Genomic DNA, 114,145 nt, shown 5'->3' on the forward strand with positions numbered 1-114,145 from the left:
TCGCGCTCGTCGAGGGCGCCGCCCGGCAGAAGACCCCGAACGAGATCGCGCTCAACATCCTGCTCGCGAGCCTCTCCATCGTGTTCGTCGTCGTCGTGCTGACCCTCAACCCGATCGCCTCGTACGCGGCCTCGCCCGCGAGCATCACGGTGCTCATCGCCCTGCTCGTCTGCCTCATCCCGACGACGATCGGCGCCCTGCTCTCGGCCATCGGCATCGCCGGCATGGACCGGCTCGTGCAGCGCAACGTGCTCGCCATGTCGGGTCGCGCGGTCGAGGCCGCCGGCGACGTGACCACCCTGCTGCTCGACAAGACCGGCACGATCACGTACGGCAACCGCCGTGCGAGCGAGTTCGTGACGATGCCGGGCGTCGACGAGGCGGAGCTCGTGCAGGCCGCCGCGCTCTCCTCGCTCGCCGACCCCACCCCGGAGGGGGCGTCGATCGTCGAGCTCGCCGCGGTCCGGGGCGTCCGCTTCGCCGAGGCTCCCGCCGGAGAGGTCGTGCCGTTCACCGCGCAGACCCGGATGTCGGGACTCGACCTCGCCGACGGCGGCATCGTGCGCAAGGGGGCCGGCTCGGCGGTCATCGCGTGGGTCGAGGCATCCGGCCCGATCCCCTCGTCGAGGCTCGACGAGCTCGAGCAGCGGGTCGAGGCGATCTCGACGGGCGGCGGCACCCCCCTCGTCGTCGCGTCGAAGGATGCCTCGGGCGCAGCCCGGCTCCTCGGTGTCGTGCACCTCAAGGACATCGTGAAGGACGGCCTCACCGAGCGTTTCGCCGAGCTCCGCGCGATGGGCATCCGCACGGTCATGATCACGGGCGACAACCCGCTCACCGCCAAGGCGATCGCCGCGGAGGCCGGCGTCGACGACTACCTCGCCGAGGCCACCCCGGAGGACAAGCTCGCGCTCATCCGACGCGAGCAGGAGGGCGGCAACCTCGTCGCGATGACGGGCGACGGCACGAACGACGCGCCCGCGCTCGCGCAGGCCGACGTCGGCGTCGCGATGAACACCGGCACTTCGGCCGCGAAGGAGGCCGGCAACATGGTCGACCTCGACAGCGACCCGACGAAGCTCATCGACATCGTCCGCATCGGCAAGCAGCTGCTCATCACCCGTGGTGCGCTGACGACGTTCTCGATCGCGAACGACGTGGCGAAGTACTTCGCGATCATCCCCGCGATGTTCGCCGGCGTGTTCCCGGGACTCGCGGCGCTCAACCTCATGCAGCTGCACTCCCCGGCCTCGGCGGTGCTGTCGGCGATCATCTTCAACGCGATCATCATCGTGATCCTGATCCCGCTCGCACTGCGCGGCGTGAAGTACAAGCCGGGCGGGGCATCGGCGATCCTCAACCGCAACCTGCTGGTCTACGGCCTCGGCGGCATCATCGCCCCCTTCATCGGCATCAAGCTGATCGACCTCGTCATCAGCCTCATCCCCGGGTTCTAGGCCCGGGCAGGAAAGGACACACCATGAGCTCCACTCGCACCATTGTGCGCACCCACTGGGTCGCCGTCCGCGCGATGCTCGTCTTCACCGCGGTGCTCGGCGTCGCCTACACCCTCGTCGTCACCGGTATCGGCCAGCTCGCGATGCCCGCGCAGGCGAACGGCTCGGTCGTCCGCGACGGCGACGGCACGGTCGTGGGCTCGGCGCTCATCGGCCAGTCCTTCGCCGACGCCGACGGCGAGCCGCTGCCCGAGTGGTTCCAGCCCCGCCCGTCGGCCGCGGGCGACGGCTACGACGGCGGGGCATCGAGCGGCAGCAACCACGGCCCCGAGAACGCCGATCTGATCGCGGCGATCGAGGAGCGCACGGCGCAGGTCGCCGAGTTCAACGGCGTCTCGATCGACGAGGTGCCGGCGGACGCGGTGACCGCCTCGAGCTCGGGCCTCGATCCTCACATCAGCCCCGAGTACGCCCGGCTGCAGGTCGCGCGAGTCGCGGCCGCTCGCGATCTGTCCGAGGCGGACGTCGAGCAGCTCGTCGAATCGCACATCCAGGGCCGCGACCTCGGCTACCTCGGCGACGAGACGGTCGACGTCCTGCGCCTGAACCTGGCGCTCGCCGAGCTCTGAGCCCGAACCTGCACGACCCGATCGCACCGAGCCGCCCGATTTCGCACGAAGCGGGCGGCCAGGTGCCTCGGCACGAGATGGGAGACTGACCGGATGAAGCGGGGGCGATTGCGGGTACTGCTGGGCGCCGCGCCCGGCGTCGGCAAGACGTACACGATGCTCGAGGAGGGCAAGCGCCTCGTCGGCGAGGGGCACGACGTCGTCGTCGGCTTCGTCGAGACGCACGGCCGGCGGGCGACGGCCGCGATGACCCTGGGGCTCGAGATCGTTCCCCGCCGCTCGACGACGCACCGCGGCATGGCGATCGACGAGATGGACCTCGACGCCGTGCTCGCGCGCAGGCCCGAGGTCGCACTCGTCGACGAGCTCGCGCACACGAACGCGCCGGGCTCGCGCAACGCCAAGCGCTGGCAGGACGTCGAGGAGCTCCTCGACGCGGGCGTCGACGTCATCTCCACGGTCAACACGCAGCACATCGAGTCGCTCGGCGACGTGGTGCTGCAGATCACGGGCGTGCCGCAGCGCGAGACCATTCCCGACCGGGTGCTCCGCGCCGCCGACCAGATCGAGGTCGTCGACCTCGCCCCGCAGGCGCTGCGCGACCGCCTCTCGAGCGGCCTCGTCTACCCGGCCGAGCGCATCGACGCCGCGCTCTCCAACTACTTCCGCCTCGGCAACCTCACCGCCCTGCGCGAGCTGGCCCTGCTGTGGCTCGCCGACGAGGTCGACTCGGCGCTCAAGGCGTACCGGGCCGAGCACGGCATCGACCACAAGTGGGAGGCGCGCGAGCGCGTCGTCGTCGCCCTCACGGGCGGGCCCGAGGGCGAGACCCTGCTGCGACGCGGTGCACGCATCGCCCAGCGGTCCTCGGGCGGAGAACTCATCGCGGTGCACGTGACGAATCCCGACGGGATGCGCGCTCGCGACCCGGGAGCCCTCGACCGACAGCGCACCCTCGTCGAGCAGCTCGGCGGCACCTTCCACCAGGTCGTCGGCGAGGACGTGCCGCGGGCGCTCGTCGAGTTCGCGAGGTCGGCGGATGCCACGCAGCTGGTCATCGGCGTCAGCCGACGTTCCCGGCTGGCCGCCGCGTTCTCGGGGCCCGGCATCGGTGCGACGGTCATCCGCGAGTCGGGCGACATCGACGTGCACATCGTGACGCACGCCGCCGCGGGGGCGACGTTCTCGCTGCCGAGGCTGGGCGGCGCGCTGAGCCGCAAGCGCCTCATCGCGGGGTTCGCACTGGCACTCGTCGCCGGGCCGCTGCTGAGCTGGCTGCTCTTCACCTTCCACACCGAGACCTCGATCACGAGCGACGTGCTCGCCTACCAGTCGCTCGTCATCGTCGTCGCGCTCGTCGGCGGCATCTGGCCGGGGCTCTTCGCCGCGGTCCTCTCGGGCCTCACCCTCAACCTGCTCTTCGTCGCGCCGCTCTACACGCTGACGATCGCCGACCCCCGGCAGCTCCTCGCCCTCCTCTTCTACGTGGCGAATGCACTGCTCGTCAGCTACGTCGTCGACCAGGCGGCGAGGCGCACGCGCGAGGCACGGCGCGCGGCGGCGGAGTCGCAGCTCCTCGCGACGCTCGCCGGCAGCGTGCTGCGCGGCGAGGATGCCCTCCAGGCGATGATCACCCGCACGCGCGAGGCGTTCGGGCTCACCGGAGTGCGGCTCGTGGTCGACGGCGAGACCCTCGTGGCCGACGGCGAACCCGTCGCCGGCGGGCGCAGCGACGCCCACCGGGTCGACGACCACGTGACCGAGGTCCCCATCGGCACGTACGGGGTGCTCGAGCTCCACGGCGGCGACCTCGAGGCATCCGAGCGCCGCCTGCTGCAGGTCATCGCGAACCAGCTCGAGCAGGCCATCGAGCACGGCGCGCTCGCCCGCGCCGCCGAGACTGCCGACGCGCTCGCGGAGACCGACCGGGTGCGCTCGGCGCTGCTCGCGGCGGTCGGTCACGACCTTCGCCGACCGCTCACCTCGGCGTCGGCCGCCGTGAGCGCACTCCGCTCCGACGAGGTCGAGCTGCCGCCGCAGCAGCGGGTCGAACTGCTCGACACCGCAGCCGAGAGCCTCGACGCGCTCGCCGAGCTCGTCACGAACCTGCTCGACGTGAGCCGGGTGCAGGCAGGCGCGCTGGCCGTGACGCTCGCGCCGACCGAGCTCGCCGACGTCGTGTTCGCCGCGCTCGACGAGCTCGGGATCGGGCCGGGCGAGGTCGAGCTCGACCTCGCCGACGAGCTGCGGCCGGTGCTCGCCGACGGGGTGCTGCTCCAGCGGGTGGTCGTGAACCTCCTCGCGAACGCCGTGCGGCACAGCCCGGCGGGCGAACGCGTGCGGCTCGCGGCGTCGACCTTCCTCGGCCGGGTCGAGATCCGGGTCGTCGACCGCGGGCCCGGCATCCCGCCCGAGCGGCGCGACGAGGTGTTCACCCCGTTCCAGCGGCTCGGCGACACCGACAACGACACCGGCCTCGGTCTCGGCCTCGCCCTCTCGAAGGGCTTCGTCGAGGGAATGGACGGCACACTGGAGGTCGACGACACCCCGGGCGGCGGCCTCACCATGGTCGTCACCCTGCCGGCAGCCGAGGAGGCGCGATGAGGATCCTGCTCGCCGACGACGACGGCCAGCTGCAGCGGGCGTTGCGCATCACGCTCGGCGCGCGCGGGTACGAGGTGGTGTCGGCCCGCGACGGCGCCGAGGCGATCGACCTCGCCGCGAGCGCGCACCCCGACCTCGTGCTGCTCGACCTCGGCATGCCGAAGGTCGACGGCCTCGACGTGATCCGCGCGGTGCGGGCGTGGTCGAGCGTGCCCATCCTCGTGCTCTCGGGTCGCACCGACTCGGCCGAGAAGGTCGAGGCGCTCGACGCCGGCGCCGACGACTACGTCACGAAGCCCTTCGCGATGGACGAGCTGCTCGCGCGGATCCGCGCCAGGTCGCGTCGCCCCGCCGACGAGGTCGATTCCGCGGCCGTGCACCGCGTCGGCGATCTCGAGGTCGACCTCGCCGCGAAGACGATCCGCCGGACGGGCGACGACGGGCACGCGGCATCCGTGCGCCTCACGCCGACCGAGTGGCGGCTGCTCGAGCTCTTCCTCAAGCATCCGGGGCGGCTGCTCACCCGCGAGATGCTGCTCGGCGAGGTGTGGGGGCCCTTCCACGCGAACGATGCCGGCTACCTGCGGCTCTACGTCGCGCAGCTGCGCCGCAAGCTCGAGCCGGTGCCGGGCACGCCCCGGCACTTCCTCAACGAGCCGGGCATGGGGTACCGCTTCGAGCCGTGAGCGGGCTCGCGCCCGCAGGGGCGCGCACCGACCCTTCACCGTTTCAGGAGAACGGAACCCGCTCAGCACGTCTTCGGCGATTCCGTCCTGACGGGCCGCCTTCTTCCTGAATCCGGAGGGGGACCTACCCGCCGAGCGCGGCGAGCTGCTCGAACCAGTGCGCCGCGGTCGTGCCGTCGAAGGGCGCCTCACGCCGACGGACCGCGGCGAGCACCGCGTCGGCGTCGGCGCGCACCCGTGCCACGAGCTCGGCCGGATACGAGAAGGCCACGGCGTGCTCGGCGAACTCCTCCTCGTCGTCGATGAACGGGGCCTCGCCGTCGCGCGCGACCACGTCGAGGTCGAGGTCGACGTACGAGACCGTCCAGCCCGAGGCATCCGCCCGCCATTCGGGCACGGTCGCGAGGTCGACGTAGATGCCGAGACCGCGCGGATGCCCGAGGTTGAAGGCCGGCAGCCACCCCGACGGGCCGACGAGCGTGAGCGACGGCCAGTCGGCGGTGAACTCGTTGCCCGGCCGGGCGAAGCGCGTGCCGGGCGCGAAGCCGATCCAGTCGCCGTGCTCGTCGGCCCCGAGCCAACGGCCGTCGAACGCCCAGTGCGGCGCCTCGCCCCACTTGAGCGCGCGCACGCGCACGGGGTCGCCGGGGCTGAGGCGGCGGGCCGTGGGGTCGCTCATCCGACCACCGTAGCGCCGGCGCGGGTGCGCACCGGCCGCTGCCCGCCACCCGCGGCCTCGGCGGCGAGGCCATGCCGTCGCGCCTCGCGAGCATCGACGAGGAGTGGTACCGCGGGTGACGCGGTACCGCTCCTCGTCGTCGACCCCGCCCGTCGCAGGGGCTCGGTTCAGCTCAGCTCGGCCACCGCGCGGCTCGCCTCGTCGACCGCGGCGTGCGTGTAGCCGAAGGCCTGCGCATCGGAGTTCGCGATCGTGATGTTGCCGTGCCTGCGGCGTGCGGCCTGGAACGGCTGCTGCTCGAGCGGCCCGAAGATCGACGGGTCGGCGATGGAGTTGTACTCGTACGCGTAGCCGTGCGACCAGCGGTTCACCGTGATCGCGGCGATGTCGCGCTTCGCGTCGAACCCGGCCGCGCCGAGCGATCGCTGCATGAGGTCGCGGATGTCCCGCTCGAAGTCCTCGAACGTCACCTGCAGCAGCTCGCGGCGACCCGCCTTGTGCTGGTCGCGGGTGATGCGCTCACCCGGCAGGTTCGGCGTCTTCGACAGCGAGACGACGATCGGCTCCTTCGGGTCGCGCGCCGAACGGTAGCCGCCCTGGTCGGTCGGGGTCGCGAGGCCGAGGCTGTCCCAGAAGTGGTGGTACGGCGTCACCCGCGAGACGCCCGCGTTCGCGAACGCCGTCCAGTTCTTCAGGGCGACCCGTGCGTAGACGAGCGGCACCTTGACGCCGTAGCGCATCGCCTCGACCTGATCGGCCGGGAGCCCGTCGACGACGTAGGAGGAGACGGCGTTCCAGCACGCCATGACGACGTGCTTCGCCTCGACCCGGTAGGCCTTGCCGCCGTTGACGTAGTCGACGTCGATCGGACCGCTCGTGCCCGAACGGTGGCGCACGGCGGTCGCCATGCTGTTCAGGCGGATCCGCACCTTCGACTTCGGGTGGTCGAGCAGCGCGTAGTTCGCCGAGGCGCCGATGATGCTCTCCTGCGTCTGCACGCCGCCGAAGACCTGCGGCACGAGCCGGGAGACGAGCAGTCGCGAGACCGTCGCCCCGCCGTCGGGGAAGTAGTAGAGCTCCTCGTCGGTCGTCGTCAGCGTCATCGCCGGCGTGCGCCCGATGCCCGGGTACGGCTCGGGGCTCAGCCCGAGACCGCCGAAGCCGGGGTAGCCGACGCCCCAGCAGTCGCCCGCGGGCACGGCCTCGATGCCGGCGCCCCAGAGCCCGTGCGGCCGCTTCTGGTAGTACACGAGCGCCTCGTCGCCCACGCCGACGAGGTTCTGCAGGTACTCGCGGTACGTCATGCGCGCGAGCGCCTGCTTCTTCTCGGCGTCGCTGAGCCCGGGCAGCACGTCGTCGCTGAAGGTCTCGATCCGCATGATGTCGTCGCGCGCCTGCTGCGAGAGCGGAAGGCGCGACACGAGCGAGGCGGTCGACTCCCCCGGTGCGCGACGCAGGAAGGTGTCGGCGCCGAACGACTCCTCGGGGAAGAAGTACCCGTTCGTGAGTCCCATCGAGCCGTAGAGCCCGGTGTCGACGCCCTCGGCGAGCTCGGCGAAGTCGATGCCGAGGTCGTCCATGAGCTCGAGCGAGGGGGCGTTCCACGTGTCGGGGCTGTCGAGGTTGACCATGCCGCCGTTGCTGAGGAGGGTGCGGCCGCGCACCGAGAACTCGTTCCGGTGCTGGTGACCGCCGAAGTCGGCCAGCGCCTCGACGACGAGGATGCGCGCGTCGGCGCCGAAGCGCTTGCGATAGAAGTGCGCCGCGGCGAGGCCGCTCACCCCGCCGCCGACGACCACCAGGTCGTAGGCCTCGCGCAGGGCCTTGGGCTTTCCGAAGTCGGCTCCCCCGAAGGTCGCGCCGTGACCGGCCTGGCGGGCCGAGTCGGTCTGCCCGACGAGTCCCGTCTGCCGCGGGCGGCTCGCCGCCGCGTGGCCTTCGCCGGCCTGCGCGTGCGCGGCTCCGCCCGGCACCGCGGTGAGCGCAGCGGCGCCGGCCACGACGGCCATCCCGTTGAGCAGATCGCGTCGGCTGATGCCCGCCGACATCCCCAGTTCGTCGTCCCCGTGCTTCGCCATCTCGACTCCTTCGTCTCGTGCCTCGTCCGTGCCCGCAGGCTAGCGACGCGGCGACGACAGGGTCAACGATTTCGTTGCACAATCTTCGAGATCTGACGATCCCGTCGGTGTTCGCGGCGATTTCCGACGAATTCCGAAGCCCTGGCCGCAGCAGCTTGCATTTCACGGCCGCGCGAGCCGCGGGCGCCGGAGCACCGCGCGCGGCGGCCTACGCTTGACGGGTGGACTGCGCGTACTTCGACGCCGGGCGCTGCACCTCGTGCGCGCTCATGGGTCGGCCGTACCCCGAGCAGCTCGCGGGCAAGCAGCGTCACGCCGAGGAGCTGCTCGCTCGCTTCGAGGTGCCCGAGTGGCTCGCGCCGGTCGCGAGCCGCGAGGACGGGTACCGCAACAAGGCGAAGATGGTCGTCGGCGGCACCGTGGACGCCCCCACCATCGGCATCCTCGACGCCGACGGGCACGGCGTCGACCTCGAGGCGTGCGGCATCTGCTCCCCCGGTCACCGTGCCGCGTTCCCGGTGCTCGCGCGCTTCATCACGCTCGCCGGGCTCACTCCGTACGATGTACGGCGTCGCACGGGCGAGCTCAAGCACCTGATCGTCACCGAGTCGCCCGACGGCGAGCTCATGATCCGCTTCGTGCTGCGCTCGACCGAGCCGGTGCCGCGCCTGCGCAAGCACCTGCCCGCGCTCCTCGCCGAGCTGCCGCACGCGCGCGTCGTCACCGCGAACGTGCTGCCCGAGCACAAGGCGGTGCTCGAGGGCGAACAGGAGATCGTGCTGACCGAGGCGCAGACCCTCGCGATGCGGCTCAACGACGTGACGATGCACCTGCGGCCGCAGAGCTTCTTCCAGACGAACACCGAGATCGCGGCGGCGCTCTACGCCGACGCCCGCGACTGGATCCGCGACCTCGCACCCGACACCGCCTGGGACCTCTACTCGGGCGTCGGCGGCTTCGCCCTGCACATCGCGGGCGGCGCCGCCGCCGGCGACGGCGCCTCGCTCGGCCCCGAGGTCACCGGCATCGAGACGAGCGTCGAGGCGGTCGCGAGCGCCGAGCTCAGCCGAACGGATGCCGCGCTCTCGCGCCTGCGCTTCGCCTCGGGCGATGCCACGGCCTTCGCCGTCGGCGCCGAGGCGAGCCCCGACCTGGTGATCGTGAACCCGCCCCGGCGCGGCATCGGCGCCGAGCTCAGCGGCTGGCTCGAGGCATCCGCCGTCTCGCACGTGCTCTACTCGAGCTGCAACGCGGCCTCGCTCGCGAAGGACCTCGCGGCGATGCCGTCGCTGCGCCCGGTGAAGGCGCGCGTCTTCGACATGTTCCCGCAGACCACGCACTTCGAGGTGATGGTGCTGCTCGAGCGGCGCTGACCGGATGCCACGGGTCTCGCGCCGCGGCGGCGGAGGTCAGTCCGGCGTCGAGTCGCCGTCCGGCGAGCGCGGCCCCGAGGTCCGATCCCTGCCCTCCGCGATCGCGACGATCAGGTTCTGCATGCCGGCGAAGATGACGCCGTGGAACGGGAGGATCGCCCACCAGTAGAGGCGCCCGCTCAGGCCCTTCGGGAAGTAGACGGCCCGCTGGATGTACCGGGAACCGCCGTCGCTCGGCTCGCAACGCAACTCCAGCCACGCACTGCCGGGGAGCTTCATCTCGGCGCGGAGCCGGAGCAGGCGCTCCTCCTCGCAGGCCTCGACGCGCCAGAAGTCGATCGCGTCCCCGACCGCGACGCGCGTTCTGCTGCGGCGCCCGCGCGCGAGGCCGACGCCGCCGACGAGACGGTCGGCCCAACCCCTGAGCGACCAGAGGACCGGCGTCGAGTACCACCCGTTCTCGCCGCCGATGCCGGCGATCACCGACCACAACGCGGAGACGCTCGCGGAGGTCTCGCGCGATCGATCGTCGGTGAACACGGTGCGACCTGCCCAGTCGGGGTCGCTCGGCAAGGGGTCGCTCGGCGCCTCGGGCACCTTGGCATCGAGCCAGCTGGTCTCGACCTCGTCGATCTCGACGCGGCCGAGCGCCAACGACACCGCCTCGCGGTACGGCGTGAGCCCGCCCGGCGGCCGCGGGATGAGCGCGTCGATGTCATGGTCCTGCATGACGCAGTTGTTCTGCAGCGACTCGACCAGCGGCCGGGCCAGCGCACGAGGGATCGGGGTCACGAGATTGACCCAGTGGGAGGCGAGGGTCGGCGTGAGGACCGGGAGCGCGGCGATCCCGCGCTGCGGCAGGCCCGCCTCGAGCGCATAGCCGTTCATCATCTGCCCGTACCGCCACACGTCAGGGCCGCCGATGTCGAGCGCCCGGTTCACGTCGGCCGGGAGGCGCGCGGCGGCGAGGAGGTAGTAGAGCACGTCGCGCACCGCGATGGGCTGGATGAAGTTCCTCACCCATCGGGGCGCGGGCATGTACGGGAGCACCTCGGTGAGATGGCGGATCATCTCGAAGGACGCCGAGCCCGAACCGATCACGACGCCAGCCTGCAGGGCCGCGGTCGGCACGCCGGATCCGAGCAGGATCTCCCCGACCTCCACGCGGGAGCGCAGGTGGTCGGAGAGCTCCGCGTCCGGCGGATGCAGGCCGCCCAGGTACACGATCCGGCGGACGTCCGCTCGACGCGCCGCCTCGGAGACGACCTGCGCCACGCTGCGATCGAGGTCCGCGAATCGCCGGCCGCTCGTCATCGAGTGGATGAGGTACCAGACCACGTCGACGTCCTGCATCGCACGACCGACGACGTCGGCGTCCCGGGCGTCGCCGACGACCACATCCACGTCGGAGCCCCATGCGAACGCCGCCAACCGCTCGGGGCTGCGAACGAGGACTCGCACGCGGTAGCCCGCCGCGAGCAGCCGCGGCACGAGCCGGCCGCCGAGGTACCCCGTCGCGCCGAGGACCAGTGCCCGCTCCGCGGTGCCGTCGCTGCGCGGGCGCGACCGCAATGCGGCTTCGCGCCCGGTCGGCACCGTCAGGGCGTCCACGCTCATTCCCGGAACACCTCCCCACGTGATGCCCATCATCCACCCTCCTTCGGGCGGAACCAACCGGGCTCGGAGTCCGCCGGGGGATGCTGCTGAGGGATCTGCGCCGATCCACCGGATACCGGCGGGGGCCGGCCCCGCGTCGACCGGATGACCCGATCGACGCGGTGCGGGTCACCGCTTCCGCGGCTTGATCAACCCCTCGTCGAGCTTCTCGCGCTTCTGCGCGCGCTTCTCCTTGAGCGAGAGCTGGGCGGTCTTCTTCGCGCCGTTTCCGCGCGGGGACTTCTTCGACATTCGAGCTCGCTTCCCTTCATCAGCTGGCGGGCTTCCGAAGACCATAGCCCGCTTCCGCACGGAAGTCACTTCGATCAGGAAATGGCACCTGTTCAGGAAATTTCCTCCCGGATGGGCTATGTTGGAAGGTCACGCGAAAGGAGGTGGACATGCGAAAGATACCCCTGATCCCCGCCATCATGATCGTCGCGACGTGGTTGTTCGCGGTCGGTTTCGCGCTCGCGTACGAGCTTCGGCAGGGCGAGCGGCTCGAGGCCGACGCCGTCGCCGACGCGGTCGGCGTCGGTGCCGTCACGGTCGCGGTCGTCGGCGTCATCGCCGGCATCGCGTGGCTCGCCGCCGGGCCCGCACGCCGCCGGCTCGCCGCAGCCCGCGGCTGATCGGGCGAGCTGCTGCTCGACCGGGCACGAGCGCCTGAGTCGAGCGGCACCCCGATGCCGCGCCACGGCCGCGCAGCGGCGCAGCCGCACTGCCGCGCAACCGCGCGCAGCCGCGCAGCGACGCAGCCGCACTGCCGCGCAACCGCGCGGCGCCGACGCGCCTCAGCCGGCCGAACCGGCCCGCGAGCGGCAGAACCTCCGCACGGGTTCGGTCGGCACGAGCCCGGCGAGTCGCGCGTACTGCGGCGCGGCCTCGTCGCGGCGCCCGCTGCGCCAGGCGAGGTCGGCCAGGGCCAGGCTCGCGTCGATCGCGGCGTACGGCGCCGCCCCGTCGGCGAGCTCGCGCAGCTCGCCCTCGATCGCTCGGAGGCGTGCCGTGCGCTCGCCCGACGGCGGGGCGAGCAGGGCGCGGTGCATCTCGGCCGACAGCCGGGCCACCGTCACCGACGGCGCGCCCCACACCCGCTCGAGCGCGCGGTAGAAGTCGACGACCCGAGCCCAGTCGGTCGCGGCGAAGCTCGGCGCCGAGGTGTGCAGGCCGGCGATCGCGGCCTCGAGCACGAAGCGCCCGTCGCCCCGTTCTGCGGCGGCCGCCGCGTCGTCGAGCCCGGCCTCGATGAGCCGGCGATCCCAGCGACGACGGTCGACCTCGTCGAGGGGCACGGCCGCACCGGACTCGTCGAGGCGGCCGGGCCGACGGGCGAGCCCGAGCCGGATCACGGCGCGCAGGCCCCGCACCTCGGCGTCGTCGGGGTACTCGGCGACGAGCGCGTCGGCGATCGAGAGCGACTGCCGGCCCAGGTCGTCGAGCGGCGTCCGCGGGTCGAGCACGTCGCGGTGGGCCACGGTGAACATGCCGGCGACGCTCGCGAGCACGACGGGCAGCCGCACGCGGCGTTCGGGCGCCTCGGGCACGTGGAACCGCCCGCGCGCCTCGGCGAGCGCGCGCTTCGCCCGGGTGAGTCGCGCGGCGGCGGCCGAGGGCTGCACGCCGAGATGGGCGGCGATGCGCGGCACGTCGAGCCCGCACACGAGCCGCAGCGCGAGCACGAGTCGCGCCTGCTCGGTCAGTGCGGGGTCGCAGGCGACGAAGAGCAGGGCGACGCGGTCGTCGAGCGCGGATGCCCCGGCCGCGACCTCCTCGTCGGTCGCCGTGGCCAGCTCCGCCGCGACCCGCTGCGCGTGCCGCTGCTCGGTCGCGGCCCTGCGCCGGTCGTCGATGAAGGCGCGCTTGCCGACGGCGATGCACCACGCGGCGAGGGAGCCGAGCGGCCGCCCGTCGCCGGCCTCAGCGAGCGAGTCGAGCTGCGGCCCGTCGCCCGCCTCGGCGGAGAACCGCGCGACGGCCCTCGCGACGGCCTCGGCCGCGTACTCCTGCGCGTCGTCGACGCTGCCCGTGTAGGCGGCGAGCGCGCGCACGATCCGCGGCCAGGCGTCGACGAAGTCCTCGCCGAGGCCGGCGACCGACTCGCTCACGAGACCGGGAACACCTTGCGCCACTCGATGTGGCCGCCGGTGGGCACGAGCGCCGCGATGCGCCGCGCGAGCGACTCGTCGTCGGTCTCGACGAGGTAGTAGCCCGAGACGACCTCGCTCGTGTCGGGGTAGGGCCCGTCGGAGTAGACGGCGTCGTCGACGACGCGGTCGCCGTCGCCGGGAGTGACCCGCCCGCCGTACCGTGCGTTCTGCAGCGCGGCGCCGCCGACGATGCGGGCGCCGAGCTTCACGACGGCGTCCTGGAAGGCCTGGTGGGCCGGGAAGTTGGTCTCGGGCTCACCGCCCGGGACCCCGCCGCCGCGGAGGTACGAGTCCGAGTCCCAGTCGGGCTCGTGGATGAGGTACATGTACGTGTCGGTCATGGCGTCTCCTTCGTCGTGCCCGATGGGGCGTGTGACGACGTTCGTCACACCATGGTGACGAGATCGTCGACGCGAAATCGACACTCCCCGCAGAAAATCTCCGCGGGTCGACCGAGCGCCGGCTCAGAGGTTCGCCGTGAGGCGGGCGAGCTCGGCGAGCCGGTCGGCCCGGTCCCGGGGAACGCCCGGCACACCCGGCCGCTGCTGGTCGGGGCGGGGGCCGGCCATGGGCCGGTAGTCGACCCTCTGCTCGTCGAGCCAGCCGAGGTACCCGGGCAGGCGCTCGGAGAATTCGGCCCAGTCGAGCGGTCCGCCGTTCCAGGCGACCTCGGCGAACGCCCCGAGCCGCGGGAACACGGCGTAGTCGAGCCGTTCGCGCGTGTCGAGGTGCTCGGTCCAGACGTTCGCCTGCACCCCCGCGATGCGATCGGCATACCACTCGGGTGCGTCCGACGGCACGGGGTCGAAGGTCGCGACGTCCTCGAGCGAGAGCACGGTGCCGACCGGGATCGGCTCCTCCGGGGCATCCGACTGCCGGTAGTCGAAGTAGGTCCAGAGGTCGGGGCAGAGCACGACGTCGTGGCCGAGTCGCGCGCCGAGCTCGGCGCCGACCGGACCGCGCCACGAGGCGACGACGGCGTCGGGCGCGGGGTCGCGGCCCTCGAGCATCTCGTCCCATCCGACGACGCGACGGCCGCGGCCGCGCAGCCGGTCGGCGATCTGCTGGAGGAACCACGACTGCAGCTCGTCCTCCGAAGCGAGGCCGCGCTCGGCCATGAACTCCTGCGTGCGCGGATCCTCCCGCCAGAGCCGCTTGCGGGCCTCGTCGCCGCCGATGCCGATGAACTCCGAGTCGAACACCTCGCACAGCTCGTCGAACACGGTGCCGACGAACTCGAGCGTCGACTCCTCGACGTTCAGCACCTCGTCGCTGATGCCGTAGCGGGTCCACGGCTCGGCGACCCGCGCCCGCACCGCGTCGGCTCCGCCGACGCCGAACTCGGGGTAGGCGGCGAGGATCGCCTGGGCATGCCCCGGCACGTCGATCTCGGGCACGACGCGGATGCCCCGCTCCGCCGCGAACCGCACGAGCCCGCGCAGCTCGTGCTGCGTGTACGAGCCCTCGTGAGGAATGCCGTCGAGCGTCGAGCGCGGCCCGTGCCCGAGCTGCGACTGCGAACGCCGCCCGCCGATCTCGGTGAGACGCGGGTAGGCGCGCACCTCGAAGCGCCAGCCCTGGTCGTCGGTGAGGTGCAGCTGCAGCACGTTGAGGCCGTGCGCGGCGAGCAGCTCGACGAAGCGCTCGAGCTCGGCGATCGGCCGGAACCGCCGGGCGACGTCGAGCATGACGCCGCGCCAGGCGAACCGGGGCTCGCCGTCGAGGCGCAGGCCCGCGGCGCGCGCTGCTCCCGGTGGTCGAGTAGGCGCGCCAGCGCCGTATCGAGACCCGGCGAACCCGTTCATGCCCCGGCCGCCATCTCGCGGGCGCGGGCGAGCGCCGCGTCGGTGGCGCGATCGAAGGTCTGCTTGAGCCCGGCCGCCTCGAGCACGGCGACCGCCCGCTCGGTGGTGCCCTTCGGGCTCGTCACCCGGCGGCGCAGCTCGGCGGGCTCCTCCCCCGAGGCGGCCAGCAGCTCGCTGGCCCCGCGGAAGGTGCCCTGCACCATGAGCGCCGCCTGCTCGGGGGTGAAGCCCTTGTCGACCGCCGTCGCGGTGAGCTGTTCGATCAGGTGGAAGACGTAGGCCGGGCCCGAGCCCGAGATGGTCGAGAGGGCGTCGAGCTGGGCCTCGGGAACGACGAGCACGTCGCCCACGGTCTCGAACATCGCCACGGCGAGCGCGAGGTCGTCGTCGCTCGAGCGGGTTCCGGCGGAGACGCCGGTGACGGCACGACCGACCACGGCGGGCGTGTTCGGCATCGAGCGGATGACCGAGACCTCCGCGGGCAGCAGCGACTCGAAGGTCGCGACGGTGACGCCCGCGGCGACCGAGACGACGACCGTGCCCGGCTCGAGCGCGTCGGCGATCTCGCGGAGGAGGTCGGGCACCATCGCGGGCTTCACGGCGACGACGACGAGCTTCGCGCCCTCGACGGCGCGGCGGTTGGCCGAGGCATCCGTCTCGGTGGCGTAGGCGGTGACGCCGAAGACGCCCGCGAAGGCGGCCGCCTTCTCGGCGGTGCGGTTGGTGGTGCGGATGCCGCCGTCGACGACGACGCCCGGCTGGAGGAGCCCCGAGATCACGGCGCCGGCCATCGAGCCGGCCCCGAGGAAGGCGATGGGGGGAAGGGTCACGGTGGCTGACTCGGATGCGTCGGGGGTCATGGCGACCATCCTAGGATTGTCGCCATGAGCGCATCCGGCGGCACCAAAGCAATCATCGCGGCCTTCCTCGCGAACACGGGCATCGCCCTGACGAAGTTCATCGCGTGGTTCTTCTCGGGTTCCGCCTCGATGCTCGCCGAGGCCGTGCACTCGGTGGCCGACGCCGGCAACCAGCTGCTGCTCATCCTCGGCGGCCGCAAGGCGCGCAAGGCCGCCGACAAGGAGCACCCCTTCGGCTACGGCCGCGAGCGCTACGTCTACGCGTTCGTCGTCTCGATCATCCTGTTCTCGGTCGGCGGCATCTTCTCGATCTACGAGGGCGTCGAGAAGCTGACGCACCCGCACGAGCTCGAGAACGCCTGGCTGCCGATGCTCGTGCTGACGATCGCGATCGTGCTCGAGTCGTTCTCGCTGCGCACCGCGGTGAAGGAGTCGAACCACGTGCGGGGGCGCCAGAGCTGGGTGCAGTTCGTGCGCCGGGCGAAGGCGCCCGAGCTGCCCGTCGTGCTCCTGGAGGACATCGCGGCCCTGGTCGGCCTCGTCTTCGCGTTCATCGCCGTCGGCCTCACCGTCATCACCGGCAACCCGGTGTTCGACGCGATCGGCACGCTCATGATCGGCACGCTGCTCGTGCTCGTCGCGATCGTGCTCGGTATCGAGACGAAGTCGCTCCTCGTCGGCGAGGGCGCGAACGACGAGGACGTCGCGAAGATCGAGCAGGCCATCACCGCGGGCCCCGAGATCGAGCGCATCATCCACATGAAGACCCTCTACCTCGGCCCCGACGAGCTGCTCGTCGCCGCCAAGCTCGGCTTCGCCGCCGACCAGCGGCTGCTCGAGGTCGCCGCCGCGACGAACGTGATCGAGCAGCGCATCCGCCAGGCGGTGCCCGCGGCACGGGTCATCTACATCGAGCCCGACGTCTACGTCGAGCCGAACCTGCCGGCTCCCCCGACCGACGCGATCGTCATCAAGGGCCTCGAGTGAGCGCTGCCGACGGCGCCCACGGGCGCCGCGTCGCGCTCGTGCTGCGTCACGACTCGGCGATCGGCCTCGGCAACCTCGGCGAGACGCTCGAGGGTCGCGGCTACGAGATCGTCACGGTCGACGCCCCCACGACGGATGTCTCGGCGCTCGACCCGCTCGGCGCCGACCTCGTCATCGTGCTGGGCGGCGACGAGGCCGCCTACGAGACCGACCGCTACCCCTATCTCGCCGACGAGATCGCGTTGCTGCGCGGGCGCATCGCCGCCGAGGCGCCGATCTTCGGGGTGTGCCTCGGGGCGCAGCTGCTCGCCGAGTCGCTCGGCGGGCGCGCCTACAAGGGCGAGCGCAAGGAGGTCGGCTGGCTGAGCGTCGAGCCGACCGAGGCTGGCGCCGCGTCGCCGGTGCGCCACTTCGCGGGGGTGCCCGCGGTGCAGTGGCACGGCGACAGCTTCGAGCTGCCGAACGATCCGGGGCTCACCCGTCTCGCCTCCTCGGCGCAGTACGAGAACCAGGCGTTCGCGAAGGGCGACTGGCTGCTGGCGGTGCAGTTCCACCCCGAGGTCGACGACGAGATCCACGAGGACTGGCTCGCGGCGTGGGGCGACGAGCTGCCCGAGTACGGGCTCAGCCGCGAGCAGCTGCGCGCCGAGCGGGCCGAGCACGGACCGCGCGCACAGGCGGCGTCGGCGCTGCTGCTCGGCGAGTACCTCGACGGGATCGCCGCACGTCGCCCCGTCGCCGCGTCGCGCGACGAGTCGTGACGCCCCGGCGGGCATTCGCGTCGGGGCGCTCAGCCCTCGGACCGCGCGGGCGCGCCGAGCTCTCGCACGAGCACGAGCACCTCGTCGACCGATTGCGCAGGGTCGACGACCGGCGCCTGCACGTGCCGCACCGTGCCCGTGGGATCGACGAGCAGGGTGACGCGCTTCAGCCGGTCGGCCCCGCCGGCTCGGAACACCGGCAGCCGCAACGCGGAGGCGGCGAGGCCGTCCTGGTCTGACGCGAGCAGGTACGGCAGCTCGGCGTGCGCGGCGAAGGCCGCGAGCTGCTCGGGATGCTGCGTGCTCACCCCGAGCACGCGCGCACCGGCCGCCGCGAGGTCGCCGTTGCGGCGCCCGTAGCTGACGCACTCGAGCGTGCAGCCGGCCGTGCCCGGCACCTCGCCCCAGCGCGGCGGGTAGCCGTGGGTGCCCGGTGCGTACGCGCCGGGGAAGAAGAACAGCGCCGTCCAGCGGTCGGGGTCGACGAGGCGCACGGCCGACCCGTCGTGCGCGGCGAGCTCCACGTCGGGCACGCGCGTGCCCTCCAGGGCGCGTGCCCGTGCGAGGTCTCCTGCGCCGAGCGTCCCGCTCAGCGTGCCGTCGCCCATGACGAACCGCGTGCCCCACTCCTGGAGTGCGAGCAGCACCGGCAGCAGCCCCTCGCCGCTCGCGGTGAGCCGGTAGTCGTGCCGCGGCGGCCGCTCCGAGTACGGCACCCGCTCGAGCACGCCGTGCTCGACGAGCGCCCCGAGCCGCTCGCTCAGCGCGCGGCGCGAGAGGCCGAGCTCGCGGGCGAACCCCTCGAAGCGGGTCACGCCCGCGGCGGCTTCGCGCACGATGAGCAGGCTCTGCCAGTCGCCCACGATGCCGAGCGACTGCGCGATGCCGCACGAGCTGTCAGTGAGGTCCTCGCGGCGCATGGGTTCCATCCTCCCGCCGGCCGGACGATGTGTCCATCCGGCGCATCGTGTAAGTTCCATTTTGGAACTTACCAACGACGACGCGCTCCCGCCTGTTCCCGCGCGCTCGTCACGAGCGAGGAGGTGGGCGGTGGCCACGAGTGCACGGCCGTTCTGGATCTACTGGACCGCGAGCACGACGAGCGGCATCGGCACCGCCGTCACCGCCGTCGCGCTGCCCCTCGCGGCGGTGACCGTGCTCGACGCCGGCCCCGTCGAGACAGGGCTGCTCGCCGCCTCGTCGTACCTGGCGTGGGTGGTGCTGGGCCTGCCCGCGGGCGCCATCGTGCACCGGTTGCCGTTGCGCGCGACGCAGGTGGTCGCCGACCTCGTGCGGGCGGCGGCGATCCTCACCGTGCCGATCGCCTGGCTGCTCGGGTCGCTCTCGCTCGGCCACCTCGTGCTCACCGCCCTCGCCGTCAACGTGGCCGAGGTCTTCTACTTCACGGCCAACACGACCTTCCTCCCCTCCGTCGTGCCGAGGCACGAGCTGACGAGCCGCAACAGCCTGGTCTCGGGCACGCAGGCCGCGACCCAGCTGGGCGGGCCGTCGGCGGCGGGCCTGCTCGTGCAGGCGGTGGGGGCCGTGCCCGCCCTGCTCGTCGACGTCGTCTCCTACCTCGCCTCGGCGATGCTGCTCAGGCGGCTGCCCGAGCGGCGCGAGCCGGCCCCGCCCGCCGGTGCACCCCGCGCCGGCATGGGCGCCATGATCGCCGAGGGCTGGCGGTTCGTCGTCCGCCACCCGGTGATGGCGCCGGCGACCTGGTGGGCCTGCGTCATCAACCTCGTCTGCGGAGTCCAGGCCGGCCTGTTCGCCGTCTACCTCGTGCGCGACCTCGAGGCGCCGCCCGCCATGGTCGGGGTGCTGCTCGCCGCCGACGGCGTGGGCTCACTGCTCGCCGCGGCGGCCACGCCCTGGCTCGTGCGCCGGTTCGGCTCGGCGCGGGTGCTGCTCGTCGACGGACTCGTCGCGTTCGCCGGCGCCGCGCTGATCCCGCTCGGCGCGGGGCCGGCCGGCTGGCTCTGCTTCGCGATCGGCACCCTCGTGTTCGGCGCCGCCGTCGTTCCCGGCAGCGTCGTGACGCGCACCTACCGGCAGGTCGCGAGCCCGCCCGAGCTGCTCTCGCGCGTCATGGCGACCGTGCGCTTCGTCTCCTGGAGCATGATCCCGGTGGGCGCCGTCGCCGCGGGGCTCCTCGCCGCGCAGCTCGGCAGTGCGACCGTGCTGCTCGGCTCGGCGTTCCTGCTGCTCCTCGGCCCCATGATCCTGTGGTTCAGCCCGGTCCGCCGGCTGCGCGACCTCGACGACTACGACGAGGGACGGCGCAGCGGATCCTCGAAGAAGTCGAGCAGCAGGCGCGCGGACGCCTCGGCCTCCACGCCCGCGTAGACCTCGACGCGGTGGTTGAGCCGCCGGTCGCGCAGCACGTCGTAGAGCGAGCCGGCCGCGCCCGCCTTCTCGTCCCACGCGCCGAAGACGACGGTCGGCACCCGTGCGGCGAGGATCGCACCGGCGCACATGACGCACGGCTCGAGCGTGACGACGAGCGTGCAGCCCTCGAGCCGCCAGTCGCCGGTCGCCTCGGCCGCACGGCGCAGCGCGAGCACCTCGGCGTGCGCGGTGGGGTCGCCGGTCAGCTCGCGCTCGTTGCGGCTCGCGGCGATGACGCGCCCCTCGGCGTCCACGACGACGGCGCCGACGGGCACGTCGCGGGTGGCGGGCGCCAGGGCGGCCTCGCCGAGGGCGAGTCGCATCCACTCGCGATGGGTCGCCGGCCCCGCAGCATCCACGCCGTGCTCCCCTCGCCGACCCCTGACAGATCACGACCCCTGCAAACTAGAATCGAGCCTATGCGAGTCCACGTTGCCGATCACCCGCTCATCACCCACAAACTGACGGTGCTCCGCGACGTGAACACCCCGTCGCCCGTCTTCCGCTCGCTCGTCGAAGAGCTGATGACCCTCCTCGCCTACGAGGGCACGCGCAACGTCCGCGTCGAGCCCGTCGACATCGAGACGCCCATCGCACCGACGACCGGCGTGCGCATCGCCGAGCCGAAGCCGCTCGTGGTGCCGATCCTGCGCGCGGGCCTCGGCATGCTCGAGGGCATGGTCAAGCTCGTGCCGACGGCCGAGGTCGGGTTCCTCGGCATGGCGCGCAATGAAGAGACCCTCGAGCCCACCACCTACGCCGAGCGCCTGCCCGACGACCTCTCGGGGCGCCAGTGCTTCGTGCTCGACCCGATGCTCGCCACGGGCGGCTCGCTCGCCGCGGCGATGGAGTACCTCTTCCAGCGCGGCGCCGACGACGTGACCGCGATCTGCATCCTCGCCACGCCCGAGGGCCTCGAGGCCGTCGAGAAGGCCATGCACGGCCGCGAGGTGACCATCGTGCTCGGCGCCGTCGACGAGCGCCTCAACGAGCACGGCTTCATCGTGCCCGGGCTCGGCGACGCGGGCGACCGCCTCTACGGCACGGTATAAGGGCGCCTCGAGGCATCCGCTTCGCAGAATCTTCGCCTCTCGACACGCCGAGGCGCAGTTCGACTGCGGAAGATTTTCGAGATTCGCGTCTGATCGCAGAATCTTTCACGCGAGGCATCCGGCTGTCTGAATCCTCCGGATGCCTCGCGCTGACGCGCACCCACTGCGACGTCACACCCCGTCATCCGAGGGACATGAATTGACACATGCTCGACCGTCGGATTTACTCGCACCCATGACTGACAACGCACGCACCCTGACCGCCCTCGGCGCTCTCAGGACGAACGACATGATGATGTCGTCGCGTGCACCCATGTGTTGTCGAATGTGCCGCTGACCGCGACCCCTCCGCCGAGTCACGCAGCCGATCAGCATCCCGATCGGCACGGGCTCCACTGAACCCACCGGATCCCGGGGGTTCGCCAGGCCGTTCGGCCGTTCGTTCCGACCCCGCAGACCGGGGTCTCTTGCAGCACCCTCCGACACAAGGACTCACGTCATGTCTCTCGCTCTCGCTCCCGTCCGCACCGCTCCCGTCCGTCCCGTCCAGGCCCGCACCGCACCGTCGCTGTCGGCCGCCCCCTCGGCCGCTCCGCTCCGTTCGCTCTCGAACGCGGCCGCCGCCGACCTCGCCCCCGCCGCGCAGGCCGCTCCCGCCGCGCCCCGCGTCCGCGCCGTGCCCGAGGGCACCGAGGCGCGCGGCTTCGTGCTCTACGTCGGCATCGACGAGGCGAAGGCCGCCGAGGACGGCACCACGCTCCACCGCATCGTCGAGGCGCTCCGCGCGCTGACGGCCGAGGTCTCGCCCTCGTCCGAGACCTACGCCGCCGTCGCACTGGCGCCCGAGGGCGCCGGCGGCCGCGACGTCGACGTCGTGCGCCTCGCCCTGCAGGACCCGTCGGCCCTCGCCAAGCAGCGCGACGGCCAGGGCGCCCGCAACGACGCCGACCGCCACCCCAACGGCGTCATCATCGACATCTCGCGCAAGCGGGTGCTGCTCGACGGCGAGGCGGCCGGCCTCACCTACAAGGAGTTCGAGCTGCTCCAGTACCTCGTGCTGCGCGAGGGCCGCACGATCGACCGCCACGAGCTCATCGAGAGCCTGTGGGACGCCGACGACGAGGCGCCGAGCGAGCGCACGATCGACGTGCACGTGCGCCGCCTGCGCTCGAAGCTCGCGCACTACCAGGACATCGTGCGCACCGTGCGCGGCGTCGGCTACCGCTTCGACCGCCACGCCGACGTCTCGATCCGCCAGGCCTCGACGCCCTCCCCCGACCTGTACTGAGCGGCTTCCCGTCTCCCGACGTCACCACCCGGCGAGCACCGTAGTCTGACGGGATGACCGTTCCGTCACCCGCGCAGTCCGCCGCCCCCGCGCCTCCCCGCGAGCACTCGGGCCTCGGCATCGCGGCGCTCGTGTGCGCCGTCGTCGTTCCGCTCGTCGGCGTCGTGCTCGGCCTCGTCGCCCTCGTGCGAGACGCGAAGGCGCCCGGCAGGTCGCGACTGCTCCCGATTCTGGCGGTCTCGATCGGCGCGGCGATGACGCTCGTCTGGATCGCCGTGCTCGCGCTCCTCGCGTTCTTCGCGTGGATGGCGCGCGAGGTCATGTGCGGTGAACTGGCCTCCGGCTGCGTCGGCGGCGGCCCGTTCTGACGCCGGATCTCGAGGCACGAGAAAAATCACGAAACGATAACTAGCGCCTGTTACCGATCCGTTATATATTCGGAAGTGCGCCGAACGTTTGCTGTGGCGGACGGCGCGGAATGTGATTGCAGGACACTCTTGGTGCAAGGGAGAGGGCCGGTCGTCAGCCTCTACGACCGGCCCTCAACCGTTTCCTCCGCCGATTCCCTAATGTTGGATGAGTCGACGACGAAGGGAGCCCCGATGGCCGAACGCGCACTCACGGTCGCTGCATGGGAGGCGCTCTTCCGCACCCAGGTGACGACCATGCGCGAGCTCGCGGCGGAGTTCCCCACCGAGCTCATGTCGCTGAACGAGTACGACGTGCTCTTCAACATCTCGCGCGCGCCCGGCCGCAGGCTCCGGCTGAAGGAGCTCAACCGCAACTCGCTGATCACGCAGCCGAGCATCAGCCGGCTCATCGACCGGCTCACCGCGCGCGGCCTCGTGGTGAAGGAGCCCGACCCCGACGACGGTCGCGGCACGATCGTCGGCATCACCGACGTCGGCTTCGCCCTGTTCCGTCGCGTCGCCATCCAGCACATGGACGCCATCCACCGGCGTTTCGGCGCCTCCCTGTCGGAGGAGGAGCTGCACACCCTCGCTGATCTCAGCGTCCGAGCGCGCCCCGAGTCCGCGCGCGACTGAGGCCGGGCGGGGCGCCGATCCGCGCCGATCCGGGCCGTCCGCCGGGGTCGGCGCGGACACTGGACGAATCCGCTCGCGCCGCAGTACTGTCGGCTCAGGAGCGAGCGCCTTGCAGCTCCAGAGGTGAGTTCCAGTCCAATCCTGTGGGGGGATTCCATGGACATCTTGCTCGTGATTCTGCAGGCCGCCGTCGTCATCGGGGCGATCGTGCTCGGCGTCCGGACCGGCGGCCTCGGCCTCGGCCTCTGGGGCGTCGTCGGCACCGTGATCCTGGTGTTCGTCTTCCAGCTCCCACCGGGGTCGATCCCGGTCGACGCCTTCTTCATCATCATCGCGGTGATCACGGCGTCGTCGGCGATGCAGGCGGCGGGCGGCATCGACTACCTGGTCTCGATCGCCTCGAAGATCATCCAGCGCAATCCGAAGCGGCTCACCTACGTCGCCCCGATCGTCGCGTTCGTGTTCACGGTGCTCTCGGGCACCTCGAACATCTTCTTCGCCCTCATCCCGGTGATCTACGAGACCGCCTACCGCAACGGGCAGCGACCCGAGCGCGCACTGGCCTCCTCGACCGTGACCTCGGGGCTCGGCATCACGGCCAGCCCGGTCTCGGCGGCGATGGCCGCCTACCTCGTGCTGATGGACGGCACGGGCTACGGGCTCCCGCAGATCCTGCTGATCACCATCCCCGCGGCGATCGTCGCGTGCATCGTCACCTCGATCGTGCAGCAGCGCGTCGGCAAGGACCTCCTCGACGACCCCGAGTTCCTGAAGCGCGTCAAGGCGGGCACCGTCGAGGTCCCCCTGGCGCTCAAGGCCCGCTACGAGGCCAAGGTCGGCGGCGGCAGCGCCGGCGGCACCGCCACGGCCGTGAAGACCGGCGGTTCGGATGCCTCGGCCGACGTGAAGCCCGTGCGCATCGAGCACCCCGTGCCGCCGGGCGGCGCGGTCTCCGCGTGGATCTTCGTCACCGGCACGCTCCTCATCGTGCTGCTCGGGCTGTTCCCGGGCCTCCGCCCGGCGTTCCCCGACGAGGAGGGCGAGCTCGTGCCGATCGGCATGTCGACCGTGATCGAGATGATCATGTTCACGGTCGCGCTGGTCATCATCCTCGTGCGCAAGGTGAAGCCGTCGGCGGTGGTGGAGCAGCCGCTCCTGAAGGCCGGCTTCGTCGCGGCGGTGGCGCTCTTCGGTATCGCCTGGATGGCCGACACCTTCATCTCCGCGAACGAGGAGACCATCATCGAACCGCTCGGCGCGATGATCGAGGCCAACCCGCTGCTGCTGGCCGTCGCCCTCTTCGTCGTCTGCGGTCTCACCACGAGCCAGTCGGCGACGACGAACACGATGATCCCGATCGCGCTCGCGGCCGGACTCGCCCCGGGCATCATCACGGCGATGTGGCCGTCGCTCATCGGCGTCTGGCTGTTCCCGGCCAACGGCTCGCAGATCGCCGCGGTCGAGACCGACCTGACCGGCTCGACGAAGCTGACCCAGGTGCCAGTCTGGCACTCCTTCACGATCCCGATGCTCGTGTCGTGGGTCGCCGTCGTGGGCGCCGGCCTCCTGCTCCAGCTCGTCGTGCCCGCCTGATCCCCGGGCGTCGCCCGGCGCACGCCGGGCGGCGCACGCGACCGTCTCGCCGCCACGGCGAGCGCGAACCGACCGTCCATCCATCCGTCCATCCGAGGAGGAACCCATGAACGACCCCGGAAGCGTCTCGTCCGCTGCCGCAGCACTCATGCCCGAGGTGATCGAGCGCCTCGAGGGCCTCGTGCGCATCCCGTCGATCGCCTTCCCGGGATTCGACCCCGAGCCGGTGCACAAGATGGGCGAGGCCGTGGTCGAGCTCTTCGAGGCGGCCGGGGCCGAGGGGGTCCGCCTCCTCGACGTGCCCGGCGGGTACCCGTGCGTCTACGCCGACCTCCCCGGCCCCGAGGGGTCGCCGACGGTCCTGCTCTACGCCCACTACGACGTGCAGCCCGCGCCCGACAGCCAGGGCTGGTCGAGCAGCCCCTTCGAGCCCGTCACGAAGGACGACGGCCGCATCTACGGTCGCGGCGCCGCCGACGACAAGTCGGGCCTCGTCATCCACTACGGCACGCTGAAGCTCATCGGGCCCGATCGCCCGTGCCGCATCAAGATCCTCGTCGAGGGCGAGGAGGAGACGATCTCGCACCTCGAGGACTTCGTCGAGGCCAACCCCGAGCTGTTCGCGGCCGACGCCTACGTCATCGGCGACATCGGCCCGCAGCAGGTCGGCCGTCCGGGTCTCACCACGGCGCTCCGCGGCGACGTCGCCTGCACCGTCACGGTGCGCACCCTCGCGAACCCCGTGCACTCGGGCATGTTCGGCGGCGCGGCGCCCGATGCGATGACGGCGATGATCCGCATCCTCGACACCCTCCACGACGAGCACGGCGACACGGTCATCCCCGGGGTCGACAGCTCCGCGTGGAGCGGCGCCGACATGGACGAGGCCGTGTACCGCGAGGGATCGGCCATCCTGCCGGGCGTCGAGTTCCTCGGCACCGGTTCGCTCTCCGACCGCATCTGGGCGAAGCCCTCGGTGACGGTGCTCGGCATGGACCTGCCGAACACGGCCGAGGCCTCGAACGTGCTGCTGCCGTCGGTCACCGCCAAGCTCTCGATGCGCATCGTCCCGGGCTCCGACGGCGACGCGCAGCTCGAGGCGCTCATGTCGCACCTGCGGTCGCAGCGGCCGTGGAACTGCGAGGTCGAGGTCGAGAAGGTCAAGGTGGGTCACGCGTTCGCGGTGGATGCCTCGCACCCGGCCATCGTCGCCGCGTCGTCGGCGCTCGAGGCGGCCTACGGCGCGCCGGTCGAGAACATCGGCAGCGGCGCGTCGATCCCGCTCGTGGCGTCGCTCCAGAAGGTCTCCCCCGACTCGGCGATCATCCTGTGGGGCGCGGAGGACACGGCGCAGTCGCGGATCCACGCGTCGGACGAGTCGGTCGACCCGGGCGAGATCGAGCGGATGATCGCGGCGCAGACGCTCTTCATCCGCGGCGTCGCGGACAACGCCTGAGGCACGGCGGAGTCGCATGGCCGAGAGCGAGGTGCCCGTGCCCGCTGCGTCGAGCAGCGAGAAGCGGATGACCGTGCTGCAGGCGACCTTCATCGGGGTCGGCTCGATGGTGGGCGCGGGCATCTTCGCCCTGCTCGGGGCGGCCGGGGCGGTCGCCGGGTCGGCGGTCTGGCTGTCCTTCCTGATCGCCGGCATCATCGCCGCGCTCCAGGGGTACTCGTTCGCGAAGCTCGGGGCGAAGTACCCCTCGGGCGGCGGCATCCTCACCTACCTCTCGCGCGGGCTCGGCGAGGGGCACCTCACCGGCATCGGCTCGTGGCTCTTCTTCACCGCCGGCTCGATCGTCGTCGCGATGATCGCGACGTCGTTCGGCGGCTACGCGAGCTCGGTCGTCGCGGGCGGCGACCCGGTGTGGGCGAAGGTGCTCGCCGTCGCGCTCATCGTGGTGATGTCGGTGCTGAACACGGTCGGGGCGACGGCCGTCGCCCGCGTGCAGTCGGTGATCGTGATCATCGTGCTCGGCATCCTCGTGGTCTTCGCCGCGGTGACGCTCGCGAACCTCGACCCCTCGCTGCTCGCGCCGTCGGGCTACCCCGGCGCGAGGGAGATCATCTCGAGCGTCGCCCTGACGTTCTTCGCCTTCCTCGGCTTCGGCGTCATCACGTTCACGGCCAAGGACCTGCCGAACCCGTCGAGGCAGCTGCCCCGCGCCATCTACCTCGCGCTCGCCATCGCGACGGCGATCTACGTCGCGGTGGCGCTCGGCGTCTTCGGCACCCTGACCGCGGAGCAGGTCGTCGACTACGGCACCACCGCGCTCGCCGAGGCCGCGAAGCCCGCGCTCGGGCAGGCCGGGTACGTGCTCATGGTGATCACGGCGCTCTTCTCGACGACGGGCGCCGTGAACGCCGGGCTCTACCCCTCGATCGGCATGACCCAGCACCTCGCCTCGGTCGGGCAGTTCCCGCCGATGTTCGGTCGCTCGGTCGGGCGGTTCCCGGTCGGCCTCATCGTGATGGCGGTGCTCGCGACGGTGCTGGTGCTCGGCTTCGACCTCAACAAGATCGCCTCGATCGGCAGCGCGGTCGCGCTGCTGGTCTTCTCCGCGGTGACGATCGCGCACTTCCGCCTCTACCGCGAGACGGGGGCGAGCGTCGTGATGCTGGTCATCGCCCTCGTCGCGACCCTCGGCACCTTCGTCATCTTCTGCACGACCACGCTCGTCTCCGAGCCGGCGACCGCGTTCGCCCTCGTCGCGATCATCGTCCTGGCGGTCGTGATCGACTTCGCCTGGAAGGCCGGGGCGAAGGCCCGCACCGAGCGAGCGGAGCCGCGCGCCTGATGCCGCAGGCCCGAGCGGCGGGCGGCCGCCGAGCGCGTGACGATGGGGTGGGAACCCTACCTCCCACCCCATCGCGGTCTCCTGGGGAGACCCTCTCGCCGAGCGACCCGAACTGAGCTCGGCGAGCCTGACCCGAGCGATCGATAGGGACATTCCGATCGCTCGGCCGTCGAGGCATGACCGGCCGGTCCGGTCGGGTCGGACTCGGGTTGTGCTCGAAATGGTAATCCCGCGTCGGTCGCTGCGCACCGCCCCCAACAGGGGGTGATTCCGCACCGGCACGCCGAACGGCCGGTGATCCTCCGATCACCGGCCGTTCGGTTCACCGGTCGTCGCCCGGGTCAGGGCCAGTCGACGGATGCCTCGTAGTCGTCGTGCCTGCGGAGGTAGGCGGCGATGAACGGGCATTCGGGGACGATGCGCTCGCCCCGCGCCACGGCGTCGTCGAGCACGAACTTCGCCAGCCGGCTGCCGAGGCCGCGGCCCTCGTACTCTGGCTTGATGACGGTGTGGGTGAACACCACCCTGCCGGGCTCGAGGCGGTACTGGGCGAATCCGGCGCGCGCTCCGTCGACGACGAGCTGGTAGCGGTGGCGCTCGTCGAGTCGCGTGATCTCGACGGTGCCGGTGTCGCCGGTCACTGCTCGACCGGCTCGACGCGCTCGGTCACGGGCGACTCGGGGCCCGAGGCATCCCCGTGCTCGACCGCGATCTTGCGCGGCTTCGCCTTCTCGCTGACGGGGATGGTGACGCTCAGCACGCCGTTGGTGTAGCTCGCCGAGATGCGCTCGGTGTCGACGCCCTGGCCGAGGTTCAGCTGTCGCAGGAACGAGGCGGCCTCGCGCTCGCGGGTGATCCACTTCACGCCGTCGCCGGCGGCGAGGGTTCGCTCAGCCCGGATCGTGAGCAACTGGCCGTCCACGTCGATGTCGACGGAACCGGGGTCGATGCCCGGAAGGTCGGCGGTGAGCACGTAGTGGTCGCCGTCGCGGTAGAGATCCATCGGCATGCGGCGCGGCCCGCGGCGGGGCTCGAACAGCGCGGACGCGACTCGGTCGAGGTCGCGGAACGGGTCGTAGGCGGTGGCCATCTTTCCTCCTGATCGGTGACATTGAGTCGTCTCGACTCAACTCTCTACCGAACATAACGCCGAGCACGTCGGAGGATTCCGGTTCGCCGTGCGCCGACAGCGAACGAGGGCGCGAGTGGTGGTGGTGCGCGGACGTCGTCGCGACGAGCGCGATGAGCCAGGCGAACACGAGCGCGAAGGCGATGATCTCGAAGACGGTCAGGCTGAACCAGCCGAGGGCGTCGTACCCCGCCATCGCCACGAGCTCGAGCGCCAGCGCGGCGTACGAGAAGACGAGGAGGCGGCGGGGCATCCGCCTGGCGTACCAGGGCGCGCCGACGCAGAGGAGCATGAACGCGACCGCTGCGCCGAGGGCGAAGGCGTTGTGGAGGTCGGTCTCGCGGTCGATCGGCACCGTGCCGACGCCCATGAGCCCGAATCCGACGAGCCCGATGAACACCCGCATCGTCGTGCGCGCCCCGCGGCGGATGGCGAACGCGCCCGTCGCGAGCGCCCGCGTGAGCGCGCCGGACAGCCCCGCCATGCCCGCGCCCGAGACGACCACGGCGACGTTGAAGCAGGCGGCGGCGAGGTCGTTCGACGTGCCGAGCGTGCTGAAGTTGTGCGCCCACCAGTCGCCCGTCGGCGTGAGGCTCATGCTCGCGAGGCTGCCCGCAGCCAGCAGCATCGCGACGAGGTTGAAGCTGCGGTAGGCCTCGTGGTCGAGTGCATGCCGGTGCAGTCGGTACGTGCCGAAGCCGAAGGCGGCCCCGAGCAGGCAGCCGATGGCGCGATGCCCGCCGGGCAGGGGCTCGAACGCCGCCGCCGTGAAGTGCACGGCGAGGAGGGCGAGCGCCGCCCATGCGAGCCCGTTGGCGGCCGCGCGCGGCCCCGGTGCGAGGCCGGGCAGGCGGAGGTGCGCGATCGAGGCGAGGCCGGCGTGCGAGGCCGAGACGGCCAGCAGCGCGGCGCACACCGCCGCGCCGCCGGCGAGCGCGGGGATGAGCCCGACGACGTCGAGGGCGCTCGCGGGGTCGAGGGCCGCGGGCGCGAACACGCCGGCGAGCACGATCGAGATCGCGACGGCGATGAGGGCCGCGTAGAGGCGGCGCACGAGCGAGACGAGGCGGCCCGGATGACTCGCGGCGAGCGCCTCGGGCGCGATGACGGGCCGACCATGCCCCCCACGGCCGGCTGCGACCGGGTGCACCACGCGCAACCGCGATGCGAGCCCCAGGTCGAATGAGGCGGGGGCCACCCCCGCGCACACACCCCTCATCGTCGACCTTCGATCAACGGGAATCACGCCTGGGACCGAGCCTAGCGAGGGCCTCCGCGCCCTGTCATCTCGCGGATGGCATCGCTGCCATGATGCGCAGCGCATTCACAGGCGGCCTCGCGCTCGGCGAAGGCCGCCGCGACCGCCCCGGAAACGACGAAGGCGGCCCGCATGATGCGGACCGCCTTCTTCCGTGCGCCCGGAGGGACTCGAACCCCCAACCTTCTGATCCGTAGTCAGATGCTCTATCCATTGAGCTACGGGCGCATGGCTCGTCGCCTGCCGCATCATCTGCGATCAGGCAACCACGTAACTCTAACGCACGGTTCGCGTTCGCGCCAATCGAGCGCCTCACCCGCCCGCGTGCTCGGGTCGCTGGGCATCGAGCGCGGCGAGCTGGCGGCGGTTGGCGACCTGCCGGTAGGAGGTCTCGATGAGCTCGGCGAGCAGCTCCCAGTCGGCGTCGGGCCCGTCGAGGTCGGTCGCGACCCAGCGGGCGCGGTCGTAGTACGGCGGCCCGAAGAACCGGTCGTCCTGCACGAGGGCGAGGTGCTCGTCCGGGTCGGTCTTCACGACGATCGAGAGGGGCCGCTCCATGCTCGCGGAGACGTGCACGAAGATCGGCTTCGCCGCGCGGAACGTCGGCCGGCCCCACGCCTCGACCTCGACCGCCTCGGGCAGCTCGAGGCAGATCGCCCGCACGCGCTCGACGAGCGGGTGCGCGGGGTCGACCACGCGGGGGTGCTCCATGGGCGACACCCTACCGACGGCGGCCGACACCCTCCACCGCGCCCGGCCGAACGGCGCTCCCGCCGTCGCCTCCTCAGCCCTTGACCGCTCCCCCGAGCCCGGCGCCGCGCAGGAACAGGCGCTGGAACACGAGGAACAGCGCGACCGGGATGAGCGTCGAGATCGCGAGCGCGGCCAGGAACACGTCGAGCTCGGTCTGCGACTGCACCGCGGGAAGCCGCACCGACAGCGGCTGCACCGCCGGATCGGGCAGCACGAGCAGCGGCCACAGGAAGTCCTTCCAGGCGGCGATGACGGCGAAGACCGAGACGACGCCGAGGATGGGCTTCGACATCGGCAGCACGATCGACCAGAACACCCGGAACGGCCCTGCGCCGTCGGTGCGGGCGGCCTCGAACACCTCGCGGGGCAGCCCGTCGAAGAACCGCTTCACGAGCAGGATGTTGAACGCGTTCGCGGCCGCGGGCAGCCACACGGCCCAGTAGGTGTTGAGGAGCGAGGTGTCGATCAGCGGCGGGTGCAGGATCGTGAGATAGAGCGGCACGAGCAGCACGACGGCGGGGATGAACAGCGTCGCGAGCACGAGCGCGTTCAGCACCGGCGCGTACTTCGGCCGGAGGATCGACAGCGCGTACCCGGCCGTCGTCGCGATCAGCAGCTGGAAGAACCACGATCCGGCCGCGACCCAGATCGTGTTCAGGAAGTACTGGTCGATGTGGATGTCGTTCCACGCCTGCTCGAGGTTGGCCCAGTCGAGGCCGTTCGGCCAGAGCGCGAACGGCTGGGCGAGCGTGTCCTGCGTGGGGGTGACCGCGGCCTTGGCGAGCCACAGGAGCGGACCGAGCCCCGCGACGACGAGCCCGACGAAGAGGAACACGTGGATCGCGCCCATCGAGGCGCGGACGCCGCCGCGCCGCCGCTCGTGCTCGGAGACGATGCCGCGGTCCCCCTGGTCGTCCCGTCCCTCCTGCCGGCGTCGCGTCATCCGCGACAGCCGCGCACGGAGGGTGATCGAGTCCGCCGTCGTGGCGGGGGCGGTGCCCTGCGCGGTGGTCAATTCGTGCTCCAACGGTCGGTCAGCTTGAAGTAGAGCCAGCTCAGGAGGCCCAGGAAGACGGCGAGCATGAGGCTGAGGGCCGTGGCCTCCCCGTAGTCGCCGCCGAGGCTGTTCTGGAAGGCGTAGCGGTAGATCAGCAGCAGCACGGTGAGCGTCGAGTTGTTCGGCCCGCCGCCCGTGAACAGGTACGGCTCCAGGAAGACCTGGGCGGTGCCGATGACCTGCAGGATCAGCATGATGAAGAGGATGCCGCGCAGTTGCGGCAGCGTGACGTGCCAGATCTTGCGCCAGATCCCCGCGCCGTCGACCTCGGCGGCGTCGTAGAGCTCGGGCGGCACGGCGATGAGCGCCGCGAGGTAGATGATGATCGACCCGCCTGCGGCGGCCCAGGTCGCCTCGATGACGAGCGAGGGCATCGCGGTCGCCGACGACTGCAGCCACGGCTGCGGGGGGATGCCGACCCAGCCGAGCATGGTGTTGAAGACCCCGTCGGGGCTCGCGTTGTAGAACACCTTCCAGAGCAGCACCGCGACGACGGGCGGCACGACGACGGGCAGGTAGGCGAGGGCGCTGTACAGGCCCTTGCCGCGGCGGACCTCGCTCATGAGCACCGCCATGAGGATCGGCAGCGGGAACCCGAACACGAGCGCGAGGCCGGCGAAGTACAGGGTGTTGAGCACCGCGGTGCCGAGGTTCGGGTCGCTGAGCACGCGCGCGAAGTTGTCGAGCCCGACCCAGACCGGCGGCGTGATCAGGTTCGTCTTCTGGAAGCTCATGACGACCGCCTGCGCGATCGGCCCCCAGCTGAAGACCCCGAACACGACGAGCATGGGCGCGAGGAACGCGAGGTTCCAGAGGCCGCCGCCGCGCACCCAGGTCGCGGGGGTGCGGCGGCGGCGCGGCCGCAGCTCGGCTCGAGGGGCGGCGGGATGCCGCGGCGGGGTCTCCGCCGCGGCATCCCGATCGATCACGGTCGTCACTGGTCGAGCAGGGCCTGCGCGTCGACGTCGACCTGCTTCAGCAGCGCGTCGATGTCGGCGTTCTCATCGGTCAGCACGGCCTGCACGAGGTTGTCCATGAGGGCGTAGATCGGCTGCGTCTGCCCCTTGAACTCGCCCACGGGCGTCTGCTCGAAGATGCCCTCGGTGAAGCCCGTCATCTGGTCGAGCGGGACGTTGACGTAGGGGGCGATCCACTCCTGCGACTCGAGGTAGGTCTCCTTGTCGAGCACCGGCAGCACCGGCGTGCCGACGGCCTGGTCCGACTCCGAGAGGGCCTTGGCATCGGCGACGGCCGCGTCCTCGTCGAGCAGCTTCTGCATGTAGTACCAGTCGATCCACTCGACCGCCGCGGCCTTCGTCTCGTCGTCGAGGGTCGGCGGCATGACGGCGATGTCGCCGCCGCCGAGCACGCCGCCGCCGTTCTCCGTGGGGATCACGGTGAGGCCGTAGATGTCGGGGCTCATGCCGAAGTCGCGCACGAGCGCCGTGTACACGTCGGAGCCCGAGGTGTACATGCCGAGGTTGCCCGCGGCGAACTCCTGGTTGATCGAGCCCCAGTCGAGGTCGAAGGTCGCCCCCATCGAGTCGTCCTCCCAGCGGAGGTCGTGCAGGTACTCGAGCGTCGCCTTCGTGGCGTCGTTGTCGATCGTCGAGGTGTAGCTGCCGTCGTCGTTCGCCTCCTGCAGCGACGCACCGCGCGAGTCGGCCTGCACCGAGAGCTGCCAGCCGCCGGTGTTGCCGGCCGCCATCGTCGCGTACCCGGCCTTGCCGGTCTTCTCGGCGATGGTCTTCGCGGCCGCGCGCACCTCGTCCCACGTGGTCGGCGGGGTGTCGGGGTCGAGGCCCGCCTGTTCGAACAGGTCGCGGTTGTAGTGCAGGCCGTTGGCGTACGCCTGGCGCGGGAATCCGTAGACCCGGCCGTCGCCGCCGGTGACCTCGTCGAGGATGATCGGGTTGAACTTCTCCGAGTACCCGAGCTCCTTCAGCTCGTCGGTCACGTCCATCAGCTGGCCGTTCTCGAGCAGCGTCTTCGTGTCGGTGAAGGGCACGGTGAAGACGTCGGGCAGGCTGCCGCCGGCGAGCTGGGCGGCGAAGGTCGGGGCCGTCCACTCGTACTCGAGGCCGACGACGTCGATGTCGGGGTTCGCCTCCTCGAACTGCTTCTCCTGTTCGGCGAAGGCGTCGTAGGCGGCCTGGTCGGCGCCCGGCGGGAAGGTGGCGACGCGCAGTTCGAGCTTGCCGTCGTCGCCGCCCGAGTCGGCGCTGCAGGCGGCGAGCGAACCGGCGACCACGAGCGCGGTGAGACCCGCGATCGCGATGCTGCGTGATGACTTCATTGTCCTGTTCCTTTCGGTGCTGTGCTGGGGTGGTGCGGTGGTGCGGTTCAGGGATGCCTCGGCGCCGGCGCGATGCGCAGCCAGGCCGTCGCATCGCTCGGGAGCAGCCCGGCCTCGAGCGGGGCGCTCGCGAGCAGGATGCTCTCGTGGTCGGGCAGGGCGACCGGCGCCGGCCCGAGGTTCGTGATCGCGACGAGGTCGTCGCCGCGGCGGAAGCAGAGCACGTCGGCGCCCGCGTCGATCCAGCTCATGGAGCCGTCGCCCAGGGCGCGCTCGCGCCTGCGCAGGCGCAGCGCCTGCCGGTACAGCCAGAGCATCGACGAGGGGTCGGCCTGCTGGGCCTGCACGGTGAGCGCCGCCCATTCGGCAGGCTGCGGCAGCCATGGAGCCGCCCCGGCGGGGCCGAAGCCGAACGGCGCCGCGGTGCCGCGCCAGGGCAGGGGGACGCGGCAGCCGTCACGGCCGGGGTCGACGCCGCCCGAGCGGAAGTGCATCGGGTCCTCGAGCACCTCGCGCGGCAGCTCGACCTCGGGGAGGCCGAGCTCGTCGCCCTGGTAGAGGTAGAGGGAGCCGGGCAGCGCCGCGCTGAGCAGGGCGGCGGCGCGCGCCCGCCGGGTGCCGAGCGCGAGGTCGGTCGGCGTGCCGAACCGCTTCTTCGCGAACGCGAAGCTCGAGTCGTCGCGGCCGTACCGGGTGACCGGGCGGGTGACGTCGTGGTTCGACAGCACCCAGGTGCTCGGCGCGCCGACGGGCGCGTGGGCGGCGAGCATGAGGTCGATCGACTCGCGCAGCTCGTCGGCCCGCCACGGGCGGGTCATGAAGTCGAAGTTGAACGCGGTGTGCATCTCGTCGGGCCGCAGGTAGGCCGCGAAGCGGGAGGCATCCGGCACCCAGACCTCGCCGACGAGCACGCGCGTGCCCTCGTACGAGTCGGCGATCCGCCGCCACGACCGGTAGACCTCGTGCACCTCGTCGCGGTCCTCGGTGGGATGCTCGCCCGGCCCCGGCTCGGCCGGCACCTCGGGCAGCGCGGCATCCTTGATCAGGAGTCCCGCGGAGTCGATGCGGACGCCCGCGACGCCGCGGTCGAACCAGAACCGCAGGATGTCCTCGTGCTCGGCGCGGACGTCGGGGTGGTTCCAGTTGAGGTCGGGCTGCTCGGGAGTGAAGAGGTGCAGGTACCACTCCCCCGGCGTCCCGTCGGGGTCCACGGTGCGGGTCCACGTGTCGCCCTGGAAGTTCGAGACCCAGTTCGTCGGCATCTCGTCGCCGCCGGGGCCCTTGCCCGGGTGGAACCAGAAGCGCTCGCGCTCGGGGCTGCCGGGGCCGGCGGCGAGCGCCTCCCGGAACCACGGGTGCTCGGAGCTGACGTGGTTCGGGACGACGTCGATGATGGTGCGGATGCCGCGCGCCGCCGCCTCGGCGATGAGCTCCTCCGCGTCGACGAGGGTGCCGAAGGCCGGGTGGATGCCGCGGTAGTCGGCGACGTCGTAGCCGCCGTCGGCGAGGGGCGACGGGTACCACGGGTTGAACCAGAGCGCGTCGACCCCGAGGTCGGCGAGGTAGTCGAGGCGGCTGAGCACGCCGCGCAGGTCGCCCGTGCCGTCGCCGTCGGAGTCGGCGAAGCTGCGCACGTACACCTGGTAGATCACGGCGCTGCGCCACCACAGCGGGTCGCGGGTGAACGCGGTCGGCGTGGTGGCTGGGGTGTCGGTGAGCGGCATGGTCACGCGGTCGCTTCTCCTCGAGTCGGGCGGGCTTCGCGCCGGACCGTGTGAGACGCCGGCGTCGATGCGGCTCAACGTAATGAGAGCAACAGAATGATGCAACTATTCAACAATCAGACATCAGTTTGCGACAGTTTGCGCCGACTTGCGACAGACGCTTGCAGGATCACGCCGCGCGGCGTCCGCGCAGGCGCGATCGACCCGCCCGCCGGCGAAGGCCGGAGGACGGGATGGACGAACCGCCGCTAGACGACCGCCGGCGCCGGAGCCGTCGACGCGCGCACGACGAGCTCGGGTGCGAAGAACACCTCGTCGCCGATCGCCCGCTCGCTCGACATCTGCCGCATGAGCAGCTCGATGATCATCTTGCCCATCGACTCGATGGGCTGCCGCACGGTCGTCAGCGGCGGCTCGGTGCAGTTCATGAGCGCCGAGTCGTCGAAGCCGATCACCGACACGTCCTCTGGCACGCGGAGGCCAGCACGCCGTGCCGCGCGCACCGCGCCGAGCGCCATCGGGTCGCTCGCGCAGACGATGCCGGTGACGCCCGCGGCCAGGAGCTTCGCCGCGGCGGTCTGGCCCGACTCGAGCGAGTAGAACGAGTGGACGACGCGCTCGTCGGGGAGCTCGAGGCCGAGCCTCGCCGCCGTGGCGATCGCCGCGGCGTGCTTGCGCCGCGAGGGCATGTGGTCGCTCGGGCCGAGCAGGATCCCGATGCGCTCGTGACCGAGCTGGGCGAGGTGCCCGAGCGCCTGCTCCATCGACATGGCGTCATCGCACGAGACCGTGGCGAAGTCGAGCCCGGCGATCGGGGCGTTGACCAGCACCGTCGGGAGCTTCAGCTCGCGCAGGCGCTCGTAGTGGTCGTGGTTGACGTCGGCCTGCGCGTACGCCCCGCCCGCGAAGATCACCCCCGAGACCTGCTGGTGCAGCAGGAGCTCGACGTAGTCCGACTCCGAGATGCCGCCCGCGGTCTGGATGCAGAGCACGGGGGTGAAGCCGTTCTGGGCCAGGCCGCCGCCGATCACCTCGGCGAGCGCGGGGAAGATCGGGTTCTGCAGCTCGGGCATCACGAGGCCGACGAGCCGGGCACGCTCGCCGCGGAGCTTCGTCGGGCGCTCGTAGCCGAGCACGTCCAGGGCGGTCAGCACGGCGTCGCGGGTCGAGGGCGAGACCCCCGGCTTGCCGTTGAGCACCCGGCTCACCGTCGCCTCGCTCACTCCGACCTTGCGCGCGACGTCCGCCAGCCTTCTCGACATGGCCGCAATGCTACGCGAGGGGCTGCAAGAACTCGACAATCGGCCGGGTGCTTCGACGGCGCGGGTCAAGGCCTTGCCGACGCCGCCGGAGGACCGGCACCATCGAGATGTCACGAGGGGAGCTGCGATGACCGGCGAGGCCACGACGAGTGACGGCCGAGCAGGGGCGAGCAGCGGCGGGTTCGGTCGCTGGCTGCACGAGCACGCGCTGTTCCTGCTCTGCATGGCGATCTTCCTGCTGTGCCTGGCCGGCATGGCCGCGAGCGGGTTCCAGGTCGCGAACGACGAACGCCTCGACCACGGCGCGGACCCGATGCCGCTGTTCGAGTACCTCCGGTCCGGGCAGTTCATCGAGGCCACGTTCGAGAACTGGGAGTCCGAGTTCCTGCAGATGGGCGCCTACGTCGTGCTGACGGTCTTCCTCTTCCAGAAGGGGTCGAGCGAGTCGAAGCCGATCGGCGAGAAGACCCCGCAGGACGAGGACCCCCGCACGGCGAAGCAGGGCCCCGACACCCCGTGGCCCGTCCGTCGTGGCGGGTTCGTGCTCGTGCTCTACGAGAACTCCCTCGCGATCTTCTTCTTCGTGCTCTTCGGGCTCTCGTTCTGGCTGCACGCCGTCGGCGGCGCCGAGGCGTACTCCGAGGAGCAGACGCTGCACGGCCTCCCCGGCCTCTCGCCGTGGGAGTACCTCGGCACCGCGCAGTTCTGGTTCGAGTCGATGCAGAACTGGCAGAGCGAGTTCCTCGCCGTGGCCGCGATCGTCGGGGCCTCCGTCTACCTGCGCCAGCGCGGGTCGCCCGAGTCGAAGCCGGTTGCGACGCCGCACCACGAGACCGGCGCGTGATCCGACCCCCCGGGCGCCTGCCGCGCCCGGGGATCACCGCATCGCGCTCACGCCCGGGCGGTGCGCGGGGCGCCGACGCGGGCCGTGCGCGTCGGAGGGAGGAGCAGCCCGAGCAGGATCATGCCTCCCGCGAGCCCCGCATGCAGCCAGTTGTCGGCGGTGTTCAGCGGCACGAAGTTCGCCGGGTGGTCGCCCCGGATGACGATCCCGTAGAGCAGCAGCGCCGCGTAGACGAGTCCGCCGATGACGAGGTAGCTCCGCGCGCCGCCGATGCCGGCCGCGAAGACCAGCCCGAGCACCCCGAAGAGCAGGTGCACGATGTTGTGGAGGATCGACACCTGGAAGATCCCGAGCAGCATCGCCCCCGACTCGTGCCCGGCGAAGGCGAGCGCGTCCACCCCCGTGGTGATGCCCGGGATGAAGCCGGCGACGCCGACGACGAGGAAGACGATGCCGATGATCATCGCCGCCTTCTGGACGGGCGGCTCGGCGTAGCGGACCGTGCGATCGTGCGTCTCGGTCATGATGACCCCCATGCGATCTCTGGCTCGGGTCCTGCTCCAATGATGCGCCTCGGGCGCGCGGAGGGCCAAGGGGTTGCCTCGGCGGAGTCCGGACGGGAACAGGCGTTCCGACGACGCGTGCGGGCGGACTAGAGTGCAGCCATGGGCAAGCTGATCTACAACTCCTCGACGCGTGAACTCGACATCGACGACCGCACCCTCGCCCACCTCCGGATCGCGATCCTCAACAAGCTGCGCCGGTCCGAGAGCTTCGCCATGACGTGGGAGCACGGCGTCGAGAACGGCAGCGGGCGCACGACGCTCTGGCTGAACGAGTCCATCCCGCTCCAGTTCGTCTTCAGCGGCAATCGCCCGCCGACCCTCAACCGCCTCTGGATCGAGCAGCTGCTTCTGACGGCCAACAGCACGAGCGGCCTCCACCTCGTGCCCGAGCCCGCCGAGACCGAGGAGTTCGAGAGCGACTGAGCGCTCGGCTCAGTCGACCGGCTCGATCTGGGTGAGCACGAAGCGGCGCTCCTCGTGCGAGAGCAGGTCGGGCGCATGGGCCCCTGTGATGCGTTCGATCTCGGCCGCGACGTCCTCGTGGACCGGAGCCTCGAGGTCTGCGAGCAGCAGGTGCTTGGCGTGGATCGAGAGCCTCGGCCACCAGTCCTCGATCGACGGTCGAGCCGCCTGAGATTCTTCGGCGCCCATCGGTACCACCTCCCGGAATCCCGGAGCCCGAAATGCTCCCCCACTCCCGTCTACCAGCACGCGCGCCGACTCACAAGCCCCTCGCGATCCGATCGCGCCGCTGCCTACGGTGGCCGTCGGGCGCCCACGATGCGCCCGGAACGGAGGATCATCATGAGCACGACCGTGACCGCGTCCACCGACGTCGACGTCCCCATCCGCGTGGCGTACGACCAGTGGACGCAGTTCGAGACGTTCCCCGAGTTCCTGACCGGCGTCGACGAGGTGACGCAGCTCGACGACGACCTCACGCACTGGGTGGTCTCGATCGGCGGGGTGCGCCGCGAGTTCGATGCCGACATCAGCGACCAGACGCCCGACGACCACATCGCGTGGCGCAGCTCGGGCGAGGTGCTGCACCGCGGCCGCGTGCAGTTCGCCGCGGAGGGCCCCGACCGGACCCGGATCGACCTCGAGCTCGAGTGGGAGCCCGAGGGATTCGTCGAGCACGCCGGCGCCGCCCTGCAGATCGACGACATGCAGGTGAAGCGGGACCTGCACCGGTTCAAGGAGTTCGTCGAGGAGCGCGGCGTCGAGACCGGCGGATGGCGCGGCGAGATCCACCAGGGCGGAGCGCTGCCCACTTCCCCGCGCGCCACCGGGCAGGACGACGGGACCCGGGGCTCGGACCCCGATCTCACCGTGTGAGCCCGACCCCGATCTCATCGTGAGCCGGAACTCGGGCGGGCCGATCGGCCCGCCCGAGCTCTGACGGCTACCGCCCCTGCTCGACCTCCTGCACGTCGACGCCGACCTGGACCGGCTGCTGCTCGGCGGTCGGGATGGGGGCGGTGTCGAGGTGCTCGGGGACGAGCTGCACGCCACCTGTGCTGTTCGCCGAGCGCATCAGCTCTTCGATCCACTGCCGGCTCAGCTCGGGCGTCTCGGGCTCGTCGAACACGAAGCGGAGCGGGACCGACTGGTGCACCCAGAGAGTGCTGCGCCCGCGCGGCTGGCCGTCGGCGTGCTGCCACGAGAGGGTGAAGCTCTCGCCGCGCCGGAGCTTCGTGATGATCGCGACCTTGAGGTGCGCGAGTACCCGGTCCTCGATACCGATCGGCGTGCCGGAATCGCCGTAGTAGAGGGTTCCCACGTTCGTCAGCCTATGCCTCTCCGGCGCGCACGGCGCCCGTTCCAGGACGCTCGTTCCACCCGGAGCCGAGCGAGCGGGGGGCCCGATGGGCCCCCCGCTCGATGCACGTGCGCGTGGGTTTCATACCGCGCGGTTCCCGCCGATGTAACGCACCAGGAACACGATCACGGCGATGACGGCCAACGCCAGTCCGACCCACAGCAGGAAGTTCAGTGTCGGTACGATCCCGCCCGTGATGAGCAGCGCGATGGCGGCGATGGCGATGATGACGACAAGAATGTTCATGATTCCTCCTTCGCTTCGAAGGTACGGGGCCAGGGTCGTCCGGCGCGAGGGGTTGACCCCGCGGCCGGCCGCCGTGTAAGCGCGTGCACGGTCCGTATTCCAAGGGTCACGCGGAACCGCTGTCAACCCCTCCCGGGCCTCGAGCCTCCCCGCGTACCGTGGCTCGGGTCGAGGGGGCGAAGACAGATGCTGAACGAACGACTGATCGATCCGACGACGAAGCACACGACCGACCGATTCCCGCGTCAGGAACAGGCGCCGCCCGGACTGACCGAGGCGATGGTGCCGCTTCCCGACCACGGCGAGCAGAGCTATCAGGGGAACGGCCGGCTCGAGGGACTCCGCACGCTCATCACGGGCGGTGACTCGGGCATCGGGCGCGCGGTGGCGATCGCGTTCGCCCGCGAGGGCGCGCGCGTCGCGATCGCCTACCTGCCCGAGGAGCGTCCGGACGCCGAGGAGACGGCGAGCTGGATCACGGATGCCGGCAGCGATCCCCTGCTGCTGCCGGGCGACCTCCGCAGCGAGGCGCACTGCGTGGAGCTCATCGAGCACACCGAGCAGGCGTTCGGCGGGCTCGACGTCCTCGTGCTGAACGCCGCGCACCAGCGCGATCGCGGGGGCATCGAGAGCGTGCCGAGCGACGACTTCGAGGCGGTGATGCGGGTCAACCTGTTCGCGCCGGTGTTCCTCGCGCGGGCGGCGGTGCCCTTGATGGAGCCGGGGTCGAGCATCATCACCACCGCCTCGATCCAGGCCACGGAACCCTCGCCGGCGCTCGTCGACTACGCGATGACGAAGGCGGCGCTCGTCGCCTTCACGAAGGCCCTCGCCGAGGAGCTCGGACCGCGGGGCATCCGGGTCAATGCCGTCGCGCCGGGCCCGATCTGGACGCCGCTCATCCCGTCGACGGGATGGCCCGACAAGATCACCGACTTCGGCAAGAACACCCCGCTCGGGCGGGCGGGCCAGCCGGCCGAGCTCGCACCGGCGTACGTGTACCTCGCGTCCGACGACGCCTCGTACGTGTCGGGGGCGGTGCTGCCCGTGACCGGCGGCCGGCCGTTCTGAGGCCGCCGGCGAGAGGGACGAGAGGAAGGAGCACATCATGCCCGGACGCAGGAACGCGTCGCTCAAGGATCCGGAGCTCTACGAAGAGCTCCGCGAGGACGGCGCCTCGAAGGAGAAGGCCGCGCGCATCTCGAACGCCGCGGCGAAGCAGGGACGGAGCGCGATCGGCCGCAAGGGCGGCAAGCACGGCGACTACGACGACTGGACGGTCGACGAGCTGCGCACGCGCGCGAAGGAGCTCGGCCTCACCGGGTACAGCGGCAAGCGCAAGGCCGAGCTGATCTCGGCGCTGCGCAACCACTGAGCCGCCCGCGGATCGCGGCATGCCACGGCTGAAGCGGGTCGTGCCCTACGTCTCGCCCGGGTACACCCGGGTGCGGCGCGGGCGCGGCTTCGGCTACGTGCATCGCGACGGCGGCACGGCCGGGCGCGCCGAGCGCGAGCGCATCGCCGAGCTCGCCGTACCGCCGGCGTGGCAGGAGGTGTGGATCTCGGATGCCGCCAACGCCCACATCCTCGCGGTCGGGGTCGATGCCGCCGGGCGGCGGCAGTACCTGTACCACCCGGCGTGGCGGGAACGGCAGGACGCCGAGAAGTTCCAGCGGATGGCCGAGCTCGCGCGGGCCCTTCCTGCCGCGAGGCGGAGCGCGCGCCGCGACCTCGCGCTCGAGGGGATGCCCCGTGCCCGCGTGCTCGCGGCCGCCTTCACGACGCTCGACCTCGGCGGGATCCGGATCGGCTCGGAGGAGTCGCTCGCCGGATTCCGCAACCGTGGCCTGACCACGCTGCTCGTGCGCAACGCGAGCCTCGAGGACGACGAGACGGTGCGGTTCCGGTTCCGCGCGAAGGGCGGGATCGCCCAGGAGCTGCACCTCGCCGACACCGGCCTTGCCGGTTACGTCGGCGATGCGGCCGAACGATCGCGAGCGGCCCGGCTCTATGCCTGGGCCGAGGGCCGGGCATTCCGCGCCGCAGCCCCGGTCGACGTCAACGACGACATCCGCGAACGCACCGGCGGCGAGTTCACCGCGAAGGACTTCCGCACCCTCCGCGGCACCCTCGTCGCGGCCGAGCAGCTCGCACGCATCGGCCCGGCCGGCACCGCGCGGGCCCGCGCGGCGGCCGTGCGCGAGGCGATCGACGCCACCGCCCTGGCCCTCGGCAACACGCCCGCGATCGCCAAGGGCAGCTACATCGACCCGCGCGTGGTGGCGGCGTACGAGCGCGACGCGGTCGTGGCATCCGGCACCGACCGGGAACGCCGCCTGCTCGAGCTGTTCGCGTCCGAGGAGTCCTGAGCGCGCGACTCAGCCGCCGAATCCGCCCGCGACGGTCTGCACCAGCCCGATCACGCTCGCTGCGCTCATCACGGCGGCGGCGACCCACCCGAACGTCGCCGCGACCGCCCCGACCCGATAGCGGCCCATGATCTCGCGGTTCCGTGCGATCACCATGACGATGATGAGGAACGGCGCCGCGACGATGCCGTTGATGAGCGCGCTGAAGACGAGCAGCGTCACCGCGTCGTCCGAGATCGCCGCGAGCACGACCCCGCCGACCGTGCCGACGCCGACGAGGGTGTAGAAGAACGGATCGCGTCGCGGGCTCGCCGCGAGGCTCCAGTCCTTGCCGAGCGCCGCGGCGAGCGCGGCCGATCCCGCGACGATGAGCACCGGGACCGCGAGGAGGCCCGAGCCGATGAAGCCGAGCGCGAACAGCAGGGATGCCGCGGGGCCGGCGATCGGCTCGAGCGCCGCCGCCGCATCGGCCGCGCTCTGCACCGGCTTGCCCTCGGCGCCCAGTGTCGCCGCGGTCGCGACGATGATCGCGAACATGACGAGCACCGAGAACACCATGCCGACCACCACGTCGACGCGGGTGTCGACGAGTTGCCGCCTCGCCGCGCGTCGCCGCCGCCTCGGCAGGGGCACCGGCTGGTCGCCGCCCTCGGGCGCCTCGCGCAGCTCCTCGAGGCGATCCTCGCTCTGCCAGAAGAACAGGTACGGCGAGAGACTCGTGCCGAGGATGGCGACGATCATGCCGAGGTAGGCGGGCGAGAGGCTGAGCTGGAAGCCCGCGAGCCCGCGCAGCACGTCGCCCCAGTCGACCTGGGCCACGACGAGCACGCCGACGTAGGCGAAGAGGCTGAGGCAGAGCCAGCGGATGATCTTCGCGACCATCGCGAAGGAGCCGAAGAACAGCACCACCCCGATCGCGATGCCCGCGACGGCGCTCCAGAGCTGGGCGGGCCCGGCGTGCAGCAGTTCCATGCCCTCGCCGACGGCGAGCAGGTCGGCGGCGACGTTGAGACCGTTCGCGGCGAAGAGGGCGACGAGGAGGAGCACGACGACGAAGCGCCACGCCCCCGTGAAGCGGCTCCTGGCGAGGGCGCCGAGGCTCTTGCCCGTCGCCGAGGCGGTGCGGTCGCATATCTCCTGCACGGCGATCATGAGCGGCAGCACGAAGGGCACGGTCCAGAGCGTGCCGTAGCCGTAGACGGCGCCGGCTTGCGCGTAGGTCGCGATGCCCGAGGGGTCGTCGTCGGAGGCGCCCGTGATCAGCCCGGGACCGAGGGCCTTCAGGAAGCGCTTCGGCCCGCTCGGCCGCTCGGCCTCGGCCGCCCGCTCGTCGTCCTGCGTCGATGCTCCCATCGGTCCCGGTCCTCCCGCCTCGCGTCGGATCGGTGCCACGCTAGGCCTGCGCGCCGAACGGCCTCAACGGGGTTGACGGGCCGTTCATCACCCGTCGTCGTCGCGACGCACCTCGCTGGGCGACTTGTCGGGCCGGAGCCCGCGCCAGCGCGGATGCCGGGCGACGCCCGTGCCCGTCCACCCGCTGAACTCGATCTCGCCGACGAGCTCGGGGCGCACCCACACGGCGTCGACGGCGTCGAGCGCGGGCACCTCGACGAACGGGGGGTCGGCCTGCGTCGCTGCGTCGAGCCGCGCGCGCAGCCGCTCGAGCTCGCGCTCCCGGAACCCCGAGCCGACGCGCCCGACGTACTCGAGGCCGGCGCCCTCGGCGAGGTCGCCGCCGTCGACCGGGATGCCGACGAGGAGCGAGCGGATGAGCCCGGCGCGACTCCCGACCCCGCGCCGGTAGCCGCCGACGACCACCTCCTGCGTGCGGGTGAGCTTGAGCTTCAGCCAGTCGTCGGAGCGCACGCCCGGCCGGTAGGGCGAGCCGGGGCGCTTCGCGACGAGGCCCTCGAGGCCGAGCATCCGGCTCTCCTCGAGCGCGGTCTCCGGGTCGCCGGTCGCCGGCGCGGGCACCTCCACCGGCACGCCCCTGCGCGGGCGCACGAGCGACTCGAGGCGGGCCCGGCGCACCCGGTAGGGCTCGTCGACGAGCGACTCGCCGTCGGCCTCGAGCACGTCGAAGAGCAGCAGGCGCACGGGCACGGATGCCGCGACCGCCGCGATCTCGCGCGGCTTCGTGAGCCCCATCCGCTGCTGGAGGACGCCGAAGTCGGGACGACCCTCGGCGTCGAGGGCGACGATCTCGCCGTCGAGCACGGCGTCGCCGTCGACCAGCTCGGGCAGGTGATGCAGCTCGGGGTAGCGGGCGGTGACGTCGATGCCGTTGCGGCTCAGGAGCCGCACGCCGCCGGCCTCGACCCGGGCGATGGCGCGGATCCCGTCCCACTTCCACTCGAGGGCCCAGTCCTCGCCGCGAAGCATCCCGAGCGTTCCCGGGATCGCGAGCATGGGCCTGTCGATCGCCGCAGGTCGAGACGGGGTCGCGCGCGTCGGCGCCGTCACCGTCGCCGTGCGGTCGGCGGCGGGGGCCGCGGTGTGCTGCTGGTCCTTCATCCGGTGCAGCAGCCACGTGCTCTTCTCGCCGCTGCCGTCGGTGCGGATGAGCACGAGCCGCACCCGCCCGAGCGGACCGCCGGTCGACCCGCTCAGGGTGAAGATGACCTCGTCGTCGCGCCACTTCTCGACCGAGTAGGTGCCGGTGTCCCACACCGTCATCGACCCGGCGCCGTACTCGCCGGAGGGGATCGTGCCCTCGAACGTCAGGTACTCGATCGGATGGTCCTCGGTCTGCACGGCGAGGTGGTTCTTCCCCGAGCCCTCGGGCACCCCCTTCGGCACCGCCCAGCTCTTCAGCACGCCGTCGCGCTCGAGGCGCAGGTCGTGGTGGAGTCGCCGCGCATGGTGCTCCTGGATCACGAACCGCGGATCCTCCCCCGCCCGGTCGTCGCCGGGGGCGCTCGGCATCGGCTCGGGGGTGCGCCCCTCGCGGCGCATCGAGAGATACGTCGCGAGCGGGCCCGGGCCGGAGCCCGAGGCATCCGCGAGCCCGGCCATGGGGTCGCCGTGCTCGGCGACCCGCGCGAGCACCTCGTGCGCCTCGAGATGGCGCAGCCCGGGGTCGTCGAGCTCCTCCCAGCTGCGCGGCGCCGCGACCGTCGGCGTCAGCCGGCCGCGCAAGGAGTACGGGGCGATCGTCGTCTTCTTGCCGTTGTTCTGGCTCCAGTCGATGAGCACGCGGCCGCCCCGCAGCGACTTGCGCATGCTCGAGACGACGAGCTCGGGGTGATCCGCCTCGAGCGCGCGCGCGAGCTCGTGCGCGACGTCGGACACCTGCTGCGAGGTCTGCGAGCCGTCGAGCTCGGCGTAGAGGTGGAGACCCTTGCTGCCGCTCGTCACCGGCATCGCCTCGAGGCCCATGCCGGCGACCAGGTCGCGCACGAGCCGGGCCACCTCTGCGCACTCGGCGAGGCCCATGCCGGGCCCGGGGTCGAGGTCGAAGACCATGCGGTCGGGGTTCGACGGCGCCCCGTCGGGGGCGAAGCGCCACTGGGGCACGTGCAGCTCGAGCGCCGCCTGCTGGGCGAGCCACACGAGCGTCGCCCGGTCGCCCGCGATCGGATACGTCTTCGGCCCGTCGGAGTGCTCGATCACGCCGCGCCTGATCCACTCGGGCGCGTGGTCGGCGAGCGCCTTCTCGAAGAACGGCGACTCGGGGGCATCCGCCGTGCCCACCCCGTGCACCCACCGCTTGCGCGTGACCGGGCGCCCGGCGACGTGGGGCAGCATGACCGGGGCGATCTCGGCGTAGTACGAGATCACCTCGCCCTTGGTCATGCCCGACTCGGGATACATGACCTTGTCGAGGTTCGTCAGCCTGAGCCGCCGGCCGTCGACCTCGACGAGTTGCCGCTCCCCATCGGCCATGCCCCCCATCCTGCCGCCTCGCGCCCGCCGTGTCGAAGGCCCGGGGTTCCCACGGAGCATCCCCGGGTGTGTACTAGGGGGTATGCGAGCCGTCTGGAAGGGGGCGGTCACATTCGGCCTCGTCAATGTGCCCGTCAAGTTGTACAGCGCCACCGAGGATCACGACGTGTCCCTGCACCAGGTGCACGACGAGGACGGCGGGCGCATCAGGTACCAGCGCAAGTGCGAGGTGTGCGGCAAGGTCGTCGCCTACCAGAACATCGACAAGGCCTACGACGACGGCGAACGCACCGTCGTCATCACCGACGACGACCTGAAGGCGCTGCCGGCCGAGCGCAGCCGCGAGATCGAGGTCGTCGAGTTCGTGCCGAGCGAGCAGATCGACCCGATCATGCTCGACAAGAGCTACTACCTCGAGCCCGACTCCGCCTCGAACAAGGCGTACGTGCTGCTGCGCGAGACCCTCGAGTCGACCGACCGCACCGCGATCGTGCAGATGGCGCTGCGGCAGAAGACCCGCCTCGCGGCGCTCCGGGTGCAGGGCGACGTGCTCGTCGTGCAGACCCTGCTCTGGAGCGACGAGGTGCGCGCCGCCGAGTTCAAATCGCTCGACGAACCCGTGAAGATCTCGGCGAAGGAGCTCGAGCTCTCGAAGCAGCTGGTCGAGAGCCTCGTCTCCGACTTCGACCCCGAGCAGTACGTCGACGAGTACCAGCAGGAGCTGCGCACCCTCATCGAGGCGAAGCTCGAGCAGGGCGAGGCGCTCGACACGGCCGCCACCTTCGGCGAGGAGCCCGAGGAGGAGAAGGGCGGCGAGGTCATCGACCTCATGGAGGCGCTGCGCCAGTCGATCGCCGCCAAGCGCGGGGGCGGCGCGAAGAAGGCCGAGGAGAAGTCGGCGCCCGCCGAGAAGAAGCCGGCGGCGAAGAAGGCCCCCGCCGCGAAGAAGTCTCCTGCCAAGAAGACGGCGGCGAAGAAGACGACGAAGAAGTCGGCCTGACCGCTGAAACGCGAGCACGCGGCATCCCGCGAGGGGATGCCGCGTGCTCGCGTGCTGGGGAGGCCCCGACTACTCGGCCGAGCAGACCTCGGTGACGGCGACCGCAGCGGTCTGGATGTCGCCCGTCGCGGCGGCCTGCGCGTCGGCGTCGGCCTCGAAGTCCTCGGTCGCGGTGGTCGGCAGCGTCGCGGCGTAGGTCTCGGCGGCCTCGATCTTCTCCTGGAGCGTGTCGAGCGCTGCGGCGAGGTCGGAGTCGTCGGCGGCCTGCTCGTCGAGCTCGTCGACGCGCTCCGAGTAGCCGTCGAGCTTCTCGAGGAGTGCGGCCTGCTCGGTCGAGGTGAGGATGGCGTTCTGCGCGCCGTTCGAGATGTCGCGCACGGCGACGCGGACGACCTCGCAGTCGTCGCCGCCCTGGGCCGTCCCGCCGTCGTTGCTGCTCGTGGCGCAGCCGGTGAAGAGCAGTGCACCGGCGAAGACGAGCGCGGTGGAAGTGATAATTCGTTGCATGGTGCAGTTCCCCCTGAATTCAGTGACCAGACGAGTGTAGCGAGGGGCGCCGACAGCCGCCGGTCACCGCTCGCGGCGGCGACGGCCGCCGGTCACTGCTCGCGGCGGGAGCGGACGTCCTTGATGCGCCGGCCGAGCATCTGGGCGAAGACGAAGACGAGGAAGACCGAGAACACGACGTTCGACCAGAACGGGTCGATCCCCGCGGCGATCACCGTGCCGATCGGCGACATCACGCTCGCCGCGATGCCGACGACCGCCGCGGTGCGCAGGTCGACGTTCCTGCGGCGCCAGTTCGCGAGCGTGCCCGAGATCGAGCCGGGGATCATCATCATCAGCGAGGTGCCCTTCGCGACGAGGTCGCTCGCGCCGAAGAAGAACATCAGCACCGGCACCACGATGATGCCGCCCCCGACGCCGAGCACGCCCGAGAGCACGCCCGTCACGAAGCCGGTGACGACGAGCAGCACGCCCGAGAGCCAGGTCACGCCGATCTCGCTGTCGCGCTGGGGCACGACGAACCAGAGGCTCACGATCACGACGAGGAGGAACACCAGGAAGAACCAGTGCAGGGTGCGCACCGGGAGCTTCGCGAGCAGCGCGCTGCCCACCTGGGAACCGAGGACCACTCCGGCCGCGAGCAGCAGCGCGGCGACCCAGTCGACATGCCCCTGGATCGCGTAGCTCACCGCACCGACGGCGGCCGCGGGCAGGATCGCCGCGACCGAGGTGCCCGCGGCGAGGCGTTGCGGCATCCCGAGTAGGAGCACGAGCGCCGGCACGATGACGAGGCCGCCGCCGATGCCGAAGAGCCCGGAGAGGAGCCCTCCGAGCATGCCGACGAGGACGAGGGGAAGGAAGGCGGTGCGGTGGTTCTGGGTCATCGATTCCGGTTCCGTGGTCGCCGCGCGCGGCAGGACGCGCTCGCGGACGCCGGGATTCTCCACCAGCGGCGTCGCAGGCCCAATTATGCCCCGGCCGTCCCTCGCTGTCGGCCGTCGTGTGATGCGACTCCAACCGGCTCATAGGATCGAACGGAGTCGATGGGAGGGTGCGTGGCGTCCGATCCCGGGGAACAGTCTCTTGAGGGCTACCGGAGGCAGCGAGTATGACGACAGGGCAACGACGCGCCAGGGCGCGACAGGCGATGACGGCGGTAGCCGTCGGATTGGCGTTGACGATGACCGGCTGCACCGCGCAGGCGCCCGAGGGAGATGCGCTCTACCAGGACGGCGAACAGCGGTTCACGAACATGTGGGACGCGATGCACTCGGTGCTGTCGGCGGTCCACGACGGAGAGTGGGCGGTCCCGGTCGGCGGATACGGTGCCGCTCCTGGTGCGTGTACTGCATCGTCGAGCGAGGGGTTCCGATTCGAGTACCGCCGCAGCTGGGCCTCGGATGACCTGGACCCGCAGGCGATCAGCGATGCCGCCGTGGCGGCGTTCGAATCCCTGTCGCTGCAGCCCGAGACCAACGTGTTCGGGGAGGGCGATCAGGAGGAGTGGAACGTGATCGCCGAGGGCGACCCCGTCGGACGCGCGGTGGTCACGGTCAGGATGGACCTGCAGACGGTCGACGTGACGACCCTCACGACGTGCGCACCGGGTGACCCCGTCGCCCTCGACGCGATGGTGTTCGACGATCCCGACATGTCGAGCGAGGCATGGCGGCGGATGCCGGCGACCGAGAGGCCCGACTCGGTTCCGATGTTCTTCTTCCCGGTGGACGGGCCCGTGTTCTGGAACGAGGACAAGACCCCGGTCGACCCGCAGCCCGTGATCACGGATCCCCCGCAGGCGCCGTTCGGACCGTGATCGCGCGAATGCCGCGGCTGCACTCCACGGTCGCCCAGCTGCTCGTTGAGGAATGAGGCCGGCGCACTCGTCGTGCATCGCTCGATGGATCGAAGGTGGTCGCGCGAGGATCGTTCGGAGCATGTAGCGGCCGACCGCGCGGTGGACGCGGTCGCGGCGATCCAGAGCGGACTGATCGTGGCCCGCGCATGCCGCGACGACGCGACATTCTCGGGAGCATCGCGCGCACGGAACAGCGCCTCCTCGCGCCGACTCGCTGAGCCGGCACCGAGCCGTCGTCGATCAGGCGACGTGTCTCGACCCGCGCCGTCTCTCAGTGCGTCAAGGAGCTCGCCGTTCGGCGGGTACCGCCCTGATCGTCGGTCGCGTTGAGCAGACGGAACGTGTCCTCGCGCGATACGTCGCGTGACCGGCCGAGACGAAGCCCATCCGCGGCGCGGGCCGGCCCTCGGGAGTTGGGAGTTGGGAGTCGATCCGGCCGCTGCGCCCGATGACCATGCGTTTGCACGCATCTTTGCAGTCCGCGCGGTCGATCCGGTCGAGGTCATGCCACACGGGTACCCCAAGCGAAGTCCCTGGAGTGGCGCAGCCTGCCCAGGGCAGTGTCGCGTCGAACCGACGCGGTCGCTCGGACCGCGCTGTCGACAGGGCTGCTTCGCGCGCAGAACGCCTCGGTCGACGGATTAGGTCGGCCGGCCCGCACGCCTGAGTGTCATTCCCCAGGACGATGCTGCGTCATTCGTGCGGCCGATGCGGACACAATTTCCATCGCTGACGATGGCGGTGACCCTGTGGAGGTTTGGATGCCGTGGATTGATATCGCTTTGGCCGCTGCTATTGCCGCGCTCGCTGTTGTGGCGGTAAGCCGTCGAAAGAGTGCGAGGGTGCTGTCGTTCAGCCTGGCCGCGACTGCGGCTGTTCTCTTGACACTGGCTCTGGTGTTGGAGGGTCCTCGGTGGCAGGTATTGGCTCTTGCTGCAATTGGTATTGCAGTTGCCGTCGTCGCAGCCTGGGCCACTCGAAGAACTTTGTTGCGGGGTGTACGGGTGGCGGTATCGACTCTGTTGGTTGGTGCGAGTGCGCTCGTTGCCGTCGCGGCGTGGGGACTGCCTCCGGCGTTCGTTCCTCCGCTTTCGGGAAGCTTTGAAGTTGGTGTAGCGGCCGCGACGTTCACTGACCCGGCGCGTGATGGACGCGGTGGACCAGCAGATGGTTCGCGACGCTCTCTTCCGACCACGATTTGGTACCCCGGGAGTCCGGCAGGTGGCGAGGGTGATCTCTTGCTTGCAAAGGACGCCGACACAACCATCTTCGGCCTTGCCGATCAATACGGCGTTCCGAGTTGGGTCCTCACGGGATTGCGGGCTGCTCGCGGCCACGCGGTTGTCGATGCACCACCGCAGGAGGGCAGCTTCCCTGTCGTGCTGTTCTCCCCGGGAATCGGAAGTAGTCGATGGTTGGCCTCATCGTGGGCTGCTGACCTGGCGAGTCACGGTGTGATCGTCGTCGCTGTCGATCATCCTTACGATGCCGCGGCCGTTTCTCTCGCAGATGGCACGGTCGCACGAAGCGAGCTCATCGCGACTGGTGATGACGAGCGAGATCGTGAGAATGCCGATCAATCTGCCCGCGTGCGCGCCGACGATCTCAGCGCGGTGCTCGATGCGCTCGTCGCTCTTCAGCCTGACACGCCCGCCCTCGCGAGTGCAGACTTCACCCGCTCAGTGGTCGCCGGGCACTCGCTCGGAGGAGCGGCCGCGCTGATGGCTGCCGAGGCCGACACCCGGTTCGACGGGGTCGTTGTTGTCGACGGCATGCCACGTTCGCCCGCGGTCTCCAGGGCGGTTCCCACGGTCGTGCTTGTCGCAGGCGATGCTGACTCCAACCCCGCGTACGACGCGGCGACGGACGAACTCGTCGCCGCGGGATCCACCCGGGTCATCGTCGACGGGGTTGCACACCTCGGATTCACCGACGCGGCGCTCGTGCTCGCTCCTATTCCAGGAGTACTCGGTGTGCGAGCCGGTGACGGGCCTGGCATCGCGGCCCAGGCAATTCTTGCCGTGGTCGACGCTGTCGAGAACGGGACGGACGTGGACACGGCGATGCTAGCCGAGCTCGGGGTGATCGGGTGAGATGCCGCTGACACTCAAGACTTGGCGAGGACACCTGTGCTGCGGCTGACTTCGACCGCGAGTGCAGGTGATGCACGCGATCGACGATCGGGATGTTCGTATCGGAGCCACGGACGGCGATCACCACCCAGGGGGCGTCGGAGCAGCTCGCGGAAGATCCGATCCACCGTGAGCGTCAGGTCATGAATGCCAGAGGCCGCGCGGTGAGGATGTGCCTCTCGAGGAGGTTATCGGTCGCACCATCCTCGTGAGTTGGCTCCGGGCTCTGCGGAGTTGCTGCAGGTTGCACTCGTGTTGCTCAGCGGATCGGGCGCGCACAAAGATGCCGGTCCGGGCAGTTCACGGCTCATCACCGCGGGGATTGCCGGACGGTCCTCGAGCGCGGTATTGCGAGCGACGGCGGCATTGCGGTAGCTCCTTCAGGGCAACCGGGACCTCCGCTATGGGAAGGCTCGCCCGAGTTGGCCGGAGGTACGTCCGTTCGTGGACAACGACGCACCATGGCCAGCTGAAGCGATCGTGATGGGGCCGCGAGCTACTCGGCAATCTGTGGTCACCCAAGCCCACCTGGGCCTCGTCGCCATGAGCGACGACCCGCGGGATCAGCCGCCCCGTGCACCTTCCGCACGGGCAGCCGCGCGCACTACCTCATGGCGGACGGCAAGCTGTCGTTGGTCTCGCTTGTGGAGAACGTCGATTGGCACGGAGCCGCGTAGGAGGAGTGGGGAGCAGGCACCTCCCACACGGTTCCCTACCAACCGACGATCGGGCTTCCGGAACACAGGGCTTGTGGGTGGCACCTGCGAGGCGGACTCATCGTTCGGTCAATCCTCCCTGCGTTCCGCGCGATCAGGCGCTAGCCGGGGCATCCCCGCGAGACGGTACCAATCAGTAGCCGTGCCGCCGAGCACCTGATCACGCTCGCGCACCGAGAGACCCGCCACGAGTCTCTCGTTGGTGTCCCAGACTTCGGCGTACTCGCCGCGAAGCAAGCACACTGGCCAATCGGAACCCGCCATTATCCGCTCCGGGCCGAAGACCGAGAGTGCATGCTGCACATACGGCTCGAGGTCCTCCAACTTCCAGTTCGGTGCAGCCTCCGTCACCAGGCCTGAGAGTTTGCAGGCAACGTTCTCGCCCGCGGCCAACTCGCCGACCGAGGATGCCCAGGGTTCCATCGCGGCCGAGGCGATCGAGGGCTTGCCGAGGTGGTCGAGCACGAACCGGCCGTCCGGGATGCGTCGGACCGACTCGATGGCGGCTTCGAGTTGGTGAGGAAGCACGAGCAGATCGAACACCAAGCCGGCCTCGGCGACCGCCCTGAGCCCGTTCAGCACGGCGGGGCGGGTCAGCCAGCGAGCATCCGGCTCTCCCTGCACCTGATGGCGCACGCCGACCAAGCGTTCCCCTCCTGGCGATTCGCGCAACTCCGCGATGCGATCCACCACGTCGCGGGCCGAGAGGTCCACCCATCCGACGACACCTCGGACATGCGGGTGCGTCTCCCCAAGGGCCAGCAGCTCGGATGTCTCCGGGCCGACGTTGATCGTCTCAACGAGTACGGTGCCATCCACGCCCGCGGCGGCGAGCTGCGGCGTGAGTTCCTCCGACGTGAAGGTCCGGTTCAGAACCGGGAGGTCCTCGGTCCAGCCCTGAGGTCGGACGTCGAGGTCCCAGACGTGCTGGTGTGCATCGATGCGGTCAGTCAACGTGGAAGACCTCTCCCATCGCGGCCCACCATTCGTCTGGGCCCGCACTCTCGATGGGAAGCTGGCAGGGGCCGGTGAGGGTCCACCACGCTCTCGTCTTGTCGTCTTGGGCCATCGCCGCCAGGTCGGCGTCGTGGTCGTCGCCGACATACTCGTAGTAGGCGAAGAGAATGCCATCGCGGAGGAAGATCGAGTAGTTCCGGATGCCGCTCCGATGGATTTGCTCGATCACCTCAGGCCAAACCGCGGCGTGCAGCTGCCGGTATTCGGCTTCCTGCCCCGGACGGAGCCGAATCGTGGATGCGTAGCGGGCCGGTGTCGAGGGAGTCTTGGCGTCAGCTCGGTTCACGGGATCAGCCCGTCGCTTCGAAGAGCTGACCAGAGTTCTTCGGGGATCTCCTCGGCTGCGCGGTCGACGTTCTCGCGGACGGCGGTGGCGCGGGCGGAGCCGACCACGACGGTCCGAACGGCCGGGTGGCGGAGCGGGTAGTGGATCGCCGCCGCCGGGAGCTCGACGCCATACGTGCGACAGGTCGTCGCGAGTCGGCGCGCTCGGTCGATCACGGGCTTCGGCGCTGCGGCGTAGTCGTAGTGGGCCCCGGCGCGGGGATCGCTCGATGCGAGTAGTCCCGAATTGAATGGTGCTGCCGCAACCACCCCGACGCCACGCTCTTCGCACAGCGGAAGCAGGTCCTCGAGCGCGGATTGCTCGAGGAGTGTGTACCGGCCGGCGATCATCACGAGATCGAGGTCGCCCTCACGGACCGCCCGTGCGGCCGCGCCGGCATCGTTCGTCCCGATCCCGATCGCGCCGACGAGGCCCTCGTCGCGAAGTCGCACGAGCGCTGGGAGCCCTTCTGCAAGTCCGCGATCCAAGTCGTAGATGTCTGGGTCGTGCAGGTACGCGATATCGACACGATCCAAGCCGAGCCGCTCGAGCGAGTCCTCGAGGCTCCGGCGAATCCCTGCCTCGCTGGGGTCGAATCGGCGCACGAGCTCGTCCGGAACGTCGAATCCGTGGTGGAGGTCGTCGCCTCCCGTGAAGGCCAGATTCAGATCGAGCACCCGGCCGACTTTCGTCGAGACCACGGCCCCTGCCCGAGTCCGGGCGCGGAGAAAGTCACCCAGGCGACGCTCGGACAATCCAAGTCCGTAGTGAGGTGCGGTGTCGAAGTAGCGGATCCCGCTCTCCCAGGCAGCTTCGAGCGCACCGAGGGCGTCCTCATCCGAGACCGACCGGTAGAGATTGCCGATCGACGCAGCGCCGAACCCCAATGGGCCGAGGCGCTCTGCGCTGGTGATGTCATCCGATCGGGTCACGCGTCTACTCCCCTCCCCGCCAGTTCGCAGTTGTCCCATCGATCAGGACGCCGACGCGAACTGTGCGAGGCCCACAGGCCAGCCGTCGGCTTCCCACACGGCCTCGTAACCGATCCCGGGGCCTTCGGGTGCCCGGACCAGGCCGTCCGGGCCGACCTCGCGCGGGCGCACGATCGGATTGGAGTCGACAAGCGCCTCGTAGTAGGTCGTGTTCGGGATCGACATGCAGAGGTGGGTGTTCGGGAGTCCGCCGCCGTGCACTTCCGCACGCATGAGGTAGGACTCGGCGAGGTGCGCTGTTCGCAGTGACCCCGTGATGCCACCCCGGAACGTGACGCCCGTGCGTACCAGCCTCGCGCTGCCGTTCTGGATGAAGTCGGCGGTGCTCATGTGGGCGCCTTCGGCGACCTCCGCGACCAGCAGCGGGATGTCGACACTCTCCGCGAGCAGCTGGTACGCCGTGAGGCTGTACTCGCGCATCGGTTCTTCATACCAGAGGTAGTCAGCCTCAGCGAGAACTCGGCCGAGCCGAATCGCGTCGAGCAGGTCGTAGCCAGCCGAGCCGTCGAACATCAGCGGTACATCGTCGCCGACGTGCTCTCGGAGACGCGATACCAATTCGATGTCGCGCTTGACGTCACCCCAGACGTGCAGCTTGATTGCCGGGAATCCGAGTTCCAGGCACTGATCGGCCACATCCAGGTACTCCTCGACGGACTCGAAGGTGACGGTCGAGGCATAGGCAGGGATCGCCTCCCGGTACGAACCGATGAGTTGGTGCAGAGGCAGGCCGGCGGCCTTGCCCGCGAGGTCCCAGAGCGCGACGTCGACGAGGCCGATGGCGTAGTTGGGGAAGGTCTCGATGCGGTGAAGATCCCAGAGCCTCTGCCAGAGCCATTCACGCCGAAGCGCGTCTTGGCCGAGCAGTTCCGTACGCAGGCGCCGGTCGACGAGTTCCGCGAGCATCGTCCCTCGGACGGTGTAGGCGTACCCCGTGCATCCGCTGTCGGTCTGGATCGCGAGCCAGCCACCCGTGTGTGCGCCCTCGGAGCCTGGAAGCCCGTCGCGCCACCGGAATGCGGGCTCGACAGCGGGATTGTGGGTGAGGACGACGTCAACACTGACGATGCGCATGGATCAATTACTCCTTTGGGGCCGGCGAGGGTGCTGCGCGGCAAGAAATGAACGGTTCGGGTCGGAAATTTCGTACACGATTACCTCTCCATCGTCTCCGTGTGGAGAGCAGAGTGTCAAGAACGATGTCGCCCTAAACATGAAGACGGGGAATGGTGGGGCGGATCATGTCAATTGGGCGTGGAGCACGCTCGTCAGCTCTTGACCGAACCCGCGAGAACACCGCGCACAAGGAACTTCGAGGAAGCCACGAACACGATGAGGATCGGGACAGCTACCAACAACCCCGCGAGTGCGATCTCGGGTTGGCGGATCGGCAGAATGCTTGCTCCCATGCCTGGGTTCAGTGCCGGTGTCGCGCTGAACAGGACGCCGAGGCCGACCGGCAAGGTGAGCACCTCACCCGAGTTCACCAAGACATAGGGCAGGAAGTAGTTCACCCAGGCAGCGGTGAAACTGAAGAAGGCGAGCATGCCGATCAGGCCCTTCGCCAGCGGCAGCGCGACCCGAGCGAAGGTGCCGAACTCGCTGCAGCCGTCGATCCGAGCAGCCTCATACAATTCCTTCGGGATCGAGGTCGCGAAGTAGATATAGGCCAAGAAGGTTCCGAATGGAAAGAACGAGCTTGTCAGGATGATCGCCCACGGGGTGTTGTAGATGCCGATCGCCGTCACCTCGATGAACAGCGGCATCACCAACGCGACCGGCGGAACGATCATCGCGACGAGCGTCGTGATCAGGATGGTCCGTCGGAATGGGATCGGTGCAGTAGCGAGCGCATAGCCGGCAAGGACCGCGGTCGTGCACGAGATTCCCACGATCGAAGCCGTGTACCAGATCGAGTTCCAGAGCCAGAGCAGGAGGCGGCCGTCCTGGAAGAGCATGAGGTTCTGCCACGCGATCCCGTACTGTTCGAACGAGCCGAACGCGAACGGGCTGAGTCCGGTGAGGTCGGCGGCTGATTTCGACGGGGCGAGGACCAGCCAGATCATGGGTACGACACTCACGATGCCGAACGAGATGAGCGCGACCCAGACGGCCCCGCGCCCGACGAGCCCGGCAGCTCTGCGGTGAGGCGCGGCGGTGCGCCCGATCGGACGGCTCTCCGACCTCTGGAAGCTACGCTCGGCTTCCGGCTTCGTGGTGGCAGTCACGACTTCCTCACTCCCGCGTCTTCGAAGAAGTCCGTTCGGAAGACGACGATCAGGGCCGCGATGATGCACACCACGAGCAGCAGCAGGGACAGTGCGCTCGCGGCGCCGAGGTTCGCCGATTTGAACGCGAAAGAGTATGCGAGCTGGTTGAGAGACCAGTCATCGGCGAGGCCGGGATAGACCGTGGAGGAGATGAGGAAGGGCTCCACGAAGATCTGCAGCCCTGCAGCGAATGTCAGGATAGCCATGTAGCTCAGGTACTTCTTGATCAGCGGCAGCTTGATCTGCAGGCCGATCTGGGATGTGCTCGCACCGTCGATGGTTGCAGCTTCGAGGATGTCGTCGGGGATCGACTGGAGCGACCCGTACTGGACGATGATCCAGTTGCCCGCGCCGGTGAAGAATGCCATCAGCACGAAGATCGCGGTGAGGTTGCCCGCGCTCCAGATCTGGGTGCCTTCGGTGATCCCGAGGGCCCTGAGGGCGTCGCCGTATGGACTGTAGGTCGGCTCGAGCATGAAGTACCAGACCAGGATCGACACCGAACCCGAGATCGCGGCCGGAACGATGTACGCCGCGCGGAGCGGCACGGTCCAGCGCGAACGGATCGTGTCCAGCAGAAGCGACATGAGGGCGACCATTCCCACCATGATCGGAACGTAGATCAGGAGGAAGACGCCGACGTTGGCAACCGCTGGGAGGAACCGGAAGTCCTGGAGCACCAGGGTGTAGTTGCCGAGTCCGCCAGATGGGTTCGCCAGGGAGGGCCTGAAGGAGGTAACTACTGCCAGGACGACCGGCACGATCCCGAATGCGATCATCAGGACGAGGTAGGGAGTCGCCATCAGGAACCCTGAGGCGGCCCCAAGCCGCTTGATGCGAGTCCGCGCCATTGCCGACCGCTCCTTTCTGGAAGGGCGCCCTCCGGCCGGCAGTAGGGTACCGACCGGAGGGCGCGTTCTTACTCGACGACGGTGTATCCGGATCCGGGGGCGAGCTGGATCAACGACTCCTGGAACTTGCGAATCGCCTCATCGACGGGTGCGCCGGCGTTCAGCTCGGTCTGAAGCACGGAATTGACCTGTCCCGAGATATCGAATCGAACCGGGTGCTCGGTGGTATTGATTCGGCTGGCCTGCTCGATCATTGCCGGGACAGGATCGGCCGCGTAGTACGCGTCGCCGCTGACTCGAGCCGCCCAGGCCTCGTATGCGGGCTTGGAGCCCGGGAAGGTCACCGAGTCCTTCGCGATGTCCGGCGAGGTAGCCATGTACACAGCGGCGTCGGCGGCGGCATCGGGGAACTCGGCGTGCGACGAGACCGCCCAGATTCCGCCGCCCCACTCGCCTGAGTAGTTCACATCGGCGCCATCCCAAATCGGCATCGGCGCAGCAGTCATGTGCCCAGCAGGGATCCCCCATGAGCTCTCGGGTCGAATGACGAACTCACCGAACCAGGAAGGACCGAATGACATCGCGACATTTCCTGCTTGCGCGACATCGGAGAGGAAGCTCGCGTCGAATGACGAGCGCGTGTCGAGGACTCCGGCGTCGACAAGGGGCTGGACGAGCTCGGCGACCCGCTTGCACTCCGGGGCGTCGGGGTCGATCAGCACCTCGTTCGGCGCGGTGACCGTCGACATCGGGCAGCCGCTCGGCCAGAGGTAGCTCGCGTAGAAGTTGGCGTCCCCGATTGCGCCGGCCACGTAGCCAGTGCCCTCGAGCTTCATGGCCTCGGCCGCGAACTCTTCCATCGTGGTCGGCACGGTGAGGCCCAACTGCTCGAAGACCGTCGTGTCGTACCAGAGCACGCTCTGCGCCAGATCGTTCTTGAGGCAGTACATCTTGCCGTCGATCAGGCACCAGTCGTTCGCTCCCTCGTAGTCGTCGAAGACCTTCTGGTCGACCAACTCGGTGAGGTTCGCGGCATAACCGTTGCTCGGCTCCGCCCACGCGGCGATGTCATTGGGGGCGCCGGCGAAGACCACATCCGGCCAGCCACTGCCGGTGGTGTTGAAGAGGGAGATCTTCGACTGGAGTTCGGTCGTGTCCACCACTTCGATGTCGACGTCGACCTCTCCAGACACGGACTCCTTGTAGGCCTTCGCGGCTGGCTCACGCACGGAATCGACCCAGATCAAGACCTCGGGAGTTCCGCTCGCCTCTGGGGTGCCTCCGCCGGTGCAGGCGCTCAGTCCGAAGACGGCGAGCGCGACAAGCGGGAGGACTAGCAGCTTCTTCATTGAAACGCTTCCTTTCGTTGCTGGGGGTGGGGGACGAAAGTGATTCATCGGTTCTACTCGGTGTCGCGTCGAAGTTCGGGCTAGAAACTTCGTACACGATCCTGTTATCGTCATCAGGTCTCGCGAAAGTGTCAAGGGAACGGCCGCCGCAAACACGAAGATGTGGGAATGGCAGCTGATCGTGCATGAGAACGGAGCCTCGATGACAGAACTGGTCGACCCGGCCAACCCGGACCTGGAGCTCGCACTCCCCCGAGTCGTGTCACGCAGGGTACTGGCCGACGAGGTCTACGAGATCCTTCACGAGAGTCTGCTCCTGGGGCGGATCGCGCCCGGTGCCCGGCTCAACCTCGACCGGTTGGCTCGCGAACTGCACGTGTCCAACACGCCCGTCCGCCAAGCGCTCGCCCGTCTGGAAGCCGATGGTCTGGTCACGAAGGAGCCGTACGTCGGCTTCACTGCATCGCCGATACTCGACTCACGCACGGTGGAGCAACTGTTCGACCTGCGACTCATGATCGAGGCTCCGACGGCGGCGAGAGCCGCGAAGCACGCCGGCGTCGAGGCCGCCGCTCGGCTCACCCAGATCTGTGACACGGCCGATTCCTTGCTCGAAGAACGATCGCCGGAGAACTTGCAGCGCCTCGGGAGCTCGGATATCGAGTTCCACATGGCGATTGCGACCCGCGCGGGTAACGACGTGGTCGTGGAGTACCTCAAGGAGATCCTCGAGCAAATGGGCCGTTACAACATCCTCTCGTCCAGTCCCTCCGCTGTGGAACACGCCTGGGAAGAGCACCGCGCGATTCTCGAGGCGATCGCGACAGGTGACCCGACTGCTTCTCTCCAAGCCATGAAGGATCACTTGAACAAGGCTCTGGCCCGGCTGCACGACCTCGTACGTTGAGCAGCTGACGGAATGCCGGAGGACCCGGTGAGCTGGTCAGGTCATTCCGCATATGCGCTCCACAAGTGCGACGGATGCCTCGACGGCGAGATCGAGGAATCGGGCGCCGTGCTCGGCCGTCGCATGGCGTGGATCGCCGACGCCTCCGCCGTGTGTGCGATCCGGGATGCCGGCAGTTGTGAAGACGAAGCCCGGTAGGTCATCGTCGTAGCGGTCTTCGGCCGCGCAGCTCATGTCGACCAGTTCGGGCCGGAGCGCGCGGAGGATGGATGTCTCGATGTGATCGGCGTGACCCATGGTCGCGGGTCGCTCGATACCCTCCGCGTCGAGGCGGTCGAACATCAGCGCCCAATAGTCCGCGGCGAACCCTTGGAGAGAAGGGTCTGCCGTATGGATCAACTCGAGGGCGAGGCGTACGGCGGGCTGGTTGCCCCCATGCCCGTTGAGCAGGAGGAACTGCGTGATGCCACTGCTCCGGGCGAGCGAGATGCACTGCCTGGCGGCCGCATCGGCGATGGACGAAGTGCCAACCGATACCGATCCCGACATGGTCAGGTGGTGATCGCTGGCGCCGACTGAGATCGTTGGCAACAGTAGGACTTGGTTCGGGAGCTTGCGCTCGAGACGCCTGGCGACAGTATCCACGATGATGGCGTCAGTTCCGAGGGGCAGATGCCCGCTGTGCTGCTCGACTGCGCCGAGCGGGAGAACCGCGATCGGAGCCATGCCGTCGCGGAAGTCGGCCTCGGCCGAACGGAGTTCCGTGAGCCTCATCGCGCCGCCCACATTTCGATCTCGACTCGCATGCCGAGGAGCAGTTGAACGCCCACCGTCGTCCGGACCGGCCGGGGCTCGGAGAAGTGGCGCAGATATTCGTGGTTGAACTCTCCCCAGTCGCCGAGGTCTGCCAGGAAGACGTTGACCTTGAATACTTGCGAGAGACTCGAACCCGCCGTGGTGAGCTGTCGCGCGCAGTTCTCGATCGTCAGCTTGGTCTGTTCGCCGATGTCGGCGCCCTGCACGTTGCCGTGCGTATCGAGTGGGCCCTGCCCGCTGAGGACGACGAGCTCGCCGGCGGTGACTGCGAGTACCGGAGAGTACGGGCCGGCCGTCGTGTGCTGTGTGGCATCGGCGAAGGTGAGGATCCGATTCATCGCGCGTCCGATCCGGTGGGGAGGAATCCGACGAAGCCGGTGATGAGCCACCGACGTCGGTCGCCGTCGAAGCGAAGGAAGAAGTAGGTCGTCCACGCGAGGTGGGTGGGGCCCGACGGGCTGTCAACCGTACCGTCGAAGACCTTGGTCACGAGCGCGCGACCGTCGGAGACATCGATGCGCTCCAGCCTCTGGGCGGCGTGAAGTTGCTGTGAGAGCAGGTCTCCGTCCATCCCTCTGTAGCGTTCGGCCTGCGCAAGCCAGGAATCGCGATAGTTGTTCAGCGCTGGAAAGGCGAGTCGGATTATTCCGCTTTCGCCGCTGCTGCCCATGAATGCAGCCGCGTCGAAGTCGGTCTCGACGGCGGTCCAGTCGCCGGCGACGAACCCGTCGATATCTCGCTGGATGAGAAGTTCGTGGATCAGCGTCGCGTGGTTCATCCTGCGCTCCCTGCGGCCACGGTCGTCCTGGACAGCTCGTACCGGGCGATCTCGTCGAGGTCGAGCTGCACGCCGAGCCCGGGTTCGGTCGGCACGGCGACTGAGTCACCTTCGAACGTCAGCGGCGCCGTGAGCAGGTCTGACTCTCGAATGAGCCGCCCGAAGATGTCGCTGGAGAGCGTCGCGCCCGCCGTAGCCGCAGCCGCATGTACGGCGCCGGCCTCCATGACACCGAGGTCGATTTCACTGCCATGCCAATAGGGCCGACCGGCAGCGTCAGCCACATGGGCCATCCGGAGGAAGTCTGCAATGCCACTGCTGAAGTTGAAGACGTCCACCGCGCGGTGCGTGATGGCTGCTGTGACATCGCTGATGCGTTGCCCGTGCGATTGATAGCCGAGTGCGACATGCACCGCGATCGGGATCGATGTCCGCGCCCTGAGTTCCGCATACGCGCCGAGATCCCATCGGGGCAGCGGGTCTTCAAGGCAGAGCACGTTGCCGACCGATTCGAGACCGCGTGCGATCCGGACCGCATGACGCAGCTCTCCGAAGCGCTCGTTCGGATCGAAGATGAGCCCGAACTGCGGGCCGCATCTCTCGCGTACTGCCGCGGCCACGCCGACGATGTCGTCCTCGAGCTCGCACTTGAGCTTCAGAGTCGTGGCGCCGCGAGCCTGCGCGGCCGCGGCGACCTCGGCAGCATCGTCCGGCGTACGGTGGCCGCTCCAGGCGCTGACCGGTACGGCGTCCCGGAAGGTTCCACCGAGGAGGGCTGCGAGCGGGAGATCCGCCCGCTTCCCGAGCAGGTCGAGCACGAGGAGTTCGAACCCGTCGTACTCGCGCACCTTTGCGAAGGGCAGCGACTGCCACCGGAGGTTCGACACCTCAGTGCCCACGAGCCGCCTTGCCATCGTCTTCAAGACGTCGTGATCAGGATCCCTGAGCGACTCGCCGATCCCGGTCGTTCCGTCATCTGTCGTAGCGATGAGCAGAACTTTCGAGAATTCGTCGAACTGACGACTCCAGGCAGCGTCCGCTCCGGACGTGATCTTATGGAGCGGCTTATCGAGCTCGCTCGAGTTGATCGCCCCTGGGCGTGCGGGGACGCGCACCTCGATGAGCTCGATCTGTTCGATCTTCATGATCGCCCTTCCGTGTTGTCAAAAGCCATACGCGAACTGCCGGCGTCGACGGTGATCTCGGCCGCAGTGATGGATCTGCTCGAGTGAGAGAGAAGGAAGACAGCCGTGGCACCGATCTCCTCCGGGGTGATGAGACGAGGAATCATCTGACGTGTCCTGATGTACCGCTCGATCCAGCCCTCGGCATCACCCCATTCCGCGAGGATGTCGTGGTTCTGCGGACTGTCGACGAATCCTGGATGGATGATCGAGCAGCGAATGTTCCGGCGGCCGTAGTCCGCCGCAATTCCACGGGTGAGCCCGACGAGGCCGGCCTTCGCCGCCGCGTATCCGGAATAGCCGACGTGTGGACCGAGCGCCTGTACCGATCCGATGTTCACAATCGAACCGCCGCCGCTCGCTGCGAGCTGCGGTATCGCCGCCCGGGCGCAGAGGAAGGCCCCCCGCAGATCGATGTCGTGGAGGCGGTCCCACTCCGCCAGGCTCAGCTCGGCGAGCGGCTTGACCAATCCGACACCCGCACTGTTGACGAGGCCGTGAAGGCCGCCGATTCCGGGGAGCACTGAGCCGAACAGCTCATCGACGCTCGTTTCGTCGGCGACGTCGAGCGCCGCGTCGAACGCATCATGTCCGTCGGCCCGGAGCCTGGCGACGAGGCGCTTTGCAGCCCCATGGTCGCGGTCGGCGACCACGGTGGTCCATCCGGCGGAGGCGATCGCGCGACTGATCCCCTGTCCGATGCCGCTGCCAGCGCCTCCGGTGATGACGACGACTCCGGAGTTCGCGGTCATGGGCGGCCCACCAGTGCTTCCGCGAGGCGGACGAACTCCAGCATCAGAGCACCCCGAACGTCTCGTAGGCCGTGGTGCTCGACATGCCCGACTCGATTGCGGCGCGCGTGCGGGCCTCGGCCTGCACCTTGGTGAGCGCCCGTTCGAGGACTTCGAGCTCGACCGCCTGCGGGATCACCACGACCCCGTCGATGTCGCCCACGATGAGGTCGCCCGGCTGCACCGCGACACCGTCGATCTCCACGGGAATCCGGAAGTCGACAACCTCAGCGCGAGCGCCGGCATCCTGCGCGAACGCCCCGTGGCTGAACACCGGCCAGTCCTGCGCCAAGACCGCGTGAGTGTCGCGGTGGTATCCGTCGATGACAGCGCCGTGAGCGCCGCGGGCTCTTGCTGTGGCGGTGAGGATCTCTCCCCACGCTGCGCATTCGGCGCGGCCGCTTCGGGCGAGGTAGATCTCGCCGGACTGCAGCGAGTCGAGCGCTTCGGTCAGCCTGCCGAAGGGACGTGCAGGGATGCCGAAGGTGTCGGAGATCAGCACCGGCATCGCTCGTCCCACCAGCCGCTTGGACGGGTGCAGCGGACGCAATCGGGGGCTGAGGAACTGGTGGTGGCGTCCTATGGCGTCGAGGACGTCACCGATCACTGGCGTGTGCAGTCGCTGTTCGGCGATCGCCATCCAGTCGAGCGGTGTCTCAGACATGTTCATCGGTCCTCCTCAGGGCGAGTTGGAATCGATGTTCTCGCTCGGGATCCGGGATGGCGTCCAGGAATTTCCATAGGATGTTTTCATGCGTCCGGTCCGCAGCGAGGAGGCTGGTGAGCGCCTCGATCCCGAGGGGCTCGTCCCTACGGATGTTCCAGACCTCGAGTCGACGGCGGATCGATGGATCACCGATCTCGGAGGACTGGGCCCGTTCCTCAGTGTCGGCCGGTACCGATACTTGGAGGCGCAGGAACCGCTGCCCCTCCAGATGCACCCCAGCCTGCTCGTACTGGCCTTCCCGATTCGTGGTCGATTCGAGTTCGTCGTCGATGGCGAATCGATGCCCGTCGAGCCGGGACGGGTCATACTGATCGCGCCAGGCAGCGCGTACTCGACGGGGGTGGGACCCCAGACGCGGGGTGAGCTCCTCTGGCTCGTTTCGTCCGTCGGCGACCGGTGGGTCGACGGGATGATCGATCGGGCGCTGCAGCAGGTCATCGGGGAGCTCATCGCCGGCGGAAGCACCGTCTGGCAGGCTCCCGCTCTGACGCGCGATCTATTGTTGCGAGTGGTGGCGGCCGACCGCGACGGACTGATCGCGCCGATCTGGGGAAGCTCGCTTTGCGCGGCCGCGGTCACCGAGCTCGCACGTGCGAACCAGTCCACCGCGGACGCGGCGCCGATGCATCCCGGCGTGCGCCGCGCCCTCGACTGGCTCGATCAGCATGCCGATGGGTGGGTCGGCACAGGGGATCTCGTGGAGGCGTCGGGGATGTCATCCACGCATTTCTATGAGCAGTTCACTCGGGCGGTCGGTACGACCCCGAAGGACTACATGCTCGAGCGGCGGATCGATCGCGCGCGCGAGTTGCTCGTCACCACCTCCGACACCGTCACCGACATCGCGCACGCACTGGGTTTCGGGTCGAGCCAGCATTTCGGGACCGCGTTCCGGCGTTACGTCGGGATGTCTCCGACGGAGTTCAGGCGGAACGTGTCAAGAGACGACATCTCAAGGGGCGTGGAGAGCAGCACTCTCTGAAGCTGTCCGACCGTGGAGAGGCGCCGGGGTCTCGCTTGCACAGGAAGGTGGTGCACGACGCTGCCGGGGCCTGAACGAGGTCCGCCCACCCTATCCGAGCCTCTGGGAGTCACCGCAAACGTCACAGAACGATTGACCCTTTCGGTCACGTGAACTAACGTCTTCACCCGAAGCTTGCTTAAACGTTTTTGCTGCTTCTTCGGCATCCGCGATGCTCGCTCAGCTCGATCGCATGCAGCACCGCTGACCGAAACCGATTCGCGCCGTCCATGCGCGGCCTGATTAGCAATGGAGCTACTTGATGAAGAGAACGCACCCACCGCGGCGATCTGCCGCAGCCGTCATCGCCGTGTGCGCCGTCACAGTCGCGAGCCTCGGAGCGCTCGCCGCTCCGGTCGCTGCTCAAGCGGCCGACTCGTTCGAGGTCGATGCCGGCCAGCTCACACTGACGCTGAGCGACACCGGCACCGTCACCGAACTGACGAGCAAGATCGACGGTTCAAATCACACCGCTCCCGGGCGGCTTGTATCGCTGATCCGAGTCATGGCAGACGACAGCGCGCAAGATCCGACTTCTCTGTCCTACGACTCGGACAGCTCCACGTTCACGTTCGACTTCGCCCCCAAGAACATCAAGGTGGATGTCCAGGTCGAATCCAAGACCAGCTATGCGACCTTCGAGGTCACCGGCGTCACCGCACCAGATGATGTCGATGTCGAGGCCGTCCTGTGGGGACCGCTGCCCACCAACATCTCGCAGTCAGTCGCAGAAACGGCGGGCGTCGCGTACGACAGTAACTTCGCGATCGGCATTCACGCTCTGAACAACAAGACCATCGGTGGGTGGCCGCTCGAGCTCGACAGCCTCGGCTACCCCGGCGGACAGCCGAACCGAATGGACTACCACATGGGTGCTGCCGCACCGACCGCTTGGGGCAGTGTCCTTCAGGCCTACTCGTGGGACTACACGACGGCGCGAACGCGCACCATCGGTATCCCCGGAGTGCCCGACCAGTACATGCCGGATCAGCCCGTCCCTGCCCTCGCCGGAAGCGACGCGCAACTCGAGGGCTCGAAGATCGCGTTGTTCGGCGCGTGGCGACCGAACATCCTCCCCGTTCTCGAGAACATCCAACTCGGTGAGGGCCTCTACCACGGCACGATCGACGGCAAGTGGCAGAAGACCGCCCAGGCGACGACGCAGTCCTTCCTCGTCCTCAGCGACATCAGCTCTTCGAACATCTCGCAGGCAGCCGCCTACGCGACCCAGGCGGGCATGAGCACGGTCTATTCCCTCGAAGGCGTCTCCGGCCCCTGGGTATCCGACGGGCACCAGGTCTTCAAGCCGAAGCTCGGCGCGACGGATGCCGAGGTCAAGACCACGGTCGACGTCGCGGCGGAGTTGGGAGTGAAGTACGGCGCTCACACTCTCTCCGACTTCATCAGCACCAACGATGGCTATGTTCGGCCCGTGCCCCATCCGGGTCTTGCGAAGGCCGGGAGCGCGTCGCTGACTCGTGCGCTCGATCAGACCAGCACTGAGATCTATGTGAGCGATGCCGTCCCCTTCAAGAACGGCCACGGATCAGTCGTCCAGGTCGGCGACGAACTGATCAGCTTCCGCACCGTCACCACGATCGGTGCGGGTGAGTGGCGACTCAGCGGGGGCTCCCGGGCAGCGTACGGCACCAGCGCAGCGCCACATGCAATCGGGGCGACCGCGAGCCGACTCTGGGCGAACCAGTACGGCGGCTTTCTCGGCGGCCACGACTTGGTCGAAGAGATTTCCTCGCGCTTCGCAGCGGCATGGAACAACACAGGCACACGGGCGATGAGCTTCGATGGCCTCGAGGGCCTGTACAACTCGGAGTACGGCCCCTACGACCTGTCGAACTTCATGTCGAACATGCTCTCCGAAATCGAGGAGAAGGACGGCTTCCTCACGGAAGCGAGCATGATGTCGTCCAACATCTGGGATATGCAGTCGCGGGTCAGTTGGGGCGAGAGCAACACGAGCATGTCCCAGCGTTACAGCAACATGACCTACATGCGGCGCAACTTCCTTCCCTCAATGATCGGATGGCTCTACCTGCGGAACTACGGGTCCGTCCGCGCGCTCGAGTACGACCTCTCCAAGATGGCCGCCTGGAACGCCGGCACCGGGCTCCAGTCGAGCGTGGCGGCACTGGCCTCCAAGGGCGAGTACCTCGCGAAGATCAAGGAATGGGAGGCGGCGCGCAACCTGGGTGCCTTCACGAAGGACCAGCGCAACCGGATGATGGACACCAGCACCTACTGGACGCTGTCCGTGGTCGAGGCTGAAACGAAATGGTCGCTCCAGCAGACCGACAAAGACGGAAATCCGGTGGGTGCCCCTGAGGACGTGTTCGTCGGCAACACCGCCGGCTCGATGAACGTCGCGCTGAACAAGCCGGTGACGCTCAGCGGCAAGACCACGCGCTCGCTTGACTTCGTCAATGACGGCGACACCTCGTCTTCAGGTCACGCCACCAGCCTCAAGGGTCGCGGGGCCGGATGGATGCAGATCGATCTCGGCAAGCCGACGACGGTCAACCAGATCAAGCTGTGGCAGCCCTACGACGACGGTCGGAGCTACCACGATGTCGTCGTGCAACTGTCGAACGACCCGGAGTTCGGCGTCGGTGAAACAGTGACGGTGTTCAACAACGACATCGACAACACGCTGGGACACGGCGCGGGAACCGACGCCGAGTATGCCGAGTCCTCATCAGGCAAGTCGATCCGAGTCGACGATGTCACCGCCCGATACGCGAGATTCTGGGCGAATGGAAGCACCACCAACCCGCACAATGCGTGGGTGGAGGCGCAGATCTTCCAGTCGCCGCGCAACCTCGCATCGGGAATCACCCCGACCTTCAGCGGGGAGATCTCTCAGAGCCCCACGTTCGCCACGGACGGCAGCACGGAGACCAGCGGCTGGGTGGGCCTCACGGCGCCCGGAACAGGTTGGATGCAGCTCGACCTCGGTGGAACGCGCACCATCAACCAGATCAAACTGTGGCAGTACTGGGGCAACGGCCGCACCTACCATGATGTCGTCGTCCAGCTCTCGGATGACCCCACGTTCGAGACCGGCGTGACCACCGTGTTCAACAACGACACCGACAACTCCGCCGGCCTCGGAGTCGGCACCGACGCGGAGTACGCCGAAACCTCGGTCGGGAAGGCGATTCAACTGAGTTCCGTGGACGCTCGATACGTTCGCTTCTGGGCGAGCGGGAACACATCGAACCCGTACAACTCCTGGGTCGAAGCCCAAGTGACAGGGTACTGACGCCTCGCGCGCGAGCGGTGAACCCTGACAGGGTTCACCGCTCGCGTGCGTACATGCGTCCATACGGCGTGGGGAACTGGCGACGCTTCGCACGATTCCTCGCACCCGGATTCTTGACCGAACGATGCAGGAGAGCCATGCCGGCGCGACGGTTCGGAACGGCGCGCGATCGGCGCGCTTATGCGCGAGAAGATCGCAGGTGCGTGCATGACTCCGGTTGCGCGCCCCAGGCTGCCCCTCGAGTACGGCCGAGCACGTCGAGCTCGCCTGTCGCACGCATCGTATGGCAGTCGATCTCACTCGTGGTACTTCTCTCCTCGACCTGGGTGATCGTCGGAACTGCCCTCGACGGCGCGGGCGCGGGTGCGGTCTCCGCAGGTCGCACGGTGTTCTCCTCGTTCGGCTTGCTGGCGCTCGTGCTCATGTCACGGAAGCGGCAGACGACGCCGTCCGCCTCCCGCGGAGTGCCGGATCGCCCGCGGCGCTACACCGCCTGGCAACTCCTCGTTCTCGCGGGTACCGGCGTCGCTGGCTACACCATGCTGTCGACGGTCGCGATCAACCTCGCCGGGCCGATGCTGCCGAGTCTGGTGCTCTCGCTTTCGCCTGCGCTCGTGCTGGTACTCGAAGCAGCTACAACACGGATCCGTCTCAATGTGCGGACCCTGATCGCCACGTGCGGTGCCGTCGGCGGCGCAGTCCTTTACATCGTTCCCCGGTTCAACGGGGCTGCAGACGCCAACCTGGCCGTCGGGGTTCTCGCAGCCTGTGGGGCCATCCTCTCGATGGCCGTCTACAGCATCTACTTCGCGCACGTCCACCGTCATTTCGAGGGCGCCCTGGCTCCGCGGATCCTTCCGATCTTCGCACTCGGCAGCATCCCGCTCATGGTCTGGGCCTGGCTCGATGTGGCAGCCGGTCAGAAGGTCGAACCGTCGAGCATCGCCATGCTGGCGTTCCTTGGCGTCGCCGTCTACGTTCCCGCGTATCTGCTCCAGCACCGGCTTCTGATCAACGCGGGCGCCGCATTCACCTCGCTGCTGGGACTGGCGGTTCCGCCTCTCGTCGGTGTCGCCTCCGCGGCCTTGGGTACCGCCGCTGCGCCCGGGGGACTCCAAATCGCGGGGATCGGAATCACGCTGGCCGGCATGGTCCTCGTGATCCGTGCGAGCTTCACAGGATCCCCCATCGAAAACGAGCTGCGATGAACCGTCGCGTCCGATGAGGAGTGGTGGGAGCAGACATCCACTCAACCCGGGTGCTGTTCCGATCACCGGAGTTGGCGTGGCCTCGCAATCGTAGATCTGTCCCCGTCGAGCTTGCGCGGAACCTTGCGGGGTCAGTGACGGGTCGCCTGGACGTCCCGGCGTACGCGAAGGTGTGTCATGCCGCCGTCGACGTCCAGCGCAGTGCCAGTGATCGAACGGGCCTCCCGCGAGGACAGGTACACGATCGACGCGGCGACCTCTTCCGGGGTAACCATCCGTCCTGTCGCCTGGCGAGCGTCAAGGGCACGACGCTCGGCAGCGGGGTCCGGGAATCGCTTCAGCATCTGGTCGACGAATGGTCCCGACACCGTTCCCGGCCGCACGCAGTTCACCCGGATGCCCTCGTGAACGTGGTCGGTCGCCATCGCATAGGTGAGCGAGAGCACTGCTCCCTTGGAAGCCGCGTACAGGGCGCGCTGCGGTAGCCCGTTCAGGGCCGCAACAGAACAGAGGTTGACGATTGCTGCGGCGTCCGATTTCCGCAGGTGCGGAAGTGCGGCGGCGCTGACCCGGGCGACCCCGGTGACGTTGATGTCGAGAACCCGCGCCCAGTCCTCGTCCGAATTGTCCGCCACGCAACCGACCGCGCTGACCCCTGCGTTGTTGACCAGCACATCGAGTCCGCCGAGCTCGCTGGCGAGTTCGTCGAGCGCCCACGCCACCTGCAGCCGGTTGCGGACGTCCGCGGTGCGATGCATCGATCCGGCGGGCGGCAAGTCGTCGCCGACGTCGAGAACGCCGACGCGGGCCCCAGCCTGCTGGAACGCCAAGACGGTCGAACGGCCGATTCCCGACAGCCCGCCCGTCACGACGACTCGAAGGCCGGTGACTCCCGCCGCCTCTGGGGCGTTCATGCTTGCACCATGGAATGCCGCGCGGAGCCGAGACCATCGATCGCGAGTTCGACCACGTCACCGGCTCGAAGATAGGGATTGCCCTCGATACCGAGGGCGACGCCGGCGGGAGTTCCCGTGTTGATCAAGTCGCCCGGATGGAGAACCATGAACTGACTCAGGTAGCGGATGATCTCTGCCACCGTGAAAATCATGTCGTCGGTGGAACTGTTCTGCCGTGTACGTCCGTTGACACTGAGCGACAACCGCAGCGCTTGAGGATCGACAACCTCGTCCGCGCTCACCAGCCACGGCCCAAGTGGGTTGAACGTCTCGCAGCTCTTGCCTTTCGACCACTGGCCCCCGCGCTCGAGTTGGAACTCTCGCTCAGACACATCGTGCGAGACGACATACCCGGCGACGCACTCGAGCGGGTCGTCCGCTTCGTCGAGATATCGCGCCGTGCGCCCGATGACCACGCCGAGTTCGACCTCCCAGTCCGTCTTCACGGACCCGCGCGGAATCAAGACGTCGTCGTATGGGCCCACAATCGTATCCGTGCCCTTGAGGAAGACGACGGGTTCGGCGGGAATCTCCGTGCCAGTCTCGCGCGCGTGCGCCGCATAGTTCAGACCGACGCAGACCAGCTTGCCCGGTCGGGCGATCGGCGCCCCGACGCGAAGATGGTGGGCATCTTCCAAGTCCCTGAGCTGGTTGCGGCTGACCGCATCGTGCACAGCTGTCACCGGGTCCGATGCCAGGAAGCGCGCGTCGATATCAGCTGTGATCGGCCGAAGATCGAGTGCCCGTCCCTCGTAGTGGACGATGGGTACTTCCGCACCGGGATCGCCGAGGCGTGAGAATTTCACGGGTGTGCTCCTTCGAGCGGTTGTGGTGCGACGTATGGCGACATTCGTCGCCAACAACGTTCAGGCCGTCGTACCGAGTGGAATGTCCGAGGACGGAGAGCTGAACTCGCTTGCATGCGAACTCGTGTCAGCAGCCCGCTGAGATGGCCGTGGTGGTGCCGATGCCGCGCGAGTCGGGCTGCCCATCATCGAAGTACTGCACCAGGTCGGACGCGAGCTCGGGCACGCTACGAGCACCCTGGTCTCCGCGAAGCGACTCCGCGGCCAGAACGCCGACGGCGACGGCCTGTCGCGCGGCGATCGGAGAGGTCTCCGTCCTCCCACCGTCTCGGACGAAGCGGAGGAACTCATCGAGAAGGAGGGGGTCCGCGCCGCCATGTGACCCCATCGCCGCGGGTACCGGGATCACTTCATCCGGCGCAGCGAAGCCGGCATGCCGTTTCGTCCACACATTCACGACACCGTCTGGCCCATCACCGAGATTCTCCAAGCGACCTTCCGTGCCGATCACGGTGTAGTTGCGCCAGTAATCGGGGGTGAAGTGGCACTGCTGATAGGTCGCGAACACGCCGTTGTCGAGTTGCATCGTGATCATCGAAAGGTCTTCAACGTCAGCGCTCGGGCTGATCCCCGTCTGGGCGGTGGGCGGCCAGTTGTCGGTGCTGATCCAGTCGGTCATCATCTCACCCTGGGGAGAGCCCTGCAGACGAGAGTCGCCATAGACGGTGAGGCCGCCCATACCGGACACCCGCTGAGAGTAGCCGCCGGCGAGCCAGTGGATCACGTCGATGTCGTGCGCCCCCTTCTGCAGGAGCAAGGAGTTCGCCCGTGACCGTTCGGCGTGCCAGTCCTTGAAGTAGTAGTCTCCACCGTTGCCGACGAAGTGGCGGCACCAGATGGCCTTCACCTCGCCGATTCGGCCTGACTGAATGATCTCGCGCATGAGCCGGACGACGGGCATGTGCCGCATGTTGTGGCCGAGGTACAGTCGTGTTCCCGTCGACCTCGCGAGCTCGAGCATGTTGTCGGCGTCATCGATGGACGTCGTGATCGGCTTCTCGCAGAACACCGCGACGCCGGAGGTGAGGCAGCGGCTGACCACCTCGGCGTGCGTGTGGTCGGGCGTCAGCACGAACACCGCTTCGACGCCGGAAGCAAGCAGTTCGTCGAGGTCGGCGGTCACGATCGCGTCGGGGAATTGCTCGGCCGCACGCAGGCGGGCGCGTTCGGACGGATCGCAAATCGCCCGGATGTCGACGTCTGGCCTCGCGGCGAGCTCCGCAGTGAGGAGGGCACGCACCCCGAAGCCGATGACGCCTACCGGCATCCGTGTGTTTTCCATTGCTGTTGGTTATCCTTTCGAACCGGTGAAGGCGATGCCTTGGATGAACTGCCGCTGCAATACGAGGAAGACGATGATCATCGGCAGGGAACTCAGCAGAGCGCCCGCCATCAGGAGGGCGTCATCCTTCAGGCGCAAGTCGGTGAGAAGGCTGAGCCCAACACTGAGCGGCATCGAGTTGACGTTGCCCGAGACGACGAGCGGCCAGAGCAGGTCGTTCCACGACCAGAGGGCGGTCAGCACGGTGAGCGCGATGATCCCGGGCTTGGCGAGCGGCAACATGACATGCCAGAAGATCTGCCACTCATTTGCCCCGTCGAGGCGCGCCGCCTCCTCCATGTCCTGTGGCAGCGACTGAAAGAACTGCCGCAGCAGGAACGTGCCGAACACGCTGAACAGCCCCGGGATGGCGATGCCGGTGACGGTGCCGACGAGGCCGAGCCCCTGGATGATCTCGTATTGCGGCAGGATGAACAGCTGCCCCGGAACCATCAGCACCGCGAGAAACGCGATGAACAGGATGTTCTTGCCGGGGAACGAGAAGCGGGCAAACCCGTAGCCCGCCATCGTGCACAGGATCACTTGACCGACCGTGCGGAGCACGGTGAGGAAGACTGAGTTGCCGAGCAGGGTCCAGAACGGGAGCGTGTCGAAGACCTTCTCGTACGCGCGGAATGTGACCGGGTCGGGGAGGATCTGCGGCGGCACCGAAGAGGCTCCGGAGATGGTCTTGAACGAGGTCAGGATCTCCCAGACGAAGGGGAACACCATCACGACCGAACCGAGGATCAGCAGCACATAGGCCCAAGCGAGCGAGCGCTTTGCGGATCCCCCGCCGCTGCGTGGCCGAACCGCCCGGCCGTCGGGCATCGTCAGGGCTGCGGTGCTGTCACTCATAGTGGACCCACTTCCGCTGCAGGAAGAACTGAACTGCGCTGAGCGCGAGGATGATGAGCAGGAGAATGCAGGCGATCGCCGCTGCCGCTCCGAGGTCGTGCTGGATGAACCCCTTCTCGTAGAAGAGGTAGACCAACGTCTTCGATTGGGCGAAGGCGGGGTTCGACACCCGGTCGATCATCAGGTAGACGAGGTCGAAGACCTGCATCGACGCGATCACGCTCAGCACGCAGAGCAGGAAGGTTGTCGGCGAGAGCATCGGGGCGGTGATGGACCAGAAGCGACGAATCGGCCCGGCGCCGTCGAGCTCGGCGGCCTCGAGAATCGACTCGGGGATGCCCTGGAGGCCGGCGGTCAGGATGATGATCTGGGTTCCGAGGGCCATCCAGATACCGATGACCGAGAGGATGACGATGTTCACCCACGGCGTCGAGAGCCAGGCGACACCGGGCAATCCCACCGATTCGAGCGTCAGATTGACGACGCCGTAGTCGACGTTCAGCAGCAACCGCCAGACCAGTGCGACCGCAACGGGCATCGTCACGACCGGGATGAAGAACATCACCCGAAAGAGTCCGCGGAACCGGAGCCCGCGCGTGTTCAGGAGGACCGCGACGACCATGGCGATCGGAATTCCGAGCAAGGCGATCCCTGCGTACAGCAGTGTGTTGACGAGCGATCGGGCGAGGTCGGGTTCCTGGAAGACGGTGATGAAGTTGTCCAGTCCCGCGAAGGTCTCGCCGCCGAACGGCCCGACCTCCTGAAAGGAGAGGTAGATTCCCCTCACGACCGGCCAGAGGTAGAAAACGAAGAGCCCAAGGCCCGCCGGGCCGATGAACAACAACGCCCACCACGCCCGGTTCCGGCCGGGTGGCCGGCGCCTGGCCGCCACCCGGCTCCCCGGGCGCTGCGTCGACGCAACGCCCGGGGCCGGCTCCTCAATGAGGATGTCCGTCATACGAGTGCTACTCCTCGGCGAGCTTCGCGTCGATCTCCCCGGCCATCGCCGAGAGGCCGCTCGCGGTGTCGACCTGGCCGGACAGGATCTCCTTGATGTACTTCTCCTCGATGGGCGTCCATGCGCTGGTGTTCTTGGAGATGGGCAGCGGGGTCGCCTCCGCGACTTCATCGAGGAAGATCTGGGCATCGATCGTCGGCAGCGCGTCGACCCACGCCTGCTGCGTACCGGTGTATGCAGGGATGACCGTCCCTGTCTCTGCCTGGATCTCCGCCCCCTGCTCGCCACTCAGGAAGACGGCGAGCTTCTTGGCCCACTCGACGTTCTTCGAGCTCGCTGAGGCCGCGTTCGCGAGACCGTGGATGACCGAAGTGCTGCTCTCCGGCCCCTCGGGCAGCGGGGCAACGCCGATGACGTCCTTGATCGCCTCGGCCGAGCTGTAGGCGCCGGCCGCCCACGAACCGTCGAAGAACATGCCCATCTTCCCGGAGCTGAACGTATCGCCTGGCCACGTGTCCGTCAGTTGCTGCAGCGTCGGCGACGCACCCTTCTCGATCAGGTCGACCCAGAGCTGCACGCCCTCGGCCGCTTCGGGAGTGGCCATTCCCGACTTCGTCGCGTCATCGGTCAGCACCTCGCCGCCGGCTTGGAAGATGGTGTTGTAGTACGTCATCTGCCCGTACGGCGCCGCAGCGGTACCGTAGACCCCGGCCGACGGATCGGTGATCTTCTCGGCCGCCGTGGCGAAGTCATCCCAAGTCCATCCCTCGGCCGGGTATGCGAGCCCCGCCTTGTCGAAGAGCGCCTTGTTGTAGAACACGCCGATGGTGTCGTAGTCCTTCGGCGCACCGAAGAGCTTGCCGTCGTACGAGTACAGGTCGACGAGGGAGCTCGGATAGTCGGCCGGGTCGATCCCTGTGTCGTCGAGGGAAGCGAGCTGGTCGTTCGAGGCGTAGAGCTGGAAGTTCGGGCCATTCACCCAGAAGACATCGGGTCCCGCGCCGGCCGAGAGCTGAGTCTGGATCTTCGTCCAGTAGTCAGCCGAGGGGATGACCGTGATGTCGACGGTGACGTTCGCGTTCTCTTCTTCGAACGCGTCCGCCGCCTCGCGCAGTGCCGGCTCCTGGTTCTGGTCCCAGATCGTGTAGTTCAGCGTGACCGGCTCATCGCCGGAGGCGTCGCCGGTTCCGGCGGAGCATCCGGTGAGGAGCAGGGACGAACCCGCGAGTAGCGCGATCGCGCCCGCGCTGTACCGGAAGATTCGTGATGGCATTGCGTTTCCTTTCCGCCGCGCCGATGCGACAGCAATTCCGCAGGAGGGGGCCCTGCTTAAACGTTTCGGCATGATTCAACAAGAACCACCGCTTACTGTCAAGTCCCCTATTCCGCCAGGGTGGAACGACGCGCGAAGAGCGCCGGCTTCAGATCAAGCACACGGTTGGCGGGCGTCTCCGAGTCCAATGCCCTTGCCAGTACGAAGTCGACGATCTGGGCGCGCATGTCCACCGCGCCGATCGAACTGATGCCCGCCTGCTCAGCCTGACCCGAGTCACCGATACCGATGATTGCGACGTCCTCGGGTACGCGCAGGCCGAGTTCACGTGCGGTCTGGACCGCAGCGAATGCAGCGAAATCGGTCTCGGCAAATACGGCGGTCGGCGGATCGGGACGGTCGAGAAGACTCCGAGCGCCCCGATACGGGTCCAGCAGGTTCCTCTCGTACTCGACGATGTAGCCATCGGGGATCGGCAATCCGGCTTCTGCCATCGTTGCGATGTAGACCTGCCGACGTGGTCCTCCGTGTGGCTCATCGGCTCCGGACACGGCTGAGAGGCAGGCGATCGCTCGATGATGTTCAATCAGATGCTCCACGGCCATGCGTGCGGCCCCGCGCTCATCGAATCGGATCACGTCGAAACCATCCGGTTCAAGGTCCGATGCGTACACGGCAACCTTGCGAGCCAAAGGTCCGAGTGCATCTCGCCATTGCGTCGACTCCGTCGCATCGGCCGCGGCCACAAACGCGGCATCGAACTCGCTTCTCGCGAGCGCCGACGCGAAGTCCGAGTCCATCGCGATGAGCGTCGTCAGACCGTATTCGGGAGCGCGTTGAGTAAAGGCCTCGGCCAGGCTCAGTGTCCACGGGTCCCCGAGCATGTGCAAAACGAGTTGGATGACTCGGGTACGACCTGTACGGACGGACCGAGCCATCCGATTCGGCAGGTATTTGAGCTCCACAGCGGACTGACGTACGCGCTCAGCGGTCTCGTCCGAGTATCGCGCCCCCTCCTGCACGGAGCCGGAGAGAACATTCGATGCCGTGGCGACCGAGACGCGAGCGTGGGCAGCGACTTCGCGAAGGGTCACCCGTGTGCGCTGCTTGCCCGATCGTGCGTTCATCGTCCCAGAAGCTTAGTCGGCGCAGGCGCCGTCAAGGCGGCCCACGGCGCGGCGGTGCGCGGGGATCGCGCATGTTGGCGCGAAGCCCTGTCGAGACGATGTATCAGATTCATCATGCGCTCTTGATTCTCCTTGCCCGCATTTTCCGTATAAACACAGGGGAAATCTCAAGAGAGGCAGTTGCGGTCGCCCTGAACATCTGATCTAATCCCCGATTGATGGCCGATGTTTCGGAAACATCGGCCAGCCAGAGGGAAGTGAGTGCGCATCGTTCGCGACGCGGTCGGCTGCTGCTCAGCCATCTCCCTCGATGGTCGCGACGAGCGCGCCCCGGTCGCCGAGGTGCGTCCGCAGCGACGAGAAACCGCCAACCTCGATGAAGAGAAGGACGCAACGGGAATGAGAAGATTGCGAACGATCCGGCGCGGAGCAGTCGGTGCCCTCGCCGCCGCAGCGATAGCGACCGTAGTGGCGATCGTGCCGACCGGGTCGGCGCTCGCCATGCAGACCTCCGGCTCGGCGCCGTACGTGAACCAATGGCTGGTCTCGGGGCCGTTCACGAACCCGATCCTCGCCGGCGCGACGGTCGCGGTGGACCCCGCGCTGGGGGCGGAGCTCGTCGCTCCGGGCGGTGCGGAGAAGTCGACGTGGCAGTACTTCGACGACCGGATCTTCAACCGGAACTACGACGATTACAACGACCTGATGGGATACTTCGACGTCAAGCAGGGTCGCTCCACGTTGGACAAGTGGGTCCTGGCGGCGAGCTACGTGTACAGCCCGACCGCTCGAACGGTGCAGTGGCAGATCGGCGGCTCCGGCGTCTACAAGGCGTACGCCAACGACGCCCAGGTGGGCGCTCAGAACACCGCGGCCGGCCGAGTGAGCAAATCCGGCGCCCGATACGCCGTCGAACTCAAGGCCGGATGGAACGAGCTCGTCATCGAGATCCAGCACAAGAACCCGAGCTCGAACAAGAACTTCCTCGGCTTCTACTCCCGCGTCTCCGATGCCAGCGGCAACGAGGTGCCCGACCTGACGTACTCGGCGTCCATCGGCAGCACCGAGGAGGTGAGCATCGTCACGAGCGGCCTCGACATCGACGAGACGGCATTCGAGAAGCGGAACGCCGATGTCCCGGCGAATGACTACCCGGGCAACGTCCTCCCCTACGCCTACGACGAGAACCCGTACGTCGCCATGACGGCCACGCTCGACGGCAAGCGGAACACGAGTGGCATCGCCCCGCAGGCCTCGCCGTTCACGTTCCAGGCGACCGGAGGCGCGCCGGGATACTCGTGGTCCCTCGCCGACGGCGAGCTCCCGCCCGGCCTGACGCTGGACTCCGACGGCCACCTCGAGGGCACCGTCGAGAATGGCGCGCACGGCGATGGCGCGAAGGACTACACCTTCTCGGTCGAGGCCGAGGACGCCGAAGGCGCCACTGCCACCAAGGAGTTCACCATCACGGTGAAGCGCAACCCGGTGGACTGGTTCATCGACGGCAAGATGTCCGCGCTGTCGCACACGACAGGCACCATGCCGAACCTGTACGACCCGAACTACAACTACGACGAGTGGGCTCGGACAGCCAAGCAGATGGGCATGACGATGCTCTCCACGGAGACCATCCAGAACACCGTCTACTACTGGCCGTCCCCGAACGCGAACCTCACCCCCGACAACGGCAACAAGCTCTTCAAGTACAACGCCCTCGAGCAGGCCGCCGACGGCACCTGGCACGTGAAGGACCGAGTGCAGCAGGCCAAGGATGCCGCCGAGCGTTACGGGCTGAGGTTCGGTGTCTACCTCTCGTCCCTCTACGAAGGACGCGAGATCCTCGAGAGCGACATCCAGGGCCTCGTGGCGAAGTACGACCCGTCGTATCTCTTCGCGGACGGCGGGCCGGAGTCGTACTCGAACACAGACGTGGCCTGGAGCTCCGCGCGCAACTACAACGATCGCGTCCTGATCGACGCCAACCCGAACGCCCAGACCGGCGACCAGGACATCACGCTCCACGAACGGCCGTTCTGGAACAGCGAGCCGTACCAGGACAACCACTGGCGGAACGGGATCCTCGAGCAGGGCCGCAAGACCGCCCATGAGGAGTGGAACGACCCGTACACGACCGCACTCGACGTCTGGACGCAGTACGCCGGCGGCAACGAGCGTGACGACTGGCGCGAGGCGACGAAGGAGCTGATCAACCAGTACGGCCACGGCTACGTCATGAACTACGACTCGTCGATCACGGTCACCCGCGGTATGGACAACCTGAGCAGCAACCTCGACAACGACAACATCTTCTCGATGGTGCCGATCTCGTCGCAGCAACTGTCGGACATGCGCGCCGGCATCGTCAACTGGATGGACAACCCCGACGGCCCCGACCTGCGAGAGTCTCTGTACGGCACCACGCCGTACGCCCTCGACTACGAGCTCGAGCCCGGCTGGTTCGAGGACCCGCAGAAGGCGATCGCATTCGGACAAGGACCCGACTGGGGCTACGCGATGTCGCGCGACCAGTTCGTGTACCTCCACCTGATCCAGAACCAGATCAAGGGCACGGCCAAGTCCGGCTTCTCCGGTGAGGACCGGCTGAGCGACATCGGCCCGTTCACCCACCCTGTCGCGAAGGTCGAATGGCTGAACGAGGGTGAGTCGCTCCCGTTCACGAGCTCGAAGGTCGGCGACGACTACTTCGTGACGATCGATACCTCGGAGGTCTCCGCCGACCCCATCGACACCGTCATCAAGGTCACCACGAAGGACAAAACGCGCGACTACAAGCTGACGAGCGTCAAGCTCTTCAGCAGCCAGGAGACGCCGCGCATGCTGAAGCTCCGGGCCGAGAGCTACCTCAACGGGTACACCAACATCCTCGCCCCGGCGAAGCTCGCGTACATGAGCGACAACCCATCCGTGGCGAAGCCGAGCGGTGCGAGCGGCAACATCAAGGCCGTCGGCGACGGCACCGCGACGATCACGGTCACGGCGACCTACAATGACGGCGTGCACGACCCCCAGGTGAAGACCGACACCTACCCGGTCGTCGTGCGCGACGGTGTCATCTCACCGGATCTCCCGCTCGTCGGGGTCGAGCTGTCGACCGGCGGTGCACAGTTCTGGAAGGAGGTCGGAGCTCGCGAGCAGTCTCCCGTGACCTTCGCCGGCTTCACCGAGAAGGGCGGATCCATCGACATCCTGACCCCGTCGGAAGTGACGTACCACTACGCGACCGTCGACGGACGCCGGAACATCCCAACGGGCAAGATCGCGATCACGGAGGTGCCGGCCGACAAGGTGCCGTTCGTCGTGACGGATGGCGCCCTGCAGGTCACGACCGGAGTCACGAAGCCGACCATGTTCAGCTACTGGGCTGACGTCGTCGTGAACGGGAAGACCTATACGTCGACCCGCAACTTCGTCACCATCCGCCCGGACGCCAACGCGTCCGCCGGCATCCAGCCCGAGGTCTCCACCGATACCGAGCACGCTGAGCACCTCTCCGATGGAATCATCAACGACGAGCACGGCGGCAACGCCACCTCGAAGTGGGTCGTCCCGGCCGGGCAATTCGGCAGCCTGACCTACGACCTGAAGACGCCGCAGGAACTCACTCGCGTGAACCTGTTCTTCAACCACCACATGCCCAACGCCGACAACGTCACGTACACGAACGCGCCGAAGACGGTGAAGATCGAATACAGCCTGAACGGTACGGACTGGACGACCGGGACTGAGACCACCGAGCTGTCCGGCGGCGGGCTGCCGACATCAAGGAACGGGAAAGCAGTTCCGAAGAACGACACCACCCTGTACGGCTGGGAGCAGGAGGCGAACTACTACAACTACGCGATCGACCCCGAGCACGCCAGCGTGCAGGCACGATACGTGCGAGTCTCGTTCCCCGAGGGCGGCCAGGACGGTGCACCGATCGACCTCCTCGAGGCACAGGTCCACTCCCTTCGAGACTTGACCCAGCTCGGTGCGATCAAGGTCGACGCGGAGGTCGCCCGCAAGGGCACGACCGCGACGATCAAGGTCGAGGGACGATCGTTCCTCGATGAGAAGCTAGATCTCACCCGACGGTCGCTCACCTTCACGAGCAGCGACCCGGCCGTCGCGTCGGTGGATGCCCGCGGACTCGTCACCGCGGTCGCCGACGGACGGGCTAAAGTCACGGTGACGGCCGAACGGGACGGGTACCGCGCCAGCGACTACCTTTACCTGGATGTCGACGGGTCCGGGCGCATCTCCGTGCCGACGTTCCTCACCTCGCTGAAGCTCGACCTCGACAAGAACGAGGTGACGACCGGGGCACCGGCCGTCGCCCGACTCGAGGGGATGCTGGACACCGGCGCGACGGCGAACCTGGCCGAGGCTGACGTCGAGTACGTGCTCAGCGACGACCGGCTGCAGCGCGTGCCGGGCAGCGATGTGATCATGTTGGCCGAGCCGGTCATCGCACCCTTCGAGGCCACCATCGAAGCCGTGGTGACGCTGAACGGCGTGACGGTTCGCTCCAACACGGAGACGGTGCGCGTCGCAGGAACCAACGTCTCCGGGCTCGCGGAGGTGACGACGTCCTCGGTCCGCAGTCGCTCGGGGGCGCCGAACGGCGACGACCAGGACTCGCGCTACGTGGGAACGATGGCGACGGACGGCAGCAGGTCGACGCAGTGGGCGGCGAAGAAGGCGGATGCCACGCCGTCGGTCACGCTCCGCTTCGACGACCCGATCCAGATCGACCGGATCAACCTGGTCGACCGCGGGTCACTCGTCGACCACGCCGGCGAGGGCCTCCTCGAATGGGAGGGCGGCAGCCGGATGATCACGGGGGTCGAGTGGGAGGGCAGCCCCGACAACATCGTGTCGTTCGACTCGCCGATCACCACTGCCTGGGTGAAGTTCACGATCGACCCCGATAAGACCTACGACAACGTGGCCGTCGGCGGCGAGTGCGGCCTGGTCGAGTTCCAGGTCTTCGAAGCCGATGTAGAGCGAGCCGTCGTCGACACCGTCGATGCGGTCGTCGAGACTACCGTCGGACAGCTCCCCTCGCTGCCCTCCCAGGTCGACGCGGTCTACTCGGACGGCACGGTCGAGGCGGTCTCGGTCGACTGGGAGTCGGTGACGGCGGACGACATCGCCGAGCCCGGCTGGTTCACGGTCGAGGGATCGATCGCGGGAACGTCGGTGAAAGCCACCGCCGTGGTCATCGCTCGATGACTCCGCTCAGGGCTTCCGAAGTCGCTTCCTCGATCTGAGGGCCCTGCGCGGTATTCACACCCGGCGCCGCTCGCTCGAGCGGCGCCGGGTGTTCCGTTGGTAACGGCCGTACTGCGCTCGGGATGTCGTTCCCCTTGTTGTAGGCTCTGCGCGTCGGTGTTCACGAAGGAGAACCAGGGTGGCAGGTTTCGCGGAATCGGACCCGGGCGCGCCACCGCCGGCGTCGACGTACCGACCGGGATACGAGATCGCGGCCGAGCGCATCCTCGAATACATCGCCGACCAGGAGCTCCGTCCCGGCGCGCGGCTGCCCACCGAGGCCTCCCTCGCAGAGATCGTCGGAATGTCGCGAACCATCGTGCGCGAAGCCGTGAAGATCCTCTCGGCTCTCGGTCGGCTCTCGGTACAGCGCGGTCGCGGCATCTACGTGGCTCGCCCGCCTGAAAGCCCGTGGGGTACGGATCTCTCCGGATTCCTGCCGGCTGATCCCGATAAGGTCGGCGAGATCTTCGAGTTCCGGCGATTCGTCGAGCTCAGCACGACCGAGCTCGCGTCCCGGCGGGCAACGCCGGCCCAAGTCAGAGCGATCCAGGAGGCGGCCGCGCGGACGCTGGAGCTCGCCGACGGCGACCTCGAAGCATTCAACGATGCCGACTCGGCCTTCCACCGCACGATCGGCGAGGCATCCGGGAACACGTTCATGCTTGGCTGCCTCGCCTCGGTGCAGCGCCTGCAGCGCCAAATCAGCGTCATCGCGTTGGCCAGCACCGCAGGCGGCTCGATCACCGCCGCGGCGGAGCAGCACGTCGCGATCGCCGGAGCGATCACCGGAGGGAACACGGTGCTCGCCGTCGAACTCATGGCCGAGCACGTCGACATCACGGCACGGCAGTTCAAAGGCGCCCTGATCAACCGGCTGTTCTCCGCCGAGAAGCCGACCGAAATCTGACCGGCGGACCGATCCCGACGTTGCTAGAGCAACCCGAGCGGGATCAACATTCCGGCGAGCTCTCGACGTCAGCAGTGCCGTGTGGAGGGATGCCCGTACGCCGAGTGCTCAAGGCCGCGGATGTACCCGACCGCGAACAAACGCCCAAGCGTCTCGTATCCGGGGGCATCGTTCGACTCGCCCTCGAGCGTGGGCACGTGGTCGGGCCGCATGGCCCCGTCGAATCCGATCGCGTGATACGCCTCGATGCAGGCGGCCATGTCGGTCTGCCCCGCGTCGTGGAACGTCTCCCTGAAGGAAGCGGGTGTTCCCCTGACGTCGCGGAAGTGGACGAACGGGATCTTCGACGTGCCGAACTCCCGGATCAGCGAAGGGATGCTCGTCTCTCCGCCGAGCACCTCCGGCATGAGCGCGAAGTTGCCCTGGCAGAAGGTCATGCCGTTGTGATCTGAAGGCACGATGTCGAGCATTCTGCGGAAGCCGGCCACCGAGCTCATGATGCGGGGAACCCCGCGGTCGACGCTCTGCGGAGGGTCATCCGGATGCATCGCAAGGCGGACGCCAGCTGTCTCGGCCTCGGGCACGACGGCGCGGAGGAAGTACTCGAGGGCGCTCCACATCTCGTCGGCGGTCACCTCGCCTGCTGCCATGAGCGCCGGCCCAGACTGCGCGACGGCCTGGTCGTAGCCGGTCACGAGGGCACCGCCGCGATCCTCGAGCGCCACATCAGTGCGGCCCCAGCTGCTCAACGCCATCCAGTTGTACGCGAACGTCGGCACGCCCAGCGCACCGAGTGCCCGGATCTGCTCGATGATCTGGTCGATCTGCTGGTCACGACCGTCGTGCCCAAGCCGGATCCTGTCCATCGGCGCCGTGTCCTCTGTGGCGATCAACGAGAAGCCCCACTGCTCATAGAGTTCCTTGTTGCGGCGCAGCGCCGGGAGGCTCCACGGCACCTCCTCGCGATCCTCGATCTCCCATCCGGCGCTGCCGACCGACGCGAACATCCGCTGGTCCTGCTCACCGCCGTTGAGCACCCCGACGACATTGTCGACGCCGACCTGCCGGATCAATCGCCAAGCGGTCGTCGGGCGGGGCGGAAGGAATTCGCTGAGCTTGATCACGGGAGGTCTCCGTCGCGTGCGGGCGGTCGAGGGGGTCGGGTCATGAGTCGATCGATCGGGCGGCATCCGGCAGCGAGGCGGCGAGGCGCGCCAGCAGCCCACCGTCGACCCTGATCTCGGCGCCGGTGACGAAGCCGGCCTCGTCGCTCGCGAGGAACGCGCACACGGTGCCGACCTCGGCGGGGCGGCCGACCCGGCCGAGCGGATGCGCCCGCCCCCACTCGGCGATCACCCCGGCCTCGCCTGCATCGCTGCCGTCCGACCACTCTCGTGCGGCCGTGCGGAGCATCGGCGTGTCGATCGACCCCGGGAGGATCGCATTGACCCGCACGCCGTGCGCCGCCTCGTCGACGGCGAGCGCTCGGGTCATCGCGTTCAATGCGCCCTTCGTCGAGGTGTATCCGACGACGTCGCCCTGCGTCGCAACGCCCTGTGTCGACGAGATGACGGTGATCGTTCCGCGGTTGCGCCTGATCTGCTCGATCGCGTGATGGACCGCGAGGAACACCCCCCTGACGTTCACCGCGAACACGCGGTCGAAGCTCTCCGGTGTCGTCGTCGCAGCGTCGCCGTACGTTTGGATGCCGGCGGAGGTCACGAGGTGGTCGATACGACCGAATCGCGACAGTGCGACCTCGACGACCGCTCGATGCGTCGACTCGACCGCCACGTCGCCAGCGATCCCGACCGCGCTGCCACCTTTGGCGGTGATCCGCTGCACGGTGTCATCCACGCCGCCCTGCGCGAGGCCGTGCACGACGACCGAGGCGCCCTCGGCGGAGAACGCCTCGGCCACCGCGCGGCCGATCCCCGCGGAACCGCCGGTCACCACGACGACGCGGCCTTCATGCCTGCGCTGCATCCTGTCCTCCTTCGCGTCGAGCACTGGGGAACAGGTTTGCATACTTGTATACTAGTCTGCAAGACATCACTCGACGGAGGCATCATGACAAGCGCCCACCCTGCGGTCCCGAGCCTGCAACCGCTGGCCGCACCGGGCTCTCGCTACCGCATCTCCGACGCCGTGTTCACAGCGCTGAGCGAGTCGATCCGCAGCCTGCGGCTGCCTCCCGGCTCGCCGATCTCCGAGCCGGGCATTGCCGCATCCCTGCAGGTGAGCCGCTCACCGGTCAGGGAGGCGATCACTCGACTCGTCGACCTCGGCCTCGTGATCGTCGTTCCCCAGGTCGGCAGCCAGATTGCCCCCATCTCGATCCGCGAGGTGGAGGAGGCGGTGTTCATTCGCCGCGCACTCGAGACGAGCGCGTTCCAGCAGGCCATCGCGCGTGGCGCGCCGGACACCACGGAGATGCGAGGGCACCTCGATGCGAACCTCGCCGCGGCCGCGGCGGGCGACCCGGAGGCCTTCTTCGAGACCGACGAGCTCCTGCACCAATCGGTGTTCCGACTCGCGGGCGTCCCTCGGCTCTGGGAGGTCCTCCGCGGCACCAAGCTGCAGCTCGACCGTCTCCGCCGGTTGAACCTCGAAGCGTCTATCGAGGACCACGACCTCCTCGGCGAGCACGGCGAACTCGTCGAGGCGCTCTCGTCGCGCGACGCCGCGGCCGGCGTACAGGTGATCGACCGGCACGCGACACGCGTGCTTACCGACGCCACCCGGCTGCGCGCGGAGCACCCTGACTTCTTCACGGCATAGCCGTCCGGATCATGACGATCACCATCTCCTCGTCGATGTTCGAGGTCGTCGTCGCACCCGAGCGCGGCGCCGACATCGTGCAGGTCGTCGATCGCGCGACCGGGGTGGCCACGCTCACCGCGGCCCCGACGGCAACGGACGATGCACCTCCCCCGCCATCTCGCGATTCGAAGTCGCGCTGGCACGACGGCTACCCTGGCGGCTGGCAGTTCCTCACACCCAACGCCGGGCCCGAACGCGAGCACAACGGGATCTTGCAGGGCTACCACGGCGAGTCGGCACTCTCGAGGTGGCAGTTGCTCGCGGCCGACGAGTCGAGCGCGGTGCTTGGCACCCGCTTGACCACCGCCCCATTCGCCCTGCAGCGCCGTCTGGCCGTCGACGCATCGGGCCTCCGCGTGACCGACACGGTCCGAAACCTCGCCGACGTCGACGTGAGCGCCCGGATGCTCCAGCATCCGGCCTTCGGGGCACCGTTCCTCGATTCGCGGAGCTATCTCGTGACCGACGCACGCACGCTCATCACTGATGAGGAGGCCCCCGGCACCCTCGCCGAAGCGAACGTCGCCGGCGCGCCCCACTCGATCCTGACTCCCGGGCCCGTCGCCTCGAGTATCGCGCTCCCCGGTCCTGGAGCGCGACGATCTTTGTTCGCCGCGCTGGCCGATTTCCCGACCGCGAAACCGAGCGTGGTCTTCGCGAGTCCGACCCACGGCTTCGGCATGCAGCTCACCTGGAAGCGCGTTCGCTACCCGGTCGCGTGGCTGTGGATCGAGGCCAATGCCGAGCCGAACTGGCCGTGGTTCGGGCGCATGTACGCAATTGCCGTGGAACCTGCGAACCTCCTGCCCGGCGCGGGCGAAGCACGCACGGGCACCACGCGCGGCGGCGACGGGACGGTGGTCCGCGCTCGTGGCAGCGTCAGGTCGACCGTCCGGCTCAGCCGGGTCGCACTCGCCCGAGCGTCAGGCAACCCTGGTTGAACGGCGCCCGGCCTGCCCGCGAATTGCGCAACCATAGTTTGTTGGTCGTTGTGTTCGCGTGCGCGGTCCTAATGACAACTCGAGCACGCTCCCCGAGCCATCGCCAAATGTCCTCCTTCCCCGGGTAGATCTGTGTCCGGGGTGTCCTTCGCCCAGAAGTCCGGGGAGCAACTGCGAATCCGGCGACGCGTCCCCGGACCTCTAGTCGGGTTGGGGTACTTGGCTCCACGCACTGCGCATTCGAACGGTCTGTTGCCGCCACTGGTCTGCATTTCACCCCTCGAACGCGGGGGCGGTGTCCTATTCCGGGCGAGGTTCCGCCCGCGGTAGCATCCGGTCAGTTGAGGGCTGGAGCAGCCATGACCAATGAGTCTGAGCCGTACGACGACGCGACGACTGGACAGAAGTCGCACCGCTACCTACGCCTGTCACTGGTGCTGATTGTCGTCGCATTGCTCCTCAGCGTGACCTATCAGAGCATCTCAAGCGGCGTCCTGCTCAACTCGATCAGTCACTACTTCTACACGCCGGCGCACGCGGTCTTCGTCGGCTCGCTGATCGCTGCCTCGCTCGCGCTGGTGGCACTGTCCGGCCGCGATAGCGATCCGCTCAACGGCTACAACATCGAGCCAGTCCTTCTCGATATCGCTGCCGTGTTCGCGCCGCTCATCGCGATCGTGCCAACAGGGATCGTGTCAAGCGAGTTGATGACGCTGAAGGGAAGTAACAGCGAGCTCCTCGCCACCTACGGTGTGACGAAGGCCGAGGACCTGGAAATGCTGAAGGGGTGGTGCGGCGGACCGAAGGACGACTGTGTCCCATCCGTCTACCAGCCGAGCATCCACGTGTCGCTCTGGACGTACATCATCATCGTGCTGATCATCGTCGCGCTCATCCTCTGGATACGACGTGAGAAGCTCTGGGACAGGAAGCACCGACAGACGAGGCGGGACGAATCTCCGCAGGAGCGGCGCCGCCGCCTCACCGAAACCCTCCTCCCACCAGCGATCGCACTCGCCACCGCTCTCGGGTTCGCCTACCTCGCCTTCGGACCGGATAGCGCCGAGTTCCCCTTCAACTTCCCCATCATCGGCAGCTCCCACTATGCCGTCACGATTCTCTTCTTCGGCACCTTCGCCGCAGTCCCAGCGGTGAACTACTTGCGCTACCGGAGGCAGCCCCCAAACCCAGACGACCAAGATCCGTTCGTGAAGCGGATTCGGCCCGGGCTAGGCCGCTTCTACTTGTCGATCCCGATCCTCATGCTCGTCGACTTGGGCCTCCTCTTCGTCCTTGGGGTCGGGATGAAGGCCTTCCCCTGGGTCTTCATCGGCGAAGCGGGCGCGCTTCTGCTGTTCGCCACCTTCTGGGCCGTGCAAACAGTCCACCGGTGGGACGACCCGAACGCGCTCTACGTCGCGGGGCAAGCCTCGACCGCTACGGAGACCCTCGAGGAGACCGACGCTTAGCATGCTCGGCGTTGGTGGCGCAGTGCTTTCCCGCCCCTAGGACGTGTCGCGAAACACGATCGGAGCGCTCGTGGCCGAGTGTGGGCTCGTGTCGCGTGACGTGATTTCGGATGAGGCTTGGGTGGTGATCGGGCCGCTCGTCCCGGCGACGAAGGCGACGGGGCCGGCCGCCGGTGACCCGTCGCACTCAACTGCGCTCAACCGGCGACGCGCCTTCAGCCAGTGAAATGGCCACAACTGCCTCCCCGCACGCGGCAGTGCGTTCAGCATTGCAGTGAGCTTTCCGCTGGAGTGGGTCGACGACCTCACGGCCGGCCGGAGCCGGTTCTGCGGACCTGAAACTCATCCCGCACCGCTGACGCCCCCGCACACCCGCCCGATCGGACGATTCCTCGAGCCCGAACGCAGAACCCGAGGCTGGAAGAGCCTCCTCGAGGCCGCGTGCAAGCATGTAGGCCCTGGACATACTGTCCGAGCACCGCCCACCAACAGCGAAAGCCCCCGCGAACCGCGGGGGCTTTTCTGTTGCCGCTGACATCTCAGGCTGCGATCCGTCAGAATTCAGACCGCACCATCAGTGCGGAGACGGCGGGATTTGAACCCGCGGTCCCCTTACGGGGACTCCACCTTAGCAGGGTGGTGCACTCGACCGGACTATGCGACGTCTCCTCGCGGGTGCGCACGCGCACACGCGACTGTCATCATAACCCGACGATCGCCCGAATGACGATTCGAGGCGTGAGGGCCGCCTGGGACTACTGGTCGTCGAGGGTTCGCCCGGCCGAGCAGCGCGTCTCAGCCGCGGTCTGGCCCGTGACATCCATCGGCAGCGCCTCGGTCGTGGGCGCGGGCGTCGCCGCCGTGCCCTCGGCCGGAGCCTCTTCGGCCGGCGCCTCCTCGGCGGGAGCGGCCTCACCTTCGGCCGGCACGGCCGTGGGGTCGCCCGCCGACGCGAACGAGGCCTCGTCGGCCGTCGGGTCGAAGACCACCGGGGTGTCGTTCTGCAGCGCGAGGTTGACGATCTCGGCCGAGTCGCTCGGGATCACGCCGCCATCGGTGGTGCCGGTCGGGTACTGGATGAACGCGATCTTGGCGAGATCGATGTCTTTCATGGCCTTCGCGATCGACACCATGGTGGTCGGGTTCGCGAGCGAGCTCGACAGCTCCATGTTCGCGAGCGCGGCCTTGGCGATCGAGTAGAGCGCGACGGGGTCGCCGAGGGTTCCTCCGTCTTGCAGCTTGCGGGCGAGCGCCGACATGAAGACCTGCTGGTTCGAGATGCGCCCGAGGTCGGAGCCGTCGCCGACGCCGTGCCGCGTGCGCAGGAACTGCAGCGCCTCGAGGCCCTTGAGCTCGTGCATGCCGGCGTCGAGGTAGAGGTCGGTGTGCTCGTCTTCGATGGGCTCCGCGACGCAGACCGAGACCCCGCCGACGGCCTCGCTCATCGCGGCGACGCCGAGGAACTGCACCGTGCCGGCGAACGGGATCGTGACGCCGGTGAGCTGCTCGACCGTCTTCACGACGCAGCCGAGCCCGCCGTAGTCGAGCACCGAGTTGATCTTCACGCCGTACTGCTCGTAGAGCGGCTCGCCAGACGGGTCCTCGGGGTCGGTGCACGCGGGCACGTCGACGAACATGTCGCGGGGGAAGCTGATGACCTCGACGTGCGAGTGGTCCTGCGAGATGTGCATGAGCATCGTGACGTCGTTGAGCACGGCGGTCTCTTCGTCGGGGTCGCCGAAGCCGTCGCCCTGGCCCTCGCGGCTGTCGCTGCCGACGAGCAGCACGTTGACGCCGCCCTCCATCGCGCCGACGTCGGGCACGCCCTCGAGCACGTCCTCGTTGCCGAGCGACACGGTGGGCTTCAGCGTGTTCGCGAGGTCCCACGCGGCGTACGCGGCGACCGCGCCGCCCGAGACGAGCGCGACCGAGAGGCCGATGCCGGCCACCTTCGCGAGGGTGCGACCGACCGACCGCTTGCGGAGCTTGCCGTGCTGCGCCACCGCGGGGTTCTTCGCGGCGCGCCGCGAGCTGGGTCGCAACGCTTCGTTCACCGGGATCCTCTCGTGTCTGGTGGTCGCGCGGAGGGCGTGGGATTCGAACCCACGAGACATTTCTGCCCACTGGTTTTCAAGACCAGCTCCATCGGCCGCTCGGACAGCCCTCCTCGCCCGCGCGACGCCCCGTCGAAGGGGTTCGTCGTACAGGCAGGCCCCGATTCTAGCCGAATCGCGTTCTGTTCAGCCTCGCAGGCGCTCCTGAAAGAGCGCTGAAGCGGGGTCGGATGCCGTGTTCAGCCCTCGTTCGACGTGGTGCAGCGAACCTCGTCGCCGGTGAGTCCGGTGATGTCGGGCGGCAGCTGTTCGGCGGGCGGCGCCGTGGCCGTGGCACCGGGCGCGGCGGTCGCCGGCGCCTCCTCGGCGGCAGGCGCCTCGGCGGCCTCGGCCGCGGGGTCGGCGGCGGCCGTGCCGAACTCGGAGTTGTCGTTCGCCGTCGGATCGAGGACGACCGGACGGTCCTCCTGGAGCGCCAGGTTCACGGCCTCGGCGGAGTCGGCGGGGATCACGTGCTGGCCGTCGCCGTACTCGGCCGTCGGGTACTGGATGAACGCGATCTTCGAGAGGTCGACGTCCTGGAGGGTGCGCGCGATGGACATGAGCACCGTCGGGTTCTGGAGGTAGTTCGAGAGCTCGATGTTCGAGAGCACGGCCTTGGCGATGGAATAGAGCTTCACCGGGTCGCTCAGCGTGCCGCTCGACTGGAGGGTGCGCGCGAGCGACGCCATGAAGGCCTGCTGGCTCGCGATCCGGGCGAGGTCGCTGCCGTCGCCGACCGAGTGACGGGTGCGCAGGAACGCGAGCGCGTCGTACCCCTCGATGGTGCTCCGGCCTGCGGGCAGGTGCAGCCCCGAGTCCTCGTCGTCGATCGGGTCGACGAGGCAGACCTCGACGCCGCCGACCGCGGAGGAGAGCGCCGCGACGCCCTTGAACTCGACGACCCCGCCGACGGGGATCTTGGTGCCGGTGAGCTGCTCGATCGTCATCACGACGCAGCCCAGGCCGCCGTGGCCCAGCACGCTGTTGAGCGGCACCTCCGACATCGCCGAGAGCGGGCCGGACGCCGGGTCGACCGGGTCGGGGCACTCGGGCACCGCGACCATCATGTCGCGCGGGAAGCTGACGACCTCGACGTGCGAGTGGTCCTGCGAGATGTGCAGCAGCATGTTGACGTCGTTGAGCACGCCCGAGTCCACCTCGGGGTCGCCGAACGACCCGTCGGCCGGCCGCTTGTCGCTGCCGACGAGCAGGAAGCTGAGCCCGCCGTCCATCGCGCCGATGTCGGGAACCCCCTCGAGGATCTCCTCGTTCGCGAGCGTGACGCCGGTGCCGACGGAGCCGACGGAGCCGACGAGGTCGGCCGCCGCGTAGGCGGCGACGGCGCCCGCGCTCACGAGCAGCACGGCGGCGGTGGATGCCACGAGCTTCACCGCGGTGCGCGGCCCCGAGTGCCGGGGCAGGCGGCCGTGACGCGTCGCGACCGGCGCCGCGCCGTCGGGCGCGTCGGGCGCGTCCTGCGCGTCCTGCGCGTCCTGCTCACCCGTGGCTTCGCCGATCGGCGCCTCGCTCGCGCCGTCGCCGGATCCGGCGTCCTCTCGATCCAACGTCGTCCCCTCCCGACCCGTCGATTCTAGTCGTGCGGCCCGGTCAGGGTGCGATTCCGCGGGCTACGGCAGCGAGTCGAGCGCGGTGGCGAGGCCGGCCTCGCCGACCGTGCCGGTCACCTCGCCGGCCGCGGCGCGCACCTCGTCGGGGGCCTGCCCCATGGCGACGGCGCGCCCTGCGGAGCCCGCCCAGGCGAACATCTCGAGGTCGTTGCGGCCGTCGCCGGCGGCGAACACCCGGGCGGCGTCGACCCCGAGCCATCCGCGCACCCGCTCGAGCGCCGTCGCCTTGTTGACGCCGTCGGGGGCGATGTCGAGCCACGCCGTCCAGCCGATCGCGTAGCTCACGTGGTGGAGGCCCATCTGGTCGACGATGCCGAAGAACTCGTCGAGGCCGTGCTCGAGGCTCGTCACGACGACGCGGGTGGCGCGCTGGTCGAGCAGCTCGTCGAAGACGACCTCGCGGGCGTTCTCGAGGTTCCACTCGGTCATGCCCTCGGTGTAGAGGCGGTAGCCGTCGGCGAGCTCGACCATGAACTTGCCCGAGGGCAGGAAGCTGCGGATGCGCTCGAGCACCGCCGTGGGGTCGAAGGTCTCGACGTGCTCGCGCACGTACCCGTCGGGCGCCGTGTCGTCGCGGCGCATCGTGATGGCGCCGTTCGCGCACACCACGTACTCGGGTGCGAGCCCGAGCGCCTCGATGACCGGGCGCGTCGTCGACCAGGAGCGGCCGGTCGCGAGCGTGACGAGGTGACCCCGCGCAACGGCGCGGGCGACCGACTCGGCGACGGCGTCGTCGATCGTGCCGTCTTCATGCATGATCGTGCCGTCGACGTCGAGCGCGACGAACCACGCCTCCGTCACGACGTCGGCCTCGGGCGCCCGCTCGATGCTCATCGCGCGACGGGCTCGAGTCGCTCGAGTCCGCCGAGATAGCCGCGCAGCGCCTCGGGCACGATCACCGAGCCGTCGGCCTGCTGGTGCGTCTCGAGGATCGCGACGAGCCAGCGGGTCGTCGCGAGGGTGCCGTTGAGGGTCGCGACCGGCGCGGTCTTCCCGCTCTCGGTGCGGTGGCGGATGTCGAGGCGGCGGGCCTGGAAGGTGGTGCAGTTCGAGGTCGAGGTGAGCTCGCGGTACGCGCCCTGCGTCGGCACCCACGCCTCGACGTCGTACTTGCGCGCCGCGCTCGACCCGAGGTCGCCGGCCGCGGTGTCGATCACGCGGTAGGTGAGCCCGAGGTCTTGCAGCATGCCCTCCTGCCAGGCGAGCAGGCGCTCGTGCTCGGCCTCGGCGTCGGCCGGGTCGATGTACGTGAACATCTCGAGCTTGTTGAACTGGTGCACCCGGATGATGCCGCGCGTGTCCTTGCCGTGCGAGCCGGCCTCACTGCGGTAGCAGGTCGACCAGCCGGCGTAGCGGATGGGCCCGTTCGACACGTCGATGATCTCGTCGGCGTGGTACCCGGCGAGCGCGACCTCGCTCGTGCCGGTGAGGTACAGCTCTTGTTCGGGCAGGTAGTAGACCTCGTCGGCGTGCGCGCCGAGGAACCCGGTGCCGTTCATGATCTCGGGCCGCACGAGCGTCGGCGTGATGAGCGGGGTGAAGCCCGCCGCGATCGCACGGTCGAGGCCCATGTTCATGAGGGCAAGCTCGAGGCGGGCGCCGACGCCCTTGAGGTAGTGGAAGCGCGCGCCCGACACCTTCGCACCGCGCTGCATGTCGATCGCGTCGAGGAGCTCGCCGATCTCGAGGTGGTCGCGCGGCTCGAACGCGAACGCGGGGATCTCGCCGACCTCGCGGAGCACGATGTAGTCGTCTTCACCGCCGGCGGGCACGCCGTCGATGACGACGTTGCCGAGCTTCTGCACGGCGAGCGTGAACGCGGACTCGGCGTCGCTCACGGCCTGGTTCGCGGCCTTCACGCGGCCCGCCAGCTCTTGCGCCTGCGCGACGAGGGCAGCCTTGGCGTCTTTGGGCGCCTGCGCGACCTGCTTGCCGAAGGCGTTCTGCTCGGCGCGGAGCGCCTCGAAGACGGTGATCGCGGTGCGACGTGCGGCGTCGGCGGCCACCGCCTCGTCGACGAGCTCCGAGGACTCGCCGCGGAGCTCCTGCGAACGCTTGATCAGGTCGGGGTTCTCGCGGAGCAGTACGGGATCGATCACCCGAGCAAGTCTAGCCCGGGGCATCCGACACCCCTCATGGGCGCGATGCGCCCGTTCGCCGAGTTCACGGGCGGATGCAATACGGTGGCAGCGTGTCGGACGAACGGAACGAGCGGCAGGGGGATGCCGCGCACCCGCGCCTGCGCGCCGCCGTGATCTTCAACCCCAGCAAGCAGGGCACCGATGCGCTGCGCGCCGCGGTGGCCCGCGCCGAGGAGCGGCAGTCGTTCGCGCCGAGCCTCTGGATCGAGACCGCCGTCGACGACCCCGGCAAGGGCATGGCGCGCGAAGCGGCCGAAGCCGGCGTCGACCTCGTGATCGCCGCCGGCGGCGACGGCACGGTGCGGTCGGTCGCCGCCGCGCTCCGCGGCACCGGGATCCCGCTCGGCATCGTGCCGATCGGCACCGGCAACCTCTTCGCCCGCAACCTCGACATCCCCGTGAACGACATCGACGACGCGGTCGTGCTGGCCTTCGCGGGCATCGATCGTCCGGTCGACGTCATCGTCGCCGACATCACCCGCCCCGACGGCGACGACGAGTCGCACGTCTCGCTCGTGATGGCGGGCATCGGCATCGACGCCGAGATGATCCAGAACACCAACCCCGAGCTCAAGAAGCGGGTCGGCTGGCTCGCCTACGTCGACGCCGGTCTGCGGGCGCTGCCCGCTTCGCAGCCGTACCGTGCCGTGTACCGCATGGAGGCGCGGCGCCACCACCGGGCGCGCGTGGCGAGCATCCTCGTCGCGAACCTCGGCTACCTGCCCGGCAACATCGAGCTCATCCCCGACGCCGAGATCGACGACGGGCACCTCGACGTGGTCGTGCTGCAGCCGCGCAACCTGCTCGGCTGGGTGCTCATCTGGCGCACGGTCGTGTGGGAGAACCGGGTGCTGCGCAAGTCGGCCCTCGGGCGGCAGTTCATCGACCTCACGAGCGGCAACCGCCGGCAGCAGATCGTCTACCGGCGCGGTCGCTCGGTCGAGCTCGAGATCGAGGGCGGCCCGCAGGAGTTCGAGATCGACGGCGACGAGTTCGGCAGCGTCGTGTCGGCGCGGTTCCGCGTCGACCCGAGGGCCCTCGTCGTGCGCGTCCCGCGCTGAGCTCAGCCGAGCATCGTGCCCTCGGCCGCCTCCGACGGCTTCGGGTCGGGCAGCCGCCGCATGCGCAGGGCGTTCAGGACGCCGAGCAGGCCCGCGAGGATCGGCACGAACAGGGCGACCTGGAGGGCGATGTCGCGGGAGTCGGTGTTGATGCGCAGGATCTCCTCCTGCACGTCGGCCGGCTCGTCGGCGAGGAGTTCCGCGAGGCCGGCGTCGGACATGATCTCGGCGTCCTCCTCGAGCACGGTCGAGACCTGCTGCGCCTCGTCGGCGCTCAGCACGCTCGACGACTCGGCGCTCGCGGTGAAGGTGAACGCGAGCGTCGCGAGCATGATCGCCCCCGCGAACGCGAGGCCGAACGAGAGGCCGAACGAGCCGGCAGCCGAGTTGACGCCGGCGGCCTCGCTGACCCGCTCGTCCGAGATCGGCGACAGCGTGTAGTTGTTGAGCTGCGAGACGAGGAGCCCGAGCCCGCAGCCGGCGATGATGAGCGGCACCGTCAGGTACCACCCCGAGTCGGCGATCGGCACGATCGGCACGAGCACCGCCACCCCGACGACGACGAGCACGAAGCCCCAGAGGATGATCGTGGCCGGCCGCCGCTTGAGGCCGCGGCCGGCGAGCAGCGCGATGACGAACATGCTGAGCGAGAGCGGTGCGATCGAGAGGCCCGCCTCGAGCGCGTTGTACCCGAACACCATCTGGAGGTAGATCGGGAGCACGATCATCGTGCCGCCGAGGGCGATCTGCTGGAGCAGTTGGCCGCTCGCCCCGGTGCGGAACATCTTCGACTCGAAGAGCGCGGGGTCGAGCAGCGTCGGCTTGCCTCGGCGCTTGCGGTTGCGCAGCCAGAAGACCAGGAGCCCGAGGCCGACCACGCCGATGCCGATGATGAGGCCGACGTAGCCGCCGCCCTCCTGCCAGACGAGGATGCCGGTGACGACGCCGCCCATGCCCACGATCGAGAGCAGTGCACCGACGTAGTCGACCGAGCGGTCGCCGTGGTACGGCACGTCCTTCACGAGGCCGATGCCGGCGAGCACGACGGCGATGATGACCGCCTCGAGCGCGAAGCCGACCCGCCACGAGAGGAAGGTCGTGATGAATCCGCCGAGGAGCGGCCCGACGGCGGCCGCGATCGCGGCCGACGCCCCGACGAGGGCGTACACGCGCTTCTGGTGTGCGCCCTCGAAGTTGCCGTGGATGAGCGACTGCATCGCCGGCAGCAGCAACGAGGCGCCGATGCCGCCGATGAACGCCCAGAAGACGATGATCGCGGCGAGGTCCTGCGCGAGCATCATCGCGATCGCCCCCACGGCGTAGCCGAGCAGGCCGAGGACGTACGCCAGCTTGCGGCCGATCAGGTCGCCCGTCTTGCCGCCGATCAGGATGAACGCGGCGGACACCAGCGCCTCGAGCGCGATCGCCCCCTGCACCCCGCTCACGGTGGTGTCGAGGTCGCGCACGACGGCCGAGATCGACACGTTCATGAGCGAGGTGTCGACGACCAGGACGAACATCGCCATCGCCAGGAGGATGGCGAGCTTGCCGTTGAATCGCACCTCGGCGGGTGCGCCGTTCGAGTCCATGGCTCAGCCAAGCACACGTGGGGGCCGAACCGTAAGAGCCCCCTTCGGGATTTCGATCAGGCGAGGAGGGACGATGCGGGACCGGCCGATCCGGCCGGTCCCGCCCGAGGTTCCGCGGTGCGTCAGCCGCAGCTCACCGCGGCATCCGCCCAGTCGGCGCGGTCCCACCACTCGGCCTGACCGGCAGGCGAACCGGCGGCGTTCGGGTCGACGACGAGCTCGAGCCGGTCGACGCCCGTGACGTCGACGGCGACCTCGGCGGAGAGGCCCTTCGTCATCGCGCCGCTGTCGTACCGCACCTCGCCGTCGGCGACGACGCGGAAGACGACGTTCGGCGACGCCCCGGCCTTGTTCATGATGTCGTCGATGCCGACGACCGCGGCGAACGCGGAGCACTGCCCGCCGAGGTTGAATCCGATGGTCGTGGGCGAGTTCACGCCGAGCCCCTTCGCGTACTCGACGCCGGCGAGCCGGATCGGCTCGCCGTCGCCGTACGCCGCCTCGCCGATCTCGGTGTCGCGCTCGATCGGACCGTAGGCCGCGTTGAGCGACACCGTCGCGAACGGCAGGTCGGAGAGGAAGTGCTCCCCCGCGGCCGGCGGCTCGGGCACGTCGGGCACCGTCGCATCCCAGGCCTCGACCGCGAGCGCGGCCAGCTCGACGACGTCGCCCTCGGCCTCGGTCGCGAAGCCCGAGGTGTCCGTCGAGGCCGCGAACTCGGCGCCGACCGCGTACCAGTCGATCGCCGCCGGCGCCTTGCCGGTGTCGAACGCGGCCTGGACGCTCGCGAAGAACCGCTCCCAGCGGTCCTTGTAGTAGCCGCCGACGAGGCCCTGCCACTCGCGGTTCGCGTAGTCGTTGAGACCCGCGTTCACGGCGTCGCGGTCGCCCCAGGTCGTGACGATCGATCGCGCATCGAACTCGAGGCGGTCGGCCTCGGCCGGATCGGCGGCCGCGGCGCGGGCGTCGGCGATCCAGCGGCCGAACAGCGTCTGCGGCTGCGTCGCGGCGAGGTCGTCGAGCAGGTCGATGTTGCCGAGCCATTCCTCGCTGAGCTGCGTGAACGCCGCCCGGTCGCGCATGCCGTACGCCTGCTGCAACTGCGGCAGGAGCACCCGCGAGGTGTTCGAGGTCACCTGGCGCGCGACGTCCATCAGGTCGTAGCGGTAGCTCGCCGTGCCGCCGGCCGCCGGCGCGGCGGCGAGCAGGTGGTCGAGCGCTTCCGCGAAGCGGTCGGCGTCGTACGAGAAGCTGCCGGGCGACCAGGTCGCGGCGCGGCTCGCCGAAAGCGAGGGCCGGGCGCCGTAGAGCCCGTCGTGCGCCTCGCTGTAGCTGTCGTTGCTCGGCAGCGCGTATGCGGTCTCGGCGAGAGCGCGCCACGCGGCCTTCAGCTCGGAGTCGTCGACGCCGTAGCGGCGCTCGGTCCACTCGTCGAACCAGGCGTTCACGTCGACGGGCCCGTCGCGCCAGGCGAGCCCGGCGAAGAAGTCGATCGCGGCGGGGTTGTTGAGTCCGCCCTCCGGCATCGCGGCGATGCCGTCGACCGCACTGCCCTCGGCGTCGAGCCAGTCGTAGTAGCGCTCGTTCCACGTCGTGAGCTCGGCGCCCATGGTCGTGTGGCCGCCGAAGTTCCAGATGGTGCCGAAGGCATAGGGAATACCGCTCCACTGCTGCTCGAGCCCGCCGCGGCCGTCGTACCGATCGGAGAGTCCGTCGACGATGAACGTCGTCTCGGGATTCGCAGCGGCGGCGACATCTGCGGGAGGGTTGTTCTGCCAGCCGAGCAGCACCCACGTGGCGCCGGGGTGCGCGTCCTGCAGCGCCGACTCGATCGCCCGCGTGGCGGCGGGCACGTCGACCTGGCCACGGCGGCCGCCCTCGTGCAGCACGTCCATCTTGTACGCGGCCGATGCACCGAGCTTCTGCTCGGACGCTGCGTAGAACGCGTCGGCCACCTCGGGGAACACGCTCGAGTTCGGGTCGAGCCAGCCGGGCCGCTCGAAGCCCACCCATCCGCCCTGCGGCTCCACCCGGGCGCCGTCGTTGCGCTCGGCGAAGTCGGTCGGCACGGTGCCGAAGTACCCCGGCAGCACCGGGGTCATGTCGAGTTCGCGCAGGCGGTCGGCGATCTTGCGCCCGAGCTCGGTTCGCTGCTCGAGGAGTTCGTCGCTCGTGCCGGCGGGGTAACCGGACATGTTCTGCAGCAGCCACCACGGCTGGTGGCTCGGCAGGGGGATCCAGGCGCGCGCCTCCTCGGCCGAATAGCCGAACTGCTGGAGGACCTCGAAGTACACGGCCTCGGAGCCCACCGGCATGAACACCTCGTTGAAGCCGAGTGCCGCGAGCTCGTCGATCTCGCGCTCCCACTGCTCCCAACTGCGATAGGCCCCGGTGTAGCCGTCCTCGGTGTCGTTGCCGTAGAAGCGGTGCGAGACGTTCGAGCTCGCCGTGATCGGCGTGCTCGGCAGGGGCAGCGCGGCGTCCTCGTCGAGGTTGCGCCCGTTCCACGAGATCGACTGGCCGATCGTGCCGAGGTAGGCGTTGACGCCGGCGATGGCGGTCGCCGGATCGGTCGCGGCGACGCGGACGTGGTTGCGCTTCGCGGTGATCTCGTAGCGGTCGGCGCCGTCGGCCGGGTCGAGTCGTGCGAAGTCGAAGCCGTCGGCGGCGGCGCCCAGCAGCCGTTCGGCTGCATCGCGAGCCGGCTCGAAGCCGCTCGCCGTCTTCGCCGGGACGTTGAGCTTCGCGGTGCGCTCGGGCGGTTCGGCGCTCGCGCCGACGGCGGTGCCGGTCACGAGCAGGAGGGTCGTCGCGAGCGCCGCGAGCGGCGCGATCACCGCTCGACGACGGTTGGGCGTTGGGTGCATCATCGGGCCTTTCGCCGGAGGTGTGCGGGCGCGATCCGCGCCGTCCCGACCGACCCAACCAGAGCGTCGCCAATTACGCAAGGTCTTAACGTAAAGTCTCGGCTAAAGTAATCCCGGAACGGAGCCAGCATGAACGACCCGATCGTCGGCACCGCACGACTGAAGCGCTACAACACGGCTCGCGTGCTCGATGAGCTGCGCGCCGGTTCAGCGCCTCAGCGCATCGTCGAGATCGCCGAGCGCACCGGCCTGACGCGCTCGACGGTGGCGACCATCATGGAGGAGCTGGAGTCCGACGGCTGGCTGCGCCGCCATGATCCCGCCGGGTCGCTCGGCCGGCCCGCCGCCCGCTTCACTGTCACGCCGGGGCGCTTCCACGTCGTCGGCGTCGACATCGGGCTCCACCGGGTCGTCACCGAGGTGGCGGATGCCTCGGGCACCGTCCTCGCCTCGGCCGACGCCCAGCACGAGCTGCACGACGGACGGGACCTGCTGCGCCTCGCGAGCGCGACCATCGATCGCGCGCTGGGCGACGCCGGGCTGACTCGCCCGGCGGTGGCGGCGCTCTCGATCGCGAGCGTCGGCATGATCGATCACGCCGAGGGCCGAGTGCGCGTCATCCGCGGCATCGACGCCTGGACCGACCTCGACCTGACGCGCGAGCTCGGTCGCGGCTTCACCTGCACGGCCGAGCTCGACAACGACGCCAACCTCGCGGCGCTCGCGATGTCGCAGCTCGACGACTGCCCGCCATCGTTCCTCACCGTGCAGTGGGGCGAGCGGCTCGGCGCCGGCCTCGTGCTCGACGGGCGCCTGTACCGCGGGCCGCTCGGCGCTGCGGGCGAGATCGGAGCGCTGCGGGTGATCGACCCGTGGAGCGGCGAACCGGCCGCGCTGGAGGCGGTCGTGGGGGCCGAGCGGATCGACGAGGTCGCCCGCCTCGTCGCCGCGCGCGATCCGTTCACCCGCCTCGCCTCGGTGCTCGGCGCCGAGGCGGCGACGGCGCAGGTGTTCGAACGGGCGAACGACGGAGAACGCGCCGCGATCGAGATCGTCGACCTCCTCGCCGACGTCGCGGCGCGTGCGCTCGCGCCGATCCTGCTCGCCCTCGACCTGCATCGCATGTACGTCACCGGCGGCATCGCGCGCGGCGGCGAGGTGCTGACGGCCGCGCTCCAACGGCGCCTCGACGTCGGCGGCGCGTCCCCGATCGACGTGCGGCTCTCGCCGTTCACCGAGAACACGGTCGTGCGGGGCGCCATCACCGCCGCGCTCCACTCGGCTTGGGAATCGGCCCTCGACGGCGGTCTCGGCCGGGCCGAGCGTGCAGCCGAGCCGCGCCGCGCGACGCGCTGACCCGACCGCCGCTCCTCAGCCGCGGCCGGTTCGCCCCGGGCGCCCCGCCCGCCGCACCTCGAGCACCGCGACCGCGACGAGCGCGGCGACCGCGGCCGAGGCGATCGGCCCGATCAGCATCTGGGCGACCTGCCCGAGCGCCATGGTGTTCAGGCGTGCCTCCTGGCCCTCGGTCGCGTTGCCGCTGGGGGTGAACGTGATGCCCGAGCCGGCGGCGTTGCCCTCGACGGCGAGCCCGACCGCCCAGGCGATCGACACGACGGCGACGACGGCGATCGCGGGCAGCGCCCACCACGCGACCGGGCGCCGGAATCGGGTCGGGCCGGCGTCGGCGTCGGCGGGAGGCGGCTCGTCGTGGCGATCCGCCGCCACGGCGGTCACGACGACCGCGCCGACCATGCCCGCGAGCACGAGGGCCGGCGCGAGCGTCCAGCCGAGGATCCGCAGGCCCTCGGACGAGGGATCGGCGATGCCGCTGTAGTAGCTGTAGTCCGAGTTCACGCTCCACAGCAGCCACGCGCCGATCGCCGTCGCGCCGGCGGTCACGGCCCACCCGGCGATCAGCCAGCTCCGCACGAGGGCGGCGGCCTCGCTGCGATCGGGCCCCGGCTCGGGATCGGGCCCCGCGTCCGCCCGATCGGACGGCCGCGTCGGGTGCTCAGGCTCGACCCGCAGCTCGCGAGGCGCCCGCGGCTCCGCCTCCACGACCGGGTCGTGCGCGTCGGAGCGCGGGCGCCCCGGTGCCGTCTGGACGGCGGGCGCCTCGCGCTCGACGTCGGGCCGGAGCTCGGCACCCGCCCCGGACGCGGCCGCGCTCGGGGCGACCGCCGGGAGCGTGGCATCCCCGTCTCGCGAGGCGTCGTACCCGCGCTGGAACCGCGGGTCGTATCTCGGGTCCATGCCGGGTTCGCCGTCGGTCATCGTCGACCTCCTCGCTCGCGACTCGTCGCCCTCAGGCGCCGTCGGGTTCGCCGCTCAAGATGCCTCGCAGCCAGTCGCGGGCCTCGATGAAGATCTCGTCATCGTACTTCGAGTGGTAGGCGACCTCCTGCTCGTCGGCGCGCGGGTACGAGCCGAGGAAGATCACCTTCGGGCTCGTGCGCCGCAGGCCGAGCAGTGCATCGGCGACGCGTTCGTCGGCCGCGTGGCCGTCGAGGTCGACGACGAAGCGGTACCGCCCGAGGGCGTCGCCGATCGGCCGCGACTGGATGAGCGAGAGGTTCACGCCCCGGGTCGAGAACTGCTCGAGCATCGCGAGCAGGGCGCCCGGCTCGTCGTCGGGCAGCTCGACGATGAGGCTCGTCTTGTCGGCCCCGGTCGGTTCGGGCAGCACCCTCGATCGGCTGACGAGCACGAAGCGGGTCACCGCATTGGGGTTGTCGCCGAGGTCGCGCGCGAGCACCTCGACGTCGAGGTGCTCGGTGATTCCGGGCGGCGCGACCGCCGCGTCGGCCTGCGAGTCCTCGAAGAGGGATGCCGCGGCGGCGACGTTGCTCGTCGCCGGGATGTGCCCGTGGTCGGGCAGTTCGCGTTCGAGCCAGCCCCGCGACTGCGCGTAGGCGACGGGGTGCGCGTTGACGACCTTCACCTCGGCGAGGGTCGTGCCGTGCCGCGCGACGAGCACGAAGTTCACCGGCACGAGGTACTCGCCGACGATGCGGAGGCCGGGCACGGTCGCGAGCGCGTCTTGAGTCGCGCTCACGCCGCCGTCGATGGAGTTCTCGATCGCGATCATCGCCGCCGTCGACCGGCCGCTCACCACGTCGGCGAGGGCCTCGCCCACGTTGTTCACCGAGCGCCAGTGCTTGCCCGCGGCCTCGGGCACCTGCTTCAGGGCCGCCTCGGTGAAGGTGCCGGCCGGCCCGAGGTACGAGTACGTCTCGTCGGGGGGTGTCGGCGTGGCATCCGTGGTCATGCGCCAAGCCTAACGAGCGCCGCGGGAGGCGCCTGAAATACTGCGGGGGTGGACCCCGCGGTGACGACGAGCACCGCGCCGCCCCTGCCGGGCGACGCGGAGCGGCTGGCCGCCCTGCGGCGCATGAAGCGGGTCGCCACGAGCCTGCTCGTCGTGGCCGCCGCGGTCTTCGCCGTCTCCTTCGCCCTGCAGGACGACGTCGCCTGGCTCGGCTACGTGCGCGCCGCCGCCGAGGGGGCGATGGTCGGCGCGATCGCCGACTGGTTCGCGGTGACCGCGCTCTTCCGGCACCCGCTCGGCATCCCGATCCCCCACACGGCGATCATCCCCAGACGCAAGGACGAGATCGGGGCGAGCCTCGGGGCGTTCGTCGAGCACGAGTTCCTCTCCGACGAGGTCGTGCTCGGCAAGCTGCGCTCGATCGGCATCTCGCGTCGGGTCGGCGGATGGCTCGCCGAGCCCGCCAACGCCGAGCGGGTCACCGCCGAGGCCGCGGTCGCCGCCCGTGGCATCCTCACCCTGCTCGGCGACGACGACGTCGAGGACGTCATCGAGCGACTCGCCCGACGCCACCTCTTCGAGCCCGAGTGGGGGCCGGCGATCGGCCGGCTCGGCTCGAGCCTCGTCGCCGCCGACCAGCAGCGCGCCGCCGTCGACGCCGCGCTCGAGAAGGCCGAGTCGTGGCTGGCCGCGCACCCCGAGGCGTTCGGGCGCATGGTGTCGGAGCGGCTTCCGCGGTGGATGCCGGGCTTCGTCGACCGCCTCGTCGACGACCGCGCCCACCGCGAGGTGCTCGCCTTCGTGCGGGCGGTGCGCGCCGACCACGCCCACCCGCTCAGGGTCGCGATCGACCGGTACCTCGCCGAGCTCGCCGACGACCTCCAGCACGACCCCGACATGATCGCCCGCGTCGAGCGGCTGAAGGCCGAGCTGCTCGCGAGCCCTCGCGTGCGCGAGTTCGCTGGCGAGACGTGGGGCGCGGTGAAGTCGACGCTCGAGGAGGGGCTCGCCGACCCCGCGAGCGAGCTCCGCACCGCGCTGCGCGACGCGGTCGTCGAGGTCGGCACGCGGCTCTCGAGCGACGAGGCGCTCGCCGCAAAGGTCGACGCCTGGCTGACGGATGCCGCCGCCTACGTCGTGCGGAACTACCGGCACGAGATCGCCGGCGTCATCACGGAGACGGTCGAGCGGTGGGACCCGCGGGAGACCACCGAGAAGCTGGAGCTCCAGGTCGGGCGCGACCTGCAGTTCATCCGCATCAACGGCACGGTCGTGGGCGCCCTCGCCGGCCTCGCGATCTACTCGATCGCGACGGCGCTGCACGCCCTCGCGGGGTGACCGGGGCCCCGTAACGCACCTGTCGGCGCGCGAGGCGCGGTGCCAGACTGGTTCGCATGCATGAGCGAGCGGGAACCCCGGCCATCGAGTCCGACCTCATCGACGTCGAGGCCCTCATCAGGGCGTACTACGAGCTGAAGCCCGACGCGTCGGTGCCCGAGCAACGGGTCGTGTTCGGCACCTCGGGGCATCGCGGCTCGTCGCTCACGACGAGCTTCAACGAGGACCACATCCTCGCGACGACGCAGGCCATCGTCGAGTACCGCGCCGCGCAGGGGATCACCGGCCCGCTCTTCATCGGCGCCGACACGCACGCGCTGAGCGCGCCCGCGCAGACGACCGCGCTCGACGTGCTCGTCGGCAACCGGGTGCGCGTGCTCGCCGACGAGTTCGACGACTACGTGCCGACTCCGGCGCTCTCGCACGCGATCCTGACGTGGAACAACGACCCCGCCAAGCGCGCCGAGGGCGAGGCCGACGGCATCGTGATCACGCCGTCGCACAACCCCCCGCAGGACGGCGGCTTCAAGTACAACCCGCCGCACGGCGGACCGGCCGACAGCGACGCGACCTCGTGGATCGCCGCGCGCGCGAACGAGCTCATCGCGGGCGGGCTGCGCGAGGTGAACCAGGCCGAGCCGAGCGGTGTCGAGACCTACGACTTCCGCGGCGCCTACGTCGACGACCTCGCGAACGCGATCGACTTCGAGGCGATCCGGCGCTCGGGCATCCGCATCGGCGCCGACCCGCTGGGCGGGGCCTCCGTCTCGTACTGGGGCGCGATCCGCGACCGCTACGGCCTCGACCTCACCGTGGTCAACGAGCGGGTCGATCCGCGCTGGTCGTTCATGACGCTCGACTGGGACGGCAAGATCCGCATGGACCCGTCGAGCCGCAACGCGATGGCCTCGGTCGTCGCGCAGGCCGGGTCGTACGACCTGCTCACCGGCAACGACGCCGACGCCGACCGGCACGGCATCGTCACCCCCGACGGCGGGCTCATGAACCCGAACCACTACCTCGCCGTCGCGATCGAGTACCTGTTCGCGCACCGCGACGGCTGGCGGCCCGACGCCGCGATCGGCAAGACGCTCGTCTCGTCGTCGATGATCGACCGGGTCGCCGCCGCCCTCGGCCGTCGCCTCTGGGAGGTGCCCGTGGGCTTCAAGTGGTTCGTGCCCGGCCTCGTCGACGGCTCCGTCGGCTTCGGCGGCGAGGAGAGCGCGGGCGCGTCGTTCCTCCGATTCGACGGCACCGTGTGGACCACCGACAAGGACGGCATCCTGCTGTGCCTGCTCGCCGCCGAGATCCGCGCGGTCACCGGGAAGTCGCCGTCGGAGCTCTACGCGGAGCTCGTCGACCGGTTCGGCGACCCCGCCTACGAGCGGGTGGATGCCCCGGCGAACGCCGCGCAGAAGGCCGCCCTCGGCAAGCTCGACGGCGACGCCATCACGGCGACCGAGCTCGCGGGCGCCCCGATCACGGCGAAGCTCTCGAAGGCGCCCGGCAACGACGCCGCGATCGGCGGGGTGAAGGTCGAGACCGCCGACGCGTGGTTCGCGGCGCGACCGAGCGGCACCGAGGACGTCTACAAGATCTATGCCGAGTCGTTCAGGGGCGAGGAGCACCTTCGGCTTGTCCAGGCCGAGGCGAAGCGCATCGTCGACGCCGCGCTCGGGGGCTGAGCGCGGCGCTGCCCAGCCGCGCTGCCGCGCTGCGCTCCCGCGCCATGCTGCTCGTGCAGGAAAATGGGCGCTATCCCGGCCTGACAGCCGGGCTCAGCGCATTTTTCCTGCACGAGCAGGCTGGCGGCTCGGCTCAGCGCAGCGAGAAGTAGGTGACCGAGCCGCCGCCCGAGGCGAGTGCCTCGTCGACGTTCCAGTAGTCGGCGTCCTTCGTGTGGCCGCCGACCCAGACGGCCGTGCCGTTCGCCGAGTGCTCGACCCGGGTGACGACCGCAGTGTGGTCGCGGTCGCCCGAGCCGTCCCAGTCGAACTGGGCGATGTCGCCGACCTTCACGAGGCCGCGCTGCGAGTCGTCGAGCGGGGTCGCGAGGTCGGGGCGGGTGTACAGCCAGTCGCGCATCGCGGTCGAGCTCGACCAGCTGGCCGACATCGCGCCGGTCGCACGGTCGTAGTACCAGCCCGCGTCCATCGCCCAGCCGCGGGCGACGAGCGACTGGCTCGTGAAGTTGGCGCAGTCGACACCGCTCAGGACGGTGTACTCGCCGGTGTTGTAGTTGCTCCAATAGGTGAGCACGTAACCGAGCTGCGCGTCGATCGCGGGATTGCTCGTGTACGTGAGCGTGAGCGCGTCGAGCTGCTCGGTGGGGGCGACCGTCGTCGACGACAGCTCGACGCCGGCGGCGGCGATCGACGAGACGGTCTCCTCGACGGGCACGATCGCGCCCGAGGCATCCGTGAACTGCACCTCGACGCCGCCGAGCGCGTCGGCCCTGGTCGCGGGCACCGCGAAGGTGACGGCGTTCTCGTCGGCGGCGACGATCGTGGCGGGCACGCCCGCGACGCTGACCGCGCCGACCTGGTCGAGCTCCTCGCCCGTGACGGTGACCTGCGTGCCGCCCGTGAACGGCACCGACGCCGTCGAGAGCCCGCTCGTGATCGTGGGCCCCTCGTCCGCGGCTGCAGGGGTCGAGACGATCTCGTCGGCGGCTCCGGCCGCGATGACGTCCTCCGCCGCGGCCTGCTCCTGTGCGAAGAGCGAGGGCGAGTCCTTCGGGTCGGCCGATGCCGCGACGGCGCCGAAGGCACTCACCCCGAGGATCGCCGTGGTGCACGACAGCGCCACGAGACGGCGGGCGCCGCTCGACGGACGACGGTTGCGCAGGTGATCGGCGCGGTGGCGCGGCCGGTGGTGCCGCTCCGCGGGGGCGTCGGAGCTCGAGGCGGACTCGGAATCGGCGTCGGAGCCGGCCTCGGTGTCGGAGTTCGAGTCCGAACTCGAGTCGGCGTCGGCGTCGGCGTCGGCGTCGGCGTCGGCGGGAGCGGACGACTCGGGCTCGGGGCCGGGCGCGTCGGAGGCTGCGCCTCCAGCGGTCTCGGGCGCCGGGCGGAACCCCCTGCGCCGCCGCGGGGGCGCAGCCGCCTCGGCCGCGTCCGCTGACGCGGTCGCGAGCTCGACGGGCTCGACGGGCTCGACCTCCTCGGCGGACGCCTGCGTCGCCTCGTCGGGCGTCGCCCCCTCCGCGAGCAGGGTGGCGTCGATCACGCCGGGCGACCGGAAGGTCGAGCGACGGCGTTCGGGCATGGAGGCAGGGGGAGTCTTACTGAGGCGTTTGAACACGAATGGGGGATTTCGGGTCGGCGTTTCGGAGGACAGGACACCTCATCACGCCATTTTGTGAGGATGCCTCTCAAACTCTGGGAGAGCGGTGAGAACGCTCTCTTGAAAAGCGAGTGACGCTCTCTCTTCGTTGCGGCGACGACGACCCGACCAAACTGTTCTAGTATTTATAGAACAGTTGTGAAGGAGTGCACGTGCTGATCCGAGTCGATCCCGCGAGCGAGACGCCGATCTTCGCCCAGGTCGCGGCATCGGTCCGCGCCGATGCCGCGGCCGGCCGCCTCCGCCCGGGCGACCGTCTCCCGTCGGCCCGCGACGTCGCCGCCTCGCTCGGCGTCAACCTGCACACCGTGCTGCGCGCCTACCAGCTGCTGCGCGACGAGGGCCTCGTCGACATGCGTCGCGGCCGCGGGGCCGTGGCCACCGATGCGGTCGAGCCCCTCGCCCAGCTGCACCACGACATCGTGGCGCTCGTCGCCCGCGCACGTGCGCTCGCCCTCTCGCCCGACGCCCTCGCCGCCCTCGTCAAGGAGACGTACCGATGACCCGATCAGACGAATTCCGCGCCGCCCGCCGGCGCTTCCTGCTCGTCGCCGCCCTCGCGCCCGTGCTCGTCACGATCGTCGGCGTCGCCCTCATGCTCGCCTGGCTGCCCGAGGTGCCCTCGACCATCGCGATGCACTGGAGCGGCGGCGGCACCCCCGACGCGTTCGCCCCCGCCTGGACGGCGCCGCTCGGCGCGGGACTGCTCGGCCTGGGCCTCACGGCGCTGTTCGTCGGGTTCATGTTCGCCGGCACCCGCGACGGCCGCTGGGGGCCGATGATGCGGCTGCTCGGCGCGTTCTCGCTCGGCACCACCGTGCTGATCGTCGTGCTGCTGACCTGGTCGCTCGCCATGCAGCGCGGGCTCGACGACCCGGCGGACGCGCCCGGCATCGGCGTCCCGCTGCTCGTCTCGGCCGGGCTCGCCGTGCTGTCGGGGTTCGCGGCCTGGTTCCTCCAGCCCGACACCACGATCGCCGGGCCGCACGCGAACGAGACCGTCGCCCCGCTCGAACTGCGGCCCGACGAGCGCGCCGTCTGGGTGCGCACGACGACGATGTCGCGCACGGCGATGATCGCGATCGGGGCGAGCATCGCCGCCCTGGCCATCGGCACGATCGTCTTCGCGGCGGTGGGTTCGCCGGTCTGGTGGATCATGCTCGCCACCACCGTGCTGCTGCTGGTGCTGGCGGCCGCGACCTTCGTCTTCCGCGTGCGCGTCGACGATCGCGGCCTCGAGGTGCGCTCGTCGATCGGCGCGCCCTGGTTCCGGGTGCCGCTCGACCAGGTGCGCACGGTGTCGGTGACCGACGTCAACCCGACGGCCGAGTTCGGCGGGTGGGGCGTCAGGCTCGCCCCCGACGGCTCCTTCGGCATCGTGCTGCAAAGCGGCGAGGCGCTGCAGGTCGTGCGCGAGAACGGGCGGCGCTTCGTCGTGACGGTGCGCGACGCGGCCACCGCCGCAGCACTGCTCGAGGCGCTCAGCGAACGGGCGCGCCGGCCCCGGCGCTGACCTCGGCACCGGCGCCGCCCGACCGCGCGGCCCGAATGCCCGCGACGACGAGCGGCACGAGCACCAGCACGGCGACGACGTTCACGCCGGCGAAGCCCCCGACGCCGAGCACGAAGCCCGAGAGGGCGGCCGCGATCGCGGCCGAGAGGTTCATCGCCGCATCGGTGGCGCCCTGCAGGGGCACGCGGATCGACGGGTCGACCGCGCTCGTGAGCAGCGTCGAGCCGCCGATGAGCCCGCACGACCAGCCGAGGCCCAGCAGGCCGAGCGCGAGCGGCACCAGCAGCATGTCGTCGGCCGGGGCGAGGATGCCGACGAGCGTCGCCGAGAGCAGCACGCCGACCCCGATGAAGATGACGCGCGACGAGCCGATGCGGTCGGCGAGCCACCCCACGAGGGGGCTCGCGCCGTACATGCCGAGGATGTGGATGCTGATCACCACGCCGATCAGCGTGAGCGAGAGCCCGTGCGCCATCATGTGCACCGGCGTCATGACCATGACCCCGACCATGACGGTGTGCGAGCAGACGATCGCGAGGATCGCGAAGAGCGCCCGCGGGGTCCGCGCCGCGATGCGGAGCGCGTCCCACGCGCCGATCGACCGCGCGGGGGCCGGGTCGGATGCCTCGGCGACCGTCGAGGCGGAGACCTCGGCGCCGATCGGCTCGGCGAGGGCGCCCTCGGGCGCACTCCCCTCCCCCGGCGCGGGCACCGCGGCCGGCACGGCGTCGGCGGCGAGCTGTCCCGCCTTCGGCAGCCGCAGCAGCGTCGCGACCAGGAGGGTGGAGAGCGCGAACGCCGCACCCGAGAACAGGAACGGGCCGACGAGCGGCGGGAGCCCCAGCGCCTGGCCGACCGTGTCGCCCGTCTCGGAGAGCAGCGGCCCGGCGACCGAGCCGATCGTCGTCGCCCAGAGCACGAGCGACATCGAGCGGGCCTCGAAGCCCGGCGCGGCGACCTCGGTCGCCGCGAAGCGGGCCTGGAGGCCGGCGGCGGTGCCGGCGCCGAACGCGGCGAGCCCGAGGAACACGAGCGGCACCCACCCGCTCATCGCCGCGACCACGATGAGCACGGCGCCGGTCATGCCGAGGGCGTAGCCCGTCGCGAGAGCGACGTGGCGGCCCGAGCGCACCGCGAGACGGGCGAGCGGGATCGCCGTGATCGCCGCGCCGAGCACGCTCGCCGACTGCGCGAGCCCGCCGAGCACGGCGGCACCGGTGAGCTCCCCGATGAGCAGCGCCGCGACGGCGATGCCCGACGCGACGCCGACGCCCGCGAGCAGCTGGTTGACGATGAGCACCGCGAGCGACAGGCCGCGATGCGGCACGGGGGTCGCCCGGGGCATCCGGCTCATTGCGCCGCGCCGCCCTCGACGCCGAAGAACTCCTCGAGGGTCGTCACGCCGCGCTCGTGCATCTCGGTCGCGAGCTCGACGCCGACGTAGCGGAAGTGCCACGACTCGTGCGGGTAGCCGGTGATCTCGACCTTGTCGGCGGGGTACCGGAGGATGAAGCCGAAGCGGTAGCCGTTCGCCCTGATCCACTCGCCCTCGGCGCTGTCGTCCATGCACTCGAACGAGCAGCCGCCCTCGGTGCCGATGTCCATCGCGAGACCGGTCTGGTGCTCCGAGTGCCCGGGCGGGGCGGTGGTCGGGTCGCTGCCGTCGCCGTAGAGCTCGACCTGCGTGTCGTAGCTGCGGTAGGCGCTGTTCGAGGCCAGGTAGAAGTCGGCCTCGTCGGCCGCGGCGGCGAACATCGCGACGACCGCGTCGGACGCCTCCTGGCGCAACTCGGGCACCCAGGTGTGCGCGACGGGCACCTCGACGAGGTCGTCGGGCACGTAGTCCTGCGGGTTCAGCGGGCGCACCTGGTTGACGACGACCCAGATGCTCGCGGGGTCGTCGAGCGAGTGGGCGGTCTTGTCGAAGGTGTCGACCGTCGCGGGCGCCGCCGGTGCCGTGGGCGCCGGGCGCGGGGTCGGGGTCTCATCGGCGGATGCCTCGGGGCCGGCCGCCGCACCGCTTCCGCCCCCCGTTCCGACCACCGCGCCGACGACGATCACGGCGATCGCGACGAGCACCGCGATCAGCGAGAGCGCGATGGTCATGCGGCGTCGCTGCACCGCCTCGTCGATGGGGGCCTGGCCTGCGGGATCGGACACTCTCACGAGTCTACGCGGGGCCTCCCCGACGCTCCGGTCCCGACGACCGGCCACTTCCCAGCGGCGTGTGCGGACCCGGCGAAGGTGCACGCACCAGGCTTCGTGAGAGCGCTCTCTTGACATCTGCCGAAATCACTCGTAGAGTCGCCTCCCGACGGCGTGAGAGCGCTCTCACGTGGACGTGAGAGAGCGCTCTCACCCTTGCACCGAAACACATCCCCACGCACACAACCCACGCACACAAAGGAGTGACCGTGAAGCTCTCACGACGCACCCGCGGTGTCGTCGCCCTCGCCGGCGCGGCATCCATCGCCCTCCTTGCCACCGCCTGCTCCACCGGTGGCGACCAGGGCTCCGACGGCGAGGACATCACCCTCACCATCACCACCTTCGGCACGCAGGGGCTCGACGGCCTCTACGAGCAGTTCGAGGCCGACCACCCCGGCATCACCATCAAGGCCACCAACATCGACACCGGCGGCAACGCGCTGACCGACTGGCAGACGAAGCAGGCCGCAGGCGCCGGCCTCCCCGACGTGCAGGCCGTCGAAGAGGGCTGGCTCTCGAAGGTCATGCAGGTGAGCGACTCGTTCACCGACCTCCGCGACTACGGCGCCGAGGACCTCTCGGACCAGTGGGTCGACTGGAAGGTGAAGCAGGCCACCGACGCCGACGGCCGCATCATCGGCTACGGCACCGACATCGGCCCCGAGGGCCTCTGCTACAACGGCGCGCTGTTCGAGGCCGCCGGCCTGCCGAGCGACCGCGAGGGCGTCGCCGCCCTCTTCGGCGGCGAGGACGCCTCGTGGGAGAAGTTCTTCGAGGTCGGCAAGGCCTACCACGACAAGACCGGCAAGGCGTTCTACGACCAGTCGGGCTTCGTCTGGAACTCGATGGTCAACCAGCTCCCCGAGGGCTACTACACCGCCGACGGCGAACTGAACGTCGAGGGCAACACGGAGCTCGAGGCGCGCTGGGCGCTCCTCGCCCGGGGTGCGGCCGACGGCCTCTCGTCGGCGCAGACCCAGTGGGACTGGGGCGGGGGCAAGGCCTTCACCGACGGCTCCTTCGCGACCTTCGTCTGCCCGGGCTGGATGCTCGGCGTGGTCAAGGGCCAGGTCGAGGCCGGCGGCGGCGACGCCACGACCGGCTGGGACTTCGCCGACGTCTTCCCCGGCGGCGCAGCCAACTGGGGCGGTGCGTTCCTGACCGTCCCCACGACCTCGAAGCACCCGAAGGAGGCCGCGGAGCTCGCCGAGTTCCTCACCAACGCGCAGTCGCAGGTCGCGTCCTTCCAGGCCGCAGGCGCCTTCCCCTCGAACCTCGAGGCGCAGACCGACTCGGGCGTCACCGGTGAGAGCGAACTGACCGCGTTCTTCAACGACGCGCCGATCGGCGAGATCCTCGGCTCGCGCGCCGTGGGCGTCGTCGCCCAGTACAAGGGCCCGGACGACTCGGTGATCCAGGAGCAGGTCTTCGGACCGTCCATCCAGGAGCTCGACTCGGGCAAGGCCGACGGCCCGACCGCGT

General features: G+C 69.5%; 100 protein-coding genes, 3 tRNA genes and 1 pseudogene (2 of these 104 running past the window's edge). 41 read left to right on the top strand and 63 right to left on the bottom strand.

Features of this window, described 5'->3' with window-relative positions; translation table 11 throughout:
- The 4 genes from kdpB to ACFVSL_RS04580 all read left to right on the top strand — a co-directional run.
- Window positions 1–1,457 carry the 3' portion of a potassium-transporting ATPase subunit KdpB gene (gene kdpB / locus ACFVSL_RS04565; protein WP_386938876.1) on the top strand. The gene continues 724 nt to the left of window position 1, outside the view, so 1,457 of the gene's 2,181 nt are visible here — the last part of the coding sequence; its start codon lies off the left edge, out of view; it ends in the stop codon at window positions 1,455–1,457.
- A gap of 23 nt (window positions 1,458–1,480) precedes the next feature.
- Window positions 1,481–2,086 (top strand): potassium-transporting ATPase subunit KdpC, encoded by a 606-nt coding sequence (kdpC, locus tag ACFVSL_RS04570; protein WP_386938878.1) that lies wholly within the window; start codon window positions 1,481–1,483, stop codon window positions 2,084–2,086.
- A gap of 93 nt (window positions 2,087–2,179) precedes the next feature.
- Window positions 2,180–4,690, top strand: a complete 2,511-nt coding sequence (locus ACFVSL_RS04575) for an ATP-binding protein (RefSeq protein ID WP_386938880.1) — start codon at window positions 2,180–2,182, stop codon at window positions 4,688–4,690.
- The gene (locus ACFVSL_RS04580; protein ID WP_386938882.1) at window positions 4,687–5,376 is read left to right on the top strand and encodes a response regulator; all 690 of its coding nucleotides are present in this window, start codon (window positions 4,687–4,689) and stop codon (window positions 5,374–5,376) included. The genes ACFVSL_RS04575 and ACFVSL_RS04580 overlap by 4 nt, the downstream gene beginning before the upstream one ends.
- 124 nt (window positions 5,377–5,500) lie before the next feature.
- Here ACFVSL_RS04580 and ACFVSL_RS04585 read toward each other — a convergent pair whose 3' ends face one another.
- Window positions 5,501–6,055: a DUF402 domain-containing protein gene (locus ACFVSL_RS04585; RefSeq protein WP_386938884.1), complete on the bottom strand. Its 555-nt coding sequence runs from the start codon at window positions 6,053–6,055 to the stop codon at window positions 5,501–5,503.
- 167 nt (window positions 6,056–6,222) lie between these two features.
- Window positions 6,223–8,133 carry an NAD(P)-binding protein gene (locus tag ACFVSL_RS04590; protein ID WP_386938885.1) on the bottom strand — a complete coding sequence of 637 codons (1,911 nt, stop codon included), beginning with the start codon at window positions 8,131–8,133 and terminating at the stop codon, window positions 6,223–6,225.
- A gap of 221 nt (window positions 8,134–8,354) precedes the next feature.
- On the opposite strand from ACFVSL_RS04590, the gene rlmC reads away from it, so the two are divergent.
- On the top strand, window positions 8,355–9,506 hold the full coding sequence (gene rlmC, locus ACFVSL_RS04595) for a 23S rRNA (uracil(747)-C(5))-methyltransferase RlmC (RefSeq protein ID WP_386938887.1): 1,152 nt from the start codon (window positions 8,355–8,357) through the stop codon (window positions 9,504–9,506).
- 36 nt (window positions 9,507–9,542) lie between these two features.
- On the opposite strand, the gene ACFVSL_RS04600 is transcribed toward rlmC, so the two are convergent.
- Together ACFVSL_RS04600 and ACFVSL_RS04605 are read right to left on the bottom strand one after the other, a co-directional pair.
- Window positions 9,543–11,123 carry an SDR family oxidoreductase gene (locus tag ACFVSL_RS04600; protein WP_386938888.1) on the bottom strand — a complete coding sequence of 527 codons (1,581 nt, stop codon included), beginning with the start codon at window positions 11,121–11,123 and terminating at the stop codon, window positions 9,543–9,545.
- A 168-nt stretch (window positions 11,124–11,291) separates the two neighbouring features.
- On the bottom strand, window positions 11,292–11,414 hold the full coding sequence (locus ACFVSL_RS04605; protein ID WP_376942031.1) for a hypothetical protein: 123 nt from the start codon (window positions 11,412–11,414) through the stop codon (window positions 11,292–11,294).
- A gap of 149 nt (window positions 11,415–11,563) precedes the next feature.
- Between ACFVSL_RS04605 and ACFVSL_RS04610 the strand changes: the two genes are divergently transcribed.
- A complete protein-coding gene (locus ACFVSL_RS04610) occupies window positions 11,564–11,794 on the top strand; it encodes a hypothetical protein (RefSeq protein ID WP_386938890.1) in 231 nt (76 codons plus the stop codon).
- Window positions 11,795–11,956: 162 nt separating this feature from the next.
- On the opposite strand, the gene ACFVSL_RS04615 is transcribed toward ACFVSL_RS04610, so the two are convergent.
- From ACFVSL_RS04615 to proC, 4 genes are all read right to left on the bottom strand, one after another.
- Window positions 11,957–13,270, bottom strand: coding sequence for a DUF6596 domain-containing protein (locus ACFVSL_RS04615; RefSeq protein ID WP_386938892.1), 1,314 nt, complete (start codon window positions 13,268–13,270; stop codon window positions 11,957–11,959).
- On the bottom strand, window positions 13,267–13,653 hold the full coding sequence (locus ACFVSL_RS04620) for a YciI family protein (RefSeq protein ID WP_386938893.1): 387 nt from the start codon (window positions 13,651–13,653) through the stop codon (window positions 13,267–13,269). The genes ACFVSL_RS04615 and ACFVSL_RS04620 overlap by 4 nt, the downstream gene beginning before the upstream one ends.
- Window positions 13,654–13,776: 123 nt before the next feature.
- The gene (locus ACFVSL_RS04625; protein WP_386938894.1) at window positions 13,777–15,117 is read right to left on the bottom strand and encodes a beta-N-acetylhexosaminidase; all 1,341 of its coding nucleotides are present in this window, start codon (window positions 15,115–15,117) and stop codon (window positions 13,777–13,779) included.
- Window positions 15,114–15,977, bottom strand: a complete 864-nt coding sequence (gene proC, locus ACFVSL_RS04630; RefSeq protein WP_386938896.1) for a pyrroline-5-carboxylate reductase — start codon at window positions 15,975–15,977, stop codon at window positions 15,114–15,116. The genes ACFVSL_RS04625 and proC overlap by 4 nt, the downstream gene beginning before the upstream one ends.
- Window positions 15,978–16,001: 24 nt before the next feature.
- On the opposite strand from proC, the gene ACFVSL_RS04635 reads away from it, so the two are divergent.
- Together ACFVSL_RS04635 and ACFVSL_RS04640 are read left to right on the top strand one after the other, a co-directional pair.
- Complete coding sequence (locus ACFVSL_RS04635; RefSeq protein ID WP_386938898.1) at window positions 16,002–16,964, top strand: cation diffusion facilitator family transporter; 963 nt, start codon at window positions 16,002–16,004, stop codon at window positions 16,962–16,964.
- The gene (locus ACFVSL_RS04640; RefSeq protein WP_386938899.1) at window positions 16,961–17,725 is read left to right on the top strand and encodes a gamma-glutamyl-gamma-aminobutyrate hydrolase family protein; all 765 of its coding nucleotides are present in this window, start codon (window positions 16,961–16,963) and stop codon (window positions 17,723–17,725) included. Before ACFVSL_RS04635 ends, ACFVSL_RS04640 begins: the two co-directional genes overlap by 4 nt.
- 29 nt (window positions 17,726–17,754) lie before the next feature.
- On the opposite strand, the gene ACFVSL_RS04645 is transcribed toward ACFVSL_RS04640, so the two are convergent.
- Window positions 17,755–18,645, bottom strand: coding sequence for a winged helix-turn-helix transcriptional regulator (locus tag ACFVSL_RS04645; protein ID WP_386938900.1), 891 nt, complete (start codon window positions 18,643–18,645; stop codon window positions 17,755–17,757).
- A 130-nt stretch (window positions 18,646–18,775) separates the two neighbouring features.
- Here ACFVSL_RS04645 and ACFVSL_RS04650 point away from each other — a divergent pair, with 130 nt between their 5' ends.
- Complete coding sequence (locus ACFVSL_RS04650) at window positions 18,776–20,074, top strand: MFS transporter (RefSeq protein WP_386938902.1); 1,299 nt, start codon at window positions 18,776–18,778, stop codon at window positions 20,072–20,074.
- On the opposite strand, the gene tadA is transcribed toward ACFVSL_RS04650, so the two are convergent.
- Entirely contained in the window at window positions 19,993–20,475 is a 483-nt protein-coding gene (gene tadA, locus ACFVSL_RS04655) for a tRNA adenosine(34) deaminase TadA (protein WP_386938903.1), read from the bottom strand. The two genes, ACFVSL_RS04650 and tadA, sit on opposite strands and share 82 nt — an antisense overlap.
- 60 nt (window positions 20,476–20,535) lie before the next feature.
- Between tadA and upp the strand changes: the two genes are divergently transcribed.
- From upp to ACFVSL_RS04690, 7 genes are all read left to right on the top strand, one after another.
- Complete coding sequence (upp, locus tag ACFVSL_RS04660) at window positions 20,536–21,168, top strand: uracil phosphoribosyltransferase (RefSeq protein WP_386938904.1); 633 nt, start codon at window positions 20,536–20,538, stop codon at window positions 21,166–21,168.
- 499 nt (window positions 21,169–21,667) lie between these two features.
- On the top strand, window positions 21,668–22,456 hold the full coding sequence (locus ACFVSL_RS04665; RefSeq protein WP_386938905.1) for a winged helix-turn-helix domain-containing protein: 789 nt from the start codon (window positions 21,668–21,670) through the stop codon (window positions 22,454–22,456).
- Between the two features lie 53 nt (window positions 22,457–22,509).
- Entirely contained in the window at window positions 22,510–22,824 is a 315-nt protein-coding gene (locus tag ACFVSL_RS04670; protein ID WP_386938907.1) for a hypothetical protein, read from the top strand.
- A 234-nt stretch (window positions 22,825–23,058) separates the two neighbouring features.
- Window positions 23,059–23,502 carry a MarR family winged helix-turn-helix transcriptional regulator gene (locus tag ACFVSL_RS04675; protein WP_386938908.1) on the top strand — a complete coding sequence of 148 codons (444 nt, stop codon included), beginning with the start codon at window positions 23,059–23,061 and terminating at the stop codon, window positions 23,500–23,502.
- Between the two features lie 156 nt (window positions 23,503–23,658).
- Window positions 23,659–25,095 (top strand): SLC13 family permease, encoded by a 1,437-nt coding sequence (locus tag ACFVSL_RS04680; RefSeq protein ID WP_386938909.1) that lies wholly within the window; start codon window positions 23,659–23,661, stop codon window positions 25,093–25,095.
- Between the two features lie 106 nt (window positions 25,096–25,201).
- On the top strand, window positions 25,202–26,551 hold the full coding sequence (locus tag ACFVSL_RS04685; RefSeq protein ID WP_386938911.1) for a M20/M25/M40 family metallo-hydrolase: 1,350 nt from the start codon (window positions 25,202–25,204) through the stop codon (window positions 26,549–26,551).
- Window positions 26,552–26,567: 16 nt separating this feature from the next.
- The gene (locus ACFVSL_RS04690; RefSeq protein ID WP_386938913.1) at window positions 26,568–27,893 is read left to right on the top strand and encodes an APC family permease; all 1,326 of its coding nucleotides are present in this window, start codon (window positions 26,568–26,570) and stop codon (window positions 27,891–27,893) included.
- Between the two features lie 341 nt (window positions 27,894–28,234).
- Here ACFVSL_RS04690 and ACFVSL_RS04695 read toward each other — a convergent pair whose 3' ends face one another.
- The 10 genes and pseudogenes from ACFVSL_RS04695 to ACFVSL_RS04740 all read right to left on the bottom strand — a co-directional run bounded on the left by ACFVSL_RS04695 (window position 28,235) and on the right by ACFVSL_RS04740 (window position 37,372).
- Window positions 28,235–28,534, bottom strand: a complete 300-nt coding sequence (locus ACFVSL_RS04695) for a GNAT family N-acetyltransferase (protein ID WP_386938914.1) — start codon at window positions 28,532–28,534, stop codon at window positions 28,235–28,237.
- Complete coding sequence (locus ACFVSL_RS04700) at window positions 28,531–28,983, bottom strand: Hsp20/alpha crystallin family protein (protein WP_386938915.1); 453 nt, start codon at window positions 28,981–28,983, stop codon at window positions 28,531–28,533. The genes ACFVSL_RS04695 and ACFVSL_RS04700 overlap by 4 nt, the downstream gene beginning before the upstream one ends.
- 151 nt (window positions 28,984–29,134) lie before the next feature.
- A pseudogene (locus tag ACFVSL_RS04705) lies at window positions 29,135–30,346 on the bottom strand (DUF998 domain-containing protein); the annotation flags it as partial.
- Between the two features lie 89 nt (window positions 30,347–30,435).
- Window positions 30,436–30,508 (bottom strand) — tRNA-Arg (locus tag ACFVSL_RS04710).
- Between the two features lie 84 nt (window positions 30,509–30,592).
- The gene (locus ACFVSL_RS04715; RefSeq protein WP_386938916.1) at window positions 30,593–30,991 is read right to left on the bottom strand and encodes an MmcQ/YjbR family DNA-binding protein; all 399 of its coding nucleotides are present in this window, start codon (window positions 30,989–30,991) and stop codon (window positions 30,593–30,595) included.
- Between the two features lie 73 nt (window positions 30,992–31,064).
- Window positions 31,065–31,976 (bottom strand): carbohydrate ABC transporter permease, encoded by a 912-nt coding sequence (locus ACFVSL_RS04720; protein ID WP_386939322.1) that lies wholly within the window; start codon window positions 31,974–31,976, stop codon window positions 31,065–31,067.
- A gap of 68 nt (window positions 31,977–32,044) precedes the next feature.
- A complete protein-coding gene (locus ACFVSL_RS04725; RefSeq protein WP_386939324.1) occupies window positions 32,045–32,920 on the bottom strand; it encodes a carbohydrate ABC transporter permease in 876 nt (291 codons plus the stop codon).
- Between the two features lie 104 nt (window positions 32,921–33,024).
- On the bottom strand, window positions 33,025–34,386 hold the full coding sequence (locus ACFVSL_RS04730) for an ABC transporter substrate-binding protein (protein WP_386938918.1): 1,362 nt from the start codon (window positions 34,384–34,386) through the stop codon (window positions 33,025–33,027).
- Between the two features lie 47 nt (window positions 34,387–34,433).
- Window positions 34,434–36,110, bottom strand: coding sequence for a glycoside hydrolase family 13 protein (locus ACFVSL_RS04735; RefSeq protein ID WP_386939326.1), 1,677 nt, complete (start codon window positions 36,108–36,110; stop codon window positions 34,434–34,436).
- A 248-nt stretch (window positions 36,111–36,358) separates the two neighbouring features.
- Window positions 36,359–37,372, bottom strand: a complete 1,014-nt coding sequence (locus ACFVSL_RS04740) for a LacI family DNA-binding transcriptional regulator (RefSeq protein WP_386938919.1) — start codon at window positions 37,370–37,372, stop codon at window positions 36,359–36,361.
- A 127-nt stretch (window positions 37,373–37,499) separates the two neighbouring features.
- Between ACFVSL_RS04740 and ACFVSL_RS04745 the strand changes: the two genes are divergently transcribed.
- Window positions 37,500–38,216 (top strand): DUF6766 family protein, encoded by a 717-nt coding sequence (locus tag ACFVSL_RS04745; protein ID WP_386938921.1) that lies wholly within the window; start codon window positions 37,500–37,502, stop codon window positions 38,214–38,216.
- Between the two features lie 47 nt (window positions 38,217–38,263).
- Here ACFVSL_RS04745 and ACFVSL_RS04750 read toward each other — a convergent pair whose 3' ends face one another.
- Window positions 38,264–38,740, bottom strand: a complete 477-nt coding sequence (locus ACFVSL_RS04750; protein WP_386938922.1) for a DUF4383 domain-containing protein — start codon at window positions 38,738–38,740, stop codon at window positions 38,264–38,266.
- 141 nt (window positions 38,741–38,881) lie between these two features.
- Here ACFVSL_RS04750 and ACFVSL_RS04755 point away from each other — a divergent pair, with 141 nt between their 5' ends.
- The gene (locus tag ACFVSL_RS04755) at window positions 38,882–39,205 is read left to right on the top strand and encodes an ATP-dependent DNA ligase (RefSeq protein ID WP_386938924.1); all 324 of its coding nucleotides are present in this window, start codon (window positions 38,882–38,884) and stop codon (window positions 39,203–39,205) included.
- A 9-nt stretch (window positions 39,206–39,214) separates the two neighbouring features.
- On the opposite strand, the gene ACFVSL_RS04760 is transcribed toward ACFVSL_RS04755, so the two are convergent.
- Window positions 39,215–39,433 (bottom strand): hypothetical protein, encoded by a 219-nt coding sequence (locus tag ACFVSL_RS04760; protein ID WP_386938926.1) that lies wholly within the window; start codon window positions 39,431–39,433, stop codon window positions 39,215–39,217.
- Between the two features lie 153 nt (window positions 39,434–39,586).
- Here ACFVSL_RS04760 and ACFVSL_RS04765 point away from each other — a divergent pair, with 153 nt between their 5' ends.
- Window positions 39,587–40,120 carry an SRPBCC family protein gene (locus tag ACFVSL_RS04765; RefSeq protein ID WP_386938927.1) on the top strand — a complete coding sequence of 178 codons (534 nt, stop codon included), beginning with the start codon at window positions 39,587–39,589 and terminating at the stop codon, window positions 40,118–40,120.
- Window positions 40,121–40,187: 67 nt separating this feature from the next.
- On the opposite strand, the gene ACFVSL_RS04770 is transcribed toward ACFVSL_RS04765, so the two are convergent.
- The gene (locus ACFVSL_RS04770; RefSeq protein ID WP_386938928.1) at window positions 40,188–40,565 is read right to left on the bottom strand and encodes a hypothetical protein; all 378 of its coding nucleotides are present in this window, start codon (window positions 40,563–40,565) and stop codon (window positions 40,188–40,190) included.
- Between the two features lie 120 nt (window positions 40,566–40,685).
- Window positions 40,686–40,850 carry a hypothetical protein gene (locus ACFVSL_RS04775; protein ID WP_386938929.1) on the bottom strand — a complete coding sequence of 55 codons (165 nt, stop codon included), beginning with the start codon at window positions 40,848–40,850 and terminating at the stop codon, window positions 40,686–40,688.
- 186 nt (window positions 40,851–41,036) lie between these two features.
- Here ACFVSL_RS04775 and ACFVSL_RS04780 point away from each other — a divergent pair, with 186 nt between their 5' ends.
- Genes ACFVSL_RS04780 through ACFVSL_RS04790 form a run of 3 tightly spaced genes read left to right on the top strand, consistent with a single transcriptional unit; the run spans window position 41,037 to window position 43,219 of the window.
- On the top strand, window positions 41,037–41,921 hold the full coding sequence (locus ACFVSL_RS04780) for an SDR family oxidoreductase (RefSeq protein WP_386938931.1): 885 nt from the start codon (window positions 41,037–41,039) through the stop codon (window positions 41,919–41,921).
- 37 nt (window positions 41,922–41,958) lie between these two features.
- Window positions 41,959–42,225, top strand: a complete 267-nt coding sequence (locus tag ACFVSL_RS04785; RefSeq protein ID WP_386938934.1) for a Rho termination factor N-terminal domain-containing protein — start codon at window positions 41,959–41,961, stop codon at window positions 42,223–42,225.
- Between the two features lie 19 nt (window positions 42,226–42,244).
- A complete protein-coding gene (locus tag ACFVSL_RS04790) occupies window positions 42,245–43,219 on the top strand; it encodes a DNA topoisomerase IB (protein ID WP_386938936.1) in 975 nt (324 codons plus the stop codon).
- A 9-nt stretch (window positions 43,220–43,228) separates the two neighbouring features.
- On the opposite strand, the gene ACFVSL_RS04795 is transcribed toward ACFVSL_RS04790, so the two are convergent.
- Window positions 43,229–44,572, bottom strand: a complete 1,344-nt coding sequence (locus ACFVSL_RS04795) for an Nramp family divalent metal transporter (RefSeq protein ID WP_386938938.1) — start codon at window positions 44,570–44,572, stop codon at window positions 43,229–43,231.
- A gap of 87 nt (window positions 44,573–44,659) precedes the next feature.
- Window positions 44,660–47,104 (bottom strand): ATP-dependent DNA ligase, encoded by a 2,445-nt coding sequence (locus ACFVSL_RS04800; RefSeq protein ID WP_386938940.1) that lies wholly within the window; start codon window positions 47,102–47,104, stop codon window positions 44,660–44,662.
- An 82-nt stretch (window positions 47,105–47,186) separates the two neighbouring features.
- Between ACFVSL_RS04800 and ACFVSL_RS04805 the strand changes: the two genes are divergently transcribed.
- Entirely contained in the window at window positions 47,187–48,104 is a 918-nt protein-coding gene (locus ACFVSL_RS04805) for a Ku protein (RefSeq protein ID WP_386938942.1), read from the top strand.
- A gap of 69 nt (window positions 48,105–48,173) precedes the next feature.
- Here ACFVSL_RS04805 and ACFVSL_RS04810 read toward each other — a convergent pair whose 3' ends face one another.
- Window positions 48,174–48,611 (bottom strand): hypothetical protein, encoded by a 438-nt coding sequence (locus ACFVSL_RS04810; protein WP_386938944.1) that lies wholly within the window; start codon window positions 48,609–48,611, stop codon window positions 48,174–48,176.
- Window positions 48,612–48,703: 92 nt separating this feature from the next.
- A complete protein-coding gene (locus ACFVSL_RS04815) occupies window positions 48,704–49,495 on the bottom strand; it encodes a sulfite exporter TauE/SafE family protein (protein ID WP_386938946.1) in 792 nt (263 codons plus the stop codon).
- Between the two features lie 296 nt (window positions 49,496–49,791).
- On the opposite strand from ACFVSL_RS04815, the gene ACFVSL_RS04820 reads away from it, so the two are divergent.
- Window positions 49,792–50,427, top strand: coding sequence for a hypothetical protein (locus ACFVSL_RS04820; RefSeq protein ID WP_386938948.1), 636 nt, complete (start codon window positions 49,792–49,794; stop codon window positions 50,425–50,427).
- 1,280 nt (window positions 50,428–51,707) lie between these two features.
- Complete coding sequence (locus ACFVSL_RS04825; protein ID WP_386938950.1) at window positions 51,708–52,562, top strand: alpha/beta fold hydrolase; 855 nt, start codon at window positions 51,708–51,710, stop codon at window positions 52,560–52,562.
- An 824-nt stretch (window positions 52,563–53,386) separates the two neighbouring features.
- Here the strand turns inward: ACFVSL_RS04825 and ACFVSL_RS04830 are convergent.
- From ACFVSL_RS04830 to ACFVSL_RS04860, 7 genes are all read right to left on the bottom strand, one after another.
- Entirely contained in the window at window positions 53,387–54,271 is an 885-nt protein-coding gene (locus ACFVSL_RS04830; RefSeq protein ID WP_386938952.1) for an amidohydrolase family protein, read from the bottom strand.
- Complete coding sequence (locus ACFVSL_RS04835; protein ID WP_386938954.1) at window positions 54,264–54,620, bottom strand: L-rhamnose mutarotase; 357 nt, start codon at window positions 54,618–54,620, stop codon at window positions 54,264–54,266. Before ACFVSL_RS04835 ends, ACFVSL_RS04830 begins: the two co-directional genes overlap by 8 nt.
- On the bottom strand, window positions 54,617–55,591 hold the full coding sequence (locus ACFVSL_RS04840) for an aldo/keto reductase (RefSeq protein ID WP_386938956.1): 975 nt from the start codon (window positions 55,589–55,591) through the stop codon (window positions 54,617–54,619). Before ACFVSL_RS04840 ends, ACFVSL_RS04835 begins: the two co-directional genes overlap by 4 nt.
- A gap of 42 nt (window positions 55,592–55,633) precedes the next feature.
- Window positions 55,634–56,725, bottom strand: a complete 1,092-nt coding sequence (locus ACFVSL_RS04845; RefSeq protein WP_386938958.1) for an enolase C-terminal domain-like protein — start codon at window positions 56,723–56,725, stop codon at window positions 55,634–55,636.
- 194 nt (window positions 56,726–56,919) lie between these two features.
- Window positions 56,920–57,879 (bottom strand): carbohydrate ABC transporter permease, encoded by a 960-nt coding sequence (locus ACFVSL_RS04850; RefSeq protein WP_386938960.1) that lies wholly within the window; start codon window positions 57,877–57,879, stop codon window positions 56,920–56,922.
- A complete protein-coding gene (locus tag ACFVSL_RS04855; protein WP_386938962.1) occupies window positions 57,876–58,724 on the bottom strand; it encodes a carbohydrate ABC transporter permease in 849 nt (282 codons plus the stop codon). Before ACFVSL_RS04855 ends, ACFVSL_RS04850 begins: the two co-directional genes overlap by 4 nt.
- A gap of 116 nt (window positions 58,725–58,840) precedes the next feature.
- Entirely contained in the window at window positions 58,841–60,121 is a 1,281-nt protein-coding gene (locus tag ACFVSL_RS04860; protein WP_386938964.1) for an ABC transporter substrate-binding protein, read from the bottom strand.
- Window positions 60,122–60,323: 202 nt separating this feature from the next.
- Between ACFVSL_RS04860 and ACFVSL_RS04865 the strand changes: the two genes are divergently transcribed.
- Window positions 60,324–61,028, top strand: coding sequence for a GntR family transcriptional regulator (locus ACFVSL_RS04865; protein WP_386938966.1), 705 nt, complete (start codon window positions 60,324–60,326; stop codon window positions 61,026–61,028).
- A 36-nt stretch (window positions 61,029–61,064) separates the two neighbouring features.
- Here ACFVSL_RS04865 and ACFVSL_RS04870 read toward each other — a convergent pair whose 3' ends face one another.
- From ACFVSL_RS04870 to ACFVSL_RS04895, 6 genes are read right to left on the bottom strand one after another with little or no spacing between them, the layout of a single operon-like run.
- Complete coding sequence (locus tag ACFVSL_RS04870) at window positions 61,065–61,802, bottom strand: creatininase family protein (protein ID WP_386938967.1); 738 nt, start codon at window positions 61,800–61,802, stop codon at window positions 61,065–61,067.
- Complete coding sequence (locus ACFVSL_RS04875) at window positions 61,799–62,182, bottom strand: RidA family protein (protein ID WP_386938969.1); 384 nt, start codon at window positions 62,180–62,182, stop codon at window positions 61,799–61,801. Before ACFVSL_RS04875 ends, ACFVSL_RS04870 begins: the two co-directional genes overlap by 4 nt.
- Window positions 62,179–62,622: a hypothetical protein gene (locus ACFVSL_RS04880; RefSeq protein ID WP_386938971.1), complete on the bottom strand. Its 444-nt coding sequence runs from the start codon at window positions 62,620–62,622 to the stop codon at window positions 62,179–62,181. The genes ACFVSL_RS04875 and ACFVSL_RS04880 overlap by 4 nt, the downstream gene beginning before the upstream one ends.
- Window positions 62,619–63,767, bottom strand: coding sequence for a mandelate racemase/muconate lactonizing enzyme family protein (locus ACFVSL_RS04885; protein ID WP_386938973.1), 1,149 nt, complete (start codon window positions 63,765–63,767; stop codon window positions 62,619–62,621). Before ACFVSL_RS04885 ends, ACFVSL_RS04880 begins: the two co-directional genes overlap by 4 nt.
- Window positions 63,764–64,558 (bottom strand): SDR family NAD(P)-dependent oxidoreductase, encoded by a 795-nt coding sequence (locus tag ACFVSL_RS04890; RefSeq protein ID WP_386938975.1) that lies wholly within the window; start codon window positions 64,556–64,558, stop codon window positions 63,764–63,766. The genes ACFVSL_RS04885 and ACFVSL_RS04890 overlap by 4 nt, the downstream gene beginning before the upstream one ends.
- Window positions 64,559–64,601: 43 nt before the next feature.
- Entirely contained in the window at window positions 64,602–65,267 is a 666-nt protein-coding gene (locus tag ACFVSL_RS04895) for an RraA family protein (RefSeq protein WP_386938977.1), read from the bottom strand.
- Window positions 65,268–65,349: 82 nt separating this feature from the next.
- On the opposite strand from ACFVSL_RS04895, the gene ACFVSL_RS04900 reads away from it, so the two are divergent.
- The 3 genes from ACFVSL_RS04900 (at window position 65,350) to ACFVSL_RS04910 (ending at window position 70,830) form a co-directional block, all read left to right on the top strand.
- Complete coding sequence (locus ACFVSL_RS04900) at window positions 65,350–66,306, top strand: helix-turn-helix domain-containing protein (RefSeq protein ID WP_386938979.1); 957 nt, start codon at window positions 65,350–65,352, stop codon at window positions 66,304–66,306.
- Between the two features lie 301 nt (window positions 66,307–66,607).
- On the top strand, window positions 66,608–69,622 hold the full coding sequence (locus ACFVSL_RS04905; protein ID WP_386938981.1) for a discoidin domain-containing protein: 3,015 nt from the start codon (window positions 66,608–66,610) through the stop codon (window positions 69,620–69,622).
- A 302-nt stretch (window positions 69,623–69,924) separates the two neighbouring features.
- The gene (locus ACFVSL_RS04910) at window positions 69,925–70,830 is read left to right on the top strand and encodes a DMT family transporter (protein WP_386938983.1); all 906 of its coding nucleotides are present in this window, start codon (window positions 69,925–69,927) and stop codon (window positions 70,828–70,830) included.
- 131 nt (window positions 70,831–70,961) lie between these two features.
- Here the strand turns inward: ACFVSL_RS04910 and ACFVSL_RS04915 are convergent, their stop codons facing one another.
- The 7 genes from ACFVSL_RS04915 to ACFVSL_RS04945 form a co-directional block, all read right to left on the bottom strand.
- Window positions 70,962–71,744, bottom strand: coding sequence for an SDR family NAD(P)-dependent oxidoreductase (locus ACFVSL_RS04915; protein ID WP_386938985.1), 783 nt, complete (start codon window positions 71,742–71,744; stop codon window positions 70,962–70,964).
- A complete protein-coding gene (locus ACFVSL_RS04920) occupies window positions 71,741–72,592 on the bottom strand; it encodes a fumarylacetoacetate hydrolase family protein (RefSeq protein ID WP_386938987.1) in 852 nt (283 codons plus the stop codon). Before ACFVSL_RS04920 ends, ACFVSL_RS04915 begins: the two co-directional genes overlap by 4 nt.
- A 127-nt stretch (window positions 72,593–72,719) precedes the next feature.
- Window positions 72,720–73,934, bottom strand: coding sequence for a Gfo/Idh/MocA family protein (locus ACFVSL_RS04925; protein ID WP_386938989.1), 1,215 nt, complete (start codon window positions 73,932–73,934; stop codon window positions 72,720–72,722).
- 9 nt (window positions 73,935–73,943) lie between these two features.
- Window positions 73,944–74,831, bottom strand: coding sequence for a carbohydrate ABC transporter permease (locus ACFVSL_RS04930; protein WP_386938991.1), 888 nt, complete (start codon window positions 74,829–74,831; stop codon window positions 73,944–73,946).
- Window positions 74,824–75,789 (bottom strand): carbohydrate ABC transporter permease, encoded by a 966-nt coding sequence (locus ACFVSL_RS04935; protein WP_386938993.1) that lies wholly within the window; start codon window positions 75,787–75,789, stop codon window positions 74,824–74,826. The genes ACFVSL_RS04930 and ACFVSL_RS04935 overlap by 8 nt, the downstream gene beginning before the upstream one ends.
- A gap of 7 nt (window positions 75,790–75,796) precedes the next feature.
- A complete protein-coding gene (locus ACFVSL_RS04940) occupies window positions 75,797–77,134 on the bottom strand; it encodes an ABC transporter substrate-binding protein (protein WP_386938995.1) in 1,338 nt (445 codons plus the stop codon).
- 35 nt (window positions 77,135–77,169) lie between these two features.
- Window positions 77,170–78,189, bottom strand: a complete 1,020-nt coding sequence (locus tag ACFVSL_RS04945; RefSeq protein WP_386938997.1) for a LacI family DNA-binding transcriptional regulator — start codon at window positions 78,187–78,189, stop codon at window positions 77,170–77,172.
- A 468-nt stretch (window positions 78,190–78,657) separates the two neighbouring features.
- Here ACFVSL_RS04945 and ACFVSL_RS04950 point away from each other — a divergent pair, with 468 nt between their 5' ends.
- On the top strand, window positions 78,658–83,424 hold the full coding sequence (locus ACFVSL_RS04950; protein ID WP_386938999.1) for an Ig-like domain-containing protein: 4,767 nt from the start codon (window positions 78,658–78,660) through the stop codon (window positions 83,422–83,424).
- 178 nt (window positions 83,425–83,602) lie between these two features.
- The gene (locus tag ACFVSL_RS04955) at window positions 83,603–84,373 is read left to right on the top strand and encodes a FadR/GntR family transcriptional regulator (protein ID WP_386939001.1); all 771 of its coding nucleotides are present in this window, start codon (window positions 83,603–83,605) and stop codon (window positions 84,371–84,373) included.
- A gap of 68 nt (window positions 84,374–84,441) precedes the next feature.
- Here ACFVSL_RS04955 and ACFVSL_RS04960 read toward each other — a convergent pair whose 3' ends face one another.
- Together ACFVSL_RS04960 and ACFVSL_RS04965 are read right to left on the bottom strand one after the other, a co-directional pair.
- On the bottom strand, window positions 84,442–85,497 hold the full coding sequence (locus ACFVSL_RS04960; RefSeq protein WP_386939003.1) for a mannonate dehydratase: 1,056 nt from the start codon (window positions 85,495–85,497) through the stop codon (window positions 84,442–84,444).
- 40 nt (window positions 85,498–85,537) lie between these two features.
- Window positions 85,538–86,401, bottom strand: coding sequence for an SDR family NAD(P)-dependent oxidoreductase (locus ACFVSL_RS04965; protein ID WP_386939005.1), 864 nt, complete (start codon window positions 86,399–86,401; stop codon window positions 85,538–85,540).
- Between the two features lie 42 nt (window positions 86,402–86,443).
- Between ACFVSL_RS04965 and ACFVSL_RS04970 the strand changes: the two genes are divergently transcribed.
- The 3 genes from ACFVSL_RS04970 to ACFVSL_RS04980 all read left to right on the top strand — a co-directional run bounded on the left by ACFVSL_RS04970 (window position 86,444) and on the right by ACFVSL_RS04980 (window position 89,606).
- Window positions 86,444–87,154 carry a GntR family transcriptional regulator gene (locus ACFVSL_RS04970; RefSeq protein ID WP_386939328.1) on the top strand — a complete coding sequence of 237 codons (711 nt, stop codon included), beginning with the start codon at window positions 86,444–86,446 and terminating at the stop codon, window positions 87,152–87,154.
- A gap of 11 nt (window positions 87,155–87,165) precedes the next feature.
- Window positions 87,166–88,137 (top strand): DUF4432 family protein, encoded by a 972-nt coding sequence (locus tag ACFVSL_RS04975; protein WP_386939007.1) that lies wholly within the window; start codon window positions 87,166–87,168, stop codon window positions 88,135–88,137.
- A 359-nt stretch (window positions 88,138–88,496) separates the two neighbouring features.
- On the top strand, window positions 88,497–89,606 hold the full coding sequence (locus ACFVSL_RS04980) for a hypothetical protein (protein WP_386939009.1): 1,110 nt from the start codon (window positions 88,497–88,499) through the stop codon (window positions 89,604–89,606).
- 580 nt (window positions 89,607–90,186) lie between these two features.
- Here ACFVSL_RS04980 and ACFVSL_RS04985 read toward each other — a convergent pair.
- The 6 genes from ACFVSL_RS04985 to serS all read right to left on the bottom strand — a co-directional run bounded on the left by ACFVSL_RS04985 (window position 90,187) and on the right by serS (window position 95,429).
- Window positions 90,187–90,275 (bottom strand) — tRNA-Ser (locus tag ACFVSL_RS04985).
- An 86-nt stretch (window positions 90,276–90,361) separates the two neighbouring features.
- On the bottom strand, window positions 90,362–91,660 hold the full coding sequence (locus tag ACFVSL_RS04990; protein ID WP_386939011.1) for an LCP family protein: 1,299 nt from the start codon (window positions 91,658–91,660) through the stop codon (window positions 90,362–90,364).
- A 28-nt stretch (window positions 91,661–91,688) separates the two neighbouring features.
- A tRNA-Ser gene (locus tag ACFVSL_RS04995) sits at window positions 91,689–91,773 on the bottom strand.
- A gap of 126 nt (window positions 91,774–91,899) precedes the next feature.
- The gene (locus tag ACFVSL_RS05000) at window positions 91,900–93,267 is read right to left on the bottom strand and encodes an LCP family protein (RefSeq protein ID WP_386939013.1); all 1,368 of its coding nucleotides are present in this window, start codon (window positions 93,265–93,267) and stop codon (window positions 91,900–91,902) included.
- A 63-nt stretch (window positions 93,268–93,330) separates the two neighbouring features.
- Complete coding sequence (locus ACFVSL_RS05005) at window positions 93,331–94,164, bottom strand: HAD family hydrolase (protein WP_386939015.1); 834 nt, start codon at window positions 94,162–94,164, stop codon at window positions 93,331–93,333.
- Window positions 94,161–95,429, bottom strand: coding sequence for a serine--tRNA ligase (serS, locus tag ACFVSL_RS05010; protein ID WP_386939017.1), 1,269 nt, complete (start codon window positions 95,427–95,429; stop codon window positions 94,161–94,163). The genes ACFVSL_RS05005 and serS overlap by 4 nt, the downstream gene beginning before the upstream one ends.
- A 92-nt stretch (window positions 95,430–95,521) precedes the next feature.
- On the opposite strand from serS, the gene ACFVSL_RS05015 reads away from it, so the two are divergent.
- Entirely contained in the window at window positions 95,522–96,532 is a 1,011-nt protein-coding gene (locus ACFVSL_RS05015; RefSeq protein ID WP_386939019.1) for a diacylglycerol/lipid kinase family protein, read from the top strand.
- Between the two features lie 2 nt (window positions 96,533–96,534).
- Here ACFVSL_RS05015 and ACFVSL_RS05020 read toward each other — a convergent pair whose 3' ends face one another.
- Together ACFVSL_RS05020 and ACFVSL_RS05025 are read right to left on the bottom strand one after the other, a co-directional pair.
- A complete protein-coding gene (locus ACFVSL_RS05020) occupies window positions 96,535–98,121 on the bottom strand; it encodes an MFS transporter (RefSeq protein WP_386939021.1) in 1,587 nt (528 codons plus the stop codon).
- Window positions 98,122–98,243: 122 nt separating this feature from the next.
- Window positions 98,244–100,988, bottom strand: coding sequence for an alpha-N-acetylglucosaminidase TIM-barrel domain-containing protein (locus ACFVSL_RS05025; protein WP_386939023.1), 2,745 nt, complete (start codon window positions 100,986–100,988; stop codon window positions 98,244–98,246).
- A 129-nt stretch (window positions 100,989–101,117) separates the two neighbouring features.
- On the opposite strand from ACFVSL_RS05025, the gene ACFVSL_RS05030 reads away from it, so the two are divergent.
- Window positions 101,118–102,344: an ROK family protein gene (locus ACFVSL_RS05030; protein WP_386939025.1), complete on the top strand. Its 1,227-nt coding sequence runs from the start codon at window positions 101,118–101,120 to the stop codon at window positions 102,342–102,344.
- A gap of 15 nt (window positions 102,345–102,359) precedes the next feature.
- Here the strand turns inward: ACFVSL_RS05030 and ACFVSL_RS05035 are convergent, their stop codons facing one another.
- Window positions 102,360–103,265, bottom strand: a complete 906-nt coding sequence (locus ACFVSL_RS05035) for a hypothetical protein (RefSeq protein WP_386939026.1) — start codon at window positions 103,263–103,265, stop codon at window positions 102,360–102,362.
- A 31-nt stretch (window positions 103,266–103,296) separates the two neighbouring features.
- Window positions 103,297–104,259 carry a prephenate dehydratase gene (gene pheA, locus ACFVSL_RS05040; RefSeq protein ID WP_157425398.1) on the bottom strand — a complete coding sequence of 321 codons (963 nt, stop codon included), beginning with the start codon at window positions 104,257–104,259 and terminating at the stop codon, window positions 103,297–103,299.
- 48 nt (window positions 104,260–104,307) lie between these two features.
- On the opposite strand from pheA, the gene ACFVSL_RS05045 reads away from it, so the two are divergent.
- Together ACFVSL_RS05045 and pgm are read left to right on the top strand one after the other, a co-directional pair.
- The gene (locus ACFVSL_RS05045; protein WP_386939028.1) at window positions 104,308–105,597 is read left to right on the top strand and encodes a DUF445 domain-containing protein; all 1,290 of its coding nucleotides are present in this window, start codon (window positions 104,308–104,310) and stop codon (window positions 105,595–105,597) included.
- 56 nt (window positions 105,598–105,653) lie between these two features.
- The gene (pgm, locus tag ACFVSL_RS05050; protein WP_386939030.1) at window positions 105,654–107,282 is read left to right on the top strand and encodes a phosphoglucomutase (alpha-D-glucose-1,6-bisphosphate-dependent); all 1,629 of its coding nucleotides are present in this window, start codon (window positions 105,654–105,656) and stop codon (window positions 107,280–107,282) included.
- A 133-nt stretch (window positions 107,283–107,415) separates the two neighbouring features.
- Here the strand turns inward: pgm and ACFVSL_RS05055 are convergent, their stop codons facing one another.
- Entirely contained in the window at window positions 107,416–108,864 is a 1,449-nt protein-coding gene (locus ACFVSL_RS05055) for an amidase domain-containing protein (protein WP_386939032.1), read from the bottom strand.
- A gap of 230 nt (window positions 108,865–109,094) precedes the next feature.
- Between ACFVSL_RS05055 and ACFVSL_RS05060 the strand changes: the two genes are divergently transcribed.
- Entirely contained in the window at window positions 109,095–109,445 is a 351-nt protein-coding gene (locus ACFVSL_RS05060) for a GntR family transcriptional regulator (protein ID WP_386939034.1), read from the top strand.
- Window positions 109,442–110,455, top strand: coding sequence for a DUF1648 domain-containing protein (locus ACFVSL_RS05065; RefSeq protein ID WP_386939036.1), 1,014 nt, complete (start codon window positions 109,442–109,444; stop codon window positions 110,453–110,455). Before ACFVSL_RS05060 ends, ACFVSL_RS05065 begins: the two co-directional genes overlap by 4 nt.
- Here the strand turns inward: ACFVSL_RS05065 and ACFVSL_RS05070 are convergent.
- Window positions 110,424–111,800 carry an MFS transporter gene (locus tag ACFVSL_RS05070; protein ID WP_386939038.1) on the bottom strand — a complete coding sequence of 459 codons (1,377 nt, stop codon included), beginning with the start codon at window positions 111,798–111,800 and terminating at the stop codon, window positions 110,424–110,426. The two genes, ACFVSL_RS05065 and ACFVSL_RS05070, sit on opposite strands and share 32 nt — an antisense overlap.
- Before the next feature lie 5 nt (window positions 111,801–111,805).
- Window positions 111,806–112,615, bottom strand: coding sequence for a M15 family metallopeptidase (locus ACFVSL_RS05075; RefSeq protein ID WP_386939039.1), 810 nt, complete (start codon window positions 112,613–112,615; stop codon window positions 111,806–111,808).
- Window positions 112,616–112,869: 254 nt separating this feature from the next.
- Between ACFVSL_RS05075 and ACFVSL_RS05080 the strand changes: the two genes are divergently transcribed.
- On the top strand, window positions 112,870–114,145 hold the 5' portion of the coding sequence (locus tag ACFVSL_RS05080; RefSeq protein WP_386939040.1) for an extracellular solute-binding protein. The gene runs 44 nt beyond the window's last position; 1,276 of the gene's 1,320 nt are visible here — the first part of the coding sequence; it begins with the start codon at window positions 112,870–112,872; its stop codon lies beyond the right edge, outside the window.

Origin of the sequence: Agromyces sp. NPDC058064, from assembly GCF_042885275.1 — a bacterium.
Classification (GTDB): domain Bacteria; phylum Actinomycetota; class Actinomycetes; order Actinomycetales; family Microbacteriaceae; genus Agromyces.

Bases quoted from the DNA above. Each gene is read 5' to 3' on its own strand.
- ACFVSL_RS04775 (WP_386938929.1), bottom strand. From the start codon at position 40,850: ATGAACATTCTTGTCGTCATCATCGCCATCGCCGCCATCGCGCTGCTC.
- ACFVSL_RS04905 (WP_386938981.1), top strand. From the start codon at position 66,608: ATGAAGAGAACGCACCCACCGCGGCGATCTGCCGCAGCCGTCATCGCC.
- ACFVSL_RS05030 (WP_386939025.1), top strand. From the start codon at position 101,118: ATGAACGACCCGATCGTCGGCACCGCACGACTGAAGCGCTACAACACG.
- ACFVSL_RS04580 (WP_386938882.1), top strand. From the start codon at position 4,687: ATGAGGATCCTGCTCGCCGACGACGACGGCCAGCTGCAGCGGGCGTTG.
- ACFVSL_RS04585 (WP_386938884.1), bottom strand. From the start codon at position 6,055: ATGAGCGACCCCACGGCCCGCCGCCTCAGCCCCGGCGACCCCGTGCGC.
- ACFVSL_RS04975 (WP_386939007.1), top strand. From the start codon at position 87,166: ATGACGATCACCATCTCCTCGTCGATGTTCGAGGTCGTCGTCGCACCC.
- ACFVSL_RS04745 (WP_386938921.1), top strand. From the start codon at position 37,500: ATGACCGGCGAGGCCACGACGAGTGACGGCCGAGCAGGGGCGAGCAGC.
- ACFVSL_RS05035 (WP_386939026.1), bottom strand. From the start codon at position 103,265: ATGACCGACGGCGAACCCGGCATGGACCCGAGATACGACCCGCGGTTC.
- ACFVSL_RS04720 (WP_386939322.1), bottom strand. From the start codon at position 31,976: ATGACGCGACGCCGGCAGGAGGGACGGGACGACCAGGGGGACCGCGGC.
- ACFVSL_RS04645 (WP_386938900.1), bottom strand. From the start codon at position 18,645: ATGCGCCGCGAGGACCTCACTGACAGCTCGTGCGGCATCGCGCAGTCG.
- ACFVSL_RS05020 (WP_386939021.1), bottom strand. From the start codon at position 98,121: ATGGACTCGAACGGCGCACCCGCCGAGGTGCGATTCAACGGCAAGCTC.
- ACFVSL_RS04600 (WP_386938888.1), bottom strand. From the start codon at position 11,123: ATGAGCGTGGACGCCCTGACGGTGCCGACCGGGCGCGAAGCCGCATTG.
- ACFVSL_RS04845 (WP_386938958.1), bottom strand. From the start codon at position 56,725: ATGCGCATCGTCAGTGTTGACGTCGTCCTCACCCACAATCCCGCTGTC.
- ACFVSL_RS04795 (WP_386938938.1), bottom strand. From the start codon at position 44,572: ATGGGAGCATCGACGCAGGACGACGAGCGGGCGGCCGAGGCCGAGCGG.
- ACFVSL_RS04625 (WP_386938894.1), bottom strand. From the start codon at position 15,117: ATGAACGGGTTCGCCGGGTCTCGATACGGCGCTGGCGCGCCTACTCGA.
- kdpC (WP_386938878.1), top strand. From the start codon at position 1,481: ATGAGCTCCACTCGCACCATTGTGCGCACCCACTGGGTCGCCGTCCGC.
- ACFVSL_RS04820 (WP_386938948.1), top strand. From the start codon at position 49,792: ATGACCGGCTGCACCGCGCAGGCGCCCGAGGGAGATGCGCTCTACCAG.
- ACFVSL_RS04890 (WP_386938975.1), bottom strand. From the start codon at position 64,558: ATGACCGCGAACTCCGGAGTCGTCGTCATCACCGGAGGCGCTGGCAGC.
- ACFVSL_RS04860 (WP_386938964.1), bottom strand. From the start codon at position 60,121: ATGAAGAAGCTGCTAGTCCTCCCGCTTGTCGCGCTCGCCGTCTTCGGA.
- ACFVSL_RS04760 (WP_386938926.1), bottom strand. From the start codon at position 39,433: ATGGGCGCCGAAGAATCTCAGGCGGCTCGACCGTCGATCGAGGACTGG.
- ACFVSL_RS04930 (WP_386938991.1), bottom strand. From the start codon at position 74,831: ATGAGTGACAGCACCGCAGCCCTGACGATGCCCGACGGCCGGGCGGTT.
- ACFVSL_RS04870 (WP_386938967.1), bottom strand. From the start codon at position 61,802: ATGAGGCTCACGGAACTCCGTTCGGCCGAGGCCGACTTCCGCGACGGC.
- ACFVSL_RS04810 (WP_386938944.1), bottom strand. From the start codon at position 48,611: ATGCAACGAATTATCACTTCCACCGCGCTCGTCTTCGCCGGTGCACTG.
- ACFVSL_RS04700 (WP_386938915.1), bottom strand. From the start codon at position 28,983: ATGGCCACCGCCTACGACCCGTTCCGCGACCTCGACCGAGTCGCGTCC.
- ACFVSL_RS04880 (WP_386938971.1), bottom strand. From the start codon at position 62,622: ATGAACCACGCGACGCTGATCCACGAACTTCTCATCCAGCGAGATATC.
- ACFVSL_RS04780 (WP_386938931.1), top strand. From the start codon at position 41,037: ATGCTGAACGAACGACTGATCGATCCGACGACGAAGCACACGACCGAC.
- ACFVSL_RS04815 (WP_386938946.1), bottom strand. From the start codon at position 49,495: ATGACCCAGAACCACCGCACCGCCTTCCTTCCCCTCGTCCTCGTCGGC.
- ACFVSL_RS05005 (WP_386939015.1), bottom strand. From the start codon at position 94,164: ATGAGCATCGAGCGGGCGCCCGAGGCCGACGTCGTGACGGAGGCGTGG.
- ACFVSL_RS05055 (WP_386939032.1), bottom strand. From the start codon at position 108,864: ATGCCCGAACGCCGTCGCTCGACCTTCCGGTCGCCCGGCGTGATCGAC.
- ACFVSL_RS04675 (WP_386938908.1), top strand. From the start codon at position 23,059: ATGGCCGAACGCGCACTCACGGTCGCTGCATGGGAGGCGCTCTTCCGC.
- ACFVSL_RS04665 (WP_386938905.1), top strand. From the start codon at position 21,668: ATGTCTCTCGCTCTCGCTCCCGTCCGCACCGCTCCCGTCCGTCCCGTC.
- ACFVSL_RS04680 (WP_386938909.1), top strand. From the start codon at position 23,659: ATGGACATCTTGCTCGTGATTCTGCAGGCCGCCGTCGTCATCGGGGCG.
- ACFVSL_RS04590 (WP_386938885.1), bottom strand. From the start codon at position 8,133: ATGGCGAAGCACGGGGACGACGAACTGGGGATGTCGGCGGGCATCAGC.
- ACFVSL_RS04790 (WP_386938936.1), top strand. From the start codon at position 42,245: ATGCCACGGCTGAAGCGGGTCGTGCCCTACGTCTCGCCCGGGTACACC.
- ACFVSL_RS04610 (WP_386938890.1), top strand. From the start codon at position 11,564: ATGCGAAAGATACCCCTGATCCCCGCCATCATGATCGTCGCGACGTGG.
- ACFVSL_RS04740 (WP_386938919.1), bottom strand. From the start codon at position 37,372: ATGTCGAGAAGGCTGGCGGACGTCGCGCGCAAGGTCGGAGTGAGCGAG.
- ACFVSL_RS04925 (WP_386938989.1), bottom strand. From the start codon at position 73,934: ATGGAAAACACACGGATGCCGGTAGGCGTCATCGGCTTCGGGGTGCGT.
- ACFVSL_RS04935 (WP_386938993.1), bottom strand. From the start codon at position 75,789: ATGACGGACATCCTCATTGAGGAGCCGGCCCCGGGCGTTGCGTCGACG.
- upp (WP_386938904.1), top strand. From the start codon at position 20,536: ATGCGAGTCCACGTTGCCGATCACCCGCTCATCACCCACAAACTGACG.
- ACFVSL_RS04895 (WP_386938977.1), bottom strand. From the start codon at position 65,267: ATGAACATGTCTGAGACACCGCTCGACTGGATGGCGATCGCCGAACAG.
- ACFVSL_RS04875 (WP_386938969.1), bottom strand. From the start codon at position 62,182: ATGAATCGGATCCTCACCTTCGCCGATGCCACACAGCACACGACGGCC.
- ACFVSL_RS04735 (WP_386939326.1), bottom strand. From the start codon at position 36,110: ATGCCGCTCACCGACACCCCAGCCACCACGCCGACCGCGTTCACCCGC.
- ACFVSL_RS04805 (WP_386938942.1), top strand. From the start codon at position 47,187: ATGCGAGCCGTCTGGAAGGGGGCGGTCACATTCGGCCTCGTCAATGTG.
- ACFVSL_RS05065 (WP_386939036.1), top strand. From the start codon at position 109,442: ATGACCCGATCAGACGAATTCCGCGCCGCCCGCCGGCGCTTCCTGCTC.
- ACFVSL_RS04690 (WP_386938913.1), top strand. From the start codon at position 26,568: ATGGCCGAGAGCGAGGTGCCCGTGCCCGCTGCGTCGAGCAGCGAGAAG.
- ACFVSL_RS04855 (WP_386938962.1), bottom strand. From the start codon at position 58,724: ATGGCGACTCCCTACCTCGTCCTGATGATCGCATTCGGGATCGTGCCG.
- pheA (WP_157425398.1), bottom strand. From the start codon at position 104,259: ATGACCACGGATGCCACGCCGACACCCCCCGACGAGACGTACTCGTAC.
- ACFVSL_RS04670 (WP_386938907.1), top strand. From the start codon at position 22,510: ATGACCGTTCCGTCACCCGCGCAGTCCGCCGCCCCCGCGCCTCCCCGC.
- ACFVSL_RS04730 (WP_386938918.1), bottom strand. From the start codon at position 34,386: ATGAAGTCATCACGCAGCATCGCGATCGCGGGTCTCACCGCGCTCGTG.
- ACFVSL_RS05025 (WP_386939023.1), bottom strand. From the start codon at position 100,988: ATGCACCCAACGCCCAACCGTCGTCGAGCGGTGATCGCGCCGCTCGCG.
- ACFVSL_RS04605 (WP_376942031.1), bottom strand. From the start codon at position 11,414: ATGTCGAAGAAGTCCCCGCGCGGAAACGGCGCGAAGAAGACCGCCCAG.
- ACFVSL_RS04980 (WP_386939009.1), top strand. From the start codon at position 88,497: ATGACCAATGAGTCTGAGCCGTACGACGACGCGACGACTGGACAGAAG.
- ACFVSL_RS04750 (WP_386938922.1), bottom strand. From the start codon at position 38,740: ATGACCGAGACGCACGATCGCACGGTCCGCTACGCCGAGCCGCCCGTC.
- ACFVSL_RS04785 (WP_386938934.1), top strand. From the start codon at position 41,959: ATGCCCGGACGCAGGAACGCGTCGCTCAAGGATCCGGAGCTCTACGAA.
- ACFVSL_RS04915 (WP_386938985.1), bottom strand. From the start codon at position 71,744: ATGAACGCCCCAGAGGCGGCGGGAGTCACCGGCCTTCGAGTCGTCGTG.
- ACFVSL_RS04965 (WP_386939005.1), bottom strand. From the start codon at position 86,401: ATGCAAACCTGTTCCCCAGTGCTCGACGCGAAGGAGGACAGGATGCAG.
- ACFVSL_RS04635 (WP_386938898.1), top strand. From the start codon at position 16,002: ATGAGCGCATCCGGCGGCACCAAAGCAATCATCGCGGCCTTCCTCGCG.
- ACFVSL_RS04575 (WP_386938880.1), top strand. From the start codon at position 2,180: ATGAAGCGGGGGCGATTGCGGGTACTGCTGGGCGCCGCGCCCGGCGTC.
- ACFVSL_RS04715 (WP_386938916.1), bottom strand. From the start codon at position 30,991: ATGGAGCACCCCCGCGTGGTCGACCCCGCGCACCCGCTCGTCGAGCGC.
- ACFVSL_RS04940 (WP_386938995.1), bottom strand. From the start codon at position 77,134: ATGCCGAAACGTTTAAGCAGGGCCCCCTCCTGCGGAATTGCTGTCGCA.
- proC (WP_386938896.1), bottom strand. From the start codon at position 15,977: ATGACCCCCGACGCATCCGAGTCAGCCACCGTGACCCTTCCCCCCATC.
- ACFVSL_RS04620 (WP_386938893.1), bottom strand. From the start codon at position 13,653: ATGACCGACACGTACATGTACCTCATCCACGAGCCCGACTGGGACTCG.
- ACFVSL_RS04945 (WP_386938997.1), bottom strand. From the start codon at position 78,189: ATGAACGCACGATCGGGCAAGCAGCGCACACGGGTGACCCTTCGCGAA.
- ACFVSL_RS04765 (WP_386938927.1), top strand. From the start codon at position 39,587: ATGAGCACGACCGTGACCGCGTCCACCGACGTCGACGTCCCCATCCGC.
- ACFVSL_RS04900 (WP_386938979.1), top strand. From the start codon at position 65,350: ATGCGTCCGGTCCGCAGCGAGGAGGCTGGTGAGCGCCTCGATCCCGAG.
- ACFVSL_RS04885 (WP_386938973.1), bottom strand. From the start codon at position 63,767: ATGAAGATCGAACAGATCGAGCTCATCGAGGTGCGCGTCCCCGCACGC.
- ACFVSL_RS04800 (WP_386938940.1), bottom strand. From the start codon at position 47,104: ATGGCCGATGGGGAGCGGCAACTCGTCGAGGTCGACGGCCGGCGGCTC.
- ACFVSL_RS04685 (WP_386938911.1), top strand. From the start codon at position 25,202: ATGAACGACCCCGGAAGCGTCTCGTCCGCTGCCGCAGCACTCATGCCC.
- ACFVSL_RS05070 (WP_386939038.1), bottom strand. From the start codon at position 111,800: ATGCCCCGGGCGACCCCCGTGCCGCATCGCGGCCTGTCGCTCGCGGTG.
- ACFVSL_RS04755 (WP_386938924.1), top strand. From the start codon at position 38,882: ATGGGCAAGCTGATCTACAACTCCTCGACGCGTGAACTCGACATCGAC.
- ACFVSL_RS04970 (WP_386939328.1), top strand. From the start codon at position 86,444: ATGACAAGCGCCCACCCTGCGGTCCCGAGCCTGCAACCGCTGGCCGCA.
- ACFVSL_RS04865 (WP_386938966.1), top strand. From the start codon at position 60,324: ATGACAGAACTGGTCGACCCGGCCAACCCGGACCTGGAGCTCGCACTC.
- pgm (WP_386939030.1), top strand. From the start codon at position 105,654: ATGCATGAGCGAGCGGGAACCCCGGCCATCGAGTCCGACCTCATCGAC.